Origin of the sequence: Thalassospira indica, assembly GCF_003403095.1 — a bacterium.
GTDB classification, from domain to species: Bacteria; Pseudomonadota; Alphaproteobacteria; order Rhodospirillales; family Thalassospiraceae; genus Thalassospira; species Thalassospira indica.
In genome coordinates this window covers 113916-229258 of record NZ_CP031555.1, presented here as the reverse complement: position 1 = coordinate 229258, position 115343 = coordinate 113916, and the positions used below count along the sequence as shown (strand labels likewise).

At 55.1% G+C, this 115343-nt stretch carries 103 protein-coding genes, 1 tRNA gene and 1 riboswitch (2 of these 105 cut by a window edge); of the genes, 63 read left to right on the top strand and 41 right to left on the bottom strand.

The window, feature by feature from the left end; genetic code table 11:
• From infB to DY252_RS01015, 9 genes are all read left to right on the top strand, one after another.
• Window positions 1–1023, top strand: partial view of a translation initiation factor IF-2 gene (infB, locus tag DY252_RS01055; protein ID WP_064787988.1) — the 3' end only. It extends 1644 nt beyond the left edge of the window; the window shows 1023 of its 2667 coding nt (coding positions 1645–2667); the start codon falls outside the window, past its left edge; its stop codon occupies window positions 1021–1023.
• Between the two features lie 17 nt (window positions 1024–1040).
• Window positions 1041–1460 carry a 30S ribosome-binding factor RbfA gene (gene rbfA, locus DY252_RS01050; protein ID WP_064787989.1) on the top strand — a complete coding sequence of 140 codons (420 nt, stop codon included), beginning with the start codon at window positions 1041–1043 and terminating at the stop codon, window positions 1458–1460.
• Complete coding sequence (gene truB, locus DY252_RS01045) at window positions 1460–2386, top strand: tRNA pseudouridine(55) synthase TruB (RefSeq protein ID WP_064787990.1); 927 nt, start codon at window positions 1460–1462, stop codon at window positions 2384–2386. The genes rbfA and truB overlap by 1 nt, the downstream gene beginning before the upstream one ends.
• Window positions 2387–2403: 17 nt before the next feature.
• A complete protein-coding gene (gene rpsO / locus DY252_RS01040; protein ID WP_008888875.1) occupies window positions 2404–2673 on the top strand; it encodes a 30S ribosomal protein S15 in 270 nt (89 codons plus the stop codon).
• 210 nt (window positions 2674–2883) lie between these two features.
• Window positions 2884–5007, top strand: a complete 2124-nt coding sequence (gene pnp / locus DY252_RS01035; RefSeq protein WP_064787991.1) for a polyribonucleotide nucleotidyltransferase — start codon at window positions 2884–2886, stop codon at window positions 5005–5007.
• A 99-nt stretch (window positions 5008–5106) separates the two neighbouring features.
• Complete coding sequence (locus DY252_RS01030) at window positions 5107–6501, top strand: NAD(P)H-dependent flavin oxidoreductase (RefSeq protein ID WP_064788307.1); 1395 nt, start codon at window positions 5107–5109, stop codon at window positions 6499–6501.
• Window positions 6502–6691: 190 nt separating this feature from the next.
• The gene (gene irrA, locus DY252_RS01025) at window positions 6692–7132 is read left to right on the top strand and encodes an iron response transcriptional regulator IrrA (protein ID WP_063086087.1); all 441 of its coding nucleotides are present in this window, start codon (window positions 6692–6694) and stop codon (window positions 7130–7132) included.
• 218 nt (window positions 7133–7350) lie between these two features.
• Window positions 7351–7785 (top strand): rubrerythrin family protein, encoded by a 435-nt coding sequence (locus DY252_RS01020; protein ID WP_064787992.1) that lies wholly within the window; start codon window positions 7351–7353, stop codon window positions 7783–7785.
• Window positions 7786–7880: 95 nt separating this feature from the next.
• The gene (locus tag DY252_RS01015) at window positions 7881–8165 is read left to right on the top strand and encodes a YciI family protein (protein WP_064787993.1); all 285 of its coding nucleotides are present in this window, start codon (window positions 7881–7883) and stop codon (window positions 8163–8165) included.
• Window positions 8166–8191: 26 nt separating this feature from the next.
• Here DY252_RS01015 and eutC read toward each other — a convergent pair whose 3' ends face one another.
• The 5 genes from eutC to DY252_RS00990 all read right to left on the bottom strand — a co-directional run bounded on the left by eutC (window position 8192) and on the right by DY252_RS00990 (window position 13535).
• Window positions 8192–8965, bottom strand: coding sequence for an ethanolamine ammonia-lyase subunit EutC (gene eutC / locus DY252_RS01010; protein WP_064787994.1), 774 nt, complete (start codon window positions 8963–8965; stop codon window positions 8192–8194).
• A complete protein-coding gene (locus tag DY252_RS01005; protein WP_064787995.1) occupies window positions 8966–10357 on the bottom strand; it encodes an ethanolamine ammonia-lyase subunit EutB in 1392 nt (463 codons plus the stop codon).
• Window positions 10358–10525: 168 nt separating this feature from the next.
• Window positions 10526–11350 carry an ABC transporter ATP-binding protein gene (locus DY252_RS01000; RefSeq protein ID WP_064787996.1) on the bottom strand — a complete coding sequence of 275 codons (825 nt, stop codon included), beginning with the start codon at window positions 11348–11350 and terminating at the stop codon, window positions 10526–10528.
• Window positions 11344–12405, bottom strand: a complete 1062-nt coding sequence (locus DY252_RS00995; RefSeq protein ID WP_008888884.1) for a FecCD family ABC transporter permease — start codon at window positions 12403–12405, stop codon at window positions 11344–11346. Before DY252_RS00995 ends, DY252_RS01000 begins: the two co-directional genes overlap by 7 nt.
• Window positions 12405–13535: an ABC transporter substrate-binding protein gene (locus DY252_RS00990; protein ID WP_064787997.1), complete on the bottom strand. Its 1131-nt coding sequence runs from the start codon at window positions 13533–13535 to the stop codon at window positions 12405–12407. The genes DY252_RS00995 and DY252_RS00990 overlap by 1 nt, the downstream gene beginning before the upstream one ends.
• Window positions 13536–13713: 178 nt before the next feature.
• Here DY252_RS00990 and DY252_RS00985 point away from each other — a divergent pair, with 178 nt between their 5' ends.
• The gene (locus DY252_RS00985) at window positions 13714–14508 is read left to right on the top strand and encodes a class I SAM-dependent methyltransferase (protein WP_064787998.1); all 795 of its coding nucleotides are present in this window, start codon (window positions 13714–13716) and stop codon (window positions 14506–14508) included.
• A gap of 20 nt (window positions 14509–14528) precedes the next feature.
• On the opposite strand, the gene DY252_RS00980 is transcribed toward DY252_RS00985, so the two are convergent.
• The 3 genes from DY252_RS00980 to DY252_RS00970 all read right to left on the bottom strand — a co-directional run bounded on the left by DY252_RS00980 (window position 14529) and on the right by DY252_RS00970 (window position 18034).
• Entirely contained in the window at window positions 14529–14990 is a 462-nt protein-coding gene (locus DY252_RS00980; RefSeq protein WP_064787999.1) for an OsmC family protein, read from the bottom strand.
• An 18-nt stretch (window positions 14991–15008) separates the two neighbouring features.
• Window positions 15009–15617, bottom strand: coding sequence for a GntR family transcriptional regulator (locus DY252_RS00975; protein WP_231959649.1), 609 nt, complete (start codon window positions 15615–15617; stop codon window positions 15009–15011).
• A 65-nt stretch (window positions 15618–15682) separates the two neighbouring features.
• Window positions 15683–18034 (bottom strand): alpha/beta fold hydrolase, encoded by a 2352-nt coding sequence (locus DY252_RS00970; RefSeq protein ID WP_064788001.1) that lies wholly within the window; start codon window positions 18032–18034, stop codon window positions 15683–15685.
• A 368-nt stretch (window positions 18035–18402) separates the two neighbouring features.
• Here DY252_RS00970 and DY252_RS00965 point away from each other — a divergent pair, with 368 nt between their 5' ends.
• Entirely contained in the window at window positions 18403–19653 is a 1251-nt protein-coding gene (locus DY252_RS00965; protein ID WP_064788308.1) for an MFS transporter, read from the top strand.
• 60 nt (window positions 19654–19713) lie between these two features.
• The gene (locus DY252_RS00960; RefSeq protein WP_063086066.1) at window positions 19714–20283 is read left to right on the top strand and encodes a CHAP domain-containing protein; all 570 of its coding nucleotides are present in this window, start codon (window positions 19714–19716) and stop codon (window positions 20281–20283) included.
• 563 nt (window positions 20284–20846) lie between these two features.
• Here the strand turns inward: DY252_RS00960 and DY252_RS00955 are convergent.
• Window positions 20847–21500 (bottom strand): GntR family transcriptional regulator, encoded by a 654-nt coding sequence (locus DY252_RS00955; protein ID WP_064788002.1) that lies wholly within the window; start codon window positions 21498–21500, stop codon window positions 20847–20849.
• 128 nt (window positions 21501–21628) lie between these two features.
• On the opposite strand from DY252_RS00955, the gene DY252_RS00950 reads away from it, so the two are divergent.
• Entirely contained in the window at window positions 21629–24115 is a 2487-nt protein-coding gene (locus DY252_RS00950; RefSeq protein WP_231959650.1) for a plasma-membrane proton-efflux P-type ATPase, read from the top strand.
• A 72-nt stretch (window positions 24116–24187) separates the two neighbouring features.
• Here the strand turns inward: DY252_RS00950 and DY252_RS00945 are convergent, their stop codons facing one another.
• The 10 genes from DY252_RS00945 to DY252_RS00900 form a co-directional block, all read right to left on the bottom strand.
• Complete coding sequence (locus DY252_RS00945; protein WP_064788003.1) at window positions 24188–24937, bottom strand: proteasome-type protease; 750 nt, start codon at window positions 24935–24937, stop codon at window positions 24188–24190.
• 15 nt (window positions 24938–24952) lie between these two features.
• The gene (locus DY252_RS00940) at window positions 24953–25771 is read right to left on the bottom strand and encodes a transglutaminase family protein (protein WP_064788004.1); all 819 of its coding nucleotides are present in this window, start codon (window positions 25769–25771) and stop codon (window positions 24953–24955) included.
• A 1-nt stretch (window position 25772) separates the two neighbouring features.
• On the bottom strand, window positions 25773–26720 hold the full coding sequence (locus DY252_RS00935; protein ID WP_064788005.1) for an alpha-E domain-containing protein: 948 nt from the start codon (window positions 26718–26720) through the stop codon (window positions 25773–25775).
• A gap of 17 nt (window positions 26721–26737) precedes the next feature.
• On the bottom strand, window positions 26738–28141 hold the full coding sequence (locus DY252_RS00930; protein ID WP_064788006.1) for a circularly permuted type 2 ATP-grasp protein: 1404 nt from the start codon (window positions 28139–28141) through the stop codon (window positions 26738–26740).
• 174 nt (window positions 28142–28315) lie between these two features.
• Window positions 28316–29077, bottom strand: coding sequence for a precorrin-4 C(11)-methyltransferase (gene cobM, locus DY252_RS00925; protein ID WP_064788007.1), 762 nt, complete (start codon window positions 29075–29077; stop codon window positions 28316–28318).
• A complete protein-coding gene (gene cobJ / locus DY252_RS00920; RefSeq protein ID WP_318532849.1) occupies window positions 29074–31002 on the bottom strand; it encodes a precorrin-3B C(17)-methyltransferase in 1929 nt (642 codons plus the stop codon). Before cobJ ends, cobM begins: the two co-directional genes overlap by 4 nt.
• Complete coding sequence (gene cobI, locus DY252_RS00915) at window positions 30999–31736, bottom strand: precorrin-2 C(20)-methyltransferase (protein ID WP_064788009.1); 738 nt, start codon at window positions 31734–31736, stop codon at window positions 30999–31001. The genes cobJ and cobI overlap by 4 nt, the downstream gene beginning before the upstream one ends.
• On the bottom strand, window positions 31733–32986 hold the full coding sequence (locus DY252_RS00910) for a bifunctional cobalt-precorrin-7 (C(5))-methyltransferase/cobalt-precorrin-6B (C(15))-methyltransferase (protein ID WP_064788010.1): 1254 nt from the start codon (window positions 32984–32986) through the stop codon (window positions 31733–31735). The genes cobI and DY252_RS00910 overlap by 4 nt, the downstream gene beginning before the upstream one ends.
• Window positions 32983–33666 carry a precorrin-8X methylmutase gene (locus tag DY252_RS00905; protein WP_064788011.1) on the bottom strand — a complete coding sequence of 228 codons (684 nt, stop codon included), beginning with the start codon at window positions 33664–33666 and terminating at the stop codon, window positions 32983–32985. Before DY252_RS00905 ends, DY252_RS00910 begins: the two co-directional genes overlap by 4 nt.
• 33 nt (window positions 33667–33699) lie before the next feature.
• Entirely contained in the window at window positions 33700–34725 is a 1026-nt protein-coding gene (locus tag DY252_RS00900) for a sirohydrochlorin chelatase (protein WP_063086050.1), read from the bottom strand.
• Between the two features lie 392 nt (window positions 34726–35117).
• Here DY252_RS00900 and cbiB point away from each other — a divergent pair, with 392 nt between their 5' ends.
• On the top strand, window positions 35118–36173 hold the full coding sequence (gene cbiB / locus DY252_RS00895; RefSeq protein ID WP_197482548.1) for an adenosylcobinamide-phosphate synthase CbiB: 1056 nt from the start codon (window positions 35118–35120) through the stop codon (window positions 36171–36173).
• Window positions 36170–36790 (top strand): nucleotidyltransferase family protein, encoded by a 621-nt coding sequence (locus DY252_RS00890; RefSeq protein WP_064788012.1) that lies wholly within the window; start codon window positions 36170–36172, stop codon window positions 36788–36790. Before cbiB ends, DY252_RS00890 begins: the two co-directional genes overlap by 4 nt.
• Window positions 36791–36805: 15 nt before the next feature.
• Here DY252_RS00890 and rfaE1 read toward each other — a convergent pair whose 3' ends face one another.
• From rfaE1 to DY252_RS00875, 3 genes are read right to left on the bottom strand one after another with little or no spacing between them, the layout of a single operon-like run.
• Entirely contained in the window at window positions 36806–38278 is a 1473-nt protein-coding gene (gene rfaE1, locus DY252_RS00885) for a D-glycero-beta-D-manno-heptose-7-phosphate kinase (RefSeq protein WP_064788013.1), read from the bottom strand.
• 53 nt (window positions 38279–38331) lie between these two features.
• On the bottom strand, window positions 38332–38916 hold the full coding sequence (locus DY252_RS00880) for a D-sedoheptulose 7-phosphate isomerase (RefSeq protein WP_064788014.1): 585 nt from the start codon (window positions 38914–38916) through the stop codon (window positions 38332–38334).
• Between the two features lie 31 nt (window positions 38917–38947).
• On the bottom strand, window positions 38948–39904 hold the full coding sequence (locus DY252_RS00875) for a UDP-glucuronic acid decarboxylase family protein (RefSeq protein WP_064788015.1): 957 nt from the start codon (window positions 39902–39904) through the stop codon (window positions 38948–38950).
• A gap of 233 nt (window positions 39905–40137) precedes the next feature.
• Between DY252_RS00875 and DY252_RS00870 the strand changes: the two genes are divergently transcribed.
• The gene (locus DY252_RS00870) at window positions 40138–41367 is read left to right on the top strand and encodes an EAL domain-containing protein (RefSeq protein ID WP_008888909.1); all 1230 of its coding nucleotides are present in this window, start codon (window positions 40138–40140) and stop codon (window positions 41365–41367) included.
• 48 nt (window positions 41368–41415) lie between these two features.
• On the opposite strand, the gene cobT is transcribed toward DY252_RS00870, so the two are convergent.
• Window positions 41416–42450: a nicotinate-nucleotide--dimethylbenzimidazole phosphoribosyltransferase gene (gene cobT, locus DY252_RS00865; protein WP_064788016.1), complete on the bottom strand. Its 1035-nt coding sequence runs from the start codon at window positions 42448–42450 to the stop codon at window positions 41416–41418.
• Window positions 42451–42659: 209 nt separating this feature from the next.
• Between cobT and cobS the strand changes: the two genes are divergently transcribed.
• Together cobS and DY252_RS00855 are read left to right on the top strand one after the other, a co-directional pair.
• Window positions 42660–43472 carry an adenosylcobinamide-GDP ribazoletransferase gene (gene cobS, locus DY252_RS00860; protein ID WP_231959651.1) on the top strand — a complete coding sequence of 271 codons (813 nt, stop codon included), beginning with the start codon at window positions 42660–42662 and terminating at the stop codon, window positions 43470–43472.
• A gap of 30 nt (window positions 43473–43502) precedes the next feature.
• Window positions 43503–44114: a histidine phosphatase family protein gene (locus tag DY252_RS00855; RefSeq protein ID WP_231959652.1), complete on the top strand. Its 612-nt coding sequence runs from the start codon at window positions 43503–43505 to the stop codon at window positions 44112–44114.
• An 11-nt stretch (window positions 44115–44125) separates the two neighbouring features.
• Here DY252_RS00855 and DY252_RS00850 read toward each other — a convergent pair whose 3' ends face one another.
• Window positions 44126–44764, bottom strand: a complete 639-nt coding sequence (locus DY252_RS00850) for a hypothetical protein (RefSeq protein WP_064788017.1) — start codon at window positions 44762–44764, stop codon at window positions 44126–44128.
• A gap of 286 nt (window positions 44765–45050) precedes the next feature.
• Window positions 45051–45241, top strand: a riboswitch (cobalamin riboswitch).
• A 58-nt stretch (window positions 45242–45299) separates the two neighbouring features.
• Here DY252_RS00850 and cobU point away from each other — a divergent pair.
• From cobU to DY252_RS00805, 9 genes are all read left to right on the top strand, one after another.
• Window positions 45300–45839: a bifunctional adenosylcobinamide kinase/adenosylcobinamide-phosphate guanylyltransferase gene (gene cobU / locus DY252_RS00845; protein ID WP_064788018.1), complete on the top strand. Its 540-nt coding sequence runs from the start codon at window positions 45300–45302 to the stop codon at window positions 45837–45839.
• Between the two features lie 34 nt (window positions 45840–45873).
• Window positions 45874–46914 (top strand): cobalamin biosynthesis protein CobW, encoded by a 1041-nt coding sequence (gene cobW, locus DY252_RS00840; protein WP_064788019.1) that lies wholly within the window; start codon window positions 45874–45876, stop codon window positions 46912–46914.
• 99 nt (window positions 46915–47013) lie between these two features.
• On the top strand, window positions 47014–50778 hold the full coding sequence (gene cobN / locus DY252_RS00835; RefSeq protein ID WP_064788020.1) for a cobaltochelatase subunit CobN: 3765 nt from the start codon (window positions 47014–47016) through the stop codon (window positions 50776–50778).
• 186 nt (window positions 50779–50964) lie between these two features.
• Window positions 50965–51666: a hypothetical protein gene (locus tag DY252_RS00830; RefSeq protein WP_064788021.1), complete on the top strand. Its 702-nt coding sequence runs from the start codon at window positions 50965–50967 to the stop codon at window positions 51664–51666.
• A gap of 126 nt (window positions 51667–51792) precedes the next feature.
• Window positions 51793–52614, top strand: a complete 822-nt coding sequence (locus DY252_RS00825; protein WP_231959653.1) for an endo alpha-1,4 polygalactosaminidase — start codon at window positions 51793–51795, stop codon at window positions 52612–52614.
• Between the two features lie 53 nt (window positions 52615–52667).
• Window positions 52668–53294: a cob(I)yrinic acid a,c-diamide adenosyltransferase gene (gene cobO / locus DY252_RS00820; protein WP_008888919.1), complete on the top strand. Its 627-nt coding sequence runs from the start codon at window positions 52668–52670 to the stop codon at window positions 53292–53294.
• 38 nt (window positions 53295–53332) lie between these two features.
• A complete protein-coding gene (locus DY252_RS00815; RefSeq protein WP_064788022.1) occupies window positions 53333–54853 on the top strand; it encodes a cobyric acid synthase in 1521 nt (506 codons plus the stop codon).
• A 219-nt stretch (window positions 54854–55072) separates the two neighbouring features.
• Window positions 55073–55747 (top strand): glutathione S-transferase family protein, encoded by a 675-nt coding sequence (locus DY252_RS00810; RefSeq protein ID WP_064788314.1) that lies wholly within the window; start codon window positions 55073–55075, stop codon window positions 55745–55747.
• Window positions 55744–56556 (top strand): class I SAM-dependent methyltransferase, encoded by an 813-nt coding sequence (locus DY252_RS00805; protein ID WP_064788023.1) that lies wholly within the window; start codon window positions 55744–55746, stop codon window positions 56554–56556. Before DY252_RS00810 ends, DY252_RS00805 begins: the two co-directional genes overlap by 4 nt.
• Before the next feature lie 46 nt (window positions 56557–56602).
• On the opposite strand, the gene DY252_RS00800 is transcribed toward DY252_RS00805, so the two are convergent.
• Both DY252_RS00800 and DY252_RS00795 read right to left on the bottom strand, forming a co-directional pair.
• Window positions 56603–57631, bottom strand: coding sequence for a substrate-binding domain-containing protein (locus DY252_RS00800; RefSeq protein ID WP_064788315.1), 1029 nt, complete (start codon window positions 57629–57631; stop codon window positions 56603–56605).
• Between the two features lie 105 nt (window positions 57632–57736).
• On the bottom strand, window positions 57737–58555 hold the full coding sequence (locus DY252_RS00795) for a tetratricopeptide repeat protein (protein WP_064788316.1): 819 nt from the start codon (window positions 58553–58555) through the stop codon (window positions 57737–57739).
• A 268-nt stretch (window positions 58556–58823) separates the two neighbouring features.
• On the opposite strand from DY252_RS00795, the gene DY252_RS00790 reads away from it, so the two are divergent.
• Window positions 58824–59705, top strand: a complete 882-nt coding sequence (locus tag DY252_RS00790) for an SDR family oxidoreductase (protein ID WP_064788024.1) — start codon at window positions 58824–58826, stop codon at window positions 59703–59705.
• A gap of 247 nt (window positions 59706–59952) precedes the next feature.
• The gene (locus DY252_RS00785; protein ID WP_064788025.1) at window positions 59953–60960 is read left to right on the top strand and encodes a complex I NDUFA9 subunit family protein; all 1008 of its coding nucleotides are present in this window, start codon (window positions 59953–59955) and stop codon (window positions 60958–60960) included.
• 106 nt (window positions 60961–61066) lie between these two features.
• Here the strand turns inward: DY252_RS00785 and DY252_RS00780 are convergent, their stop codons facing one another.
• Window positions 61067–61852: a cobalt-precorrin-6A reductase gene (locus tag DY252_RS00780; protein WP_064788026.1), complete on the bottom strand. Its 786-nt coding sequence runs from the start codon at window positions 61850–61852 to the stop codon at window positions 61067–61069.
• 83 nt (window positions 61853–61935) lie between these two features.
• Window positions 61936–63054 (bottom strand): cobalt-precorrin-5B (C(1))-methyltransferase, encoded by a 1119-nt coding sequence (locus DY252_RS00775; RefSeq protein WP_064788027.1) that lies wholly within the window; start codon window positions 63052–63054, stop codon window positions 61936–61938.
• Between the two features lie 224 nt (window positions 63055–63278).
• On the opposite strand from DY252_RS00775, the gene cobA reads away from it, so the two are divergent.
• From cobA to DY252_RS00735, 8 genes are all read left to right on the top strand, one after another.
• Window positions 63279–64142, top strand: a complete 864-nt coding sequence (cobA, locus tag DY252_RS00770; protein WP_064788028.1) for a uroporphyrinogen-III C-methyltransferase — start codon at window positions 63279–63281, stop codon at window positions 64140–64142.
• A gap of 104 nt (window positions 64143–64246) precedes the next feature.
• A complete protein-coding gene (locus DY252_RS00765) occupies window positions 64247–65023 on the top strand; it encodes a sulfite exporter TauE/SafE family protein (RefSeq protein ID WP_064788029.1) in 777 nt (258 codons plus the stop codon).
• A gap of 181 nt (window positions 65024–65204) precedes the next feature.
• Window positions 65205–65819: an SCO family protein gene (locus DY252_RS00760; RefSeq protein ID WP_064788030.1), complete on the top strand. Its 615-nt coding sequence runs from the start codon at window positions 65205–65207 to the stop codon at window positions 65817–65819.
• Window positions 65820–65880: 61 nt separating this feature from the next.
• Window positions 65881–67224, top strand: coding sequence for a cobyrinic acid a,c-diamide synthase CobB (locus DY252_RS00755; protein ID WP_082923381.1), 1344 nt, complete (start codon window positions 65881–65883; stop codon window positions 67222–67224).
• 88 nt (window positions 67225–67312) lie between these two features.
• Window positions 67313–67777 carry a YcgN family cysteine cluster protein gene (locus DY252_RS00750; protein WP_008888934.1) on the top strand — a complete coding sequence of 155 codons (465 nt, stop codon included), beginning with the start codon at window positions 67313–67315 and terminating at the stop codon, window positions 67775–67777.
• Window positions 67778–67886: 109 nt separating this feature from the next.
• Entirely contained in the window at window positions 67887–69362 is a 1476-nt protein-coding gene (locus DY252_RS00745; protein WP_064788031.1) for a methyl-accepting chemotaxis protein, read from the top strand.
• Between the two features lie 662 nt (window positions 69363–70024).
• Window positions 70025–71515: a methyl-accepting chemotaxis protein gene (locus DY252_RS00740; RefSeq protein ID WP_064788032.1), complete on the top strand. Its 1491-nt coding sequence runs from the start codon at window positions 70025–70027 to the stop codon at window positions 71513–71515.
• A gap of 214 nt (window positions 71516–71729) precedes the next feature.
• Entirely contained in the window at window positions 71730–72482 is a 753-nt protein-coding gene (locus DY252_RS00735) for an MBL fold metallo-hydrolase (protein WP_064788033.1), read from the top strand.
• A gap of 91 nt (window positions 72483–72573) precedes the next feature.
• On the opposite strand, the gene DY252_RS00730 is transcribed toward DY252_RS00735, so the two are convergent.
• From DY252_RS00730 to DY252_RS00705, 6 genes are all read right to left on the bottom strand, one after another.
• Entirely contained in the window at window positions 72574–72840 is a 267-nt protein-coding gene (locus DY252_RS00730) for a DUF1150 family protein (protein ID WP_064788034.1), read from the bottom strand.
• 16 nt (window positions 72841–72856) lie between these two features.
• Window positions 72857–73354 carry an Hsp20 family protein gene (locus DY252_RS00725; protein WP_064788318.1) on the bottom strand — a complete coding sequence of 166 codons (498 nt, stop codon included), beginning with the start codon at window positions 73352–73354 and terminating at the stop codon, window positions 72857–72859.
• A gap of 179 nt (window positions 73355–73533) precedes the next feature.
• Window positions 73534–75204, bottom strand: a complete 1671-nt coding sequence (locus tag DY252_RS00720; protein ID WP_064788035.1) for an adenylate/guanylate cyclase domain-containing protein — start codon at window positions 75202–75204, stop codon at window positions 73534–73536.
• Window positions 75205–75428: 224 nt separating this feature from the next.
• Window positions 75429–76154 carry a type 1 glutamine amidotransferase gene (locus DY252_RS00715; RefSeq protein WP_064788036.1) on the bottom strand — a complete coding sequence of 242 codons (726 nt, stop codon included), beginning with the start codon at window positions 76152–76154 and terminating at the stop codon, window positions 75429–75431.
• 473 nt (window positions 76155–76627) lie between these two features.
• The gene (locus tag DY252_RS00710; protein WP_064788037.1) at window positions 76628–77053 is read right to left on the bottom strand and encodes a DUF6691 family protein; all 426 of its coding nucleotides are present in this window, start codon (window positions 77051–77053) and stop codon (window positions 76628–76630) included.
• Window positions 77053–77490: a YeeE/YedE family protein gene (locus DY252_RS00705; protein ID WP_425451889.1), complete on the bottom strand. Its 438-nt coding sequence runs from the start codon at window positions 77488–77490 to the stop codon at window positions 77053–77055. Before DY252_RS00705 ends, DY252_RS00710 begins: the two co-directional genes overlap by 1 nt.
• A 306-nt stretch (window positions 77491–77796) precedes the next feature.
• Here DY252_RS00705 and DY252_RS00700 point away from each other — a divergent pair, with 306 nt between their 5' ends.
• A complete protein-coding gene (locus DY252_RS00700) occupies window positions 77797–78771 on the top strand; it encodes a class I SAM-dependent DNA methyltransferase (protein WP_064780332.1) in 975 nt (324 codons plus the stop codon).
• An 80-nt stretch (window positions 78772–78851) separates the two neighbouring features.
• Here the strand turns inward: DY252_RS00700 and DY252_RS00695 are convergent, their stop codons facing one another.
• The 3 genes from DY252_RS00695 to DY252_RS00685 all read right to left on the bottom strand — a co-directional run bounded on the left by DY252_RS00695 (window position 78852) and on the right by DY252_RS00685 (window position 81911).
• Window positions 78852–79766, bottom strand: a complete 915-nt coding sequence (locus tag DY252_RS00695) for a 50S ribosomal protein L11 methyltransferase (protein ID WP_064788038.1) — start codon at window positions 79764–79766, stop codon at window positions 78852–78854.
• Between the two features lie 525 nt (window positions 79767–80291).
• Window positions 80292–80510: a hypothetical protein gene (locus DY252_RS00690; protein WP_008888946.1), complete on the bottom strand. Its 219-nt coding sequence runs from the start codon at window positions 80508–80510 to the stop codon at window positions 80292–80294.
• A gap of 612 nt (window positions 80511–81122) precedes the next feature.
• Window positions 81123–81911: a class II aldolase/adducin family protein gene (locus DY252_RS00685; protein WP_231959654.1), complete on the bottom strand. Its 789-nt coding sequence runs from the start codon at window positions 81909–81911 to the stop codon at window positions 81123–81125.
• A gap of 163 nt (window positions 81912–82074) precedes the next feature.
• On the opposite strand from DY252_RS00685, the gene DY252_RS00680 reads away from it, so the two are divergent.
• The 3 genes from DY252_RS00680 (at window position 82075) to DY252_RS00670 (ending at window position 84967) form a co-directional block, all read left to right on the top strand.
• Window positions 82075–83031 carry an NAD(P)-dependent oxidoreductase gene (locus DY252_RS00680; protein ID WP_064788041.1) on the top strand — a complete coding sequence of 319 codons (957 nt, stop codon included), beginning with the start codon at window positions 82075–82077 and terminating at the stop codon, window positions 83029–83031.
• 71 nt (window positions 83032–83102) lie between these two features.
• Window positions 83103–83801, top strand: coding sequence for a TetR family transcriptional regulator C-terminal domain-containing protein (locus DY252_RS00675; RefSeq protein WP_064788042.1), 699 nt, complete (start codon window positions 83103–83105; stop codon window positions 83799–83801).
• The gene (locus DY252_RS00670) at window positions 83798–84967 is read left to right on the top strand and encodes a pyridoxal phosphate-dependent aminotransferase (protein WP_064788043.1); all 1170 of its coding nucleotides are present in this window, start codon (window positions 83798–83800) and stop codon (window positions 84965–84967) included. Before DY252_RS00675 ends, DY252_RS00670 begins: the two co-directional genes overlap by 4 nt.
• A 21-nt stretch (window positions 84968–84988) precedes the next feature.
• Here the strand turns inward: DY252_RS00670 and DY252_RS00665 are convergent, their stop codons facing one another.
• The 3 genes from DY252_RS00665 to DY252_RS00655 all read right to left on the bottom strand — a co-directional run bounded on the left by DY252_RS00665 (window position 84989) and on the right by DY252_RS00655 (window position 86016).
• Complete coding sequence (locus DY252_RS00665) at window positions 84989–85453, bottom strand: YtoQ family protein (RefSeq protein ID WP_064788044.1); 465 nt, start codon at window positions 85451–85453, stop codon at window positions 84989–84991.
• Between the two features lie 85 nt (window positions 85454–85538).
• Window positions 85539–85614: transfer RNA gene (locus DY252_RS00660), tRNA-Ala, on the bottom strand.
• Between the two features lie 96 nt (window positions 85615–85710).
• Window positions 85711–86016: an FYDLN acid domain-containing protein gene (locus DY252_RS00655; protein ID WP_008888952.1), complete on the bottom strand. Its 306-nt coding sequence runs from the start codon at window positions 86014–86016 to the stop codon at window positions 85711–85713.
• A 360-nt stretch (window positions 86017–86376) separates the two neighbouring features.
• Between DY252_RS00655 and aroA the strand changes: the two genes are divergently transcribed.
• The 8 genes from aroA (at window position 86377) to DY252_RS00615 (ending at window position 94866) form a co-directional block, all read left to right on the top strand.
• Complete coding sequence (gene aroA, locus DY252_RS00650; RefSeq protein WP_064788321.1) at window positions 86377–87720, top strand: 3-phosphoshikimate 1-carboxyvinyltransferase; 1344 nt, start codon at window positions 86377–86379, stop codon at window positions 87718–87720.
• Window positions 87721–87794: 74 nt separating this feature from the next.
• The gene (gene cmk / locus DY252_RS00645; RefSeq protein WP_063085978.1) at window positions 87795–88439 is read left to right on the top strand and encodes a (d)CMP kinase; all 645 of its coding nucleotides are present in this window, start codon (window positions 87795–87797) and stop codon (window positions 88437–88439) included.
• A 232-nt stretch (window positions 88440–88671) separates the two neighbouring features.
• Window positions 88672–90375: a 30S ribosomal protein S1 gene (rpsA, locus tag DY252_RS00640; protein WP_008888955.1), complete on the top strand. Its 1704-nt coding sequence runs from the start codon at window positions 88672–88674 to the stop codon at window positions 90373–90375.
• Between the two features lie 356 nt (window positions 90376–90731).
• A complete protein-coding gene (gene sppA / locus DY252_RS00635) occupies window positions 90732–91655 on the top strand; it encodes a signal peptide peptidase SppA (protein WP_064788045.1) in 924 nt (307 codons plus the stop codon).
• Window positions 91656–91726: 71 nt separating this feature from the next.
• Window positions 91727–92002 carry an integration host factor subunit beta gene (gene ihfB, locus DY252_RS00630; protein ID WP_008888957.1) on the top strand — a complete coding sequence of 92 codons (276 nt, stop codon included), beginning with the start codon at window positions 91727–91729 and terminating at the stop codon, window positions 92000–92002.
• A 221-nt stretch (window positions 92003–92223) separates the two neighbouring features.
• Window positions 92224–92535 carry a LapA family protein gene (locus DY252_RS00625; RefSeq protein WP_064788046.1) on the top strand — a complete coding sequence of 104 codons (312 nt, stop codon included), beginning with the start codon at window positions 92224–92226 and terminating at the stop codon, window positions 92533–92535.
• 177 nt (window positions 92536–92712) lie between these two features.
• Window positions 92713–93435, top strand: coding sequence for an orotidine-5'-phosphate decarboxylase (gene pyrF / locus DY252_RS00620; RefSeq protein WP_064788047.1), 723 nt, complete (start codon window positions 92713–92715; stop codon window positions 93433–93435).
• Window positions 93436–93657: 222 nt separating this feature from the next.
• Window positions 93658–94866, top strand: coding sequence for an MFS transporter (locus DY252_RS00615; RefSeq protein WP_064788048.1), 1209 nt, complete (start codon window positions 93658–93660; stop codon window positions 94864–94866).
• Between the two features lie 67 nt (window positions 94867–94933).
• Here DY252_RS00615 and DY252_RS00610 read toward each other — a convergent pair whose 3' ends face one another.
• On the bottom strand, window positions 94934–95737 hold the full coding sequence (locus tag DY252_RS00610; RefSeq protein WP_040822583.1) for a TSUP family transporter: 804 nt from the start codon (window positions 95735–95737) through the stop codon (window positions 94934–94936).
• A gap of 175 nt (window positions 95738–95912) precedes the next feature.
• On the opposite strand from DY252_RS00610, the gene mutM reads away from it, so the two are divergent.
• The 14 genes from mutM to DY252_RS00540 all read left to right on the top strand — a co-directional run.
• Window positions 95913–96752: a bifunctional DNA-formamidopyrimidine glycosylase/DNA-(apurinic or apyrimidinic site) lyase gene (gene mutM / locus DY252_RS00605; RefSeq protein ID WP_008888962.1), complete on the top strand. Its 840-nt coding sequence runs from the start codon at window positions 95913–95915 to the stop codon at window positions 96750–96752.
• Between the two features lie 186 nt (window positions 96753–96938).
• The gene (locus DY252_RS00600) at window positions 96939–97715 is read left to right on the top strand and encodes an enoyl-CoA hydratase (RefSeq protein WP_008888963.1); all 777 of its coding nucleotides are present in this window, start codon (window positions 96939–96941) and stop codon (window positions 97713–97715) included.
• A 176-nt stretch (window positions 97716–97891) separates the two neighbouring features.
• Window positions 97892–98152, top strand: coding sequence for a 30S ribosomal protein S20 (rpsT, locus tag DY252_RS00595; protein WP_008888964.1), 261 nt, complete (start codon window positions 97892–97894; stop codon window positions 98150–98152).
• 389 nt (window positions 98153–98541) lie between these two features.
• Window positions 98542–100107 (top strand): chromosomal replication initiator protein DnaA, encoded by a 1566-nt coding sequence (gene dnaA, locus DY252_RS00590; RefSeq protein WP_082923382.1) that lies wholly within the window; start codon window positions 98542–98544, stop codon window positions 100105–100107.
• 329 nt (window positions 100108–100436) lie between these two features.
• Window positions 100437–101555, top strand: a complete 1119-nt coding sequence (dnaN, locus tag DY252_RS00585; protein WP_008888966.1) for a DNA polymerase III subunit beta — start codon at window positions 100437–100439, stop codon at window positions 101553–101555.
• 64 nt (window positions 101556–101619) lie between these two features.
• A complete protein-coding gene (recF, locus tag DY252_RS00580; protein WP_064788323.1) occupies window positions 101620–102777 on the top strand; it encodes a DNA replication/repair protein RecF in 1158 nt (385 codons plus the stop codon).
• Between the two features lie 22 nt (window positions 102778–102799).
• Window positions 102800–105256: a DNA topoisomerase (ATP-hydrolyzing) subunit B gene (gyrB, locus tag DY252_RS00575; RefSeq protein WP_064788049.1), complete on the top strand. Its 2457-nt coding sequence runs from the start codon at window positions 102800–102802 to the stop codon at window positions 105254–105256.
• Between the two features lie 318 nt (window positions 105257–105574).
• The gene (locus tag DY252_RS00570) at window positions 105575–106912 is read left to right on the top strand and encodes an ABC transporter substrate-binding protein (protein ID WP_197482549.1); all 1338 of its coding nucleotides are present in this window, start codon (window positions 105575–105577) and stop codon (window positions 106910–106912) included.
• A 32-nt stretch (window positions 106913–106944) separates the two neighbouring features.
• Window positions 106945–108918: an ATP-binding protein gene (locus DY252_RS00565; RefSeq protein ID WP_231959655.1), complete on the top strand. Its 1974-nt coding sequence runs from the start codon at window positions 106945–106947 to the stop codon at window positions 108916–108918.
• Window positions 108915–110270: a sigma-54-dependent transcriptional regulator gene (locus tag DY252_RS00560; RefSeq protein WP_064788051.1), complete on the top strand. Its 1356-nt coding sequence runs from the start codon at window positions 108915–108917 to the stop codon at window positions 110268–110270. Before DY252_RS00565 ends, DY252_RS00560 begins: the two co-directional genes overlap by 4 nt.
• A 217-nt stretch (window positions 110271–110487) precedes the next feature.
• Window positions 110488–111834, top strand: a complete 1347-nt coding sequence (locus DY252_RS00555; RefSeq protein ID WP_174713889.1) for an extracellular solute-binding protein — start codon at window positions 110488–110490, stop codon at window positions 111832–111834.
• A 140-nt stretch (window positions 111835–111974) separates the two neighbouring features.
• Window positions 111975–113705: an ABC transporter permease gene (locus DY252_RS00550; protein WP_064788053.1), complete on the top strand. Its 1731-nt coding sequence runs from the start codon at window positions 111975–111977 to the stop codon at window positions 113703–113705.
• Window positions 113702–114826, top strand: a complete 1125-nt coding sequence (locus DY252_RS00545) for an ABC transporter ATP-binding protein (protein ID WP_197482550.1) — start codon at window positions 113702–113704, stop codon at window positions 114824–114826. Before DY252_RS00550 ends, DY252_RS00545 begins: the two co-directional genes overlap by 4 nt.
• A gap of 79 nt (window positions 114827–114905) precedes the next feature.
• Window positions 114906–115343: the 5' portion of a histidine phosphatase family protein gene (locus DY252_RS00540; RefSeq protein WP_064788054.1), read on the top strand. 234 nt of this gene lie beyond the right edge of the window; only the first 438 of its 672 coding nucleotides appear in the window; the start codon lies at window positions 114906–114908; the stop codon falls past the right edge of the window.

Sequence of the window (115343 nt, the reverse complement as noted above, 5' to 3'; positions counted from 1 at the left end):
GCCATTCTGCTGCAGTCTGAGGTCCTTGACCTTAAAGCCAACCCGGAACGCGTTGCCGACGGTGTTGTTGTTGAAGCCCGTATGGAAAAAGGCCGCGGTCCGGTTGCGACCGTTCTGGTCCAGCGCGGCACCCTGCGTACCGGTGACATCTTTGTCACGGGTCCGGAATGGGGTCGTGTCCGTGCCCTGATCGATGATCACGGCAACCGTGTCGCAGAAGCCATTCCGGGTATGCCGGTCGAGGTGAACGGTCTGAACGGTGTACCGTCTGCCGGTGATGACTTTGTGGTTGTTGAAAACGAAGCCAAGGCGCGTGAAGTTTCTGACTTCCGTCAGCGCCGTATTCGTGAAACCCAGGCCGCTGCAATGAAGAAATCCGCGCTTGAGAACATGTTCTCGCAGAGCGGTGACCTCAAAGAACTGCCGATCGTTATCAAGGGTGACGTACAGGGTTCTGTCGAAGCCCTTATCGGCACCTTGCAGAAACTTGGTAACGAGGAAGTGTCGGTCCGCGTTCTGCATAGCGGCGTAGGTGGTATCAACGAATCCGACGTCACGCTGGCGCGTGCATCCAATGCACTGATCATCGGCTTTAACGTGCGTGCAAACCAGCAGGCCCGTGAACAGTCGCGCCGTGACAACGTTGATATTCGTTACTATTCGATCATTTACGATGTTGCAGATGACATCAAAAAGATGCTGTCGGGCATGCTGTCTCCGGAAGTTCGCGAGAAGTTCCTGGGCTATGCGGAAATCCGCGACGTCTTTACGATTTCCGGCAACAAGATCGCCGGTTGCATGGTCACCGAGGGTATCGTCAAACGTGGCGCAGGCGTCCGCCTGCTGCGCGACAACGTTGTCATTCACTCTGGCGAACTTTCGACGCTCCGTCGCTTCAAGGACGAAGTCAAGGAAGTCCGTGAGGGCTATGAATGCGGCATGTCGTTCGCCAAATATAACGATATCCAGTCGGGCGATGTGATCGAGTGCTTCGAGAACGAGGAAATTGCCGTCGAACTGTAAGACGGTGAGGAACTGAAATGGCGAAGCAACCAGCCAAAGCACCAAGTCAGCGACAGCTCCGCGTGGCGGAAGAAATCCGTCAGGCGCTGTCGCAGGCATTGGAGCGCGGAGACATTTACGATCCGGATCTGACACGGCGCCCGGTAACCATTACGGGTGTCAATCTTTCACCGGATATGCGCAATGCCATGGTATCTTTCACCCCGCTTGGCGGCGGAGAGGCAGAAACGTCGATGAAGGCGTTGATGCGTCAGAAAGGTCATCTGCGCAACCATGTGGCCAACACGGTTCACATGAAATATGTGCCTGCATTGCGATTTGTCGAAGACAAGAGTTTTGATGTCGCTGACCATATCGGTGCCCTGCTGCGCGACCCGCATGTTGCGCAGGATCTTGTGGATGACCGGTCGGGCGACCCGGAAGATGAGGACGACTGATGGCGCGTCGCCGTCGCGGTAAAAGCATTAATGGCTGGCTGGCGGTGGACAAGCCCCTGGAGATCACGTCATCAACCGTGGTCAATCAGGTGCGCCGTCTGCTTGATGCCAACAAGGCCGGACATGGCGGGACGCTTGACCCGCTGGCGTCTGGCGTACTGCCAATTGCCTTTGGCGAAGCAACCAAAACGGTTGCCTATGTCATGGATGGCAGCAAAAGTTATCGCGTAACGCTGAAATTCGGCGAAGCGCGCAGTACGGACGATGCCGAAGGCGAGGTTATTGAAACCTCCGACCATCGCCCGACTGAAGACGAAATCAAGGCTGTGCTGGGTGAATTCATAGGTGAAATCCAGCAGGTGCCGCCAAAGTTTTCGGCGATCAAGGTCAATGGCAAGCGTGCCTATGATCTTGCGCGCCGCGATGAAGATGTGGTGCTTAAGCCGCGTCCGATTCTGATCAAGGATCTTCGACTGGTCGACATGCCAGATCGCGATCACGCCGTGTTTGACGTTGTGTCAGGCAAGGGCGCGTATATGCGATCTTTGGCGCGCGATATCTCGCTGCGCCTGGGCACCGTCGGCTATATCGCCGCGCTTCGCCGGACTTCGGCGGGGCCGTTTTCGGAAGGGAGCTCCATTCCCCTGCAGGAACTGCTGGATATGGACCCGGACGAGGTGATGAAGAAACTGCTTCCGGTTGAGACCGCGCTGGACGACATCCCGGCGCTGGCCCTGACCGAAGTCGAGGCGCAACGCCTTTCCTCTGGCCAGCCCGTCGGGCTGTTGCCGGTGGCAAAGCGCAATGCCCTTGAAAACCCCGTCGTGCAGGACGAAATCGTCTGTGCCATGCTCCATGACCGCGCTGTTGCGTTGGCTGAGATCACTGGTGGCGAAATTCGGCCTGTGCGTGTTTTTAATCTCTAAAGGCGAAAGGATGCCTGATGTCGATTACTGCTGAACGCAAAGCTGAGCTGATCAAGGAATACGGTCAGAAAGACGGTGACACCGGTTCCCCCGAAGTCCAGGTTGCTATCCTGACTGAACGGATCAAGAACCTCACCGAGCACATGAAAGAACATAACCACGACTTCCACAGCCGTCGTGGTCTTCTCATGATGGTTGGTCAGCGTCGTCGTCTGCTGAAGTACCTTCAGCGCAAAGACCAGTCGCGTTACGAGAGCGTCATTGAACGCCTCGGTATTCGCCGCTGATATCGAACTGCGGCGGAGGGTGACCTCCGCCGTCGTTTTTTTTATTGTTCCGGCGGATCGGAACACGAGAAGCAGGGTCGGATGGGCCGACCCGATGCTTACGCCGGACCCATTACTCATGGCGCTGTCATGTAAGCCTCATGAGTAATGTGTTCGGAACTCGTGTACACTTTCGGGTCCGCCAGAGGTTTGTAAGAGGAAGAGAAAATAATGTTTAATGTCGTCCGTAAGGAAATGCAGTGGGGCAATGCCAAACTGGTTCTCGAAACCGGTAAAATCGCCCGTCAGGCAGATGGTGCCGTCAAGGTTACCTACGGTGAAACCGTTGTCCTGTGTACTGCTGTTGGCGCCAAACAGCCGCGCCCGGATGTCGACTTTTTCCCGCTGACGGTTAACTACCAGGAAAAAGCATTTGCCGCTGGCAAAATCCCGGGTGGCTTCTTCAAACGTGAAGGCCGCCCGTCTGAAAAAGAAACCCTTGTTTCGCGTCTGATCGACCGTCCGATCCGTCCGTTGTTCCACCCGCAGTACCGTAACGACACCCAGATCGTTTGTACCGTTCTGTCGCACGACATGGAAAACGATCCGGACGTGGTTGCCATGATCGGTACCTCGGCGGCCCTGACCATTTCCGGTCTGCCGTTCCTTGGCCCGATTGGTGCTGCCCGCGTTGGTTACAAGGATGGTGAATACCTTCTCAACCCGTCGACCGAAGCGGTCAAGGAAAGCGATCTGGATCTGGTTGTTGCCGGTACCCGTGATGGCGTGATGATGGTTGAATCCGAAGCATCCGAGCTGTCCGAAGAAATCATGCTTGGTGCCGTGAAGTTCGGTCACGAACAGTTCCAGGGCGTTCTCGACCTGATCATTGATCTGGCCGAAGAAGCAGCCAAAGAGCCGCGTGACGTTGCAGAACTTCCGGAAGGCTACGACGCACTGGTCGAAAAGATCGCTGCGCTGGGCACCGAAAGCCTGACCGCTGCTTATGCGCATGTTGTGAAACAGGAGCGTTCGGCTGCTGTTTCTGCTGCCAAGGCAGACATCGTCGAGAAACTTGGCGATGAAGTTCCGGATGCGCTTAAAGGCAAAGTTTCCTCGATCATCAAGGATCTGGAAAAAGACATCGTTCGCGGTGCGATCCTGAAAACCGGCAAGCGTATCGACGGTCGTACCGGCGCCGACGTTCGTCCGATCATGGGCGAAGTTTCGGTTCTGCCGCGTTCGCACGGCTCCTCGATCTTCACCCGTGGTGAAACCCAGGCACTGGCTGTTGTTACCCTTGGTACCGGTCAGGACGAGCAGATCGTTGACGCGCTGGACGGTGAATACCGTGAAAGCTTCATGCTGCATTACAACTTCCCGCCTTACTCGGTTGGTGAAGCTGGCCGCATGGGTTCGCCGGGCCGTCGTGAGATCGGTCACGGTAAACTGGCATGGCGTGCCCTGCACCCGCTGATGCCGGGCAAGGATGCCTTCCCGTACACCACCCGTATCGTTTCCGAAGTCACCGAATCGAACGGTTCTTCTTCGATGGCTACCGTTTGCGCAAGCTCGCTTGCGATGATGGATGCCGGTGTTCCGCTGGCACGCCCGGTTGCGGGTATCGCCATGGGCCTGATCAAGGAAGCCGAAGATTTCGCAGTTCTGTCCGACATCATGGGTGATGAAGATCACCTTGGTGACATGGACTTCAAGGTTGCTGGTACTGAAAACGGTATTACCTCGCTGCAGATGGACATCAAGATCACCTCGGTAACCCCGGACATCATGCAGATCGCCCTGAAGCAGGCCCGCGATGGTCGTCTGCACATTCTTGGTGAAATGGCCAAAGCCCTTCCGGAAGCACGTGGTGAAGTTTCGGGCAACGCCCCGACCATCACCCAGTTCTCGATCCCGAAAGACAAAATTCGTGATGTCATCGGTTCGGGCGGCAAGGTCATTCGCGAAATCTGTGAAGAGACCGGTGCAAAGGTTGATATTGAAGATGATGGTTCGATCACTGTCGCACATACCGACGGTGCAAAAGGCAAGCAGGCCGTGGATTGGATCAAATCCATCGTTGCGGAACCTGAATTGAATCATATCTATGATGGTAAGGTCGTTAAGGCTGTCGATTTCGGCGCATTCGTGAACTTCTTTGGTGCGCGTGACGGTCTGGTTCATATTTCCGAACTGGCGCCTGAGCGTGTCAAACAGGTTTCGGACATCGTGAAAGAAGGCGACCAGGTTAAGGTCAAAGTCATCGGTTTCGATGATCGCGGCAAAATCAAACTGTCGATGAAACGTGTTGACCAGGAAACCGGTGCCGACCTCGACGCAGGCGACGCCGAATAAAGCAAACGGGATGCCGGACGACGATAAAAACGCGACGTCGTCCGGCACTCTGCGCGATGCCATAGCATCGCGGGCAAAGGCCGAATGGGAGAGACGAATTTGAAAGCCCTTAAACCGCTCGTCATGTCGGGTAAAGAAGTCTTGCCAGTTATCGAAGGTGGCAAAGGCGTTGCTGTATCGACGGGTAAAAGTTCCGGCGCATGGGCTGCTGCCGGTGGTATCGGGACTTTTTCCGCTGTGAATGCCGATTCTTATGATGAGAACGGCAATCTGGTCCCGATCGAATATGCAGGAAAAACCCGCAGTGACCGCCATCAGGAACTGATTGCCTACGGCATTCGTGGTGGTATTGCACAAGCACAGATCGCACATGAAATGCGGAACGGCGAAGGCCGTCTGCACATGAACGTATTGTGGGAAATGGGCGGTGCCGAACCGATCCTTCACGGCGTTCTTGAAGGTGCCAAAGGCCTGATCCACGGGGTAACCTGTGGTGCCGGCATGCCCTACAAGATTGCTCAGATTTCTGCGCAATACGGCGTTCACTATTATCCGATTGTCTCGTCAGCCCGTGCTTTCCGCGCATTGTGGCTGCGGGCCTATAAAAAGACCCCGGAATGGCTGGGTGGCGTGGTTTACGAAGATCCGTGGCGCGCTGGAGGCCATAATGGTCTGTCGAATTCCGAAGATCCGCTGGTGCCCGAGGATCCGTTCCCGCGTGTTGCGGCCCTTCGTGAATTCATGAACTCCGTTGGTCTGAATGATGTTCCAATCATCATGGCAGGCGGTGTCTGGTTCCTGCGTGATTTCGAAGACTGGATCGACAACCCCGAAGTGGCCCCGGTGGCCTTCCAGTTTGGCACGCGTCCGCTTCTGACACAGGAAAGCGAGATTTCCGACGAATGGAAACAGCGCCTGACCAGTCTTAAGAATGGCGACGTATCGCTGCATAAGTTCAGCCCGACTGGCTTCTATAGCTCGGCTGTGCGCAATGCGTTCCTTGAAGATCTGCATCAGCGTTCTGATCGTCAGGTACGCTATTCGCGTACCGCCGAGGCGGATCTGCATGTCGGTATTCCGCTGGGCCGTCGCGGCCGTCCGATCTATGTGCGTGAAGACGATGCCGACAAGGTCAAGGCTTGGCTTGATGCCGGCTATACCGAAGGCATGCCGACCCCGGATGACACCATGGTGTTTGTCACCCCGGAAAGCGCACTGACGATCAAGAAAGATCAGATCGACTGCATGGGTTGCCTGTCACAGTGCCAGTTCTCCAACTGGGAACAGCATGAAGGCACCACTGGCAAGCGTGCTGACCCGCGTTCCTTCTGTATCCAGAAGACGCTCCAGAGCATTGCCCATGGCGCAAAAGTTGAAAATGAACTGATGTTTGCCGGTCACAATGCCTACAAGTTTGGCGAAGACCCGTTCTACGCCAACGGTAATATTCCGACTGTGAAGGAACTGGTCGACCGCATCATGACGGGCGACTGATCCTGACATCAGACCAAATAAAAAAAGGGCCGGTTTTTACCGGCCCTTTTTGTTTGTATTTCGCAGTATTTCATCACGCGATTATAGTTGATCAAAATCAAAGAACAACGCGTCCGGGTTCTTTAGTCTGTCCCCAGCATTCATTAGGGCCATCATGATTTTGGCCCGACCACGACAAAGGGGCAAAGCTATGGGACATACATCGCGTCCATATACCAACGCGCTTAACCGGCTCAAGGATGCCAATCTGCGTCCGACGCGTCAGCGTCTGGCACTGGCACGTTTGCTGTTTGATGACGGCCATCGTCATGTCACAGCAGAACAGCTGCATTCCGAAGCCATGAGCAACAATATCAAGGTATCGCTGGCAACGGTTTACAACACGCTGCACCAGTTCACTGATGCGCGCCTTCTCAATGAAATCGTGATTGATTCGGGTCGGTCCTATTTCGATACCAACACCGAACCGCATTACCATTTCTATTGTGAAGAAGACGGCATGCTGTCTGACATTCCGGCAGGTGACGTCAAGATCGCCAACATTCCGAACATGCCCAACGGCACAGAACTGGCATCGGTTGATCTGGTATTCCGACTGCGTCGCAACCAGGCGGCGAAGGACGCAGCCTAAGACATCGCGCAGCCGTTATTTGCGCAAGCCTTGCGCAGGTGACAGGCAGATGAAATCTGACACCTGATCAGTGCAATTGCCCCTGCTCTGCTTGACGGTGGCGGATTTCACGACACATAAAGGGCGGCAAGACCACTTGGTTTTGCCGCCTTATTTTTTGCGACTTTGGCTCATACAACAACGCTGTATTGGGCGAACAATAACAAGGAACAGCGCACATGGCGCTTAAGGGAACACGTACCGAGGCAAACCTGCGCGCGGCCTTTGCCGCCGAGGCACAAACCAATCGTCGTTATCTTTACTTTGCCCAGCAGGCCGACATCGAAGGCTACACCGAGGCAGCCGAGCTGTTTCGCACCGCGGCTGAAGCCGAAACCGGCCATGCATTCGGCCATCTGGAATTTCTTGAAACAGCGGGCGATCCGTTGACTGGCAAAGAATTGGGCACCACTCGCCTGAACCTTGAAGCGGCCATCGCGCAGGAAAAGGACGAGGCCGAAACGGCTTATCCCGAAATGGCCCGCATCGCGCGTGAAGAGGGCTTAGAAGATATCGCTGCATGGTTTGAAAGCCTGGCCCGCGTGGAAGCCGCCCATGCAGATCGCATCGAACGTCTTCTTACCCGGATGGGGAGCAAAACGGACGGTGCATAAAGCTGCTTGATCGCCAAAATGTGATTTGTGATCAGCGTCGAAACGCCAGATTGTGCGTAAACCCAACCCTTAGAATCTAACAGGGAAAATCAGCAATGTTCGTTGTCTCGCTGAACTACAAGGTTCCGCTTGAACAGGTCGATGCGCATATCGAAGACCATATCGCGTGGCTAAAGCAGGCCTATGCAAAGGGTATGTTTCTGGCATCCGGGCGCAAGATCCCGCGCGATGGCGGGCTTATCCTTGCCAAGGGGGATCGTGCTGCACTGGAAGATGAACTGACCCACGATCCGTTTCACCAGCATGATCTCGCCGATTACCACATCACCGAGTTTGATCCGGTGATGGTGGCAGACGGACTTGAGGCACTTAAGGTCTAGGCGCAATTTCGGCTAATACGCGAACCCTAGCCTTCGATCAGTTCCGGGTTGGATGAGTTGTCCTTAAGCGCCACACCAGACAGACCCATCTTGCGCGATTCGACCATCAGATAAGCGATCTTTTTCGCAGCCTTTTCCGGGGTTAAGCCCGCCGAACGGATGTTGGAAACACAGTTGCGATCGGCATTAGATCGCCCGCGCCTTGGCCCCCAGGTCAGATAGCAGCCAAGTGAATCTGCACTCGAAAGCCCCGGGCGTTCGCCGATCAGCATCACTGTCAGCTTGGCACCCAGTGCCGCACCAATTTCATCCCCCAATCCGACACGTGACTGGGTGGCCAGTGTGATCGGGGCGACAGACCAGCTTTCCCCCAAGTGATCAAGGATCAGCTTCAAGGTATTTGCCGCATGGTCATGGGTGGCGCGGGCTGAAAGGCCATCGGCCAGAATGAACGCAACGTCATAGTCCCCGGCATGCTTGCCAAGTGCTGCAACAGAGTCTTCGTCCAGCAATCGGCCAAGATCGGGTCGCTGCAAATAGGTCGGTCGATCTGGTGCGGCGGAATGGACATCAAGGACTGCGTGGTCAAGCCCATCAAGCTGGTCGCGCACGGAGTTGGGTTCAAAGGCCATATGCACAGAATCCCGGGCGCGGGCATGCGCCATCTGGAATTCAAGCAACCGTTCGGTCGGCAACCCGTCGCCGACCCGGCCAAGGCCGATACGGGCATCGGTATGGGCACGAAGTGTGTTCCAGGGATCAAGGCCGCTCGGGATTTTCTTGTTGGTCAGATTGCTCATTTAAGCGGCCCCCGACCATGCCAGAAGGTTTTGCGCTGCCTGCCCGTCAAGTTGTGGACGGGTTCGGCCATGCTGATCAAGGATTTCCATCTTGCGCAGCCAGGCGGCAAATTCCGGGGCCGGTTGCAGACCCAGCACAGAGCGCAGATACATCGCATCATGGAAACTCGTGCTTTGGTAATTGAGCATGATGTCATCCGCACCGGGCACCCCGATGACGAAGTTACAGCCAGCAACGCCCAGAAGGGTCAGCAGGTTGTCCATGTCATCCTGATCGGCCTCGGCATGGTTGGTATAGCAAACATCACAGCCCATTGGCACGCCAAGCAACTTGCCACAAAAATGGTCCTCAAGCCCCGCGCGGGTGATTTGCTTGCCATCAAACAGATATTCCGGGCCGATAAAGCCGACCACGGTATTGACCAGAAGCGGCGAGTATTTGCGCGCCACTGCATAGGCACGCGCCTCGACAGTTTGCTGATCGATGCCTTCGTGGGCATCGGCCGAAAGCGCAGCACCCTGCCCGGTTTCAAAATACATGACATTGTTGCCGACCGTGCCGCGCTTAAGCCCCTTGGCGGCGTCTTCGGCCTCGGCCAGCATGGCCTGGGTGATGCCAAAGCTTTCATTGGCCTTTTGCGTGCCGGCAATCGACTGGAACACCAGATCAACCGGGGCATTGCGCGCCATAACATCAATCGCCGTCGTGACATGGGCCAAAACGCACGACTGGGTCGGGATATCGATCCGTTCGCGAACCTCATCAATCAGTTTGAGAAGCTCAATCATCGCTTCCGGGCTGTCAGTGGCCGGGTTGATGCCAATGACCGCATCGCCGCTACCATGCATCAGACCATCAAGGATCGAGGCCGCAACACCCGCGGGATCATCGGTCGGATGGTTGGGTTGCAGGCGCACTGATAGATGGCCGGGCAGGCCGACCGTATTGCGAAAGGCGGTCACGACATGGCATTTCTTGGCAACCGCGATCAGGTCTTGATTGCGCATCAGTTTTGACACCGCCGCGACCATTTCAGGCGTTAGGCCGGGGGCCAGATGTTTAAGTGCTTCGGGGGTCGCATCGTCGGTCAGAAGCCAGTTGCGAAAATCACCGACGGTCATCGAGGAAACCGGTGCAAAGGCATCTGCATCATGATCATCAATGATCATGCGCGTGACGTCGTCGTCCTCGTAGGGGACCAGTGCCTCGGTCAGAAACTGTTTAAGCGGCACATCGGCCAGCGCAAAGCGCGCTGCCACCCGTTCTTCATCCGAACTTGCCGCAAGCCCCGCCAGCAAATCGCCGGACCGAAGCGGGCTTGCCTTTGCCAACAGGGTTTTCAGGTCGGGAAAGGTAAAGCGTTCAAAACTGAATGGCGCGCCGGTCTGCAAGTTCTGCCTCCTGAAGCATGAAAGACATCGCCAGGGATTTTTGCCCCTGTTCGCAAAGGAAAACAGCGCCAAACATGACGCTGTTGCGATGCATGATCATCATTTGTCCATGGAACCAGAAAATGCCTCAAATGCAAAGTTTTTAATCACAGGGAAAGGCGCGCCTTTCTATTGTGCAGCCTGTGCGACCTCCGTCAGGGTCTTGCGGGCCGTGGCCGTATTGTGCCGACTGTTGGTTTCATCGCTCGGGCCGCGCAGGACGATATGCGGATGGCCAAGCGAATTGAGTTCGACATGCCCATCAACCTGATAGACATCGCGCAGAAGGTCGCTATCGATGACATCAGAACACGGACCGAACGCGACCATTTTGCCATTGCGGATGGCCATGGCCTGATCGCAATATTGCAGGGCGTGGTTCAGGTCGTGAATGGCGATCAGGACGATGATGTTCTGGCCCTTGGCAACATCGCGCATAAAGGACAGGACTTCCATCTGGCGATGTAGATCAAGGGCTGATGTCGGTTCATCCATCAACAGGATTTTCGGATCACGCACCAACGTTTGGGCAATGGCGACCAACTGGCGTTGCCCGCCGCTAAGTTCGCCCAAGTTACGCGCCGCGAGATCGCCAATACGAAGGGCGGCCAGAATATCGTCAATACGTGTCAGTTCATCTGCCCGGACGCGCAGGCTTGATCCCTGCTTGGCGGCCAGAATGATCGATTCATAGACCGACAGCACCGCGGTTGAGCCAGTATCCTGAGGCATATAACAAATCGTATTGCGTTCCTTGCGGTGTGATCCGAGATCAACAATACCGTCGCCCTTTGCAAGGCCGGCCACGCGGCGAAACAGGCTGGATTTTCCGGCCGCATTCGGGCCGATGACGGCAGTTACGGTGCCTGGCTGGATGGTCGGGGTGGTAACGTCAGATACCACCTGCACCTTGCCATAACGGGTTCCGATATTTTCGAGACGCAGCGTTACCATGATTTCCTCCGACTTGCGAAAATCAGCGAGAAGAAGAAGGGTACACCGACAAGGGCGGTAATCACCCCGATGGGCAGGATGGCGCCCGGGATCAGCAGCTTTGACAACACGGACGTTGCCGACAGGATCAGGGCACCGCACAGGATTGATGCCGGTAGGAAGAAGCGTTGATCTTCACCCACCAGCATGCGGGCAATATGCGGCCCGACAAGCCCGATGAAGCCAATGGTGCCGACAAAGGAAACCGGAATGGCGGCCAGAAGGCTGACAATCAGCATGGTGCGCAGACGAAGCCCCTGCACATTCACCCCAAAGCTTTCCGCCTTGGCATCGCCTAGACGAAGGGCGGTCAGTGCCCATGCCTGACGGGCAAACAGCGGAATGGCGATAACGACCGCGATGGCGGTGACCGCCACCTTGGTCCAGGTCGCCTTGACCAGTGACCCCATGGTCCAGAAGACAACAGCCGCAAGGGCCTGTTCACTTGCCAGATACTGCAACAGGGCCAGAAGCGCATTGAAGGTGAAGACCAGCGCAATGCCAAGCAACACGATGGTTTCAACCGTTACACCACGCATGCGGCTGAAGAAATGAATGATCAGGGCCGTGCCCATCGCCATGATGAAGGCATTGAGCGGAATGATGAATTCAACAAAGGCCGGTAGAAGGGCGACCCCCAGTACAAGTGCCAGTGCCGCGCCAAACCCGGCGGCGGCCGAAATGCCCAGCGTAAACGGGCTTGCCAGCGGATTGGCAAGGATTGTCTGCATTTGTGCGCCAGCGGTCGACAGCGCCGCGCCCACGGTCAACGCCATCAGGGCGACCGGCATGCGGATATCCCAGATCACCACGCGTAACTGATCAGTCGCCGACGAAGGATCAAGCAGGGTGGCGATCACGTCTGATAACGGATAGTTCGCCGGACCCGTTGCCAGATCAATGGCAAATGAAAGAAACAATGCGCCCGCCATTGCAAGCAGGAGCATGAAACGACGCAGGGAGCGTGCCTTGTAATGCACGCTCCCGGCTTCGATACTGAGTTGGTTGGTCGTCATTAGTTTGCGGCTGTATCGCTGATCGAGATGAAGTAGCCCGGCTGGTAATCCAGCGGCAGGAAGCGTTCGTGCAGTTCCTTGAAGGTTGCTTCCGGATCGATATCGGCAAACAGGTCCGGGTGGAACCATTTTGCCATCTGTTCGATCACTACGAACTGGTACGGGCTGTTATAGAACTGGTGCCAGACAGCGTGAATTTCGCCGTTTTCGACCGCCTTGATGCCGGTGAAGGCCGGGTGTTCCATCAAGCCAACCAGTTTGCGGCGTGCTTCAACCATATCGGCATCCGGGCCAAGACCGACCCATGCACCACCCGGGGAATAGGCTTCCCAGCTGGCACCGGTGCCAACGAACTGATCGGGGTTGGAGGCCACAACCTGTTCCGGGTTGATCGTGCCAAAGGTGCCCGGGATGATGGATGCCGCGATGTTCACGCCGCCAGCCATTTCGACCATGGTGCCGAAGTTCTCGTTACCAAACGACATGCAGCATTCATCGGAATAACCCGCAGCACGTTCAATGAAGACTTGCGGTTTTTCCGGATTTGCCTTGGCAATGCGATCGGTCACGTTCTTGATGCTGTCAGAACGGAATTTGATGAATTCGGCCGCACGATCTTCCTTGCCGGTCAGTTGGCCAAGGATCTTCATGCTGGTATCGGTGTTTTTCATCGGCGCTTCGCGGAAGTCGATATAGACCAGCGGAATGCCGACAGCGGCGAGTTTTTCGTCAAAACCGCCGTCTTCGGTGGCAGCCTTGGCTTCAAGGTTCATGATCACGACATCCGGATTAACCGAAATGGCCTGTTCGATGTCGAACGTGCCGTCTTTAATGCCGCCAAAGGTCGGAATGTCATCAATGCGCGGGTATTTCGCAGCATAGATGTCATAGGTCTGCGGATCAGCCTTTTTCAGGTCATCGCGCCAGCCGACAACGCGCTGGAACGGGTCTTCACTGTCGAGCGTCGCCAGACCATAGATCAGGCGGCCTTCGCCCAGAATGACCTTCTGAACTGGTACTTCGACTGTAACTTCACGTCCGGTAACGTCGGTCACCGTGACCGATTCTGCTGCCTGTGCGGTGCCTGTGACCAGCATGGTCAGAGCAGCAAATACACCCAAAAATTTCATTCCCGTTCCCTCAGATTAGGATTGCCTGTCGAGCGATTTATCAGTTATTGAGAATGAAAATCAATCTTTTTCGCAATGATAATGCAAATCATTTGTTTTTAGTGATTGCGCAATTATCGCTGTGAGATTTAACTAGCCCGCAGAAATCCGGGTATTCCGTCAAGAGAGCATCAAGACCATGAATCAGGCCAGCAACTTCAACCTGCGCGAAGAGATCAAGGAATATTGGTCGATGCGCGCGGCCACCTTCGACGAGCAGCCCGGGCACGAGATTTTCTCAGAAGCCGAACGCAGCGCGTGGCATACCTTGTTTGAGCGTCATTTTGGCAAGGGCGACGGGCGCAAGGCGCTTGATCTGGCAAGTGGCACCGGGGTTATCAGCCATCTGATGCATGATCTTGGATTTAACGTGACCGGCATGGACTGGTCGGAGGCGATGCTTGAAAAGGCGCGCGCCAAATCAAGGGAACGCGGATCAAAAATCACTTTCCTGCTGGGCGATGCGGAAAGTACCCTTGAAGCAGATAACAGCTATGACGTGATCGTCACCCGCCATCTGGTCTGGACGCTGGTTGATCCCGCTACTGCCTTTGCCGAATGGTTCCGGGTTCTTAAACCCGGTGGGAAGCTTTTGGTGGTTGATGGTGATTTTGTCTCCCCAACCTGGGCGACGAAATTCAACAAGGCGATGGCGGGTTTCCTTGAAACCCTTGGTTTGCGAAAACCGGTCGAGGCGATTGCACAGATGCAGACCCATCAAGATATTCTGGCCCGCGTGCATTTTTCAAACGGGGCACGTGCCGAAGATGTTGCATCCATGTTACGCCAAACCGGGTTCGATCCGATTGCGGTGGATTTCGATCTGAAACGCATTCACAGCGCGCAGAAAAAACACATCAGCTTCGCCAAGGGCCTGGAACGCGGCGCACAGCATCGCTATGCCATCTGCGCGCAAAAACCGTTGGAAGCTTAGGCTGTTTGCAAAAGTTGTGTTTAGCGGACCGGCTCGGTCAGGACTTCGGTCTTGACCGAATTGGCCAAAAAACAAGCTTCGTGGGCGCGGTGATGCAGCTCATCCTCAAGCGCAACATCAGGTGCTGTGCCACCATAGGTGACTTTTGGCTTCAAGGTGACCTTGGTGATCATGGTCTTGCCATCCATCGTTTCCATGATGCCGCTGGCATCATCGACATAGCCGTCAATCAAAAGCCCCGCATCGGATGCGAAATGCAGGAAGAACAGCATGTGGCAGCTTGAAAGGGCGGCGACAAAGGCTTCTTCGGGGTCGACATTTTCTTCGACCGAATAGGGCAGGGGCACCACATGTGGCGATGAGGATGCCGGGACTTCCACCCCGCCGTCAAACCGCCAGATATGACCGCGCGAATAGCGACGATCGGTGAAAGTTTCGCATTCCTTGCGCGTCCAGATGACTTCTGCGCCAAAACTGCTCATGGTGGGGCTCCTCGGTCTTCAGGACTTATCAATCGGGATCAGGCTTCCGGCAGTGACACCGATATGGGTGGTCAAAACCTTACGCGCGGTCGCAATGTCCCCGGCCTCAAGGGCGGCGAGGATCTGCTCATGTTCTTCATAGAACGCGCTTCGCGGTCGTGACCCCTTGGGTTGCAGGGCGTAGGCACGTTTGGCCTCTCCGCGAAATCCATCGATCATCGACAGCAGCCTTTGATTGCCGCATGCGCCATACAGGGTCGCGTGGAATTCCTGATCAAGCGCTGCCAGCATGTCGGGATCTTCTTCTTCAAACAGATCTTTGTTCAGGCGACGCGCCTTACGCAGTGCTGATGGGCTCAGGTTAGGTGCAGACAGCTCAAGTGCACTGATCTCGAGCGAAATGCGAATCTGACAAAGCTCCTGTACGTCTTTGTTGCGCAATCCAGTGACCGCAAGACTTCTATCCGGGCGTTTTTCGAGCAAACCGGATTCGTGAAGCCGTTCAAGGGCGTGGCGAATCGGCTGGCGGCTTACGCCAAAGCGCGCAGCGAGATTTTCCTGCTTAAGCACCGTACCGGGGGGCAAGCTACCAGCTTCGATCTCTTCGCGAAGTGCTGTTGTGATCATGTTTGTATCCATGGATCCAAACTATGATGCGTAAGATTTTTCGTCAAGAAAAACAGAGCGCAGTATCACTCTGCGGGGATGGCTTCTGTATGAGCGTCCTGCAGGTCGCAGTGGCTTTGCACAAAGGCGATAATCCGGTCATGTGCGCCGTCGATGTCTTCGTTAACAATGCCGTGACGATCGGATTTCAGCATCTGGACATCAATGTCGCTGGCGTTGGTTGCCAGACGCCGGATCATGGTCGCACTGGCGGGATCGACGACCTTGTCGCCATCACCTTGCAGGATCAGGGTTGGGCAATCGAGATCCGGCAGGCGCCGCTGCATCTCGGCCACGGTCTGGCGCAATTGATGCAGTCCGCCGATCGGAATGTTGCGATAATTGATCTCGGGATGCTCGGATTCGTTGGGCCGGAAACTGAGAAGTTCCTGCGCGGATGGCATCCATCCCATCAGTTTGTTCGCACCATAAAGCAGTGGCACAAACATCAGATTGCGATTGCGGAACTTAAGCGGCGTACTGGCAAGGACAAGGGCGCGCAGTTTTTCCGGTTTATCAGCGGCATGAATGACGGATAGCGCCCCGCCGGTTGAAAACCCGACAATGATCACCTGATCGCAAAACGGGGCCAGGATTTCATAGCCGCGCCGCACGGATGCCAGCCAATAGGTCCATTTGCGTTTTTGCAACTCATGAGGTGATGTGCCGTGCCCGGCAAGCCGTACCCCCATCACCGCCTGACCCAAGGCGGCAAATTTTTCGCCCAGTTCGCGAAGCTCTGCTGGAGATGCCAGAAAGCCATGCACCAGCAACACCCCACAGGCAAAGCGCGTCTGCCCGTTGGGCAGCAGCAAATAGGGGCGGCTGTCAGCAGTGGCGGTTTCTTGGGCGTTGATTGCGTCATATTTCGGTTTCTGGAACTTGGTGTGGTTCCACTGCCAGGCCAGAATTTCATCATCAAAGCGGCGATGGGCAATGTCGGTGGGGCTCAGGTGGTCGACCTCGATCCGGGCGCGTTCAAGGGCCTGCCAAGCGGCATGGATCGGGGCCATTTCGTTGGCATAGACCATGATCGGGTTGTCCATGCGGATCTGATCAAAGGTTGCCTCGGCCTGTAATTTTGGCAGGAAGCAGTATTTCTGATCGCGACGTTCAATCAGGCCAAGCTGAACCGCACTGTCGATAAAGAAGCGGATTTGCGGACAATTGAGCTCAAAAATACCGACATAGTCGGCGGGATTGCGCATGCCGCGATGAAGATGGACGTTTTCAGCCTGCTGGATATTCTTGATCGCGAGATAAAGTGTTCTGTCGAAATGGCTTATATCAACTTCGGTTACGCCATCCTCAAGCCACATCATGATCAGGCGCGATGCCAGGTGGCTGACATTGATCGTCAGATTGGAATACATCACCGACATGCAATGATCGCGCAGCGGCTTGATATGCCGGGTGATGGCAAATTGCGGGACGCGTTCGGTGATCTTTTCAAGGGTCTTGGCCGGTTTGAACAGATCATCAATGCAGGTGGCCTGCTCAACCCGCTTGGCAAGCAGCCTGCGGTCCAGCCAATTAAACTGATCGCGCGGATTGACCGGATCGCCCAACCGGATGTCCATATCGGTCTTCTTGAACATCAGATTGCCTTCGATGATCATTTCCTCGGCCATTTTGGGGCTCAGCCCGCCGGTAAACATGTCAGCTGCGCGTGCCAAAAGGTTCTGATCAACGCGCAGCGGATGGAAGGTAATGTTGGCCGGAAACATCAAGGTCGGCTTGGCAAGGCTTGTGCGCAGGTCATCTTCACTGCGTTCCAGAAGGTCGGCCCAACGGCTGAGTTCGTCGGCTTTGCCCCGATCAATCAGGGTTGATAGCCCGATCTTGAAGCCATCAATGCAAAGCCCAAGCAAGGCCGCACCGGTATGGTGGGCGCGCCTGGTATCTGCCGATCTGGAATAGACGCTGTAATCAGGGCGTTTGGGGTGTGGCCGTATGTCGGTCAGAACCCGGCGATCCTTGACCATGCCGCCTTCGGGAAAGACTACGACCTTGCCACCCCGCAGGACTTCCTCGGCCAGAAACGGCAACAGGCGTTCATAGTTATTGGGAACCCCACCAAGCGCCCGGAGATAGCGTGAAAAGGTATTGTCCTGAACAAAAAACTCGCCCGATGCGATCGACCGGCAATAGACCCCGGTTTCAAGCGCGATCAGGTATTGCGGGATAAATGTTTCAAACCGGGCGAAGTGATTGAACATGAAAATGTCGCCCTGCGACAGATGGTCGCGCGGCCCGTGCATCTTGATGTTGATGTCAATATTGGCCCGCAAAGCCGTCATCGCGCGAAGGGTCCATTCGCAGGTCTTCGGATTGATGGCGAACTTTTCACGTTCGATATCGCGGAATGTCTGAACCATGCGTGGAAATATCCCGGCCGGAGGTCTAACCCAGTATAAGACGTTGGTTTCTTGGACGATTTTATCAGTTTTTTTTATAAGGTGTCGGTTAAGATAGATATGTGTTGCAATCCCCGGTTTTGGAAGGCGTGCAATCTTCGATTTGTCACGAATTGGTGTCAGAACGGCACGTCTTTCGTATAATGAAACATCGGCGTACTAGTCTGCTCGCTGGTTTCCATCAAATCCGGGCCGGTCATATCCTCTGCCACCAATATGATGACCGCAAACCCGGTTTGTGATCGCCCACCATGATTGGAGGCCTTGTGCCTGTTCCCGACCCTGCCCCACATCCATCCAAAGGCTCGGACCAAAACAATCCTGATTGTGTGCCTGCCACTGATCAGGATGGCGGACAAAGATCGATTTTTTCCGATCGGAATTTTGTGCTGTTTCTTGTCGGGCAATGCATCACGACACAAGGATTGTGGATTCAGAAAATCGCCATGTCGTGGCTGGCATGGTCTCTGACCGGATCGGCCCTTTGGACCGGGGTGATTGCCGCGCTTAATTTTGCCCCTGCCTTTTTCCTTGGGCCGATTTTCGGCGTGATGGCTGATCGGGTCGATTTGCGACGCACGGCCATGTTGCTTAATCTTGGGCAGGCTGCGGTTTCGTTCCTTTTGATGGGGCTGTCCTATGCCGACATGATGACGTTACCGTGGATGGTCACACTTGCCGGATTGATGGGGATTCTTGGCAGTGCAATGACGCCGATCCGGTTGTCGCTGGTGCCGGTGATTGTACCGCGTGCCTTCATGAATCGCGCGGTCGCCTATGCGGCGATGAATTTCAATATCTCACGTCTGGTCGGGCCTGCGGTTGGTGGGGTGGTGATTGCCACCTGGGGCACCGGGGCAGCCTTTATGATTAACGCAATCAGTTATCTTCCGATGGTGTTTGTCATTTCGGTGGTCACCATTCATATGGAACGCGCACCCGATGCCAAAAGCCGCCGTATCTGGACATCGCTTGTCGACGGGGCAAATTATGCGCTCAATCATCCGATGATCCGATCAGTTCTGGCGCTGTCCTGCTTTGTCTCGCTGTTCGGGACCGGCATGGTTGAACTGATGCCGGTCTTTGCCGAGGCGGTTTATGACCGCGGGGTCACGGGTCTTGGCATGCTGGCATCGAGTGCGGGAATTGGGGCGGTGACATCGACCTTTATCCTGTCGCGGATTTCATCAGATGCTATTGCCTATCAAAGGGTGACTATCCTTGGGGCGTTTGCGGCCGCCGTCGGCATGACAGGACTTGGTTTTGCGCCGTGGTACGAGCTTGCCGTGCCTTTGGTCACCCTGACGGGCGGTGGCTTGACCCTTGTCGGGGTGGGATCACAAACAGCCTTGCAGCTAACTGTTGATAATCGCCTGCGGGGTCGGGTGATGAGTTTCTGGAGTGCGACCAGTTTTGGTGGCATGGCGCTGGGCGGGACACTTCTTGGCGCGATTTCAGAGGCCGGTGACATTCAATATACGGCGCGTGGTTCTGGCGTTTTGATCCTGTGTGCGGCCTGTGTCGGGCTTTGGCGACTTTATCGCATCGGGGCGCTGGCGCGTTCGGGTGCATTGCGGTAAAGGATTGTTAAGGCCTGCCGACCTATGGTGGCTCATTGTGAGAGGATCGGGGATTTCCAGATGCGTTTGCTTGGTATTGTCGGACTGTGTTTGTTGCTTTCGGCGTGTTTTAGCACTGGTAATTCGGCACCACGTGCGTCCGGCCCGATGCCAAGTGACACGGTTCAGACCCTTGCCAGCGTCAATCTGCCGTCCTCACGCCTGAACAGTTTCGCCCCGACCAACAAGTTCCTGCAATGCGTTCCTTATGCCCGCGAAGTATCCGGTATCGAGATTTATGGCGATGCCTGGACATGGTGGGCGCAGGCCGGGCAGAAGAACTTCCAGCGCGGTAACCGCCCGCAAATCGGTGCCGTTCTTGCGCTTCGCAAGACATCCCGTCTGAAGCTGGGCCACGTTGCAGTGGTTTCAGCCATCCTTGATAGCCGCAAGATCCTTGTGAACCATGCCAATTGGGGTAGCGATTCGCGTACCCGCGGCAAGGTGCATTATCGCCAGCCGGTTGTTGATGTATCCCCCAACAATGACTGGTCCGAAGTGCGGATGATGAACACGCTTGGCACATTCGGAAGCATGTATCCAGCCCACGGCTTTATCTATCAGCCGCGCGAGACTGCAGAGGCGAACTAAGCCACTGCACCGTCGGCGCGTCGCTGGCGCCAAAAACTCTCCCGACATCACGAAAGAAAAGTGGCGAAGCCCCCACGGATAGAGAGCTTCGCCAATTAAACCCGTGCGGGCGGCACGGGTTCGGGGGTTGAACCCGACAAGGCTTGCCAGAAACGCCTTTCTGGCAGAGCAGGATCACGGTGCGAGGCGATTTCGAGCATCCGTTTCGATACTGATTACCAGCACGGCAGATAATCACTGATCCCTTCTGGCACGCCTTGAATTCAAATTATCTATAAAATGACGGTTTCTATGATAATTACGCCGGGATCGAGTGCTGAAATCAACTGCAAAATCGAAAGAAAGGTGTGATTCTTCGCGGAATCCACATCTGTCTTGGATAATGCACTGATTTTAAATAATAAATATTATCTATAAAATAGCGGTTTGAGCGCAATAGGGACGGCTGAGACGCGCATTTTCTGTGCGTGTCGTTCTGAATCGGCGCCTTCGTGCGTCGTTCCGCCCCTTTGGGGTCGTAAACCGGGCAGGCATGGAGAAAATTTCACGTCGGGGACGTGTCGTCAGGCAGGGGTTTGCGGGCGCGCCGTTTTGCCGGATTTATTGCCAATCCATTTCACATGTCGGGCAAGGGTGGCGGCAGCAACATCAATCTGATTGCTGCGCAGTGCGGCAAGGATCGCGCGGTGGTCCTGATCGGTCGGGGCTTCCCATTCCATGCGAAAGCCCGAAAATAAAAATCGCGCACTGGCGGCATGCAGATCATCAATCGTCGTAAGCAACCGAGGCATGCCGCAAGGTTCCAGGATGACACGGTGAAACGCCCTGTTGGCCTGTTCCCAGCCTTGGACATCAGTGGCATTTTCGCCTGCGCGATTATGGGCCTCTGCCACATCAAGAATTTCAGGTGTCAAATGCGGGGCAGCTTGGCGTAGTGCCAGAACTTCGAGGGACGCCCGCATTTCCGCGACTTCGCGTACCTCGGCGACATCAAAGCTGGCAACCCGGACACCACGCCGAGGTTCGCTGACCGCAAGGCCTTGCGCCTCCAGCCGACGAAACGCCTCACGCACCGGAACGTGGCTGGCGCCGAATTCCTCGGCGAAGTGGTCTTGACGCAGTTTCATGCCCGGTGCGAATTCGCCCGAAATGATCCGTTCCGCCAGCGCCCGGGTAATGCGACCCGCGACCGTGGTGTCTGTGGTGGTCTTTGTCATGTTTTATAGATAATTTGTGACACCTGATTTGTCGACCTGATTGATATGCAACAATGTTGTGCGCTGCAATATACTCTAGAAACATTGCAGTTCCCCAAATTGCCAACAGCGGCTCAGAGGGTGTCATCATGATGGAACAAACTGCCAAACGCGATAACCCCCACATTGACCCGTCCCTGCTTGAGACAGACCCGAAAACCGGGCTTGGACAAGACGAGGTAAAAAGGCGGACTGAGAAGTTCGGCGAAAATCGCCTGAAGGATGATCAGATCAGCGCGCTTAAAAAGCTTTTGTCGTTCTTTTGGGGGCCGATCCCGTGGATGATCGAAGTTGCCGCCATCCTTTCGGCTGTTGTGCAGCATTGGTCGGACTTTGCGATCATCATGGTGATGCTGGTGCTTAATGCCGGGGTTGGCTTCTGGCAGGAATTCAAGGCAGACAACGCCATCGCTGCGCTCAAACAGCGCCTTGCCCCGGATGCACGCGTGTTGCGCGATGGCGCTTGGTCGGATCTTCCGGCCCGTGAACTGGTGCCGGGCGACATCATCCGCATCAAGCTTGGCGATATCATTCCGGCCGATGCCAAGCTGCTTTCAGGCGATTATTTGCGTGTCGATCAGTCTGCCCTGACCGGTGAGTCGCTGGCGATTGATAAGAAAATCGGGGACGAGGTCTTTTCCGGCGCCATTGCCCGACAGGGGCAGATGACGGCCATGGTCACCGCGACCGGCATGGCGACCTATCTTGGCCGGACGGCAAGTCTGGTCAAAGGTGCCGGTAAACAATCGCATTTTCAGCGCGCGGTTCTACGCATTGGCAACTTCCTGATCCTGATCACGCTGGGTCTGATTGCACTGATCATGACGGTTGCCTTGCATCGTGGCGATCCGTTGATGGAAACCTTGCTGTTTGCCTTGATCCTGGCGGTGGCGGCAATTCCGGTGGCCTTGCCAGCGGTTCTTTCGGTGACACTCGCGGTGGGGGCGGAAAAGCTGGCGCGGATGAAGGCGATTGTGTCGCGCCTTGTCTCGATCGAGGAACTGGCCGGGATGGATATCCTTTGTTCTGACAAGACCGGGACATTGACGCAAAACCATTTAACCGTCGGAACCCCGGTCCTGATTGATGCCAAGGATGAATGCGATCTTATCCGTACCGCCGCATTGGCATCAGAGGCCGACAGCCACGATCCGATTGATAGCGCGGTCTTTGCCATCCTTGGCAATCGCGCAAAGCTTGATGGCTATGACATCACCAGTTTTCGGCAGTTTGATCCGGTACGCAAACGGGCCGAAGCGGAGGTTACGCATGATGGCCAGACCATCATGGTCGCCAAGGGGGCGCCGCAGGCGGTTTTGGCTTTGCTGTGTGAGGATGAGATATCGGATATCGAAAGTGTCGCGGCCTACCGTGCGGTGATGGATGCGATCAAAACCATGGCAGAGCACGGATACCGTGCGCTTGGTGTCGCCCGCACCGATAAAGACGGCAACTGGCAGTTTCTGGGGTTGTTGCCGCTGTTTGATCCGCCGCGTGAGGACGCGGCATCAACCATTGCGGAACTGCGCAACAAGGGTGTTGATATCCGGATGATCACCGGCGATCACGAGGCGATTGGCCGCGAAGTCGCCGGCCAGCTTGGATTGGGGCAAAACATCCTGCCCGCAGATGCGGTGTTTGATCGCAACAATCACGCACTTGATCAGGTAATGATCGAGCAGGCAGATGGCTTTGCCCGCGTCTTTCCTGAACATAAATACGCGATTGTCCGTCAGTTTCAGGACCGCGGCCATATTGTCGGCATGACCGGCGACGGGGTGAATGATGCCCCTGCCTTAAAACAGGCCGATATCGGCATTGCGGTTTCAAATGCCACCGATGCGGCGCGTGCGGCGGCCGATCTTGTTCTGACCGCGCCGGGTATTTCGGTGATTACCAGCGCAATTGAAGAATCGCGGCGTATTTTCGAACGCATGGGCAGCTACGCCACTTTCCGGATTTCAGAGACGATCCGGGTTCTGCTGTTCATGACGATTTCGATTCTGGTGTTTGATTTCTACCCGGTCACGGCGGTGATGATCGTGTTGCTGGCGTTGCTCAATGACTTCCCGATCATGATGATTGCCTACGACAATGCCGAGGTTGCCGAACACCCGGTGCGATGGAATATGGGCAACACCCTGACCATGGCATCCCTTTTGGGTGCTATCGGCGTGACATCATCCTTTGCCTTGCTTTGGGTGTCGGAAACCTGGCTGCACTTGCCGCCGGAAGAAGTCCAGACACTGGTGTTTCTCAAGCTTCTGGTGGCGGGGCATCTGACGATTTACCTGACCAGGCACAAAGGGTTTTTCTGGCAAAAACCCTATCCCAGCATGAAGCTGTTTCTGGCAACCGAGATAACCCAGATCATCGGCACGCTGGCGGCTGTCTATGGCTGGTTTGTGCCAGCGATTGGCTGGTATCACGCGCTGGTGGTTTGGGGATATGCGCTGTGCTGGTTTGTGGTGGCGGGCTGTATCAATGTTTGGGTCTATCGGCTTCTGACCCATCGCCATCATAGTCATCACAGTCATCTGGCCCGAGTTGAAGGATCGCTTCATCGCCACCGATAAGGTCGGCACATCCGCAAACAAAAAGCCGGACCATTTGTTGGGCCCGGCTTTGGGTATTCGTGGTTATCGCATCTATTCAGCGGCGATATCGCAATGTTCGTCGGGCATGTCGGCAAAGGCATCGCGAAGCGCATTCGACCAGGCGTCAGACAGAGCGCGGAAGCCCCTGTCCTCGGCCTCGATCCGGCGGATTTCGGAAAATTTGCAAGCGTCATCCGGCAAAACAGCCAGATCAAGTGGCATACCAACCGACAGGTTGGAGCGAAGCGTTGAGTCCATCGACAACAATACCGCTTTGACCCCGTCCTGGATCGGCGTATCGGGCGTGATCACCCGATCAAGGATCGGCTTGCCGTATTTGTGTTCGCCAATCTGAAGGTATGGCGTATCGGATGTGGCTTCGATGAAATTACCCGCGGCATAAACCAGAAACAGGCGTTGATCACCGCCCTTGCGCTGTCCACCAATCATGATCGAGGCAGCACTGCTTTCATGATGCTGTTCAAGAGTGTCGTGGTATTTCAGCTGTACCTTCTGCATGGCTTCGCCAACCAGTTCGGCGACGCGGAACATGCTTGGTGCGCTCAGGATGCAGTTGCCCGGCTCGGTTTCGGGATCGTCAATGGCCTCGTGCAAGGTGCTCATCACCGCTTGGGTAATGGCAAGGTTGCCGGCTGAAAGCGCAACAATCGCGCGCTCCCCGGCGACTTCCCAGGTGAACATCTTGCGATAACGTGAAATGTTATCAAGGCCCGCATTGGTCCGCGTGTCCGAAAGGAAAACCAACCCTTCGTTCAGCATCAACCCGACACAGTAGGTCATCTTTTTGTAGTCCGACTATTGTTGTGACTGCGCAATGACGACTGTTACATCCAAATCTTCGTTTCCGCCACCAGTATGTACGCCCCGGATCGGGGTGGCGACCTGACCATCAAGTCCTGATCCAAGCCGGATATAACTATCCGTCGGACAGCACTTGTTGGCCGGATCAAACCCGACCCAGCCGAACTCTGGCAGATGCAACTCCGCCCATGCATGGGATGCCTCATGCGGTTTGCCTTCATGATCGGCAAACAGATATCCCGATACATAGCGGGCCGGAATGCCAAGATGGCGTGCCGCCGAGATCAGCACATGTGCATGATCCTGGCAAACGCCCTTGCCATCAGCAATCGCATCGGCAGCCGTTGTGTGCACATGGGTTGTACCCGGCGCATATTCAATGGCATCTGCGACCGCCGCGGTAAGACCGTGCGCAAGTTCCAACACTGTGCCGTCCTTGGTTTTCTTTGCGACCTTGTCGGCAAGCTTGCGAATGGCGGCACTGGATTTGGTCATGGGCGTCGTGCGCAGGAATACGGCCGGAAAGGCGCGTTCCTTGTGGCCGCGCAAAACGCCTGCGGTATCAGTGGTTTCGACCTCGCCGGTGACGACGATTTCAATCGCCTCGACCGGGCCGTTTGATGTCAGGGTGCTGATTATATCGCCATTGCCATCGGTAAATTCCGCACCGATGTTGCAGCCTTCGGCTGTGATCGACCATCTCAGGATCTTTTGGCCTTCGAATTCGGCAGGCGTCAGTTTAAGGCTCTGCACCGCGTGATAGGCCGGATACTCATAGCGGTAATGGGTCTTGTGCTCGACGGTCAAGCGCATCTTACTGCCCCCCGAAATGATATGCGTCAGCAATGGCAAGCGACAGGATACGGTTGCGTCCCTGGAAGTCGGTCAGGAATTCGTGCAACCCGCCTGAGAAGATCTCGTCCATGTCACTTTGCGTCAGCAAGGAATACATCTCGACCGCCTGGCGATGAACGCTGTGGCGTTGACCATAATGGCGGGCAAGCCTTTCAAGATGCTGGGTAATCTGTTCGGAACAATGCGCAAGAGATCGAGGACTGAACGGATTAAGAATCAGGAAATGAGCAATGCGATGTGGTGAATAATCATCACGATAGACCCAGTGGAACGCGCGGAGCGACGATGCCGCACGCAAAACCGTTGTCCATTGATAGTTATCGACACCATCGCCGACCATGCTGGTTTCCGGCAGAAGGACATAATATTTGACGTCCAGAAGCCGTGCGGTGTTGTCCGCGCGTTCGATAAAGGTGCCAAGACGGATAAAGTCATAGCCGTCATTGCGCAAAATCGTTGAATCGGTGGCCCCGCGGAACAGCGCGCCCTGTTTTTTGACCCAGTCGATGAATTCCGGCAGTTCGTTCTTGACCAGATTGTGCATCGACGGGCGCCGCAGTTCCATCAGGGCATTGTTAAGCGCCTCCCACATTTCTGCGGTGATGGCGGTACGCATCGCGCGCGCATTGGCGCGTGCATATTCAAAGCAATTGATGATCGATGAATGGTTGTCGCGGTTAAAGATCAGAAAATTGGCGACTTCTTCCTGACGCAACGGTGCGTCAGGGTCGTAACCCGCCGCACAGCCCGATGCCGAAAGAACCGATTCCCATTCCGACCGGTTGCCATCAACAACAGCAGGCATCAGCGCCATGCGATAGCCCATCTCCATCAGGCGGGCCATGTTTTCGGCCCGTTCGACATATCTCGACAGCCAGAAAAGGTTGTCTGCGGTACGACTAAGCATTTCTCAACCCTTTCCCTTTAATCGCTCATGATCCAAGTGTCCTTGACCCCGCCGCCCTGCGACGAGTTCACGACAAGCGACCCTTCGCGCATGGCGACCCGGGTCAGTCCGCCCGGTGTCAGGCGCACATCGTCGCCAACAAGGCAGAACGGTCGGAAATCGACATGGCGCGGGGCAACACCGCTTTCAACAAAGGTCGGGCAGGCCGAAAGTGCCAAGGTCGGCTGGGCGATGAAGTCACCGGGATCGGCGTCGATCCGTTTGGCGTAGGCCGCCTGTTCTTCCTTGGTCGATGCCGGGCCGACCAGCATGCCATAGCCACCTGATCCGTGGACTTCCTTCACCACCAGTTCGCCAAGGTGCTCAAGCACGTATTTGAGATCATCAGGCTTGCCGCATTTCCAGGTCGGCACGTTATTCAGGATCGGTTCCTGCCCCAGATAGAAGCGGATCATATCGGGCACAAAGGTATAAACCGCCTTGTCATCGGCAACACCGGCACCGGGTGCCGAACAGATCGCAACCCCGCCGGACCGGTAGACATTCATAAGCCCCGGAATGCCCAGAACCGAGTCCGGTCGGAAGCACAGTGGATCGATATAGGCGTCATCAATGCGGCGGTAAATCACATCGACCCGTGCCGGGCCGCGCGTGGTACGCATATAGACCCGGTCTTCATGGACAAACAGGTCCTGCCCTTCGACCAGTTCGACACCCATCTGATCGGCAAGGAACGAATGTTCATAATAGGCACTGTTCATTGCACCCGGGGTCAAAACGACGATGTTGGGTTCGCGGTCACATTTGCGCGGTGCGATGCTTTTAAGCGTTTTCAGCAACATGTCCGGATAGCTTTCGACCGGCTCGATCCGCAGGCTTTTGAATAGATCGGGGAACATGCGCATCATGATTTCACGGTTCTCAAGCATATAGGATACGCCCGATGGCGTGCGGCAGTTATCCTCAAGAACATAAAAATCTTCGGGGCCGGTGCGCACGATATCAACGCCGACAATGTGGCTGTACACGTTGCGTGGCGGGTCAATGCCAATTACGGCTGGTTCAAACGCGTCGTTGCGAAACACCAGATCTGCGGGGATGATGCCGGCCTTGATGATTTCGGCATTATGGTAAACATCGTACAGAAACGCATTTAGCGCCCGCGCCCGCTGTTTGACACCACGATCAAGCTTGCGCCATTCGCCGGATGTAAAAATGCGGGGGATCAGATCAAAGGGAATAAGCCGTTCGGGATCGCCGCCCTCGCCATAAACGGCAAAGGTAATGCCGATCTTGCGGAACAGGGTTTCGGCTTCAAGGCGCTTTTGTTCGAGGACCTCGGGGCCGCTTGCTTCCATCCAATCAACCAAGGCGCGATAAGGTTCGCGAATTTGGTCGTCAACACTCATCTCGTTGAACATGCATTCTCCCCTTTATGAACCTTTGATTAAAGGGTGCCACGCACGGGACGGTCAAGGATGTTCACGGTTGAAATGACAGATTTTTCAGCAAACTGTTGTTCTGCTGAAAAAATAAACTCTCTGATGACGGCGATTGTCCAAAAAACGGGCGGACTTGATGCCCGCCCGGTCTGATCAGGCTTTCGCCGGACGCAGGACATGCGTGTGATCGGCGGCATAAAGTCTAGAGTCGGTAAAATCCTTCCGCCCGAAAACCTCGCCAACCATGATCAGGGCGGTCCGCGTGATACCACTGCCTTTGACCTTGGCCCGGATATCGCCAAGGGTGCCAAAAATGTATTTCTGGTCAGGCCATGTGGCCCGATAGGCAATCACAACCGGGCAGTCTTCACCGTAATGCGGTGTCAAATCACGCACCACATTGGCCAGATTGTTGATCGACAGATGCACCGCCAAAGTCGCCCGCGATTTGCCAAGTTCCTTAAGGCTTTCACCATCAGGCATGGATGATGACCGCATGGCGGTTCGGGTCAGGATCACGGTCTGGGAAATATCGGGCAAGGTCAGTTCCGCGCCGATTTCAGCAGCGGTCGCGGCATAGGCCGAAACACCCGGTGTAATGTCATAGGGAATACCAAGATCATCCAGACGACGGATCTGTTCGGCAATCGCGCCATAAATTGACGGATCACCAGAATGAACCCTTGCCACATCCTGACCCTTGGCGTGGGCGTCCTCGATTTCGGCGATGATTTCATCAAGGTTCATCGGTGCGGTATCTACCACACGCGCACCATCGGGCGCGGCGGTGACGATTTCTTCGGGCACCAGTGATCCGGCATACAGACAGACCGGGCATTTTTCGATCAGGCGCAAGCCACGCACGGTGATCAGATCGGGGGCACCGGGACCGGCACCGATAAAATGAACAGTCATTCTTCTGCCTTGTTGTTTGACGTGCTGCTTGTAACCGGGGCCCTGGCGGCATCCGGGCCTTTTTTGGCATAGCCGCGCGGGGTATAGACCCATTCGTTCTCGCCGCGTGTGATATGGCGGCTGTTGCTTGATCCGACCAGAACAGTCGTCAGCATATCGACCATGTCGACTTCCAGTTTCGAAAGCGGAACGACCGTGATCTCCTCGTCCGGGCGGCCAAGCTGACGGCCAAGAACCACCGGCGTATCTGCTTGGCGATGTTCAAGCAGGATATCACGCGCTTTCGCCAAAAGATCCCGGCGGCGCTTCGATACCGGGTTATAGAACGCAATCACAAAATCCCCTTCGGCCGCTGATTTCAGGCGGCGCAGGATGTCTTCACGCGGTGTCAGAAGGTCAGAAAGCGAAATCGCACAGAAATCATGACCCAGCGGCGCACCAATCCGTGATGCCGCCGCCTGAAGGGCGGAAATACCCGGTGATACCTGAACCGCAACCCGGTTCCAGTCTGCGCGATCTTCACGATCCAACAGCTCAAACACCAGTGTTGCCAGCGCATAAATTCCCGCATCCCCCGACCCGATCAGGGCAACGTCCTTGCCGGTGGCGGCAAGTTCCAGTGCATGGCGCGCGCGGGCTTCTTCGGCGCCAAGGTCGGAATGGTGGCAATCCTTGCCATCAATCAGCGGCCCCAGCAGATCAAGATACATCTGATAGCCGACAATATCAGTTGCGCGGCCAATCAGGGCGGTGGCTTCGGGGCTGCGCCAGCCGATCTGACCCGGACCGATGCCAACAATCGAAAGCCTGCCCTGCGCGGTGCCGACATTCTCGGGAATGATGTCATCCTGTGACAGGGCAACCGCACAGGTGGATTTCTTGGTCTTGTGTTTGGGCACAATCAGCTTGCCGTTCGGACCGACCGTCGCCAGTGCTGCACCCTCGGCAACACCATGGCAGCCGGTTTCGGCAAACACGACGTCTGATGGCGTCACCAGACGGTCTGCCTCGGCCTCAAGGGTTTGGGCATCAAAGAACCGGGCCGGAACGCCAAGGCGTCGCGCCAGTTCGTGGACGGCGGCCTCGTCGGCCTTGAGATCAATCGAACTCACGCAGGCAATGGCCTTGGGGCTCAGGCACTGCCCGGCCAGTGTTTCCATTACAAGATCATACAGATCATCCACCGGGCAGCCGCGCTCACAGCCGACACCCAATGCCAGAACCGGCGGGTGATAGGTAATCGCGGTTTCGGCCCCATCGCTGATCGCGTCTTCATTGGCACCCTCGCGGGCGGTTGCCGTGATCAGGATGCTGCCATCCTCGGACTGGGCAATCGCGCTGTTGGTCAACCACGCAGCCGAGCCTGCCTCAATCTCAATCCGCGCAGAGGCGCCTGCCAAAAGGGCCGCAGTGGCGGGTTTGACGGTGTCAGGTGTGCCAAGGGTCCAACCGGCTGGCGGCTCATCAAGGGCAAGGCCGAGCATGGCGTCGCCCGGCGTGGTGATCGCGGCATTCCCCCCAAGGCGATCAGCCAGATCGCGCGCCAGCCGGTTGCCACCATGATGTCCACCCAGAAGCGGAATGAAATTATCACCGGCTTCATCAACGGCAAGCACGGCGGCGTCCTGCCACTTACCGCTCAGCAACGGTGCAAGTGCGCGGATCAGAATGCCTGACGCGCAGACGCCAATGATGACATGATCGGATGAAAAGGTTTGTTGCAGATGCGCAATGGTATCGTCAAAGGCGACATCAACATCCTTGACCGAAACGCGCGTGCGTAGGCCATGTACCGATGCGCCCTGCAGACTGGATGCAATTTTGCGCGCGGTCGGAAGGGCGCGCTGGGTCAGGCAGATCACCGCTATCGGGGCAATCGGGTCGGTTGGCAATACCATGTTATTCTGGATGTTCTGGGCGGTCATCGCCATGCGTCTCCGCGACGGTGGATCAGGATCATGGAAAAATACGGTGCCTTGGCATCGCTCGGCAATTCACCAAGTGGCACCATTTTTTGGGTTTCAAGCGTGGCACGTTCGATATAGCGCGCCCGATCGGTCAGGCCGAGTTCGTTGATCACACCACGAACCTTGGCAAAATGTCGGCCCAGCTTGATGATGGCCGCGGCATCGGTTTTGGCCAGCTGTTCACGCAAACGATCGGCATCAAGCGGGCCCGGGATGACTTGCAACACATCGTTCTTGGCGGCCAATGGCGCGCCAAGCTGGGCGGCACAGGCCATCATGGAGCTGACACCGGGCACGGTTTTTACCGGGTACCCGGTCTCGGCCAGACGGCCAAACAGGTACATGAAGCTGCCATAAAAGAACGGGTCACCTTCGCACAGAACGGCAACGGTTTTGCCATCCGCCAGATGCTTGCCGATTTCAATCGCGGCGGCGTCATAAACCGGATCGGCCGGTTTGCCCATTTCAATGCGAATGGCAATTTCGATCCGGCCTTCGGGGATGTGCGGATCAACGATCTGACGCGCCAGGCTAACACCATCTTCAAGGGCTGGATAGGCGATCACGTCGGCCTTTTGCAGGATGTTATAGGCCTTAAGCGTGATCAGATCAGGCTCGCCCGGCCCTATGCCAAGCCCATAGGCCGTTCCGACCTCCGGAAGGGGCGTTGCGGGATTTTCCGCACTGCTCATGCTTTTACTCCGAGGTAATGGGTGACCGGGGCAAGGTTGCTCCAGCCCTTGAAACAGCCGCGCGGCACCAGTCGTGAAATCGACAGGCGCGACAAGCTGCCACCATTTTTATTGTAAAACCGTAATAATTTTTCTTCGCCTTCAAGCGTTACCGTATTGGCAACCAGCCGCCCGTGCAGCGGCAACAGATCCCAGCAGTTTTCAAGCAACCCATCAATCGTAATGCCCCCGCCGATGAAAATCGCATCGGGTTTGGGCAGGCGATCGGCAAAACTCAGTGCCTCTTCAATGGATTTCTGTTCAATCGCAAGGGTCGGAACGCCAAGGCGAATGGCATTCTTCTTGATCATCGCGCAGCGTTCGGCGTCGCGTTCAATCGCAACAGCCAGCCCGCCCATGCGTTTCCATTCAATCGAAATCGACCCGCACCCGGCCCCCAGATCCCACAAAACACCGCCGTCAAACGGCGCGAGTGACGCCAGCGTTTGTGCGCGGATTTCCGATTTTGTGATCATGCCATCATGGATAAAGGCATCATCGGGCAGGCCTGGCCCCTTGGGCAGCGGTTTGGCGTTTGGTCCGGCTTCAAGATCAATCATGATCAGATTAAGCGGGTCGACCGATTTGACATCGGGCATCGAGGTTGCCGTTGATTGCCAGGTGCGCGCGGTTTGCGTGGTAATGCGTTCTTCCGGCCCGCCAAGCCGTTCACAAACCGACATGCGGCTTTGATCAAAACCGGCTTCACATAGCATGACGGCGACAAGGGCCGGGGTGGAGCCGTCTGCACTGAGTGCGATCAGTTTGCCGTGCGGACGCAAATGGGCGCGCAGCGTTTCCGGATCACGGCCATGCAGCGTAATCACATCACACTCGGCTAGTGGCCAGCCAAGCCTGGAGGTGGCCAGGGAAATACTTGATGGCGCCGGGACCGCGTATATTGGTTCGGGTCCGAAATATTTAATCAGCGTGTTGCCAACGCCAAAATACATCGGATCGCCGCTGGCCAGCACGACCGGGTTCTGATCAAGGCAATCTTCGATCAGCGGCAGGTTGGCTTCAAACGGTGTGATCCATTTGTTCTGGGTTGCCCTGTTGGAACCGGGTAACATGGCGATATGGCGTGTGCCGCCAAAAATGATGCTGGCATTTTCAAGGATGTTGCGCGCCATTGGTGAAAGGCCGTTATAGCCATCTTCACCGATGCCAATAACCGTGATCCGTCCCTTGATCGGTGCCTGTTCGTTCATGATGCACCCCCGGATTTGTGGTCAAAGGTTCCATCAGGTGTCGTTTCGTCATCGCGCGCCAGACGCGCCAAGGCATTGATCGTGGCGGCTGATACCGCACTGCCGCCAAATCGACCGCGCAGCGTGACAAACGGAATACCATTGGCATGTTCGATCAGCGCATCCTTGCTTTCAGCCGCCCCGACAAAGCCGACTGGCATACCGATGATCGCCGCTGGCTTATTCAATCGCCCATCATGGATCGCTTCAAGCAAATGAAAAAGCGCGGTTGGCGCATTGCCGATGGCAATTATTGCGCCTTCGATATGATCGGCCCAGGCTTCAACTGCGGCGGCTGATCGCGTGGTTTCCATTTGGGCGGCAAGGTCGTGCGTATTGCCATTATTGAGCGTGCAAAGAACCGGGTTCTGACTGGGCAGAAGCCGGGAAATGATGCCATGACGCACCATTTCCGCATCACACAGGATCGGTTTTCCGCGACTTAATGCCGCTGTGGCAGCATTCACCACATCACCGCCAAAGGCGATCTGATCGGCCATTTCGACCATGCCGCAGGCGTGAATGATGCGAATGGCAACTGGTCGCTCAGCGTCTGAAAAGCGCGCAAGGTTCGCCTCGGCCTCGATGGTGGCAAAGCTTTTGGCATAGATTTCCTGCGGGTCACGCAGATAGTCAAACATTGCCGCGCCTTTCAGGGGACAGGTATCGACCGGTCAGGAACCGGTCGATTTCTTAGCGTCGTCGTGATCATGGGAATGGCTGTGCCCGTGATCATGGCTGTGGCCATGGCTATGACCGTGATCGTGGTGATGCCCGTGGCCGTGATGGTGGTGATGGCCATGATCATGGCTGTGTCCATCGGTGCCAATGCCCATCACATGGTGATGGTGACCGACCTGCGGGGTTCCGACATCGCCTTCATAACCAATGATCTGCTCGCGGTACTTGCAAAGCTGGCAGTTCATATTGTTGTCGCCGGTATCAATCTCGGTCAGACGTTCGGCAAAGCTTTCAAGAACCATCGGGTGGTCCTTGAGGTAGCCTGCCTTGATGAATTCAACATCACCAAATTCAGCGGCGACTTCGTCAGTATGGCTATAAATGCGGTCAATCAGAATGCCGGCAAACAGGAAATACGGGAAGACGACAACGCGCTTGTATCCCAGTTTCATCGCTTCGCGCAGGCCCGCATTGACGCGCGGATGGGCAACACCGGAATAGCTGATTTCGGTACGGCCAAAACCCATGCCTTCCTGAAGCATACGGGCAACCTTATAGACATTGGAATTGGCGTCCGGGTCATTGGTCCCGCGCCCGACCACCATCAACAGGGTGTCTTTGCGATCTACGCTGTCATCGGCACCTTCAAGGGCTTCTTCGATGCGTTCCTTTGCTGCCATCAGAAGCTTGGGATCAATGGCAAGATCGCGGCCGAAAAGCACTTCGATATCGGGATTTTCGTGGGCGAAATTGTTTACTTCGCTCGGCAGGTCGTTTTTGACGTGACCGGCGGCAAACAGCATACCGGGAAGGGCATAGATTTTCTTGTGGCCCATGGCTTTGAGCTTTTCAAAACCATCACGCAGGATCGGGTGGGCAAATTCGAGAAAGCCGCTTTCGACATCGTAGTCGGCCAGATGGGTCTGTTTCATAGCTTCAACCATGGCGTTGAACTGTGAAACCGCGCGTTCGTCGCGCGAACCATGACCGCAAATCATTACTGCGCCTTTGGGGGACATAAAAGGCTGCTCCTTTGTCTCTCTTTGATGGTGTTCTTCACATGACATTTTTGCCATGCGGTACCCGATGCCACCCCCGTTTTCACCGATTGGCTTGCGGAATGCAAGCGGCAGCTACGCCAAGATGGGGCATAAGGGGCTTGGGTGATGAAAATACTACTTATTGTGGGCCGGTTATGGTCCGGTATCGAATATGTTGTGGGCGGGCTCAGTCCTTCGGTTCTGGCGGGTGATCAGGTTGCGGTGTTCTGCATTACGCACTGCGGGGCAAACAGGATTGACCAACATAATTTATGATAAAATAAAAATTCGTATGAAATTTCTTTATCAAACCCAAAACCAGATGGCAAATTTCGCAGCACTAATTTGGTTTGCGTATTCACCATGTCATTATGATTGACGGGTTGGCGATCACCGCGCACATTGCCGCGATGGAACCGACATTCACCGATTTTCTGATCCCGGAACCTGCGTTTTTCGGGCCGCTTTTTTCAATGCTGGTGCTGGCACTGCTGCTGGATGCGGTGTTTGGTGACTTCCCGTGGCTGTTTAGCCGGATCGGGCACCCGGTGGTCTGGATTGGCAATCTGATTGCGTGGTTCGAAAAGCGCCTGAACCGCACAGATCGCAGTAACCCGGACCGACTTTTGCGCGGTGCTGTGACCAGTCTGGTGGTGATTGCAGTCGCCGCGGCTTTTGGTGGTGTGGTGCAGTTTGTCTCATCACTTGGCGACGTTTTCAGAGCGCCCGAAGTCCTTTTGGTGGCGGTCCTGATTGCCCAAAAAGGCCTTTATCAACATGTCAAAGCCGTCTCGAACGCGCTTAAGAAAGATGGTATCGCTGGTGGCCGCAAGGCGGTTTCGATGATCGTCGGGCGCAACCCCGACACGCTCGATGAAGCAGGCATCAGCCGGGCAGCCATTGAAAGCTGTGCTGAAAACTTCTCGGATGGCGTGGTCGCCCCGCTGTTTTGGTATGTGGTCGGTGGGCCGATTGGCATTTGCGCCTACAAGGCGATCAACACCCTTGATTCTATGATTGGTCATCGCAACGAACGCTATCTTTATTTCGGCAGGTTCGCCGCGCGGCTTGATGATGTGGCGAACTTTATCCCTGCGCGGATTGCCGGTGGCGTGATTTGCCTTGCCGCCCTGATCGGTAAGAAAACAAGTGGCACGGCTGCCTGGCAGACCATGCTGTCAGATGCAAAAAAACACAAATCGCCCAATGCCGGTTGGCAGGAAGCAGCCTTCGCCGGGGCGCTTGAAATCGCCCTTGCCGGGCCGCGCCAATATGGCAGCGAAATGGTCGATGATCCTTATATTGGCAACGGTCGTTCCGATCTGACCGCTGTTGATATTGACCGTGCGCTTAGGCTTTTTACGACCTCATGCCTTATCAATGCGGCGTGGCCAATTGTTCTTAAAGTTTTTTGGGTCGGGTTATGAGTACCGGGCAACGCGTCAATGAAATTCCTTTGGGCTGCGAGTTCCTTGAAGGCATCCTGCAAAACCGGACCAGCCAAATCATTCTCGATCGGTTTTCAGTCTTCGGGATTAAAGACTGGTGGCTAACCGCCGGATGTCTTGCCCAAACCATCTGGAACATCAAGGCCAATCGCGTCCCGGATGCCGATATTTCCGACTATGACCTATTTTATTTTGATCCCGATACGTCATGGCAGGCCGAAGATCGCGTGATCGCCCAAGGCGCTGAAGTGTTTGCGGATATCCCGGCTTCAATCGAAATTCGCAATCAGGCGCGGGTGCCGATCTGGTATCCGGAAAAATTCGGGGTGCCCTATGGTGCTGTGGCTGCTGCCAGTGACGGTATTGATCGCTTTGCCTATCAGACAACTGCCATTGGCCTGCGCAAGGATGCGGACAAGGACGGAATAGATGCCTACCGCATTTATGCGCCGTTTGGCCTTGCTGCGGTCATGGAAGGTCGGGTGATCCCGAACACGGTTTTGCCCGTCAAAAAGGTGTACGAGGCCAAGGTTGCGCGGTGGCAAAGAACATGGCCGGATCTGGTCGTAATACCTTGGCCGGAGGAAGAACGTTAGGTTTAATTCAGACGCTTAGTCGTTGCCCTTGTTCATCCGGGCGATGGTCGATGTGGTGGAGAATCCATCCTCAAGATTGGCCAGAACAACCTTGCCGCCATAGCCATGAACAATCTCGGCCCCGACGACTTTGTCGATGGTGTAATCCGCACCCTTGACCAGAATGTCCGGCTTGATCGCCTTGATCAGTTCAATCGGTGTGTCTTCACCAAAAATCACCACGCCACTGACGGTTTCAAGCGATCCAAGCACGGCCGCACGTGCGGCTTCGGACTGGACCGGGCGGGCTTCGCCCTTAAGGCGTTTGACCGATGCATCGGAATTCAGCCCGACAATCAGCCGGTCGCAATTTGCGCGCGCCTGTTTCAGCAGGCTGAGGTGACCGGGATGCAACAGATCAAAGCAGCCATTGGTAAAGCCGACCGTGTATCCCTTGCGCCGCCAGCGTTCTGCGCGATCTACCATACGATCAAGCGGCATCAGTTTGGCTTCCCCGATCATCAGATCATGATGATGCAGGGTGGAAATCAGCTCGTCCGGATAAACAACTGCGGTGCCGATCTTGCCAACCACGATCCCGGCCGCAACATTGGCAATACGGGCTGCATCGGAAAGGCTTGAACCCGCCGCAACCGCCGATGCAAGGCAGGCGACAACCGTGTCACCTGCCCCTGAAACATCAAAGACTTCGCGGGCTTCGGTCGGCAGGTGCAAAGCCTCGCCATCCTTGGTGACAAGGGTCATGCCATCCTGACTGCGGGTAAGCAGGACATTCTCGATACCGCATTCGGTGATGATCTTGCTCGCAGCAGCGATGGCATCGTCGTCGCTGTTGATGGCAATCCCGGTTGCCGCTTCGGCCTCCGCGCGGTTCGGCGTCACCACCGTGGCGCCCCGATAGATGCTGTAATCATTGCCTTTCGGATCGACGATCACAGGTTTTCCGGCGGCACGTGCGGCCTTGATCGCGGCTGCAACGACATTGGCATGCAAGACACCCTTGCCATAGTCAGACAGAATGATCGCTGCAACATCCGATGCAAGTTGACTTGCCAGCGTCGAAAGGTTGCTAATCGATGCGGGCGCAATGGCGCTGGTGGTTTCGTTGTCAGAACGCAACAATTGCTGTCCGCCCGCGATATAGCGGGTTTTGATCGTCGTCGGGCGGTTGCGTTCAGTCTGGATATAGGGCTCAACACCCTTGTCATTGGCGACATATTCCATGACTTCGCGACCGGGTAGATCATCGCCAACCAGCGACAGGAACTGAACTGCTGCGCCAAGGGCTGTGGCATTGCGCGTGACGTTACCCGCCCCGCCCAGCATCGCACTTTCGCGCTCAACCCGGATGACGGGGATAGGCGCCTCGGGCGAGATGCGGGTGACCGAGCCATAAACAAACCGGTCAAGCATGACATCGCCAATGCAAAGGACTTTGGCATCGGTCAGTTGTTCAACCTGTCGGGCCAAATGGCTAAGATCGGTCATGGTCGCAATTCTTTGTTCTGTCTGAGTATTCAGGCGGCTTTTCAGCCCGCCGGTTATTTTTTCGTCAGGCCAAGCGTATTTTCAAGCGCACCGACCAGCATCTGGCCAATCTGGATATGCATCTCCTGGATGCGGGCTGTGGTGTTGCTGGGAACGATCATCAGCGGATCACACAGATCAACCATGTCACCACCGGTCTTGCCAGTCCAGCCGGTCGCAATCAGGCCCATTTCCTTGGCCTTGGCCAGACCAAGATTGACGTTCTTGCTGTTGCCGGATGTTGAGATGCCGATCGCAACGTCATCCGGATTGCCAAGCGCCTCAATCTGGCGCGAAAACAGGTGATCAAACCCAAAATCGTTACCGATCGCGGTCAAGGCCGAGCTGTCGGTGGTCAGCGCAATCGCCGGAAGCGCGCGACGGTCATTGATATAGCGAACCGTGAATTCGGTTGCGATATGCTGCGCGTCCGCGGCCGACCCGCCATTGCCGAAAAACAGCAGCTTGTTGCCGTCATTTAGGGCGTCGGTGCAAATCTCGACCAGTTCGATAAAGGCATCGCGGGTGGCTTCACGGGTCTTGTTGACCAGATCAAGATGCTCGTCAAACTCGGCATCGAAAAAGGCTTTGATATCCATCACGCGTCCAAATCCAAAAGAAGTCGTCGTATTAGCCGTGTTTCGCAATCAGATTGCGGAAATACTCAATTGTCGAGCCGAGGCCATCTTCAAGGCTTACAGTCGGTTCCCAGCCATCAAGTGTGTTTCGCGCAAAGGTAATGTCGGGCTTGCGCTGCAGCGGGTCATCGGCCGGAAGGTCTTTGAAGATCAGCTTTGATTTGGCGCCGGTCATCTCAATGACGCGCTCTGCCAATTCACGAATAGTGATCTCATAAGGGTTGCCAAGGTTCATCGGCCCGGTAACCGTTTTGTCGGTTGCCATCAGGCGGACAAAGCCCTCGATCAGGTCAGTGTAGAAGCAGAAGGATCGGGTTTGCCGGCCGTCGCCATAAATGGTGATGTCTTCGCCATGCAGCGCCTGGATGATGAAGTTCGATACCACACGGCCGTCCTGCGGATGCATGCGCGGGCCATAGGTGTTAAAGATCCGGGCGACCTTGATATCCAGACCGTGCTGGCGGTGGTAATCAAAGAACAATGTTTCAGCACAGCGCTTGCCTTCGTCATAACAGGCGCGCGGGCCGATCGGATTGACATTGCCGCGGTAATCTTCGGTCTGCGGATGGACTTCAGGATCGCCATAAACCTCGCTGGTCGAGGCCTGGAAAATCTTGGCGCCAACGCGCTTGGCGAGACCCAGCATGTTGATCGCACCATGCACACTGGTTTTGGTCGTCTGGACCGGATCGTGCTGGTAATGGATCGGCGAAGCCGGGCACGCAAGGTTGTAAATCTCGTCGACTTCAAGATAGAGCGGGAAGGTCACATCGTGGCGCATCAGCTCGAAATGCGGTTTATCGAGAAGATGGACAATGTTGTCCTTGGTGCCGGTGAAGAAATTGTCGACGCACAGAACGTCATTGCCTTCTTCAAGCAGGCGTTCGCACAAATGAGAACCAAGAAAACCTGCGCCACCGGTTACCAAAACGCGCTTGCGTCGCCACATATCGTCTCTGACCTTACTACTCTGATATCAAAACGGGCTGAAACTAGCAGCTTGGTTGGCGGAAAGCTACGACTTATCTTTTCTTGGACGTGTCTGAAATTCCCCAATATTCGGGTTTGGTTTCAATATGCATGAATGCTAAATACATAACCTGTTAATGCACCGGCGTTATCGTGGTTCGGGCAGATTAGCGGCTGTGATTCCGTCGAAACAATTCTCTGGTCATTGCATTTATGTCTGATAGTTCACTTCCATCGCCCGAAGCCTTCCTCGTTGACTATGTGCGACGCCTTGAGCGGCGCAAGGATGGCGTTGGTGCTATTCATGTGCATTTTTCCAAATTGCTGCCGTTTAACCGGCGTGACCATCACATCCGTACGGCGATTACGGCGTTTGAAGAAATCGTACCGGAAGTCACCGGGCGTATTTTTACCCTGTCCAACCAAGATCTGATTTTCATCTTTGATGCCGCAGAGATGGACGAGGTGAATGCCGTCATTTTCCGGCTGAAATTCCTGTTCAATGACGATCCGCTGATCAGTGATGGCAAGGATGAAAGCGGCGCGCCCGCGACCTTTACCGACTATTTCGATGTCGGACAGCAATATAAAGAATTCCTGCATCTGACACAGTTGCTGGTCCGCGCCAACGCCAATCGACCCAAAATCGTCAGCAAGGCAGCCGAGCGACACAATGATCATCCGGAGCTCAGCGATGATCGCGCGCCGCTGACCCCGAAGATCTTGGGGCGCATCGATGAATCGCTTCGGCGTGCGGATCTGTCCAACCTGATGCGTCGACAGGCCATTTGTGCGGTGGTGGGTGATGCGAACCCGACGCCGGTTTTCCACGAGTTGTTCATCTCGATCAAGGATTTGCAGGACACGTTGCTGCCAGATGTCAATGTTCTCTCGAACCGTTGGCTGTTTCAGCATCTGACCGAAATTCTGGATCGGCGCATGCTGTCGCTTCTGACCCGATCAAATGACGCATCAGTGACTGGGTCAGTAAGCATCAATTTGAACGTCTCGACACTGTTGTCACCGGACTTCTTGACGTTCGATAGTAACGTCAAGGCCGGGCAGCGCGGGACGATCGTGCTTGAGCTTCAGAAAATCGATATTTTTGCTGATCTGGGTGCGTTCTTCTTCGCGCGTGATTTCTGTCGTGATCGCGGCTATCGCATCTGCATTGATGGCATCAGTTATCTGTCCCTGCCCTATATCAACCGTAACAAGCTTGGCGTTGATATGATCAAGATGCTGTGGGATCCGGAAATGGAAAACATGGATGAAGAGCATCGCGAAGCCATGCGCGCCGCTGTGGCAGAGTCCGGCGATACCCGCGTTATTTTGTGCCGTTGTGATGACGAACGCGCCATCAAGTTTGGTCATTCGATCAATATCACCATGTTCCAGGGTCGCCATGTTGAGCATCTGATGAACGAACGGACAAAAAAATAGCGCCAGGTTACTGGCGCTATTGGGTGTTCTCTCGTGTAAAGCTGAGGATCAGACCTTTTCCTTGCCATCAATCCCGGCTTTTTCAAAGGTTGCCATGCCGGTGTGGCATTCTGCTGCCGCGCGCAAAAGCGGGATGGCAAGTGCCGCACCCGATCCTTCGCCAAGGCGCATGCCGAAATTGATCAGTGCTTCCTTGCCAAGTTTCTCAATCAGTCGGGCATGTCCCGGTTCTGCCGATACATGCCCGATCAGACAATGATCAAGTGCATCTGCGCGCATCGCAGCCAGAACAGCGGCCGCCGCACAAGATACATAACCATCAAGCAATATCGGAACCCGTGCAAAGCGCGCTGCAATGATGGCACCGGCCATAGCAGCAATTTCGCGTCCACCCACACATCGCAGAACATCCAATCCGTCATGCATCTGGTTTTTATGCAGGATGATGGCGTCACCTACGACGCGCGTCTTGCGCTCAAGGGTTGTATCATCAATCCCGGTTCCCCGGCCGGTCCAGTCCGCAGCATTCCCGCCATAAAGTGCATGGGAAATTGCCGCCGCCGATGTGGTGTTGCCAATACCCATTTCGCCAGGCACAAAAAGATCCAGCCCCTTTTCAATTGCGCTCATGCCAAAGGCCATCGCCTCGGCACAGCCTTCGTCATCCATCGCCGGTTCGTGGGAAAAGTCGTTGGTCGGGATTTCAAGGGCGACTTCCATGACGCGCAGTTCCGCATCGACAGACTTGCAAATCTGGTTGATCGCAGCCCCGCCATTGATGAAGTTTTCCACCATCTGCTGGTTCACGCTGGCCGGGAAGGCTGAAACGCCCTGCGCAACGACACCGTGACTGCCGGCAAAGACTGTAACGCGCGGGCGCGACATGCGCGGGCGTGATGTTGCTTGCCAACCTGCCAGCCAAAGGCTGAAATCCTCAAGCCGTCCAAGCGATCCGGCAGGCTTGGTCAATGTCGGTTCGCGCTGGGCCACGGCGGCCTGCGCTTCCTGATCGACTTCGGGAAGTTCGGCCAGAAGAGCGCGAATTTCCTCAAGATTTTGGGGCGGATGTTTCGGGTTGAACATTTTGGTCTCCGGCTGGCGACAAAGGTGCCTAACTAGTGTTCCGCTTGGCTTCCGGGATGGTAAGGATTAGGCTCGGAAACCAATTGTGCAAGGCGGTTCAGGAAGTCGGGCCAAACTAGGCCCTGACACTATGCCCGGGCGCAACAGATTGCCAGTTTGAAAATCGGAAATTTATGCTATCCAAAGATCATAACCAAAACGAAACAAATATGCAAAGCTCGGATTCATTTGACAAACCCAGCCCGGACACAGCGACAGATGCCCCCGTCGAGGTTTCGCCTATTTCCGATTTCTGGCGCGCCTTGGCGTTACTTAGCCGCGTTCCGGTCAAGGGTATCGAGGACTTCCGCGCTGAGGTGATTGCAAGATCGGTCTGGTCTTGGCCGTTGGTTGGTCTGCTGCTGGCTGGTTTTGCCATGCTGCCGGCGATGCTGGTCTATTCCCTGACAGCCAACATCCTGATTTTTGCGATTGTCGCCTTGGCAGGCATGGTTTTATTGACCGGATCAATGCATGAAGATGGCATCGCAGATTGTGCCGACGGGTTTGGCGGCGGGTTTGAGCGTGCGCGCAAACTTGAAATCATGCGCGACAGCCATATCGGTACATATGGCGTTGTTGCTCTGATCCTGTGTTTCGGCCTGCGTCTGATTTTGCTTTCTGCGGCGGGCGATGCCGGGCAGGCTGCGGTCCTGTTTCTGGTGATGGCAATAACATCACGGGCGGCAATGCCAGTGGTCATGCATATCCTGCCCCCGGCGCGCGCCGATGGTTTGGGCAAGGGGGCCGGAACGCCAAACGTGATGATGGTCGGTTTGGCTGTTGGCCTTGCTTTGATCCTGTCGCTCGTCTTATCGGGTCTATTTGCGACGATGGCCATTCTCATGGGCGGGCTTTTGGCGGTGGGTATTGTTGCGGCGGTCGCAAAATGGCAGATCGGTGGCCAGACAGGGGATGTCCTGGGGGCAACCCAGATCGTGACTGAACTGTTTGTCGGTATCGCGTTTATTGCCGCCCTTTGATCAATCAGCACAGCAACAAGAAGGAATGCCGTGAGCAGTTTGAAAATAACCCGCTGGTGGCTGGTGCGTCACGCGCCCGTCCAAAATCCGAAACGGCTCGTCTATGGCCAAAGTGACATGCCCGCCGACCTTTCCGATCAAAAGGCCCTTGCGGCCCTTGCGGGGCAACTTCCACGTGATGCCGTCTGGGTGACCAGCCATCTGTCCCGCACGCATGATACAGCGCGCGGTCTTCAGGCCTTCATGGATAAAGACGTAGCGCCGCAGGCTGAAAGCGGCTTTGCCGAACAGCATTTCGGTGATTGGGAATTGCAGAACTGGAACGATTTGCCCAAGGGGGAAACAACACGTTTCTGGACCGACTTTGCCCGCCAACACCCCCCAAAGGGTGAAAGCTTTGCCGATGTGGTTGCCCGTGTCGGGCCGGTCTTTGATCAATTAAACAGCGATTGGGCCGGTAAGGACATTGTGGCGATCGTGCATGGCGGTACCGTGCGCGCCCTTCTGGCGAATGCGTTGGGCTTATCCCTTGAAACAGCACTGGCATTTCATGTTGATACGCTGGGTTTGACCACGCTTGAATATATTGACGGGGTCGAAGAGCCGGGCTGGCGCGTAAACGGGGTTAATCAGCGCTTCTAAGGCGGCTGTCCTCAGGCGGATGCCAGTTCGATATCTGATGCCATGTCATCAAGGGCATGTTCTGCCAGATAGCGGTCAACCATATCCGGGTTCAGATCATGTTTTTCGCAGATGTCGAAAACATCGCGCAGATAGGCCTGATAATAGGGCACCGGACGGCTGCGTGATTTACTGCGCAGTTTGGCAACATTCGGGAAATCACCGGCAAAGGATGCGTTTTCAATTACCTGGATGATGGTGTCATCAATGATGGCAGCCGGCATCCCGCAATAAGTTTTGCCGCAGGCCGACAACATCTTGCTGGCAGTCGGAACAGAAATGCCCGGCTGGGAAAGCAGCTCGTTCAACTCGTCCTGTCCGAAATCCGAGATCGACATCAGGGTAACCAGGGTCGGCATATCGCGCACAAGCAAGGACAGCGCATTGACGCGAATGCCGCGTTCATGGGACCAGATGATGGTTGCGATTACACCCTTTGAGGCATCTTCGGCAAAGATGTCACGCACATCGCGGCGTGCCAGAGTGATCTCGCCATCGGTTGCGTGCTGTTCAAGAAAATCCTGAAATGACCGATCAGGACTGTTCAGACGGTCCAGCAATCCCAGCCACATGTCCTTGCGAGACGATGTGGTCCAGGTTGGCGCGTTCATCTGTCGGATTTTGGATAGGTGAGAACGTATTGCCATTGGTCGTGAAAAATCCAGATTACCCCAAGAGTTTCGGTGCAGTATTTCCTGCAGCCAGCCGGGTGATGTGTCTATATCCCGGGTTTTCGCCAGATTGCGGATTGTTCCGTCTCTAGTTCCAGCACAACGGTTTGATGTTGGCTGAAATGGTATGACCTCTCAAGCAGACAATTCTTACAAATACTGACCTTCCGATTAGGGTGGGGTGGTAAGGAAGGGTTAAGTGCCGAGAATGACCTTTGGCATTTTTGGCAAACCTGCTAGGTTCGGCGCATCGTTCGGTGATGGGAAATCGGTGCAAGGCCGATGCTGCCCCCGCAACTGTATCGGGTTGGGAGATCCGGGTCGGTGCCAACGCGCCAGACCAGCCACCGGGAAACCGGGAAGGCGGATCGCTTTCATGCCTGCAGCCAGGAAACCTGCCGAAGGTGTCACTATTCTTTAGGTGGTGACGACGCAATCGGGCCTCGGTGGGAGGCCATGGCGAGGAAGAAACGGGATGACCCAGACTTTACCCCCTGACGGCCCCTCTGGCGGCACGCATCTGATCCTTGGTGGGGCGCGATCCGGCAAAAGCCGGTTTGCCGAAAACATCATCAATCAGGCGGGCGGTGGCACATATATCGCAACCGGGCGTGCCTGGGATGACGAAATGGCCAACCGCATAGATATTCACAAACAATCACGCGGCGATCTTTGGCAGACACTCGAGGAACCGGTCGAGCTTTGTTCGGCGCTGCAGACCTGTAATGTCACAGGTGGCAAGCCGGTTCTGGTTGATTGTCTGACCTTGTGGCTGACCAACCTGATGCTTGAAGACCGCGACATTGATGCCGAGATCGCAGCTCTTTGCGATCTGGTGCCGACCCTTGATGTGCCGGTGCTGCTTGTCTCAAACGAGGTTGGCTTTGGCATCGTGCCGGAAAATGCGATGGCGCGGGCCTTTCGCGATCACGCCGGACGCCTGCATCAACGCATTGCCGAGATTGCAGACAAAGTCACCCTTGTGGTGGCCGGCATTCCGATGCAGGTCAAATAGTAACATAAAGAATTGAATTTTAAGGATTTCAGAAATGGCACAATTGGGCAAAATCCCGGCAACCGTCATTACCGGTTTTCTGGGCGCCGGCAAAACAACCATGATCCGCAACATGCTGGAAAATGCCAATGGCAAACGCATTGCGCTGATCATCAATGAATTCGGCGATCTGGGTGTTGATCGCGGCATTATCAATGGCTGTGGCATCGAAGGCTGCGAAGAGGATGATGTTGTTGAGCTGGCCAATGGTTGTATCTGCTGCACCGTGGCTGATGACTTCCTGCCTACCATCCAGGGGCTGATTGATCGTGATACACCGCCTGATCATATCGTAATCGAAACATCTGGTCTTGCCCTGCCAAAACCTTTGGTGAAGGCGTTTAGCTGGCCGGAAGTCCGTTCGCGCGTAACCGTCGATGGTGTGGTGGCTGTCCTTGATGGCGCAGCGCTTCGTGATGGTCTGTTTGCCCATGATCATCATGCGGTACAGGCGCAGCGCGAGGCAGATGACAACCTTGATCATGAAAGCCCGCTTGAAGAACTGTTCGAAGAACAACTTCACTGTGCCGACATGGTTGTTCTGAACAAGACGGATCTTCTGACCGATGCTGAACGCAGCAAGGTCGAAGCCGATATCCGCACAGAGCTGAAAAAGCCGTCGGTCAAGATTATCGCGACCGAACATTCCCGGGTTGAAAATGCCATCCTGCTTGGTCTGGGGGCAGCAGCCGAGGATGACCTTGATAGTCGTCCAAGCCATCATGACGATGGTCACGAACATGACCATGATGATTTCGACAGTTTTGTCGTTTCGCTTGATGCGATCAGTGATCCGGCCAACCTTGAAAAGCGCCTGATTGATGTCGTGCGTCAGTTCGATGTGCTGCGCATCAAGGGGTTCCTGGATGTGCCGGGTAAACCGATGCGCCATGTGGTTCAGGGGGTTGGTGAACGTTTTCAGCGCTATTTCGACCGTCCGTGGGCCGATGGTGAAACCCGCCGGTCGGAACTGGTGGTGATTGGCCTGCATGGTCTGGATCGCGCTGCGATCGAGGCCGCCATCAAGGCCGCCTGATCCAAGTTAATCTGACCAAGCTCACCTGAAACCGGATGCTAAAAATCATCCGGTTTCAGCCTGTTTAAAGACCAAACTCACAAGGATACGGATCCCGCGATGCATCTATTGGCAGCCCAGCCCGGAATGGTCACGGATGGCAGTGAGGCCGTCGACCTTGGACAACAACCCGGCGATGTGGTGATCCTGTCTGCGGCCGAGTCTGAGCTGGCCTGTCTTGCCGGGGCGCAAGCGCGGCTGGTCGATGCATTTGGCGACGCGACACCTTCCTTACGTCTGGCAAGTTTGCTGCAGCTTGGCCACAACATGTCGGTCGATCTTTATATCGACGATGTACTTTCCGATGCCAAATTCATCATCGTGCGCATTCTGGGCGGGCGCGGTTATTGGGATTATGGCATCGAACAACTGGTTGCGCTTGCACGTGCCAAGGACATTCCTTTGGTTCTGTTGCCCGGTGATGATCAACCCGATGCAGAGCTTTTGACGCTCTCGACCGTTAAGGGGCGCGAATATCAGAACATCTGGCGCTACTTGATCGAGGGCGGACCGCAAAATTCCGAGAATTTACTTCGTCTTACATACGAAAAGTTAAATTCAAACGTGAATTGGAACTGGTCACCGGCGGCCCCGCTGGTCAAGGCCGGGGGCTATTGGCCCGGCAAGGCGCAGGCAAGCCTTGATGAAATCCGGGTTAACTGGATTGAAAATCAACCGGTTACGCCGATTGTCTTCTATCGTTCACTGGTACAGGCCGCCAACCTCGATGTTATTGACGCGCTGGTTGAGGAACTTTGTGCCAATGGTCTGAATCCATTGCCGGTTTTTGTTGCCAGCCTCAAGGATCCGGTGGCAGCCGCCTTGGTCGAGGACTGGCTGGCCGAAACCAGTGCAGATTTGATCCTCAATACCACCGGCTTTGCGATATCTGTTCCGGGTTCAGAACGAAAAAACGGTCCGTTTGATGCGGTGGATGCGCCGGTGTTTCAGGTGGTGCTTTCTGGTGGGGGCGAGGAAGCCTGGCGCGAAGGTGTCAATGGCTTGGCCGCACGCGATATTGCGATGAATGTTGCCCTGCCAGAGGTCGACGGCCGTATCCTTGCGCGCGCGGTGTCTTTCAAGGGATCGGCAGGCAAGGATGACCTGACCCAGATTGATCTGGTGAAATACATCCCGGTACGTGATCGCGTCGCCTTTACCGCCGAACTCGCCGCCAATTGGGTGCGGCTGCGCAAATCCGATGTGTCATCGCGCAAGGTGGCGATGGTGATGGCGAACTATCCCAACAAGGATGCACGTCTTGGGAATGGGGTCGGGCTGGATACCCCGGCAGGCATGGTCGAGACGCTGCGCGCCATGCAGGACGAGGGATATGCGATCAATGATCTGCCTTTTGATGGCGATGCCCTGATTGGTGCGATCAAGGCCGGACCGACCAACGATTTCAAATCGCTTGCCGACCGTGAGATCCGCGTAACCCTGAAACGCGAAGATTATCAGTCTGCATTTGATGCCCTGCCAAAAACCATCCGCGATCAGGTGTTTGAGGCCTGGGGCGATCCAAAGAATGATCCGTTTTATCTGCCGGATCGGGATGCCTTTGCCCTGTCGATCCTGCCGATGGGCAATGTGGTGGTCGGTCTGCAGCCTGCGCGTGGCTATAACATTGATCCGCTTGAAAGCTATCACTCGCCCGATCTGGTGCCGCCGCACAACTATTTTGCGTTCTATATCTGGCTGCGGCATGTGTTTGGCGTCGATGCCGCCATTCATTTTGGCAAGCATGGCAATATGGAATGGCTGCCGGGCAAGTCACTGGCCCTGTCCGAGGATTGCTTCCCGGAGGCCGTTTTTGGTCCGACCCCACATTTCTATCCCTTCATCGTCAATGATCCGGGCGAAGGCACACAGGCCAAGCGCCGGGCACAGGCGGTGATCCTTGATCATCTAACCCCACCTTTGACGCGGGCGGAAAGCTATGGCCCGCTTAAGGATCTCGAAGCGCTGGTCGATGAATATTACGATGCGGCTGCGGTTGACCCGCGCCGCCTTGTGATCCTGAAACGAGACATCCTGGAACTGGCGATCCGTATCGGTCTTGACCGTGATTGCGGCATTGAGGCCGGCGAGGACGAAGAAAGCGCGCTGGCCAAGCTTGATAACTATCTGTGCGAGCTTAAGGAACTTCAGATCCGTGATGGTCTGCATATTTACGGCAAGGCGCCTGAGGGTGACCTCCTGACTGATCTTCTGGTCGCACTGGCACGCTTGCCGCGTGGGTCGAACAGTGGGCCCAAGGCATCCCTGCATCGCGCGATTGCCAAGGATATCCTTGATGATCCGGCGTTTGATCCGCTTGATTGTGCCTTTGCCGAATTCTGGTCGGGGACAAAGCCCGATATTCTCGCGCATTATTACGGCGAAGACATTGGGCCATGGCGCACCACCGGCGATACCGTGGAACGGATCGAGCTTTTGGCACGTGATCTGGTCAACGGAACGGTGAAGGCCGATCCGGCGTGGTCGGCCGTTTGTGAAGTTATTTCTGATATCGAAACGACTATTCGTCCGGCCGTTGTTGGCTGCGGTCTGGCCGAGATCGAGGGCCTTCTGCGTGGTCTTGCTGGTAAGTTCGTCGAACCTGGCCCGTCCGGTGCCCCGACCCGTGGCCGCCCGGATGTGTTGCCAACTGGGCGCAATTTCTATTCGGTCGATACCCGTACCGTGCCGACCCCGGCGGCCTGGCAGTTGGGGTGGAAGTCGGCCGAGTTGCTGCTGGAACGCCACGTGCAGGATCACGGCGAATGGCCAAGCGCCCTTGGTTTGTCTGTCTGGGGAACCAGCAACATGCGCACCGGCGGAGATGATATCGCACAGGCGTTGGCCCTGATGGGTGTGCGCCCGACCTGGGATAGTGCATCACGCCGGGTGACCGGCTTTGAGGTTATGCCGGCATCTGTGCTGGGCCGACCGCGTGTTGATGTCACCCTGCGTATTTCGGGTTTCTTCCGCGATGCCTTTCCTGGTCTGATTGATCTGTTTGACAGTGCGGTACGCGCGGTGGCCGAGCAAACCGATGAGCCAGATGACCTCAATCCGATTGCCGTGCGGATAAGGGCGGAAACCGAAAAACTCCGCGCCAAAGGAATGGACGCGGATCAGGCGGCCCGGCAGGCTGGCTTCCGGGTGTTTGGCTCCAAACCGGGGGCCTATGGGGCCGGTTTGCAGGCAATGATTGACGAAAAACTCTGGGAAGATGAAGACGATCTTGCCGATGCCTACCTTGCCTGGGGCAGTTATGCTTATGGCAATGGCGCCGAGGGCACGGCGGCACGTGATCTGTTTGAAACCCGCCTCGCCAAGGTTGATGCGATTGTCCATAACCAGGATAACCGCGAACATGATTTGCTGGATTCTGATGATTATTATCAGTTCGAAGGTGGAATGACATCTGCTGTGCGCAGTCTGTTGGGCAAACAGCCCACAGTTTATCACAGCGACCATTCCCGCCCGGAAAGTCCGAAAATCCGCACCCTGGAAGAGGAAATCGCCCGTGTCGTGCGGGCGCGCGTCGTGAACCCCAAATGGATCAAGGGCGTGATGCGCCATGGCTACAAGGGCGCGTTCGAGATGGCGGCAACAGTTGATTATCTGTTTGCCTTCGCCGCCACCGCGCGCTGCGTTGCCGATCATCACTTTGATCTGGTCTATGATGCCTATCTCGGCGATGCCGAGGTACGCGATTTTATCGCCGATCACAATCCCGATGCGTTTCAGGACATCAAGGACCGCCTACGCGAAGCGATCGAGCGCGGCCTGTGGCAGCCGCGTCGCAACAGTGTTTCCGTCGATCTGGGAGTGTAATGCGTCAACTGTTGCTTGTTATTGGAATCACGGGAATTTTACCGTCGGAACAAACCGGGCAGTTGAAACGTTACGTTTTCGCACCATATCTCAATTAACCAACTGTTAATAAGTTGTGAGGGACGGGGCACCCCTATCGGATCGCCTGCATGGGAAGCAGGTTGATTGAACAGATCGGAGGCCGCGATGGATATCAAGACCAACGTTCGTTTGCCAGATTATCTGCAAACTCCAATGCCTGCCCATGACAGGCATGCAGATATCGTCAACTCCCTGCTTTCTGATTTCGACATGCCAGACTGGTTGCGTGCAGATTTGCACGGCAACGGGCGCTATCGCCCGGCACGCGGTGCCATTCGCGCAGTTCTGGATGTCCGTGAACGTTTCAACGGCGTGCATCGGCCGGTAACGTTTGATGAATTCCATGCCGGCATGACAGAGCTTGCCCATCACCTTCCGGGTCCGGACCAAACCAAGTTTGAAATCAATGCCAAGGTGAAGATTTACTGGCGCTACCTGCAAGGGGTCGAACGTCAGGTTTGGCGGACGGCAATTGCGGTTGCCCATCTTCGTCTGGATCACTTCCCGGTGGTGCGTGAATTCAAAACCCTGATTGAACAGGTCGCGATCAGCCGCGATTGGCTGGAAAAACGCCTTGAGGTGGTTGAGAAAAGCTTCCAAAGCCCGGTCGGCGCGCGCAACGAAGCCGTGCGCAAGGCCTTGGACCGCTTGCGCCGTATGTCGCCCGGGGATCGCTTGCAATTGTTCAACAAGGCCCGGATGCGTCGACCCGAACTGCGCAATATCGACATGCGCGAGCCCGATAAATGGGCGGATCTGGTGACCAGTGACCTTGGCCTGACAACAGGCCAAAGCGCCAATTGGTAAAGTTAGGCCAACCAAGATTAGATGAAAGCGCGGTCATAGGGACCGCGCTTTTTGTTTGCAGGATTGTCTTGGTTTGCGTGCGCGGGCAAACTCGGCACCCAACGTCAGGGAAGCAAGATGCATCGCGTGAAGAACTTGATTTCGAAATCCTTTTGTCTGTGGACCGGCATCCTCCTCGGCCTGCTATCGCATGGGCAAACCGCGCAGGCGGATACCAAAAAAGAATGGGCATCCGTCCCAAACGGTCCGTTTCACTGGCAGCTTCAAGGCATACTTGATGTCGATGACGCCATCCGCATTGTCGGGGTCGATCTTTTTGATGTGTCCGCCGATCAGGTCGCGGCTTGGCGCGCTGCCGGGCAGTATCCGATTTGCTATATCAATGTCGGGGCTGTCGAAGATTGGCGGGATGACGCGAAGGCTTTTCCGCAAGATGTAATCGGCGCGCCCTATTGGGGCTGGGATGGCGAAAACTGGCTTGATATCAGCCGGTTCGAGCTTTTTGCCAATATGATTACGGCCCGTCTTGATCTTTGCCGTGACAAGGGATTTCTGGCGATTGAGCCTGATAACATTGATGCCTATGAAGCCGATCAAAGCAGTAAGCCAACCGGTTTTGACATCACGCGCGCCGATCAGCTGCGCTATGTGAATTGGCTGATCACTGAGGCCCACATGCGCGGTCTTGCCATCGGGCAGAAAAATGTTGCTGACCTTGTACCCGATCTTGTCGATCAGATGGATTTTGCCCTGCTGGAATCGGCCCATCGGCTTGGCTTCATGGAGGATTTTGATCCCTATGTAGCCCAAGGAAAGCCTGTTTTTGCCGTCGAGTATCTTGACGAAGGTGCCGATCTGGCGGCTTTTTGCCCGGCGGCGCTTGCCCACGGATTTCAAGGCGTGATCGCCAATCTGGATCTTGATCAAACGCCGCAAAACTGCCCTTGATCCCGGTAGGACTTTCGCCGCATTCTGGGCCGACATCTCAAAGGGAAGAAACAATGACCGACAAAAGCCAGCCAGACGTCGATATCAATGCGCGCCATGATGAAAAAATGAAGAAAATCAAGGCCGCGCGCGACAAGATGATGGCCCAGAAAATCGACAAAAAGGGCCTGATCATTGTCCATACCGGCAAGGGCAAGGGCAAGTCTTCCTCGGCCTTTGGCATGGCGATGCGCTGTGTCGGTCATGATATGAAAGTCGGCGTTGTCCAGTTCATCAAGGGGGGCTGGGAAACTGGCGAGGCAAAGCTTCTTAAAAAATTCCCCGATCTTTGTGAGTTTCACGCCATGGGGGCGGGCTTTACTTGGGAAACCCAGAACCGGGCACAGGATGTCGCCCTGGCGCGTGAAGCCTGGAACAAGGCATTGGAAATGCTGCGCGATCCAAGCTATTCGATGGTGATCCTCGATGAGATCAATATCGTTCTGCGCTATGATTTCCTGCCGCTTGAGGATGTGCTTGAAGCACTCGCCAACAAACTGCCTGATCAGCATATCGTGCTGACCGGGCGTAACGCCCCGGATACCTTGATCGAGGCGGCCGATCTGGTCACGGAAATGACCATGGTCAAACACCCGTTCCGTGAACAGGGCATCAAGGCACAGATCGGCGTTGAATTCTGATCAGGCTTGATCATCTGAAAGAAAGTTTTGAAACCGGAATGAGTGCGCAATCCGTTCCCGCCCTGATGTTGCAAGGTACCGGTTCCGATGTCGGGAAATCCTTGCTGGTGGCCGGATTGTGCCGGGCCTATGCGCGTCGGGGCCTTCGGGTGCGCCCGTTCAAACCGCAAAACATGTCCAATAACGCTGCTGTCACTGATGACGGTGGCGAAATCGGCCGCGCGCAGGCGCTTCAGGCACGTGCAGCGGGTGTTGCGACCACAGTTCATATGAACCCGGTTTTGCTGAAACCGCAAAGCGACATTGGGGCGCAGGTCGTGGTGCAGGGCAAGGTCCTGACCAGCGCCAAGGCGCGCGATTATTACCGGCTCAAACGCGATCTGCTGCCCAAGGTGGTCGAAAGCTTTGACGTCATGGCAAGTGACGCCGATCTTGTCCTGATCGAAGGTGCCGGGTCCCCGGCCGAGGTCAATTTGCGGGCCTCTGACATCGCCAATATGGGCTTTGCCGAGGCGGTGGGCGTTCCGGTTATTCTGGTCGGCGATATTGATCGTGGCGGGGTGATTGCCTCGATCGTTGGCACGCATGCGTTGCTGTCCGAGAATGATCGCCGCTGGCTCAAAGGTTATGTGATCAACAAGTTTCGTGGCGATGTGTCGCTGTTTGAACCGGCCACCGGCATCATTCATGAGCGCTGCGGACTTAAAAGTTACGGTATCGCAACGTACTGGCCGAATGCCTATAAGCTGCCTGCCGAAGATGGCGTAGCGCTGGAAAAGGCCGGGAAATATCACCGCAAGGCCGGGGATGGCGCGGGTGCAGTCCTGCGCATCGCCGTGCCACATCTGCCGCGTATTGCCAATTTTGATGATCTTGATCCACTGGCGGCCGAGGATGATGTTGAATTGCTGGTGATCAAGCCGGGGCAAGTGATCCCGGGGGATTGTGATCTGGTGCTGCTGCCGGGGTCAAAATCGACCATGGCAGACCTTCGGTTCGTCAAAGATCAGGGCTGGGATATCGATATTCTCGCCCATCACAGGCGTGGTGGCCGTGTGATCGGCATTTGTGGCGGCTATCAGATGCTGGGCCGTATGGTCCATGACCCGGACGGTGTTGAAGGCGCGCCGGGAAGCGAGACTGGCCTTGGTTTGCTTGATATTGAAACCGTTATGGCGGGTGACAAGACGCTGCGCAAAACAACGGGGCTTACGGTTGGCGGGCATGCCGGCTTTGCCGCCGGAACACCAGTCAATGGCTATGAAATCCATATGGGTCGGACCGATGGACCGGATCGGGCGCGAAGCTGGCTTGATCTGGATGGTGTGGTGGATGGCGCGATCAGTGGCGATGGACGGGTTCTGGGGTGCTATTTGCATGGCCTGTTTGCCAGCGATGATTTTCGTCATGCCTTTCTGGCGGCATTGCGATCGGACGAAGCACACAAAATGACGCATTTTGAGGCCAGCATTGATGCCGCCCTTGATGAGCTGGCCGATCATCTTGAAGCCTGCCTTGATCTCGATGGCATGCTGGAACTGGCAAAAAGCCGGGCGTGACAGGGCGTGTTTAAGCTTTCTGTCAGGCATTCCCGTTACGTATAGCAAAATTGCACTTTCGCACACTTGAAGGTCTTTACTTCGCGCGCGTTGCATGGTTTGAGATATCTTGCAGTTCCGGGTTGGAAACGAACCGGCTTCGTTGCAGTTTATGGAATGTTTACGCCCCCATGCCGGGTCTTTGCGAAACGTTCATCTTGGTCGGGTATCTTCACGCTCATGCGTCAGTTATATCATTTTTGGCTTTCACCTTTTTCGCGCAAGGTCCGTCTGGTCCTGGCCGAGAAAAAGCTCGATTTCGAACTCACGGCTGAACCGGTATGGGAACGGCGTGACGATTTCCTGCTGCTTAATCCGGCCGGTGAAGTGCCTGTGCTCAAGGAAGAAGACGGCACGGTGCTGTGTGATTCCAGCGTCATCTGCGAGTATCTCGACGAGATGTACGAGGACGAGCCGAAACTGTTTGGATCCGACCCCAAGGAACGCGCCGAAATCCGCCGTCTTGTCGCGTGGTTTGATGGCAAATTCAATCGCGAAGTCACTGACCATCTGCTCGGCGAGAAGCTCCTGAAACGCTTCTTCTCAACCGGCACCCCCGATACCAAGGTCCTGCGCGCCGGGCGCACCAATGGCGCCTATCACATGGATTATATCGGCTGGCTGTTTGAACGCCGGAACTGGCTGGCCGGTGATCATCTGACCATGGCAGATCTGGCGGCTGCCGCACAGGTATCCGTGATCGACTATATGGGCGACATCAACTGGTCAAAACATCCGCGCGCCAAGGACTGGTACATGCGGATCAAAAGCCGCCCTGCCATGCGCGATATTCTGGCAGACCGGCAGGCAAGTTTCCCTCCATCAAGCCATTACGCGGAATTGGATTTTGAATGAAGGATTCATCCATATCTGATGAATTCTACCCTGAAGGCGGGTTAAATACTGCCAGTTACGATCTTCGCGCTGATCTTGATCGCAAGATTTTTGAAGACCCCATTCCCTTTTATACGCATCTGGCGACCAGCCTTGCGCATGAAAATGGCGTGCTTGAACTGGGCTGCGGCACGGGCCGGATCAGTGCCGCGATTGCCAAACTTGGGATTGCGGTCGAAGGCCTTGATCTGTCACCCGCCATGCTGGGTCAGGCACGCGCCAATTACCCTGATCTGACATGGCATCTTGGCAATATGTGCGACTTCGATCTGGGACGGCAGTTTGATCTGGTGATCATCCCGTTTCGCGGACTTCAGGAAGTCACCGATGCCAAGGGGCAGCGGCGCGCCCTTGAGTGCGCCTTTGCCCATCTGAAACCCGGTGGGGCGATCGCACTGGATCTGATGGACCCGGATTTGCGCTATTGCCTGCCAGAAGGTGACCCGGAGCACGTCGAACTGCCGATCTTTCCGATGCCAAAAGGCGTCGGGCAGCCGGGCAGTCGGCTTCGCATCACGGCGATGGAACGTACCAATGAGCCCCTGACCCAGAAGTTCAGCGAACATTGGCGGTTTGAAGAAATCAACGATCAGGGTGACGTGATTACGCGCGAGGATTGCTGGCATCACCTGCGCTGGGTTCATCGCAGTGAAATGCGGCTGATGTTGGAGCTGTCCGGTTTTGTTTCGATATCGGAATTTTCGGATTTCCAGGGCAGTCCCCCGAAATATGCCAGCAATCAGGTCTGGATGGCAAAACGGCCGGACTGATGGCCGGCCGCTCTATTGCGTCTACTGGTGTTGATCCGTCAGCTGCTCAGTTACCGGCGAATTTCGCGGCACTGGTCATGGTTTCAGCGCGTTCCTCAGTGGTTAGCGGCACCAAACCGTTATCTGCCAGAAGGCCCTCTTCGCCGATCACCGCTTCCGAAACATAGGTCGAGATAAAGTCACCAAGGCTCTGGACCAGCTGTTGATGATCATCCTTGACGTACAGATAAAGCGCACGCGATGCCGGATAGCTGCCATCAAGAATAGTTTCATAATCCGGCTCAATGCTATTGATTGGAACTCCCTGAAGACGTTCGCGGTTACGCTCCAGATTGTTAAAGCCCATCACGCCATATGATGTCGGATCTTTTTCAAGCTTGCTGATCACCAGCCGATCATTTTCCCCGGCTTCGATATAGGCGCCGTCTTCACGAAGGGTACGGCACAACAGGCGGAAGCTGTCAGGATCGGTCGCCTCAAGGCTTGCGATGTCAGAAAATGTCGCACAACCCTGATCAAGCAACAGCTGCCCCATCAGATCGCGTGTGCCCGAAGTCGGCGGTGGTCCATAAACGCGGATTTTAAGGTCCGGGAGGCTGGGATCAATATCAGACCATTTTTCATGCGGGTTTGGCACACTTGCGCCCTTGACCGGCACGGTCCTCGCCAGGGCGAGGTAAAGCTGACGGGCGGTAAGTTCCATACCCGGTGCTTCGCGGGAACCCAGCATGACAATGCCATCATAGCCGATTTTAATTTCGCTGATGTCGCGGACAGAGTTTGCCGAGCAAATTGCGGTTTCCGACCCGGTGATCGGGCGCGATGCGTCGACAATATCGGGGAACTCTGCGCCAATGCCGCCACAAAACAGCTTGAAGCCGCCGCCTGAACCGGTGCTTTCAACCACCGGGGCCGGTGCGCCGGTGGTTTTGGCGAAATGTTCGGCGACCTTGGTGGTCAGCGGAAAGATCGTCGAAGATCCGACAATCCTGATCTGATCGCGGGCCTCTGCGGCAGGCGATGTCAGAAGTGCCATCGATGCGGCAAGGGTAGCCAAGGCAAGCGTGCGACGCATTTCGTCCCCCAAAACGTATCCGGTGATGGTCCGGCAAATGGTTCTACCGGTCATATACAAGGAAATCGATCACCGTGAACCTGTTTTCTGAACTGACGGTCTCCGTCAGTCCGATCCGGTGCGAACATCCATCTTCTCTATATTCGCTTTTGCCGCGTCAGCAACAGAGGTTCCATTTGAAAGTTCTATGACAGTTAACCAGTCCTGCCGTGCAAGATCGTTGTCACCGGCAATCTGATGGAGCTTGCCACGTTCGAAAAGCGCCTGAACATTCCGGGGTTCCCGGTTCAGAACCTGTTCGATATCAGTCATTGCCAAATCGTAACTTTCAAGCAGTCGCCAGGCAGATGCCCGGTAAATCAGCGCCTCGGTATGGTCGGGTTGAAGATCAAGGGCGGCATTGAGGTCATCAATCGCCTCCCAATACTGCCCGGCAAGGCCAAGTGCCATGGCACGATCGACCCAAAGCTGCGGGTTGTTGGGCACCAGTTCAAGCGCGCGGCTTTGATCGCGCCAGGCGAATTCAAGGTTATCGGCCATCATCCAGGCTTGGCCTGCCTGGGCCAGCATCCCGGCAACCACACCGGGCCCTGCCGTGCTGTCCTTGGCAAGAGCATCAAGGCGTGTGGCGGCTTCTTCGTACTTGCCAAGCGATATCAGGGCGACGGCAACACAGTGGCGGGCCGGTTCCCCGCCACCCAGATCGCGCCAGGCAATCGCGCTTTCAAATCCGTCTTCGGGTTTAAGTTGGGCCAGCTTGATGCAGTCACGATATTGCTGGCTTTCTTCCTGTGTCATGCCACCGTTGCTTTCGGTCTGGGCCATGGCGGAAGGCACGCCTGCGCCATAGATGCCGACAAACCCCGCCAGACACAGCAAGCCGGTGGCGCGTGCTAGGAACGAGGTTGCGAAAAGTCGTGACATGAAAAAGCTCCGTCTTTGGCAAAATTTATGGCAGTCACCATAGAAGATCACACGATCGATCCACCATGGCTGAATGCGCATATCTGTAAACGCACATTCGTGAAGTCTCACACCATGAAAACGGCAACAAGATGATTGTTGTTCCCGAAAGCCACAGGTTGCGGGAACAAATCACGGTCCAAAAGGTTTTGCCAAAAGACTTTGTTTGTGTGTGGCAAGGCCGTTACTGTGCCCTTCACACGAATTTGCCGTCACAAAAGGTGCCTTGATGACCAATAAGCTGTTCTGTTTCGGATTGGGATTTTCCGCCCGCCTTGTTGCCCGCGATCTTAAGGCAGAGGGTTGGAAAATCGCCGGAACCACGCGAAGCGCGGACAAGGCCGAACAGCTGAAATCCGAAGGCATCGAACCCTTCATTTTTTCCGATGATCAACCGATTGCCGAAATTGCAAGCGCGCTTGAGGGCGTGACGCATGTCCTTTCATCGGCCCCGCCCGGTGGGATGGGCGATCCGGTGATCCATCATCATGGCAGTGATCTTGCGGCACTGCCGGCGGGTACATGGATTGGCTATTTGTCGACCACCGGGGTTTACGGTGATCGGGATGGTGCCGAAGTCACCGAGGATGATGATCTTCTGCCAACCGGCAAGCGCGGCCGCAGGCGCGTGGCGGCTGAAAAGGCATGGTTTGATCTTGGCCGTCGTCATGATCTGTGTGTGCAAAGCTTCCGCCTGGCGGGCATCTATGGCCCCGGTCGCAACGCGCTTGAAACCGTCCGCTCGGGCCGCGCACGCCGGATCGTCAAACCCGGTCAGGTCTTTTCACGTATCCATGTTGATGACATCGCACAGACGGTTCTGGCATCCATCAAACAGCCCAATTGCGGGGCGGCCTATAATGTGTGTGATGATGATGCGGCCCCACCTCAGGATGTGATTGCGCATGCCTGCGGCTTGCTAGGTATCGATCCACCACCCGAACAGGATTTTGACACCGCCAAGCTGAGCCCGATGGCCGCCAGTTTTTATGAAGACAACAAACGGGTTTCAAATGCGCGGATCAAACAGGAATTGGGTGTTAAGCTGCGCTATCCGGATTATCGGGCCGGTTTGCTGGCACTTCATGATGAAATACTGGCCAAATTGTAGGGCAGAGACGAAAACGTTTCATAAAACCGCATTGTTGACCACAATTGCGGGTCGTATATAACCCAAGAGCCTGCGGAAAATCATATTGTCGTCTGTTTGGACGCCGTATGTTCAGGCACCATATGATTTTCCACAGGATCAGTTTCGGACCGGATCGTTTTGGCGTTCCGGACCCCAAGGCCACCGAGCACGGGCATCTGATGTGGGCATCGTCCGCATCGTCCCGACCGGCAAGGAGAGAGCAAGCATGGATCGTCGTATCGTAACCGTTTTTGGCGGCACCGGATTTGTCGGACGTCATATCGTCAAGCGTCTGCTGGAGCGTGATTTTATCGTTCGTGTCCCGACCAGAAGCTTTGAACGCGTCAAAAAACTCAAACCGATGGGCAATCTGGGGCAGGTCGTTCCGGTCCATTGCGATGTGCGCGACGAAGACAGCATCAAGGGGGCGCTCGAGGGTTCCGAAGCGGTGATTAACCTGCTTGGCATTCTCTATGAACGCGGCAGCAAGAATTTCCTCAATATCCACGTCAAGGCGGCCAAACGCATTGCCGAGGAAGCCAAGGCAGCCGGTGTAAAGACGCTTTTGCATATGTCGGCACTGGGTGTGGATAAAAACACCTCTGCCAACTATGCGACGTCCAAACTCGCCGGTGAAAAGGCCGTGCGCGAAGCGTTCCCGGATGCGGTGATCTTCCGACCGTCGGTGATCTTTGGCCCGAACGACAACTTCCTGAACAAGTTTGCCACCATGGCGCGTTTCTCGCCGATGCTGCCTGTTGTTGGTGCACCAGGCCTTCCGAAAGTTGATCTGGGCGAAGGCAAGGTTGATCTGCACGGCGAAGGCGGCCCGAAATTCCAGCCGGTCTATGTTGGCGATGTTGCCGATGCCTTTGTCACGGCCCTCACCGAAGGCAAATCTGCTGGCAAAACCTATGAGCTTGGTGGACCGGAAACCTATTCCTTCATGGCGCTTCTGCAGGACATGCTGCGGATCACCCGTCAGCGTGCCATTCTGATGCCGGTTCCGTTCTGGCTGGCCTCAATCAAGGCATTCTTCCTGCAATTCCTGCCGGTTCCGCCGTTGACGCCCGATCAGGTGCGTCTGCTTAAAACCGATAACGTGGTTTCCGAGGGTGCGGACGGTTTTGCCGAACTTGGCATTACGCCAAACAGCCTCGAAGCAATTGCGCCGTCTTACCTCAAACGGTTCTGCCCGCCGCGTAAATCCGGTGAGTTCCGCCGTTTCGTCTAAGGCGCACGGCTGATCAGACGATCAAAAAGAAAACCCCGCCAAACTTTTGGCGGGGTTTTTTCTTGCCTCGAAGGTGCCAAGGATATCGGCCGCGTGCACAGGACCATCAGACCTTCTTAAGGGTCTCACGAACGGTATCGATGATTTCAGAACGTGACGGGGCCTGAATGACCGGCTCCCCGCCCGGCCGTTCAATCATGATCACCGGAATGCCAAGGTTCCGCGCCGCTTCGATCTTGGCAAAGGTCGCCTCACCACCGCTGTTTTTGCTGACGATCACATCAATTTCGTTGCGTTCAAGAAGCTCCGTCTCGCTTTCAACGCTGAACGGGCCACGCGCAAACAGCCATTCACCAAATTCCAGATCAAACGGATCACGCGGGGCATCGACGGTGCGAACAAGCAGCCAGGTTTTTTCCAGCCCTTCAAACGCGTGCAGGTTCTTCGCACCGCTTGCGATCAAAGCGCGCGCGCCGACTTCCGGCAGGATTTTGGCAGCTTCTTCGATAGATTTTACCAAGATCCAATTGTCATCTTTGGTCTGCTGCCAGGCAGGTCGGTGATACTGGATGCAGGGCATCGCTACGGCATGACAGGCTTGGGCGATATTATGGGAAATCTCGGTGGCATAGGGATGGGTGGCGTCAATCACCAGATCAATCTGTTCATTTTTGAGATGGGTGATAATGCCCTCCGGCCCGCCAAAACCGCCGATGCGAACTGGGACGCCATCAGGAAGGCTCGGCGCGCTGGTGCGCCCGGCGAGCGAGAGTTGCAAACGAACATCCCGGCCAAATTCATGCATCAGGTCCTCGGCAATGCGATTTGCGTCTCCGGTCCCGCCAAAAATAAGGATGCGTTTTGGACGATCGGCAGGGCGGGAGAGGGACATGGGCAAAGAACCTTGTTGTTGCTTTATGACCTTGGATGGTCTGTTTGTTGTGCAGACACGGGAACAGATTAACGAACTGCTGCTTACGATGCCACCGGTCGGAATTGATCAAATTCGCCAATCCCGTGGCGGGCAATGATGGTGCCGTTGCGGTCGGTAATAACGACTTCAACTGCCGATGCACCGTCTAATGTGGCGCGTGCGGATTCGCAGGCCTGACGGGCAATCGCATCTTCAATCTTAACGTCCGCCGCCTGACAAAGTTCCAGAACCTGTTTGGCCGTATTGGCCGTGCGGCACTTGTCTTGCAGCGTTTTATCCCCGCCACACGCTGCAATTGTTCCTGCCAGCCGATCAAAATCGACCTGTGATCGGCTTGAATGCAAATCCAGGTGCCCCTGGGCAAGTTTGACCAGTTTGGCAAACCCACCGGCGATGCTGACAAAGGCAATCGGGTTCTTGCGAAGATACTTCAGCATCCCGCCAACAAAGTCGCCCATATCAAGGATGGCTTCTTCGGGCAGGCCATAGAATGCACGAATGGCCGCCTCTGATGTTTTGCCGGTCGCACTGGCAACATGGTCGCGCCCGGTCGCACGCGCGACGTCAATCCCGCGATGGATCGAATGGATCCACGCTGAACAACTGAACGGGATGACAATGCCCGTGGTGCCCAGAACCGATAATCCGCCGACAATCCCCAATCGCCCGTTCCACGTTTTGGTGGCAATCTCTGCACCCCCGGGAATGGAAATCTCGATCTCGACATCGGTTGATACGCCAAACTGATTACAAAGCTCGGTGATCTGTCCGATCATCATTTCGCGTGGCTTGGGGTTGATCGCGGGCTCACCCGGGGGCAATGGCAGACCCGGTTTGGTAATCGTGCCGACCCCGTCACCGGCATGGAATGAAATGCCGTTGCCCGGTGTTCCGATGCGCACGGTCGATATGATTTCTGCCCCGTGGGTGACATCGGGGTCGTCGCCGGCATCCTTGATCACGCTGGCCCGCGCCCAGCCATCACCCTTTTCCGCCTTGATCAGCTTAAAGGACGGAGTTTCCCCGCGTGGCAGGGTAATGGTGACCGGATCAGGAAAATCGCCGGACAGTAATGCCTGCCACGCGGCACGGGTCGCAGCGGTGGCACAGGCCCCCGTCGTCCATCCCTTGCGCAGCGGTCCATCCGGTTTTCTGGTCATCAGTTGATTTTTTCCTGTCAATCCAGTCGATGTTTTCGGTATTGAGGTCACGGGTAACGTCCGCGATGGAAACTCAATTAAACATCATTATTTATGTTATTTGAAAAGTTATACTAAAAAATTTCGGAAATAAGTTGTGCGTATCGTTTGATTGCTGTTTAACATATCCTCTTGATGTGGTCCTGCACAGAGGTCTGCATTTCATTTAATAGAAGTACTGCGTGATGACTGGTCTTGGTGTTGATTTTCCGGTTTTTGAACCGGGTTGGGTATGGCTTGTTGGGGCGGGACCCGGTGATCCCGGTCTTCTGACGCTGCATGCTGTCAACGCCATGCAACAGGCCGATGTTGTTGTCTTTGACGCGCTGGTCGATGAACGGATTTTGAACCTTTTGCGTCCCGATGCCAAACGCATCTATGCGGGCAAGCGCGGTGGTCGTCCATCCTCCAAACAAACCGATATCTCCCTGCAACTGGTTGAACTGGCCAAACAGGGCCTGCGTGTTTTGCGCCTTAAGGGCGGTGATCCGTTCGTGTTCGGACGCGGCGGCGAAGAAGGCATGACCCTTGTTGATCACAATGTGCCATTCCGGGTGGTGCCGGGCATTACCGCCGGGATCGCCGGTGCGGCCTATGCCGGTATTCCGACCACGCATCGTGACTGCAATTCGTCGGTGACCTTTGTCACCGGCCACGGATCCAGTGGCGAAGTGCCAGACAACATCAACTGGGCAGCACTGGCCAAAGGTGCGCCGGTCCTTGTGATGTATATGGCCATGAAACATCTGCGCCGGATTTCGTCGGAACTGATGGCAAATGGCCGGGCCGCGGATGAACCGCTTGCCGTGATCAGTCAGGCGACCACTCCGGGACAGGGTATTCTGATCACCACTCTTGAAAAGGCGGCTGACGATGTCGAACGCGAAGGTGTTGAGCCGCCTGCGGTGTGCATTCTGGGCAAGGTTGTCGGCCTGCGGGATCGTCTGAACTGGCTGTCGCCGCAGGACGATGTGACCGCGGTGCGCCATGTGCCGTTCGAACAGGTGCTTGATCTGATCACCGCACCGGCAGATCCCCTCAAAAACTGAACTTTGATCCCGTCCGGATAAGGTTCCAACAGATTGATATATATCGTTGCCGGTGGGACGCGCGACTGTACAATCGCGCGCAAATGTTTTGACCCGGATGGATCATGGACGAACAGCAGGTATTGATACGCATCCTTGAAAGCGGTTGGGCGCAATGTGCCGATATCGTGCGCACGGATGGCGGGGTGCTTTTGACGGCACTGGTGGCGGGACTGGTGGGCAGTGCGACCCACTGTGTCGGCATGTGCGGCCCGTTCGTGATCAGTCAGGTCACCAGCCGGATGGAACAGCTCCCGGTCGAGAAAATGAGCGAGTTTCGCCGTCTCACCGGTGCCGCACTCCTGCCCTATCAGTTCGGGCGTTTGTCGACCTATTGCCTGCTGGGCGTGCTGGCCGGCTATTTCACTGACAGCATCAGTGCGCTCACCCGGGTGTGGTGGATCGGGCCGGTGTTGCTGATTGCGGCCGGTGTGTTTTTCCTTCTGTTCGGCATTCTGGGCCTGATGCCCCATCTTGGCGGTTTGTTGCCATCGACCGGCGAATCACGCTGGTGGAACAAGCTGGTTGGCAATCATGCGCGTGGGCTTTTCCAGGCCCCATATGGTTGGCGGGGATATTTGCTGGGCGTGATGCTGGGCTTTATTCCCTGTGGTCTGGTTTATGGCGCGCTTGTGATGGCGGCCGCCACCGGTGCGGCGCTTAATGGCGGGGCGGTGATGCTGGTGTTTGGCCTTGGCACGGTGCCGATGCTGTTTGTCACAGGCTTTGTCGGCCAATATGCCGCACAGCGGTTCCGGGCCCTGATGGTGCCGGTTGGGCGCGGGCTTATGATCATCAATGGGATAATCCTGTTCGCATTGGCAGCGACCACGATTGCATAAGCGGTGCCGGCGCTTCGAACTGTATGCAGAAGGTCGGCATTTAAACGGGATTGTGACTGAGTGTGAGCTTTCCCACAGGTGCTGATCTTGCAAGTATCGCCGGGATATTTATAGTGCCGGGTCAGGTTGTGACGCACAAGGATCGGTTGTCCGTAACCGGCAAAGACATAAGGATCGACGCGTGAGCAAAAAGACGCTTCTGGCAATTCTGGGTATTGCGCTGGTTCTCGGGATCGGTTTGACCTATCGACTGATGATGATGGGGACTGAAACCAATTCATCTGGCGCAGCTTCCATCGGTGGGCCGTTCGAGCTTGTCAATCAGGATGGCGAAACTGTCACTCAGGATGACTTCAAGGGCAAATATATGCTGACCTATTTCGGCTATACCTTCTGCCCGGATGTTTGCCCGACCGAATTGCAGGTCATGGGAACAGCACTTGATATGATGCCCCAGGGCATCGCAGATGAAATCACACCCGTCTTTTTCACGGTCGACCCGGAACGCGATACGGTCGAAGCGGTTGCCGAATACGTTCCCTATTTCCATGATCGGATGGTTGGATTGACCGGCACCGTTGAACAGACAACGGCGGCCGCCAAGGCGTTTCGTGTTTACTATGCGAAGGCGATCCCGGAAGGTGAGCCTGAGGATACCGATACCTATCTGATGGACCATTCATCCTTCGTCTATCTGATGGATCGCGAAGGTAAATTCGTCCGCCACTTCAATTACGGCACCAGCCCGGAAGACATGGCAAAGGGCGTGACCGAGGCGGTTAAAAACAACGGCTGATTATTCCGTCGCGCAATGCCATGATCATGGCGAATAAATTCGGCTCGGAGAACAGCCCAACATGCCAGACACCATTCCGGGAGTCATGATTGCGGCACCTGCGTCAAACAGTGGCAAGACCGTCATTACGCTCGCCCTTTTGCGTGCACTGACGCGCAAAGGTCATGCTGTTGCTGCAGCCAAAACCGGGCCGGACTATATCGACCCGGCCTTTCAGGCAGCTGCCTGTCGCGATACCTGCATCAATCTTGATCCATGGGCGATGAAGCCGGACCAGATCAAGGGTCTCGCCCGCGATCACACGCACGGCAAAGCCTTTTTGATGTGCGAAGGCGTCATGGGCTTGTTCGATGGTGCCGCCAACGGTGATGGATCGACCGCCGATCTTGCCGCCCTTGGCGGGTGGCCGATTGTTCTTGTGGTCGATGTGAAGGGTCAGTCGGCCTCTGCAGCGGCAGTAATTTCCGGCTTTGCCAAATTTCGCGATGACATCAATGTTGCCGGCGTGATCCTTAATCGGGTGGGCAGTGACCGCCACAAGCAGATGATTGTTGATGCCTGTGCCAAACATCTGCCGGATCTGCCAGTGCTAGGTGCGGTTAGGCGCAGCGAAGACCTGATCCTGCCGGAACGCCACCTTGGTCTGGTGCAGGCCGGCGAACATGCCGAGCTTGAGACGTTTCTCGATCGTGCCGCCAATATCATTAGTGAAGATGTCGATCTTGATGCCTTGATCGCACTGATGGGTGAAAAGGCCGGGAAGGCCAAGAAAGCCAAAAAATCTGTAAAACCCACGCCGACAGCACCCGTGATTGCCCCGCTTGGCCGTCATGTTGCGGTGGCGTGTGATGCGGCCTTTGCGTTTAGCTACCCCCATCTTCTGGATGGCTGGCGTGCGGTGGGGACGAAAATTTCCTTTTTCTCGCCACTGGCGAACGAGGCCCCGAACCCGGATTGTGATGCCGTCTATCTGCCCGGCGGCTATCCGGAACTTCATGCCAAAACCCTTGCCGCAGCCAGGGTTTTCCGGGCCGGCATGCACGATGCGGCCCAACGAAACATCTTGATTTACGGCGAATGCGGCGGGTACATGACACTTGGCAACGGCCTTGTTGATGCCAGTGGCACGCGCCACGAAATGCTTGGTCTTTTACCGCTTGAAACCAGCTTTGCCAGCCGCAGGCTGCATCTTGGCTATCGAGAGGCGCAGCTGGGCATTCCAACCCCGTTTGGTCCGGCAGGCATGAAGCTGCGTGGTCATGAATTCCACTATGCGACTACGCTCTCCGAAGACGGCATGCCGTTATGCCGGATGAAAACGGCGACGGGTCTTGATCTAGGTCCTGCCGGCCTGGTGGATGGAAGTGTTTTTGGCTCCTTCTTCCACATGATCGCAGAGAGTTGATCAATCCGTTGTCAGACTTGAATGCGACGGGGATTGCGCGCGGGTTAGACTATGTTATGTCTCAATGACGGCCCGACTGAGAGAGATCATGGATAAAAAAGACCGCGTCGCATTGCCACCTGAACCGTTCTGGGAAACCAAGACTCTTGCTGAAATGACGCAAGCGGAGTGGGAATCCCTTTGTGACGGCTGTGGAAAATGTTGCCTGCACAAGCTGCAGGACGAAGAAGACGATTTTGTCTATTACACCTCGGTCGCGTGTCGCCTGCTTGATTGTCATACGTGCCGCTGCAAGGATTACCCCAATCGGACCCAGCATGTTCCCGATTGTGTGCAGCTTTCCAAGGAAAATGTCGAAACCCTGTCCTGGATGCCATCCACCTGTGCCTATCGCCTGATGGCAGAAGGAAAACCACTACCCGACTGGCATCCGCTTAAGACAGGTGTCGCAGACTCGGCCATTATGGCAGGCATGTCCGTGCGTGGTATGGCCATCCCCGAAGACGAAGCCCATCCTGATCTGACACGCTATATCGTGAAGTGGCCTGCCTGATTCTGAACTGTGGATAATTACACCGCAGAGATCAGAAACCTTCCTTGTAATAAACATCCCGCTTTACCACCTGAATGAAATCATAGGTTGAAATGTTCAGGGGATAGCGATGTTTGGCAGCAATGCTGGTGATAAAGAAAAAGCCCAGATTTACGAGGCATTGAATCGGTCCATGGCTGTTATTGAGTTCAACATGGACGGGACCATCGTCAGGGCCAATGAGAACTTTCTAGAGACGATGGGATATGAGCTTGATGAAATTGTAGGCCAGCATCACCGTATGTTTATGCCGTCGGATTTTAACAAGGCGGAATATGAAGCGTTCTGGGAAGAGCTTCGTTCTGGCAAGTTCGTTTCTGGCGCAATGGCCAGAAGGAAAAAAAATGGCCAGATGATTTGGCTTGAAGCAAGCTACAACCCAATTCTCGATCGCAATGGCAAACCCAAGAAAGTCGTCAAACTCGCTTCTGACATCACAGAGCGTCGTGTCGAACGCGCAATGTGGCAAAGTGTCTTTCGCGCCATCGAGAAATCACAGGCGACGATCGAGTTTGAGCTTGATGGCACCATTATTTCCGCAAACCAGATGTTTTTGGATGTGATGGGCTACACGCTTGACGAAATCAAAGGCAAGCATCACAGCATTTTTGTCGAACCTTCTTATCGGGACTCCAAAGAATACAAGGATTTTTGGAAAGCCCTGAATGCCGGTGAATTCAACTCTGGCGAGTTTAAACGCCTGGGCAAAGGCGGCAAGGAAGTATGGATCTCCGCTTCCTACAATCCTGTTCTTGATCCGGTGGGGCGTCCTTTCAAGGTCGTGAAGTTTGCAACCGACATTACCGCACAAACCAAGCTTTTGCTGGATCTGAAAAAGATCATCGATACGAACTTCAGCGAAATCGACGGCAACCTGGGTGAGCTCAACAGTTCCGCTGACCAGAGTGTTTCGATGTCTGAAGAAACATCAAACACGGTCCAGACAGTCTCTGCCAGTGCCGAACAGATGGCGTCTTCCATCGCTGAGATTTCACAAAGCATGAGCCAGTCGCGCTCGGAGACAGAACGGGCTTTTGCCGAAACGGTTACGGCCAATGACTCTACCCAGCGCATGGCGCAGGTTGTTGATGCCATGGGCAATATTGTTGAAGTCATCCGCAATATTGCCGGGCAGATCAATCTGCTGGCACTGAATGCAACAATTGAAAGTGCGCGTGCTGGTGATGCGGGCAAAGGTTTTGCCGTTGTTGCCAACGAGGTCAAAAACCTCGCCAATCAAGCAGCCAAGGCGACAGAGGATATATCCGAAGAGATTTCAGGCATTCAGGCTATTTCGGGCGAGGTTGTCGGTGCGCTTGAAACCATTCAAAGGGCGGTTCAAACGGTACGTGACGGCGTAACCAGTATTTCGTCCGCCGTCGAAGAGCAAAGTGCCGTCACCAACGGTGTGACCAATAATATGCGCATCATGGCGTCGTCTGTGGAAGGCTTGACCAGTAATCTGGAAACCATTCGGATTTCAACATCCCGCGTGGCTGATTCAGTCAGAAAGACCCGCGAAGCAGCATCTGTTCTTGCCAAATAACGAGATTAAAATCAGTTGAGAGCTTCCTCACCTGCGGTAGTGCACGCCAAATGGGCTAATATGACCCTTCGTTGTAGCTACACCAAAGGGTTGGAATCCTTCGATAGCAAAAATATTTTGGTGAAAGGAATGTGAAGTTCCGATGGTGCCTGCGAAAATCTTTAAACTCTAAGAATTGTAATAGTACGTTGTATTACAAGTTTAAGTTTAAAATCATTCCCGCGTTTCTACCAGAATTTATTATCCAAAGTTGTTTTACTCAGGGCGAATAAACAATTTGTCTTGCCCCAGCCAAAAGTATATTGTTGGGTATGAATGATCATATGTTCAAAGTGGGATCAATTATTCAAAGACAGAGATATTTCAAACTTCGACCGGTATGGCTGAGAACCTAGCGTACCGGATGCAAAGTTTGAAAAACTGCAAGAAATTCCGAACATCTGACTCATCAAACGCAAGCCGTTTGAAAACCGGGAATGATCTGTGTTGAAGATCTCACCGTATCCTCTCGCATGAGAAGTGAACGCTCTTAGGGCTAGGTTGGGTCATGCATGTGTATGACAGACTGGTTCACACGTTCATAATTACGACCAAACGGTCAATAACCCCGCGAGGCTGACGGGAATTAACGGGATAAACCCGTTTACGCAAAGGGTATAAAAGTGGGTATTGGATTTTTTAAGGGTGAGTCCGAGGCGCGTAATGAACAACAAGTCACCGCTGCGCTCGGTCGCTCAATGGCACGCATCGAATTCAACGCGGAAGGCAAGATCCTCTCGCTGAATGAAAACTTCGAAAAGACGATGGGCTACAAGGCCAGCGATCTTATTGGCAAGCATCACGCATTGTTTGTCCCCGAAGAGCTTATCAGTTCGGCAGATTACAAAAATTTCTGGAAGAGACTGGCGTCAGGCGAGTTTCTGACCGGGGCCTTCCCGCGCAAACGTCGTGACGGATCGTTGATTTGGCTTGAAGCCACTTACAACCCGATCCTCGACGCGAAAGGCAATGTGACCAAAGTCGTGAAGTTTGCGACCGACATTACCGAACGTCGTAACGAACGTGCGTTGCTGCAAAGCGTGTTTGATGCGATCAGCACCTCGCAGGCGGTAATCGAGTTCAATCTCGATGGCACGATTCTGACCGCCAATGAAAACTTCCTGTCTGTGCTGGGCTACAGCCTTGATGAAATCAAGGGCAAGCATCACAGCATGTTCTTGCCGGAAGATCAGAAAAATTCGTCAGAGTACCGGGCTTTTTGGCAAAGCCTGAACCAGGGAAAATTCCAGGCTGGTCAGTTCGCCCGCGTGGGCAAGAACGGCAAGAAAGTCTGGATTGAAGCGACCTATAACCCGGTTCTTGATGCTGTTGGCAAACCGATCAAGGTGATCAAGTTTGCCACCGATATCACCGAAAAAACCAAGCTTCTGATCGACCTTAAAAAAATGATCGACGGTAACTTTACCGAGATCGACAACAATATCACCGAGCTTAACACGCGCACGGTTCAAAGCGTTGATGCGTCGACCAACACGATGGAACTGACCCGCAACGTTGCGGCCAGCACCGAGCAGATGGCCGCCTCGATTGCCGAGATTTCCCAAAGCATGGCCCAGTCACAGGGCGCAACCGAGCGCGCCTACGAGCAGACCAACACCGCCAACGAAATGACCCAGCGCATGACGGGCGTGGTTGACGAGATGGGTAATATCGTTGAAGTCATTCGCAACATTGCCGGGCAGATCAACCTGCTGGCACTAAACGCGACGATTGAAAGTGCCCGTGCCGGTGAAGCTGGCAAAGGGTTTGCCGTTGTTGCCAACGAGGTCAAGAACCTTGCCAATCAGGCGGCGCGTGCCACCGAAGACATTACCCAGGAAATTACCGGTATTCAGGAAATTTCCGCCGAGGTCGCAGGTGCTTTGGAGACCATCCGTGGTTCGGTTGAAACCGTCCGTAACGATGTCACCAACATCTCTTCGGCGGTGACAGAGCAAACAGCGGTTACCGAAAATGTCAGCACCAGCGTGCGCGACATGGCCCGGTCTGTCGAAAACATGTCAGATAACCTTGCTGCCATTCGCACGACGACCGATACGGTCGCATCCTCTGTACAGCGCACGCGCGAAGCGGCCGAAGTGCTGACACGCTAATCAAGGCCCATTTCTTCGATCGAAAGCTGCCATTAAAAGGGCGGAGCCGTTTGGCTCCGCCCTTTTGTCATGGAGTATGACAGTTTGAAGATGATCAAGGTATCCTGCGGGGAACCACTTGCCTTAAGCAGGGAGAAGTCACAAGAATGTCGGCTTGAGACACTTGGAGCTGATATACTCCGGGCTTGCAGGGGAAATACGGGGCGATAAGGAAATGAACAGCGATCATCTGCGCATTGATGTTCTTGGTGTGGGCGAGGCCTTCGATCCGAACTTTGAAAATTCGTCGGTCGTGGTGTCTGCGGGCGATTTTCGTCTCTTGATCGATTGCGGGGCAACGGCGGCCGGGCGGCTGATGGCCAAGTTTCCCGATCCCGACGCGATTGATGCGATCTATTTCACCCACATGCATCCCGATCATGTGTTCGGTCTTGTACCGGTCATGCTGAACTGGCGCGATGACGGTCGTTCAAAGCCGTTGCGCATTTTGTGCAGCCCGCAATTACGCACGCACCTTGAAAAACTGATGGAACTCGGCTTTACCGGGCTTGGGTCAGCCTGGCCGTTTACCATCATCTGGCATTCGATTGCCGAGACAAATACAATTGGTCCGTTTGAATGCCGTTTCGCACGGTCCGATCACAGTGTGCAGAATCACGCGATCCTGTTGCGCTACGCGGACAAGGGATTTGCCTATTCCGGTGATGGCAACGTAACAGCAGAAACCGCCGCCCTGTTTACGGGTGCGGATCTGGTGTTTCAGGAAACCTATCTGATCAAGCATGACCCGCAGCATGCAGCCCACTGTGATCTGGAAACGGTTTTGAAACTGGCCTCTGACATGCCCGGCGCGCGATTCTGGCTTTATCACATTAAACGCAATGTCCGTGCGGAAATGGCCCAGATGATCAGGGGAAATGAACAGGTCCGTATCGCGGCACCCGGCGAAGTGATTGAAATCCGCTGAGTGGACAAGTGTTCCCGGAACCGAAGGCAAAACAAAAATGCCCGGCACAAGGCCGGGCATTCGGGCATTATTGCAGGAAACACATTCCTGATTAGTGAACCGCGCGTGGTTCCATGTCGTGCTGGCGGATGGCCGCATCCGCGACGGCATGGTTTTCGAACGACGCGATGTGGGTGCCGTCGGCGGTGAAGACGCCATAGACCAGTTCGTCACTGTCATTCTCTGTATTGGGAACCGGACGCACATAGGCAAAATCATGAATACCCAACAGGGCGAAGTCACCATTTGACAGAAGACCGGTATCCTGGCCGATCCGCTGATCGCTTTCGGTATCGTGGTTATTTGGTCGATTTGTCATTTGAACCACTCCTTGGTTAGGCTTTGCTGTCTATTTGATCAGCATTGCTGTCCTCGTCCTCGACATTCATGTCGATGGTTTTTGACGGCACAGCTTTTTTCTTGTTCGAGCCAATCGCGATTTCACGAACGACCGGTTCCGGCAAGGGTCTGTTCAGGTCAACATGCAGCAGACCATTATCCAGATGCGCACCGACGACTTCGATGCCTTCGGCAAGAACGAAGGAGCGCTGGAACTGTCGTGACGCAATGCCACGATGAATATAAACACGTTCGCTGTCATCATCGGTATGTTTGCCGCGAATGATCAGCTGGTTGTCTTCAGTGGTTACCGACAGGTCTTCCTCGGCAAATCCGGCAACTGCGACGGTAATTCGCAGTTTGTTTTCACCAATCTGTTCGATGTTATAGGGCGGATAGCCCTCGGCCTTGGTTTTCGAGACCTGATCAAGAACGCGTTCGATCTGGTCAAAACCCAAAAGCAACGGGCTGTTGAACATTGAAATTCGTGACATTTGCAGCACCTCCTCCATCAGAGCGAGTGTGGTTGTTTTCAGATCCCACGCATTGTGCGTTCCGGGCATCTAAGTGTTCGACCCGACGCATTCGGCACCGAACGTTTGATATATTCAAATAAATGTGGTTTTCCCGCCAATAGTCAAGCCTTGCCTGCGGCACAGACATAAGACATCGACTAATTCTTGGTTTGTGTCAGATCTGGCATCGTTTCAAGCGCATAATAGGCAACCGACTGATCCTTACCGCGGAGCGCCACCTCGTGCATCACGGCGTTTTCCGGCAAGGGAATCGGCCCGTGATCAAACAGCGTCTTGGAAATCACCAACGGTACCCCATGCCCCTTGGTCTGGGCTTCAAGGCGGGCGGTGGTGTTGATCGTATCGCCGATTGCACTGATGTTTTCCCGGCCGGGCGGGCCCATTTCCCCAACGATTGCCTTGCCCATATGGATGCCAATTCCGATGCGCAACGCATGTGGAAGTTCCGATTTAAGATGCAGGTTAAGGCCTTCAATCCGGCGCAGCATCTCGGCGGCTCCCTCAAAGGCCTGCAGGATGGTGCGTTCGGTGTCATCACTTTCATGGCCATAAAGCGCCATCAGGCCATCGCCGGTAAACTGGGCGTAATAACCACCTGTGCCGCGCAATGCCTCGGTCATCTCGGCAAAGAACTGGTTGAGTATGAAAAGCACGTCGTAGGGCATCTTGCTTTCGCCAAGCTTGGTTGAATCGCGCAAGTCGATAAAGATGCAAACAACCTGTCTTTCACTGCCCGAAAGTCCGCCAGGACGCCGGCCGTCACGCGCGGTTGCGTTGGGCGGCAAAAGCGGGGCGACCGCCAGATCATTATGCGGTCTGATCTGACAGGCAAGGCGCATGCCCTTGGGGGCCTGAATGCTTTTGAGTGCCGCGGCCTCAATATCGCCGGGAGGGGCGAGGTGATCACTACCTGATCCACAATGAATACGGCATGTCGTGCAGCGCCCGTGTCCACCACAAACCGATGCCATCGGAACACCGGCATCGCGCAGCGCCTCAAGCGCTGTGGCACCGGGCGGTACACGCACGAAACGCCCGTTTGGCAGGCTCAGCATCGGGCCGCGCTTGACCCGATCAAAGGTCTGTCGGATCTGGCGCACACCAAATGGTGCCAGCGCAAGGGCGATACTCAGGATCGTGAAGGGCAAAATGGCGTTTTCATAGAAGGTGATGGCGTCCTGATTGACATTGGCGGCATCAATCACCCCAAACACATACTTGCGTCCGCCTTCCTCTGCGCGGCGGATCACTTCGGCCGCTGCGGCTGAGTAACCGGCAAGCGAAAGTGTCGGGATCAGAATGGCCAGCGTGCCAAGCGTATTGCGCCATTTCGGATAGAACGGTTTGACCCGCAGCCAGAAATGAATGCCGATGCAGCCATGCGCCCAGACAACAATCACCGTAATCGCCTGCAAGATGCCCTGATGCGGAATAAACACGGCCAGATCCAGAAGAACGCGCTCAAACGGTGAATCAACATCAAAGCCCAGATCGATAACCCGGGTCGCGATGATGTGTCTAAACAGCAGGAACGGAATGCACAGTCCAAGGATCATCTGTGCCCATTCCGATTTGCGCAGGCGCAAGGTGCGGCGGCTGGTCAGGCGTGCGGTTGCCAACAAAAAGTGCGTTATCAGTGACAACACCAACAGGATCTCAAGCGGTGGAAACTGCCAGACTTCCGTGGTGTATTCGCCGGCCTTTTCCATCAGTTCCGGTGAAACGATGCCTGCTGTATGGTTCAGCAAATGCGTCAGCACATAGGCAAACATGGTCAGGCCGGAATACAGCCGCAGATTCTGGATCATCGCTTCGGGTGCCTATTGTTCATTTGCGCGGTCTCTCGGTGGTCCAAACTTGAACGTCGACATTCTGCGGTCGATCACATCATTTTTGTGCGTCCATGGTTGAACAGGATCATGCAACATCTTTGGTTGATAAAGTGTTTTGCATCTTCAGGCACGAAAAAAGCCACCGGGATTTCCGGTGGCTTTCTGTGATTTGGTGCGTGATGTCGATATGATCTGTGGCCTTAGGCGGCGGACTTGATTCGCTTCCGGGTCATGAACTTCACGAGCGAGCGCGCGAAATCAACACTCGTGATCGGCGTTTCAAGCGACTTCATGGCAGCGTCATGCACATCATTGGGGATCAGGTCATAACGGGCCTGCAAAAGGGCGGTTTCATAGGGCTTCATGAATTCCGGATGCGGCTGGATTGAGGCGGCATTATCGCCATACTGCAAACCGGCATAGGGGCAAAAATCGGAACTCGCCCAGACAGTCGCACCTTCGGGTGGTTCAACCACCTGATCCTGATGGAAAGCATTGATGCGGATATTTGCTGGGCTATCAGACAGCCAGTCGCTGTTGCGTGCATCAACCGCGTATTCATGTACGCCAACACCCCAACCCTTGTCGGATTTGATGACCTTGCCGCCAAGTGCTGTTGCCAGAATCTGATGACCAAAGCAGATACCAAAGACCGGCTGACCGGCAGAAACCGCATCGCGCAGGAAGTCCTGCAGGCGGATCATCCACGGCAAGTTTTCATAAACGCCATGTTTTGATCCCATGATCACCCAGCCATCAGCATCGCGGATTGAATCCGGAAAAACGTCTTCTAGAACGGTCCAGGTTTGAAACTCAAGACTCGGGTCAACGTCGCCGAGCAGCTTTTCGAGCATCCCAGGGTAGGAGGCGAAATCGTCGCGAAGTTCTTCCGGGGCGAATCCGGTCTCAAGAATGCCGATCTTCATGCAAAAACCTTTATGGACGTCAATGTGGCGCTAAGGGTCAAAACTCATTCACATGATCGCCCCGGTCGCCCGGATTTGTGCGGATATGCGGAGCAAAATCATAGGAAGATATGCATCTTTCAAGATTTTGCGACAAAATAGCCCGTGCAAATCCGGGTGATCCGAAGGACAACTGATATAGGAGAAAGCCTCTGCGTCAAATCCCTTGACCGGAGATCACCCCGCTCTGCGGCATTTTCCTAGCTTTTTCTCTCATATCAGTTGCCGGGCCGGTCATGTGAATGAGTTTTGACCCTTAGCTGAGTTATGGGATTTTAACGCCAAAGACAAGCCCGGTGCTGCGAGATTTTAGTCAAATTTTGACCGGAAATGCGAAACCGCCCGGCGCAAAGCACGGGCGGTTGCAAAACCTGCGGCCAGCGTCTGGGGGATCAAACCGGCCGCAGATTATCGGGTTCAGGCTTTGGCCGGGTTTACTTGTTAAGACCCATGGCACGCGCACCGCCCATGCCGGCAATCATCGCGACCACAAAAATAATTGTGTCTGTATGGCCGAAGGCCAGTGCACTGAGTGCTGGACCCGGGCAATACCCAACCAGTCCCCAACCGGTACCAAACAACAGGCCACCAACAACCAGTTTGGTGGTGATGGCACGGTTGGTCGGCAGGCTCATCTCGCCGCCACAGACCGCCTCGGTCCGGTTCTTTGCAAACTGGAAGATCGGAATGGCAACCGCCAGTCCACCGCCCATGACGAACGCAAGGCTCGGATCCCAACCCCCATCGGCAATCGCCCAGATATCAAGAAAGCCCAGAACCTTTTGCGGGTCGATCATGGCCGAAATATAAAGGCCAAAGCCGAAAATCGTGCCGCAAATCAGGGAAACAATTATCCGCATTACATGCCTCCCATCAGATGGCGGGTGACAAGAACTGTGACGAAGCCTGCTGCCATAAATGACAGGGTCGCGACCAGCGATCGCAGCGAGAACCGCGACAGGCCGCAAATGCCATGACCACTGGTGCAACCGCTACCAATCGTAGTGCCAAGACCAACCAGAAGACCGGCAATGATGATGACCGGTAATGAGCTTGTCACAACACTCTGGGCTTCGATCTCGGTTGCGTTCATCAGGATGAACGGACCAACAATCAGCCCGATGATAAAGGCCAGCCGTTCAAAAACAGCAGAACCACCCTTGGTCGGGGTCAACAGACCGCCAAGAATGCCGCTAATCCCGGCAATTCTCCCATTGAGCAAAAGATAAAGGCCAGAGGCCAGACCAATAAGTCCACCGCCAATCAGGGCGGAAATCGGAGTGAAGTTTTCCATCATTCAATCCATCAAAATCAGAATTTATATTAATGTATGATAATTAATTGATTTTATCAATGGTTCAGTGGAAATTTGTGCCAAATTTCTTTGTGGAAACCGTTGCTAAAATCGATGCAGCCGCACGCGAAAGCGCCCAATTATCGGTCAACACCATGTTTGCATTGGTATACGATTCCCGAAAACATATAAGGTTTTGATTTTTCGATATTTTATCTATCTTGCAAAACACCGAAAATAGGAAGATATAGCAGTATCTTTGGTTGTGGTTTCGGCGTGTTGCCCAAACCCCCTTTTCGGATTTCATGCATGAGCAAAGATCGTCTGTCCGCCAGTCGGCGTCTTGATGTCGCATTGGCGCTGGTATCACAGGGTGACTACACCGCTGCGATTGACGTGGCGCGTGCCGCATTGGCGGCTGATAGTGACTGGGACGAAGCCCATTTTACGCTGGGCGACATCTATGAACGTGCCGGTGAAACCGAAAACGCCGTTGAGGCTTTCCGTCAATATCTGATGCTTGATCCCAAGGACCGCATGGGGGCAGAGGTCCGCCTGACATTGCTTGGTGCGGCTGCTCTTCGTGATCGCTTGCCGCCCGATTATGTGCGGGCCTTGTTTGACGATTATGCCCCACGGTTTGAAATCAGCCTGCGGGATCGACTGGCCTATCGCGGACCGGAACTTTTGTTTGAAGCCATCCGGACTCACCTGCCGGAGATGTTGCGCCCGATGGATGTGCTTGATCTTGGTTGTGGTACCGGGCTTGTGGGCGAAGTGTTCGCTGGTCATGTTGATGCGATTGATGGCATCGACCTGTCGCCGCGCATGATCAACCGTGCGCGCGCCAAGGGGCTTTATCGCACCCTGGTCGCGGGCGATATCACCGATATGCCCGCTGACATCGGAACGGATTACAGCGTTGTCATCGCGGCGGACGTTCTGAACTATCTTGGCGATCTGGTGCCGGCCCTGCGTGCTGCCCATGACCGGATGAAGCCCGGCGGGTTGCTGGTATTCACGCTCGAGCACGGCGATAACTTCCCGTTCGATCTCGGTCCCGGGCAACGCTTCCGCCATCACCAGCGCGCGATCAGCGAATGGCTGGTCGAGTGTGGCTTTAACGTTCTTTCAGACACTTTGGGTGTTCTGCGTCAGGAAAAGGGTAATCCGGTCGAAGGTCGGGTCATCGTCGCGCGTGCAAGTGATGCATTGGCGCTGATGGCGGGCGATCTGATCATTCCGGGCGATCCCGATCAGGCCTCGGGTCAAACCCTTCACTGAGATGTCGTTGCGAACTGCTTAATGCAGAACACCCCATAGCCTGTGGCTGCGGGGTGTTTTTATGTGCCATTGATCAGGTCTTAGGCCGGTGTGCCGCGAATGACCGCCACCTCGTGATAAAGCGGCACATTCGGATCATCATTGATCATTTCCTGGGCCTTGGTGGCCGAAAGCGGCTGATTTCCTTCCGGGTCGCCATAGAATTTGCAAACAAGCTGCTTTTCATATTCGGTCCCGTTCAGCGCCTTTTCCAGTGATACGAAAAACGAAATATCCGTTCCGGAATGTTGCAGAACGATCTTTGATGCGATCTTTTCGGGTTTGTAGCCGTTGGCCTCAAAGCATTCGCAAATAATCTCGGTGCCAATGCGGCAACCGAAATTCATCACCAGTTCGGCCTTTGGCGCGTGTTCGCGAATACGGCGCATCAGCGCCTCGTTCAGGCCAAGCCCGACCGAGTTGTAGGGATATTGGTCAAACAGGCTCCAGGGATAATAATGCGCGATATGGTCTTCGGCCTCGTCACCGGCCCCTTCGGCCAGTTCGATGGACTGGGCTTCGCGAAAGGCCGTCAGGCGTTCATCACTGGGCTCGCCGACCTGAGGGATGCAGGCAATCACCACATCGGTCATTGCGATTTTTTCGCGTGCCTCATCGGTATCGACAAGGCTGACACTGCCATGGACCGGTTTGAAATGTTTGGCATGTTCGGGGGAAAGGATTTTGATGTTGCGCTCTGCCAGAACGACAAGGCGGGGGTCAAGGTCGCTGCCGTAAACGCGTTTGGCGCCGCAGCTTTGCAAGATAAAGGCGACATTGATGCCAGTACCAACACCGACCTCGTAAACGGTTTTGCCTTTCAGATCAGCGCGTGCAAGGCCTTCCTGGAAGGTTTGTGTCCAGGGATCATCGGGATCAAAGGCAAAATCTGGTGTTTCGGGATCACTGGCGTATGGGCTGGATGTCTCGCTGCTCTCTTCTAAAGCATGTTGCATTTAATCTGCTCCATTATGTTTGTTTTTGGCGTGCTGTTTGGCAAGGCACAGCGTGCAGAGCGATGCGGCGCATCGGTCAAGCGGTGTAACGCCGCGAAACGCAGCCAAAAACAAACCCTTCGGGCCGGGATAACCTTCCGCCCCGCAGCGTCAAGACCCTTGAACGTAGCCCCGCTACGTCCTGCGGCCCTTTCCTCGCCGGACAGTAGGTTATCTCCGGCAAAATGGGGCAGATTAAATGCAACATGCTTTAGCATAGTGCTTCCTGTTTTCTTGCGCATCAGCCGGTCGCGGGACCCCGCAGGCATGGCAAAAAGCGCCATGTAATCCGGTGACAAGGCAACCGGATGGTGTTGGCGCGACAAGCCCGCATGAACGGTACCGGGATCGACAAGCCAGTGCCGATGCGCAGCGTTTTATCTTATTCTTGACGCGGTCAGGTGAGCGCGACGTGACGCCATACAGGCATCATGAACGGGAAGATTGCCGGCAATGGCACCGGCATGGGCAGGGCAAAAGCGCCCCTCAGTTTACGGCGGCAAACTGTTTTGCGTCGCTGGCCAGCTGAACGTCTTGGGCAAGCGGGCCAAGCGAAACTGCCAGACTTTCACAATTGCAGTCCGCGCCGACCAGAACATTGAGTGGGGATGTGCTGTCTTCACGGCCCACCAACGCCTGCATGATCCGCAGAAGAGTTGGTGCCGGGGACAAACCGTTGCAATCAATTGTGTTCGATACTTGCATGTCGTCTTCTCCTTGTCTGGCAAGCAGGAGCTTCGGCACACCGCCGGGGACGGTTAAGGATGCCGCAGCATGACGTGTTCCCGATGCCCGCCAAGATCTGCGGGCAACCTGATAGAAACACTCTCGACCTTTGCGCGATCCCAGCATCAAGCCACCACGCGGTGGCATCATCGGAATGACAGAAGGCCCGATCCAAAGACCCGTTCTGTCAGCTGGGCGGTCATAAGGGTCAACTTTTGCAATTAACCCGTTTTGGTCATCAAACTCGTTTCGCATCGCGACTGTCGCGCATCAGCACAAGTTATGATTTTCAATGCGTTGGGATTGGGTGCGCCATCAAAGTGGCTTTCTCCGAACCCCGACCAAAACACACCGGAAAATTCTCCGGCCCGACCTTGTTGAATTCAATCGTAGCAGTCGGCAGGTGGGTGTCAAGGAAGGATTTGATTATCTTTTGCGCAATTGGTCGAGCAGATTAAATTTTAATCACAAATACCCCTCGTTCCCGCCCGGGGATTTGGACGTGTTGAGTGACGGGTCCAGAAATATCAAAACCAGCAAGTATTTACCGCGCTTGCGAAGGGGAGGAATGCGCGCTTCCGGCGTAATATCCTAGTCGCAAAAACCGGGGTCCAGACGGTCGGCAAGGCGCATTTGTGCGTCCCACTCCAGGGCAACATCACCGTCGTCATAGGCCATCTGGCTGAACTGTTCGGAAACACGTTTTATCACCGCATCATCAATCTTCCGAAGGGGTCTTCCCATCGCCAGCGTAGATTCCTGAATCTCGCACGCCCGGTTCAGATAAAACATGTTTGAAAACATCTGCCCGGCAGTTGCCCCCACGGTCAAAAGACCATGATTGCGCAGGATCAACGCGATGTTGGCGTCAAGCGCTTCAACGATTCTTTCGCGTTCCTCAAGATCAAGCGCGATGCCCTCATAATCGTGATAGCCGATCTGGCCATAATATTGCAGGGCGATCTGATTAAGCGGCATCAGACCTTCTTCAAGGCAGGAAACGGCAAACCCTGATCGTGTATGGGTGTGCATCACCCACGCGGCATCATGACGCCCGATATGTACGGCACTGTGGATGGTAAAGCCTGCCGGGTTCACCCGATAGGGACTGTCTGCAACCTTGTTGCCATCGACATCGATTTTCACCAGCGAAGAGGCGGTAATTTCCTCCCACATCAGGCCATAGGGATTGATCAGAAAATGCCCCGGCTCGCCGGGAACACGGGCCGAAATGTGGGTATAGATCGTGTCGGTCATTCTGTAATGCGCCGCCAGCCGGTAACAGGCAGCAAGTTCGATACGGCACTGTTTTTCGCCGTCGCTGATTTGTGGATCATTCATGACGCTGGTCTCGGCGTCCTTCTGTGTCGCGATATGCATGCCAACCTCCATTGATCTGATCAAACGGCTTTACTCTTTGATATACACTTGTTTAACTGAGGATGAAACCAAAGCGCAAATTTTCTTGGTATGGTGCCCGTAAATTGGCTGCGCCAACAGGGATCAGCAGCGCAAAAGATGATGATGTAAGGGGCTTTGACTGATGGCGGTGGCGGAACCGATTTACGGTGTTCTTCTCAGCGATGCGATGGATCTCAAAAGCTATTATTCGCTTGATTTTGGCGATGTGGCACCCGATGTCCGCCTGCTTAACCCCGATGAAGTCACCAACCCCGATCTTATCCGTTTTGCGGTGTGCTGGCTGCCGGGCCCGGCGGCGTTTTCGCCTTATCCCAATATTGAAATGGCGATGTCGGTCGGGGCCGGCGTGGATGCTTTGCTGAAACATCCGGGCTTGAATGATGACGTCGCGATCTGTCGTGTGCGCGACCCCAATCAGGCGGACCTGATGGCGGGCTATGCAGTGCATGAAGTTGTTCATGTTGAACGCGGCTTTGCAAAGATGCAGCAAAGTCAGGCCAGCGCCGAATGGGCCCCGCCTGCGATCCGGCCACCGCGTGATCTCAAGGTCGCCGTGCTTGGCCATGGCTCCATGGGGGCATCTGTTGTCAAAGCCTTGGCTGCCTGTGGGTTTAGTGTTTCGGTTGCCTGCCGCCGTGATCCAGCGGATGCCGTCGAAGGTGTGCGCTATTTCACCGGTGACGACTCGGTTCTGCAATCGGTGGCCGGTCAGGATGTGGTGATCAATGTCCTGCCCCTGACGGCCAAGACCGAGAATATCCTCAATGCGGCGCTGTTTTCAAAACTGGCCAAGGGCGCCTGGCTGATTCAGATCGGACGTGGTGAACATCTGGCCGAGGATGACTTTGTTGCCGCACTTGATAACGGGCAGCTCAGTGGCGCGACCCTTGATGTGTTTCGCGCCGAACCGTTGCCGTCAGATCATCCGTTCTGGGCCGATCCGCGCCTACGCATCACCCCGCACATCGCCAGTGATACAACGCCGCGCATTGTCGCTGAACAAACCCTGCAATCAGCCCGTGAACTGCATGCAGGCAAACCGCTCAGCCTTGCTGTCAGCCGCGGTCAGGGCTACTGAGCGGTCCGCTCAACATACCCGCACCCGATTGCACGCTTGAAACCCGATCAAAATTATTCAATTGTATAACAATGAGCCGAAAAACATTTCAACGCCTGTCGCTTGATGTCCGCCGTCGCAGTTTGATCGAGGCGACGCTAACCTGCATTGCCCGCGACGGGCTGCATGGGGCATCGGTGCGCCGGATCACTGAAGAAGCCGGGGTGACAGTCGGGCTGGTGCGCCATTATTTCGGCAACAAGGATGACATGATCCGCACTGCCTATGCCTATCTGGTCGGGCAACTGACGGCACAGGCCAGTGAAAGCGCACGTGCGACCGAAGGAACGCCAGAGGCCAAGCTGGCAAGTTTCCTGCGCGCCAACCTGACCAAGCCCAACATGGACGAAGAAACCGTCTCGCTTTGGGCGACCTTCATCGGCCGGGTGCGTCATGATCGGGACTTTGCCGAAATTCACCGGGATGGCTATCGCGAGTTTCTCAATGTCCTTGAAACCCTGATCGAGCCTGTCCTGGTTGATCATGGCTGCCCGCACAGTGTGGCGATTTGCCGCAACCATGCGATTGCACTCAATGGCCTGATTGATGGGCTTTGGATGGAAGGGGCACTGAATTCCGGCTTGTATGCGCAGGATATCCTGCCCGATCTGATCACGGGTGCTGCCGAACGCCTGCTTGAATTGCCCGCCGGTGCGTTGTCCGCACCCGACATTTCCCATCACACCTCGAATGCGCCGACACATCCCAAGCAACAAAGTAAGCCATCATGAGATATGCCAAGATTACCGATCGTCTTGCCGAGCTGGGCGGGGCCAAATGGGCCGTTCACAACACCGCCCGTGATCGCGAGGCCCAAGGTGCGAAAATCATTGAGCTGACAATTGGCGAACCCGACATTCCCGTCGATCCGGCCCTGATTGACGCCTGCGAGACCTCCATGCGGCGTGGTCGCACCCATTATTCCAATGGTCGGGGCGAAGTCGGGCTGCTTGATGCGCTGGTGGAAAAATACAAACCCGTCTGGCCGGACGTTACGCCGGAAAACATCCTGTGTTTTCCCGGCACGCAGACCGCCCTTTATACCGTGATGACGGCGCTGGTGGATGCCGGGCAGGGGGTACTGGTCGGTGATCCCTATTACGCGACCTATGCCGGGGTGATCCGTGCATCGGGGGCGGAACTGCAATCCGTTCCGCTGTCGATCGAGCATGGCTTTATCATGCAGCCGGGTGACCTGCGCGCCGCCATCACCAAGAAAAGCCGCGTGTTGCTGCTCAATACGCCGCACAATCCGTCCGGCGCGCTGCTCGATCGCGCAACACTGGTCGAACTTGGCAAGATCGCCATCGAACATGATCTATGGATTGTCTGTGACGAGGTCTATGAGGATCTGGTGTTTGAAGGCACCTTTGCATCCCCACTTGAAATCGAAGAATTGCGTGATCGCACCATCGTCACATCCTCGATCTCGAAAACCTTTGCCGCCACCGGCTTTCGCAGTGGCTGGGCCGTTGGCCCCGAAGAACTCTGCACCAAGGTCCTGCCGATTTCCGAAACCATCCTGTTTGGCAATCAGCCCTTCATCGCCGATGCGACGGAGGTGGCACTTCGCGGCAATTTCGATACGGCGGCCCGCATGTGCAAAAGCTATGCGGCACGCGTTGATATGATCGAGACCGAACTTGCCGGATGCGATGTGCTTAAACCGGGAAAGGTATCCGGCGGCATGTTTGCCATGATCGATGTCGGTGCCACCGGCATGAACGGCGAAGAGTTCGCCTGGGGGCTTTTGGATGATCAAAACGTCGCCGTCATGCCCGGCGCATCCTTTGGCGAAAACGCCAAAAACCTGATTCGCGTTGCCCTTACCGTGCCGGACGACGAACTCCGCGAAGCCATCAAACGCATCCGGGCCTTTGCCGAGAAATCAGCATAAAGGCCCGGCTTTGGGCGTTTGTTATGTCTTGGGCATATCACCCCGGATGATATAGGCCAGTGCTGCAACCACCTGTTCGGGTTCTCGGGCAACACCATTGGCCGCACCATCGACTTCCTTCAACGCATGATCATGCTCGGCCGGATGCAGCGTAATATACGGAATGCCAAGGGCGGCGGCATAGCCAGCATCAAAGGCCGCGTTCCACTGCTTGTATTTCTCGCCAAAGCGAATGACGGCAAGATCAGACTGGGACAGCAAGGTCTTGGTGCGCATGGCGTTAAGCTGCGCGCCCTTGCGGTCATGCCAGAACTTGTTTTCTTCAGCACCGAAAACGGCAACGCCGCAATCATCAGAATCTTCATGCACGGTAATCGGGGCAACCAGATCGACCGGAAGGCCGGCTTCTTTCACGCCGGTTTCAATACGCTCGCGCCAGTCGCTGTGAATTTCGCCCGACAAATAGACGGTCCAGACTTTGCTCATCTTTCTCTCCCTTGGTGGTCGTTATGATGGGGTATGTCAGACCCTAAAACGACAAAACCCGTCGCCAAAGGCAACGGGTTTTGAATGGTGGAGCCGATCAGGATCGAACTGACGACCTCTACAATGCCATTGTAGCGCTCTCCCAACTGAGCTACGGCCCCACTTTGTCCGCGACGCAGTCTGCATGGCAGGCTCTGCGGCGCGGCGCATATTTAGAAGGTTCGCCAAATGTTGGCAAGACCCTTTTTCAAAATTTCTTAGCGATCGTCGTCGTCTGATTCGACATGCTCATAGACTTCGCCAAGATCATCATCATCTTCGCCAAGATCAGAAGCATCTTCGAGAATATCGTCGTCGATATCGGTATCGACATCATCGTCAAGATCGGTGACGTCATCGACATCTTCGTCTTCTTCCGGTGCCGGTTTTGCAACCGCGGATTTCTTGACCTTTGTCACCCCGTCCGGCGTTTTGCATTTCGGGCAGACAACCGGGGTACGGTTCAGGTCGTAATACTTGGTACCACAGGCGAGGCAGTGACGTTTCTTACCGCGTGCTGACATTACGGCAAATCCTCTTAATTACCGTTATCAATTAAGAAAAAGACTTTGTGTCGCAAAAGCGCAGCAAGGCTACGCACAGCGTCTTGTCTGAAAGGCCCAATTGCCATCTTGCGAGCACCTTGTCAAAAGGAAATTGCGCGATTTTCCCTTTGGCAGGGCGATAGGACAAATCTGCCGCACATTCGTGCAATTTCCTACACCGAATTTCGGGTTCGATACTGGTGCCTGCCAACCGCTTGTGCTAGAGCATTGGTCCCCTGATTGAAAGGCCCGCGCGCGCCTGAAAACATGGCCGCCGCGCAGTGCAATTTCAATCAGCCTTTTGTTGATGATAAAACAGTGACTGGCAGGTACGAGCCCATGAGTTCTTCGCAAACCAAACGTCCGCTTTCCTCGGCCAAGGCCGGGCCGCTTTCGGGCGATATCCGGGTTCCGGGTGACAAGTCTATTTCTCATCGCTCCCTGATGTTTGGTGGTCTGGCAATTGGTACAACCAAGGTTACCGGCCTTTTGGAAGGCGAAGACGTTCTGGCAACGGCGGATGCCATGCGCAAACTGGGTGCGACAGTCATCCGCGACGAAGATGGCACCTGGCATGTCACCGGTGTTGGCGTCGGTGCGCTGCGTGAACCCGATAGCGTGATTGACATGGGCAATGCCGGCACCGGCATTCGCCTGATGGCGGGCATTGTTGCGACCCATCCGATCACGACGTTTTTCACGGGTGATGCGTCACTGTGCAAACGTCCGATGGGCCGTGTTGCTGATCCGTTGTCCGAATTTGGCGCACAATTCATTACCCGTGATCGCGGTCGCCCGCCGATGGCGGTGATTGGCACCGACGAAGCCAAACCGGTGACCTATACCCTGCCGATGGCATCGGCCCAGGTGAAATCGGCTGTGATGCTGGCCGGGTTGAACACGACGGGCACCACCACGGTAATCGAACCCAAACCATCGCGCGATCATACTGAACGCATGCTGCGTCACTTCGGGGTTGAGGTCGATGTGAAGGTCAATGACGATGGCGGTCGCACCGTCAGTCTGACCGGTCCGGTCGAAATGAAGGCTGCGGATATTGTTGTGCCGACCGATCCAAGCTCTGCTGCCTTCCCGATGGTGGCGGCCCTGATCAATCCGGACTCCTACGTCACCATTCGTGATGTCTGTCTGAACCCGCTGCGCACCGGCCTGATCACCACCCTGATTGAAATGGGCGGTGACATCACGATCACCAATGAGCGCGAAGAAGCCGGGGAAACCATCGGCGATCTGGTGGTGACCGGCAAGAACCGCCTTAAGGGCATTGTCGTTCCGGCCGAACGCGCCCCGTCGATGATCGATGAATACCCGGTTCTTGCCGTGGCTGCGGCCTATGCCGAGGGTGAAACGCGCATGTGTGATCTTGAAGAGCTGCGCGTGAAGGAATCGGATCGTTTGGCAGCGGTGGCCGCCGGTCTTGAAGCCAATGGCGTCATTCACCGGATCGAAGGCGATGATCTGATTGTCACTGGCGGTGTGGTGCCGGGCGGTGGCAAGGTGGAAACCCATCTTGATCATCGTATCGCGATGTCGTTCCTGGTTCTGGGGCTTGGCGCGGAAAAGCCGGTTGCGGTCGATGATGCCAACCCGATTGCCACGAGCTTCCCGAACTTTGAAACCCTGATGGCGGATATGGGCGGGAAATTTGCGCTGCATTCCTGATCGGGCCCACCAATATATAAGTCACCATTCGGGACTTATGGATGCACCAGATATAATCACAGGGAGTGACCCATATGATCATCGCCATTGATGGGCCGGCCGCGTCCGGCAAGGGGACTTTGGCACGTCGAGTCGCAGAAGCAATGGACTATGCCTATCTCGATACCGGCCTGCTGTATCGTGCGACCGGTGCGAAAGTTCTGGCCGAAAATGGCGACCCTGCTGATGAAGCCGCTGCTGTGGCCGCGGCCGAAAATCTGAGCGCGTCCGATCTCGAAGGTGAGGCCCTTCGCAGCGAGGAAGTCGGGACCGCGGCCTCAAAAGTTGCAGCGATTCCAAGGGTTCGCGAGGTGTTGCTTGATTTTCAGCGCACCCTTGCCACCACCCCGCCGGGCGGTAAACGTGGTGCCGTATTGGATGGTCGCGACATCGGAACGGTCGTCTGTCCGGAAGCACCGATCAAGTTTTATCTGACAGCCAGTGTCGAAGAACGTGCAAACCGTCGGTTCAAACAGTTGCAGGAAAAAAATCCCGCTGCTATATACGAGCGCGTTCTTAAAGAGCTTGAAGAACGGGATGCCCGAGACAGTGCTCGCGATGTCGCACCGCTCAAGATGGCAGATGACGCAATCCATATTGATACGGACCGTCTGAATGCCAACGCAGTGTTCGATGCCGTCATGGCACATATCCATACCCATATGGGTGCGGATGACTGATCAAAAGGCGTTTTAACCGTCAGGCGTTGAACGATCCCGAGGTACCGGTCCTTTGGCCTGTTCCTAAGGTGAACGACTTGTGCGTTCACCTTTTCGTGTATGGAAGGTTCGCCTTCACATGCGTTCGGGTTTGAACACTGAATGACAAATCGCCGCGATTTTGCGGCAAAGACCACCGGACACAACCGGTTGGCCAGAATATAGTGACGATACTCGAAAGGAAGTCTGGTTTATGACCACCGCTGAAGAAGCACAATTCTCGACTGGCGAAGATTTTGCCGCCCTGCTGGCTGAAACCCTTGGTTCTGAAGACGAAGGTTTTGTTGGCCGCGTAATGACCGGTTCGGTCGTTAAAAAAACTGACGATGATGCCATCGTCGATGTCGGCCTGAAATCCGAAGGCCGCGTTCCGCTTAAAGAATTTGGCGCAGGCGAAGTAAACATTGGCGATACCGTTGATGTTTATGTCGACCGCTATGAAAACAAGGATGGCCTGATCGTCCTGTCGCGCGAAAAAGCGCGCCGCGAAGAAGCTTGGGTTGAGCTGGAAAAACAGTTCTCCGAAGGCAAACGCGTCGACGGCACCATCTTTGGTCGTGTTAAAGGCGGCTTCACCGTTGACCTGTCGGGCGCAGTTGCGTTCCTTCCGGGTTCCCAGGTTGATATCCGTCCGGTTCGTGACGTCACCCCGCTGATGAACAACCCGCAGCCGTTCCAGATCCTGAAAATGGATCGTTCGCGCGGCAACATCGTTGTTTCGCGTCGTGCCGTTCTCGAAGAGACCCGTGCAGAACAGCGTGCTGAACTGATCCAGAACCTTCAGGAAGGTCAGATCCTTGACGGCGTCGTCAAAAACATCACCGATTACGGCGCATTCGTCGATCTTGGTGGCGTTGATGGCCTGCTGCACGTTACCGACATTGCTTGGAAACGTATCAACCATCCGTCCGAAGCTCTCCAGATCGGCCAGACTGTTAAAGTCCAGGTTATCCGCTTCAACAGCGAAACCCAGCGTATCTCGCTTGGCATGAAGCAGCTTGAAGCTGATCCGTGGGAAGGCGTCGAAGCCAAATACCCGGTCGGTTCGAAATTCGAAGGTCGTGTCACCAACATCACCGATTACGGCGCATTCGTCGAACTCGAAGCTGGTGTCGAAGGCCTGGTCCACGTTTCCGAAATGTCCTGGACCAAGAAAAACATCCACCCGGGCAAAATCGTTTCGACCTCGCAGGAAGTCGAAGTCATGGTGCTCGACGTCGATGCCCAGAAACGCCGTATCTCGCTTGGTCTCAAGCAGTGCACCTCGAACCCGTGGGATGCCTTCCTGGCAGCTCATCCGGTCGAGTCCGAGATCGAAGGCGAAGTCAAGAACATCACCGAATTCGGTCTGTTCATTGGCCTCATGGGCGGTATCGACGGTATGGCTCACCTCTCGGACCTGTCATGGGACCGCGCTGGTGAAGAAGTCATCAAAGAATACAAAAAAGGCGACATCGTCAAAGCCAAGGTTCTTGACGTTGACGTCGAAAAAGAACGCATCTCGCTCGGCATCAAACAGCTGTCTGGTGATCCGTTCAAAGACGCCGTTGTCGGCATCAAACGTGGCGACGCTGTAACCTGTGAAGTTACCGAAGTTAACGACGGTGGCATAGAGGTTTCGGTTGGCGACACCGAACTCAAAGGCTTCATCCGTAAAGCTGAGCTGGCGCGTGAGCGTTCTGAACAGCGTCCGGAACGCTTTGCAGTTGGTGAAAAAGTCGACGCACGCGTTACTGCAATCGACTCCAAAACCCGCAAGGTTTCCCTCTCTGTCAAAGCTCTTGAAGTTGCTGACGAGAAGAAAGCAATGGCGGATTACGGTTCGGCAGACAGCGGCGCATCGCTCGGCGACATCCTCGGCGAAGCTCTGCGTAAGAAACAGGAAGGCGGCGAATAAGCCACCCTCCGACGAATACGCTCTGCAGTCTTGCAGAACGAAAAGACGGGTCGCGCATTGCGCGGCCCGTTTTCTTTTGTCCGGGTTCTAGATCTGGCAAGTTGATGCGCGGAGAATGGCCGATATATCCGCCCAATGCCCGGTGGCCCTGTAAAGGGCGCCAAATTGTATATCATCTGCTTTTTGGGGCTGAATTTTAGCCCGACTCTGCCGATATCGGCATTTTTCGCGAAAATTTTGATTTTAAACGCTTTTTGTTCTTGCCTTCCGGGTCGATAAAAACCATTTGAAGAGACGGGTTTGAGCGATCACACTCGTCTAAGTATTTGATTGAACAATTGGAAACGGACACGCCGATGGCACTTGATGCCGATATCCTGCTGGATCGACGCCGCTTGAAAAAATCCATCTTTCGCTGGCGTGTGGTGGCGGTGATTGCCGTGATCGCGGTGATCGTGATCGGCTTGTCTGGCACGGGTGTTAAGGACAGTGTTCTGGGCGGACTGGGTCCGCGCATTGTTGAAGTCACCATCGAAGGTGTGATCACCGAAGACCCCTATCTTCTTGATGCGCTGCGCGCGATTGAAGAAGACAGCGACGTTGTCGGTGTGATTGTACACATCAACAGCCCGGGTGGCACCATGGTTGGTGGCGAAACGCTGTTTGAGGCGCTGCGCCGTATCGGTGAAACCCGGCCAATCGTTGCCGAGATGGGGACTGTTGCGGCGTCCGGCGGTTACATGACCGCGATTGCCGCCGACCACATCATTGCCCGCCGTGGAACGATCACCGGCTCGATCGGGGTGATTTTCCAGTCGATGAATTTCAATGGAACGCTTGAAAAGCTTGGTGTTGAACCGCTGACGGTAAAAAGCGGTCCGCTGAAAGCTGCACCCAATCCGTTCGAACCCGTTGATGATGTTGCAAAATCGGCCATGCAGGGCCTGATTTCAGACATGTTTGACGTGTTTGTTGAAATGGTTGCGACCCGCCGCGATATGTCGGTCGAAACAGTTACGACTCTTGCCGATGGCCGCGTCTATACCGGACAGCAGGCTGTTGCCAACGGATTGATTGACGAAATTGGAGGCCGTCGTGAAGCCTTGCGCTGGCTCGAAGAGGAAGCCGGTATCACGACGGATGCACAGGTAGTGCCGCTTGAAATCGAATACCCGGAAGACGATTTGATGAGTGCTGTTCTCGAGGGAAGCCTTGGAAAAGTGCTGTCATCTGAGGGGCTTAAACTTGACGGTTTGCTGACGGTCTGGCAACCTGAGTGAGAGCTTCTTTAAGACATAATCTAATCCGTGGTTGAGTGAGACTGTCAGCACCAACAGGATGGGGCCTGGAAATGACAAAATCTGAATTGATTGCCCGCCTTGCGGAGATGAACCCGCATCTCTATCAGCGCGACGTTGAACGGATTGTCGCCACGATCTTTGACGAGATCACAGACGCGCTTGCGCGCGGCGACCGGGTCGAGCTTCGCGGCTTTGGCGCATTTTCCGTAAAACAGCGCGAGGCCCGCGTCGGCCGTAACCCGCGTACCGGTGATGCGGTTCCTGTCGGTGAGAAAAAGGTTCCCTATTTCAAAACCGGCAAACAGCTTCGCGAACGTTTGAACTGATTCCTGCCTGATTTGTTTTGACCGGCAATCGGGCCTGCGCCACCCGCAGCCCGCCCGATACGACCAGCATGCAACACACAAAAACGGTGTGACTGTTGCCATGGCTTTTGTCCGGTTCTTGCCCCATACTGATCAGAACATTGATCAAACGAGACCTGCTGCCGGGTTTTGATCCATCCTGTTTTCGGGGTGGGACAGCCACCGGCACAAGGAGCTAGGTAATGCGTTTCCTTTACTGGATTATTTCCATCCCGCTTGCCGTATTGATTGCGGTGTTTGCAGTTTCCAACCGGGCATTGGTCACGATTTCGCTTTGGCCCTTGCCGTTTGAAATCGACCTGCCGCTGTTCCTGCCGATCATGATTGCGTTGCTGATCGGACTTGGCATCGGCTTTGCTTTTGAATGGTTGCTGCAAGGCAAGCACCGCCGTGCCGCACGACGCATGGATAGCGAACTCAAGCGCATCAAGACGGATGACACCACGCCATCCACACCAAATACCGATCAAAAGGCCATCGGGCAAAGCTCATGAATTAAAGGGCTCCGTTTCGGGGCCCTTTTGCTTTTTGCTGCATGGCGCCAATGTCTGTTCGAAAGCCGATTTGACATTGGCCTTTGTGGCCAAATCGGCTAAGCCATGTCCGGTCCGCTATGAAATTTGCTGCGAAAAGCTGGGCCATGACCCAATTCCAGCCCGCCGGAGGACCCCATGACCCAGACCCTTGCCGCCAAAGACCGCATCTATTGCGCGATTGATACCACCGATCTTGATCATGCAATCAATCTGGCATCGAAGCTGTCGGGTGTTATCGGCGGGGCCAAGCTTGGCAAGGAATTCTTCGCAGCCCACGGGCCACAAGGGGTCAGGGCGGTTGCCAAAACCGGCATGCCGATCTTCCTTGATGTCAAATATCACGATATCCCCAACACGGTGGCCGGGGCCATTCGCGCTGTGACGCCATTGGGTGTCAGGATCGTCAATGTCCACGCCGCCGGTGGTTTGGAGATGATGAAACGTGCCGGTGATGCGGCGCGCGAAGCCGCCGACAAGGCTGGCGTCGACATACCGTGGGTGATTGCCGTAACCATCCTGACCAGCATGGACCAGGGCGATCTTGATGATGTCGGCCTAAAGGGCCCGATTGAAGATCGCGTGGTCAAGCTGGCGGAACTGACCCAAAAGGCCGGTCTGGACGGTGTTGTCTGTTCCGCACAGGAAATCACGCCGGTGCGCAAGGCACTCGGCCCGGACTTCAAGCTGATCACACCGGGTATTCGCCCAAGCTGGGCGGCAAGTGATGATCAGAAACGCATCGTTACCCCGGCCGATGCCGTCGCCATGGGAAGCGACGTTCTGGTGATTGGTCGCCCGATCACCAAGGCCGAAGATCCGGTTGCTGCGGCGCAAAAAATCGTCGCCGAACTTTCCTGATCCACGATCCTCAATCTCTACCAGTGCTGCATCATGCCTGTGCCTTGCTGTAATACGGGCAAGACAGGCTGCCATGCAAATTTCGCGATGGATTTGTTCTCCGCATTATCTCAGAATTGAATCGTTTCAAAATTTGCTGCATGATGCATATCTCGCAGTTGCACAAAACGTTGGCCGCGCCACCCGCGTCACCTGCGCCAAAGTTGATCTGGATATTCTGACATGACAGATACCGTCACCCGCCCCGGATTTTTCGGGAACCTGCCGATTCTGGCCCTCGCCCTTGCGTCATTCGGGATCGGCACCACCGAGTTTGTCATCATGGGGCTTCTGCCCGATGTGGCGCTTGATCTTGGTGTGAGCATTCCCGATGCCGGGTTGCTGGTGACGGGTTATGCCCTCGGTGTCACGTTTGGCGCGCCGTTTTTGGCGATTGCCACCGCGCGCATGGACCGTCGACGGGCACTGTTGCTGCTGATTTCGATCTTCATTCTCGGCAACTTCCTGTGTGCGATTGCCCCTGATTACTGGCTGTTGATGGCGGCGCGTGTGGTCACTGCATTTTGCCATGGTGCGTTCTTCGGGCTGGGGGCTGTTGTCGCCTCAAACCTTGTCGCGCCACATAAACGGGTTCAGGCGATTGCCCTTATGTTTTCCGGTCTGACGCTGGCCAATGTGCTGGGCGTGCCGTTTGGCACGGCCCTTGGTCAGGAACTTGGCTGGCGTTCGACCTTCTGGGCAGTGGTGGCGATTGGTGTTGTTGCCGCCAGCGCACTGTATGTTGTCCTGCCGCGCCAGATTGCCACATCAACGGGCAGTCTCTGGCTTGAAGCCAAGTCGCTTGGTAAAAAACAGGTTCTGCTGGCGATGCTGATTTCGGTTCTGGCCTCGGCCAGCTTGTTCAGTGTCTTTACCTATATCACCCCGATGTTGCAGGAAATCACTGGCATTACCCCGCGTCAGGTAACCTATGTGTTGCTGCTGTTCGGGGTTGGCTTGACTGTCGGCAACTATATCGGCGGGCGTTTGGGGGATTGGCGTTTGATGCCGGCCATCATCATGGCCTTTGCCTTGCTGATTGCGATTCTTGCCCTGTTTACCGAAACGCTGACGTCGGTCATTCCGGCAGTCGCAACCGTGATGTTGTGGGGTGTGGTGGCCTTTGCACTGGTGTCCCCGCTTCAGATGCGGGTGGTGAACGAGGCATCCGATGCGCCCAACCTTGCCTCCACCCTTAATCAGGGTGCCTTTAACCTCGGCAATGCAGCGGGCGCATGGTTCGGCGGTATCGCCATCACCCAGGGTGTTTCCTATCAGCATATCCCGTGGCTGGGAGCCGGAATTGCGGTTCTGGCCCTGTTGGCAACGGTCTGGAGCCATTTACTTGATCGCCGCGACGAAGTCCTTGTCGAAAGCGGTGCCAGCGCCTGAGTAAAACAAAACCCGTCAGCTTGAAGCTTGACGGGTTTTTCTTTGTCCGGTCGATAAGTGGTATAGCTCAGCTTACCCAGTGGCGGATCTGATCCCAGCTTTGGCTGATGGTGGTCCCGTACTGATCAATGATCAGTTTGATCGATATCGCGATTGATGTGACGACCAGAAGCGGCCTTACCAAACGTGCGCCGACCTTCATCACCATATGGGATCCGATCTGTGCCCCGATCAGGGCACCAACGGCCATCACGCCGCCAACAATCCAGACAACCTCGCCCCCGGCGATAAACATCACAAGCGACGCAAAGTTCGACGTAAAATTCAGAACCTTGGTATGGGCGGTTGCCTTGGTCATGTTAAAGCCAAGCAGGGCAACAAAGGCGATGGAAAAGAACGATCCGGTGCCCGGCCCAAAGAAGCCGTCATAGAACCCGATGCCAAACCCGGCGGTAAACGCAAAGGTCGCTTTGCCGATCATCTGATGGGCATCAATGTCACCCACACGCGGCGAAAACAGGAAATAAAGCGCAATCAGGATTAAAAGCCCCGGCAGGATGGTCATCAAAATACCGGGATCAAGCATCTGCACCAGAACCGTACCGAGTGCTGATCCGGCAAAGGTCAGGACAATCGCCAAAACCATATCGCGCGGATCAACATGCCCCTTGCGAATGAAATTAAGCGACGCACTGAAACTGCCAAAACTGCCTTGCAACTTGTTGGTCGCCAATGCCTGGGCCGGGGTAACACCCGCCCATAACAGGGCCGGGATGGTAATCAACCCACCGCCGCCTGCAATCGCATCGACAAAACCGGCAAGGGTGGCGACCGCAAACAGGATCACTAAAAGATCTAAACCAAATTCCATCTGGCCGCTTTCAAATTGGGGCGCGACCGCACAACTGGGGGCGATGCGGTCTGTCAAAACAGCGCACATCATATGGCTTTGCGTGCACGCGTCCAGTGGGATCGATTTCAGTCGTTGAATTGCGCGCAAGCCGTAGTCTAAAAGTCACACACCCTTGTTTATATGAGTTCCAGATATGCCCGAATTGCCAGAGGTCGAAACAGTCACCCGTGGTCTGACACCCGTCATGGAAGGACGGGTGGTCAATCATGTGGTGCAGCGACGTGCGAACCTGCGCTTTCCCTTCCCGGAGGGGTTTGTTGATCGCATGGCCGGGCGCACCATCAATCAGCTGACCCGGCGGGCAAAATACATTCTGGGCTACCTTGATGACGGGCAGGTGCTGCTGATCCATCTTGGCATGTCTGGTCGCATGACCATTCACAATGATCCGACCGTCGAAGTGCCCGAAGCCGGCAAGCATGACCATGTCGATTTTGTCATGGCCGATGGGGCCGTTGTGCGGTTCAACGATCCGCGGCGCTTTGGTGTCATCACCCTGATCGCGGGCGACGAGGTCGCAAGCCACAAAATGCTGGCCGGTATCGGGCCTGAGCCGCTTGGCAATGCGTTTAATGCTGATGTGCTGGCGGCGGGAATCGCCAAACGGGCAAGCCCGATCAAGACCGTATTGCTGGATCAGAAACTGGTGGCTGGTCTTGGCAATATCTATGTCTGCGAAGCCCTGTTCCGATCAGGCATCGCGCCGGACCGTCTGGCCAAGGATCTCAAACCCGGCGAGATCGAACGGTTGTATCGCGAAATCCGTCTGGTGCTTGAAGATGCGATTGCTGCTGGTGGTTCAAGCCTTAAGGACTACCGCCAAAGCAATGGCGAGCTTGGCTATTTCCAGCACAATTTCCGTGTCTATGGTCGCGAAGGCGAAACCTGCATCGCCGATGGCTGCGACAGCACCATCGCGCGCATCGTACAGGCCGGCCGGTCGACCTTCTTCTGTCCAACCTGTCAGAAATAATATGGACGGTACGCGTCTCTGAAAGCCGGGGTAGCTAAAGGCGCCGATAACAGGTTCGGTTGCGGCCCGGGATCAAAATCGGTAAAACAGTATCAAATTATGGTTTCAGGCGAATCGGCCCGATAACCCCACAGCGACTCACACCCGGAGTCCCGCGGGCCGAACAGCGATAAAAGGATCACTTGCATGTCTTATGAAAACATCATCGCCGAGAAAAAGGGCAATGTCGGCCTGATTACGCTTAACCGTCCCAAGGCGCTCAATGCGCTGTGTGATGCGCTGATCAAGGATATCGGTGCTGCTCTTGATGATTTCGAATCCGATGAAGACATCCGCGCCATCGTCATTACCGGGTCGGACCGCGCCTTTGCCGCCGGTGCCGACATCAAGGAAATGGCCGATTACGACTATATGGACGTTTATAAAAACGACTTCATCACCAAGGGCTGGACCCGGGTTGCAAGCTGCCGCAAGCCGACCATTGCCGCGGTCGCCGGATTCGCATTGGGCGGTGGCTGCGAAATGGCGATGATGTGCGACATCATGATTGCCGCCGATACCGCCAAGTTCGGTCAGCCGGAAATCACCATCGGCACCATTCCCGGTGCGGGCGGCACACAGCGCCTGACCCGTGCAGTTGGCAAGGCCAAGGCGATGGAAATGTGCCTGACCGGGCGCATGATGGATGCCGAGGAAGCCGAGCGTGCCGGACTGGTCGCGCGAATCGTTCCGGCCGACTCGCTGCTTGATGAAGCCATGCAACTGGCCGAAAAGATCGCCTCCTTCTCGGGTCCGGTATCGATGAAGGTCAAAGAATCGGTCAACAAGGCCTATGAGATGACCCTGACCGAAGGCCTGATGTTTGAACGTCGCGAATTCCATTCGACCTTCGCACTCGAAGATCGCGCCGAAGGCATGAAAGCCTTTGGCGAGAAACGTAAGCCCGCCTTCAAGCACCGCTGATTGCGGGGCGATCAGAGCAAGTTGACCTCTGATTCCGTGCCTGCATATCTGCCTTGCGGCGCAAAAGAGTCCGAAGCCGCAGAAATTGGCGGCATCGGGGGTTGACGAGGGTTTCGGACAGAGCTATAAGCCGCGCTCCGAATTACGTAACATTTGTTTGAAGAGACAGGTTCGCAATGGCTCACCATAAATCGGCCAAGAAGCGCATTCGCCGCAACGCCGCACGTGCAGAAGTTAATGGTGCACGTATCGGTCGCATTCGTACCTTCGTTAAGAAGGTCGAGGCTGCGCTGAACACTGGCGATAAAGATGCTGCTCTGGCTGCGATGAAAATCGCTGAGCCGGAAATGGCGCGTGGCGCACAGCTTGGTGTTCTGCACAAGAACACCGTTGCTCGCAAGGTTTCGCGCCTGACCGCGCGTATCAAAGCGCTTTAATTTATCCCTTACGGGATGGCGAGTCGAAGGCCGCACCTCGGGTGCGGCCTTTTCGCTGCCCGGATTTTGCAGAATCACCTTTTGTTCCTTGGTTGCGCGGGTGCAAGAAACCGCAGAAAACAAGGGCCGTTTTGGTTGCGAAATCCTTTTAACGTTCTGTTAAAGATCGCCTTGCCTGATGTGGGTCACATCAGTACAGTGTTTGAACTTCGCAGGCTGCGCAAAGCAGCCCGTGACGAAGAACTAAAAACAAAAGGCGCGAGTACACTTCCTGATTTTGTGGAAGGCCAACGTGTTGGTCACTGCGGTGATCAACGCGACACAGTATCGTTTTGTCTTTTGCGGTCTTTGTGGTGGTGAAATCGGGATATCGGGGAAAGGTTCTTACAGTGCAGCACGCCGTGAGGGACACACAATCGGCACTTGGGCAATCCAACGGGGGGATTGCGGGTGACCAGCACGCAGCACTTGATGATCACGCAGTGGCAACCTGGCAAGTCGTACGCGAAAAGCTGCGCGCCGAATTTGGCGCAACAGCCTATCGCTATTGGCTGGAGCCCGTTGCCCTGATGGCCGTAGAAGCCGGCGTGGCCCGTTTGGGCGCACCGACTCGTGCCATGCGTGACTGGGTGACGCAGCACTATCTCGACCGTATCCAGAATTTCTGGCACGCCGAAGATTCCGATGTGCATTTCGTTGAAATCAATATCGTTTCGGGCGCGACTGCGCAGAACGATGCGTCTGCTTCGGGTTCTTCTTCGGCCAAGTCGACATCGGCAAACGCCACGACCGCGCGTACCAAATCCGCGCGCACTTCCCATTCCTCAGGCCATGCCCCAAGCCATTCCACGGAAAACAATACCGTGGTCAGTGCGCCGTCCCAGTCAAACGGATCGGGCCGTACCGCCATTGCCAGCATGTCTGATGACGGCATCTCGGCTGCCCTGGATCCGCGCTACACCTTTGACAATTTCGTGCTGGGCAAACCAAACGAGTTCGCCTATGCTGCCGCCCGCCGTCTGGCAGAGGCCGAATCGGTGCCGTTCAACCCGCTGTTCCTCTATGGTGGCGTCGGTCTTGGTAAAACCCACCTGATGCACGCGATTGCCTGGCATATCCGCCGCACCCAGCCGCATCGCACGGTGATCTACCTCTCGGCCGAAAAATTCATGTATCGCTTTATTCGGGCGCTGCGCGACAAGAACACAGTCGATTTCAAGGACCAGTTCCGCTCGGTTGATGTGCTGATGGTTGATGATGTCCAGTTCATCTCGGGCAAGGATTCGACCCAGGAAGAATTCTTCCACACCTTCAACGCGCTGGTCGATCAGGGCCGTCAGATCATTGTGTCGGCGGATAAATCGCCATCCGATCTTGAAGATATCGAAGAACGCCTGCGCTCGCGTCTGGGCTCTGGCCTTGTTGCTGATATTCACGCCACCACCTATGAGCTCCGTCTGGGCATCTTGGAGGCCAAGGCCGAACGTCAGGGTGTCGAACTGCCCCAGCGGGTCATGGAATTCCTTGCCCACAAGATCACCGCCAACGTGCGTGAGCTCGAAGGTGCGCTTAACCGCGTGATTGCTCATTCCCAGCTGGTCGGTCGCGAGATCGGGCTGGAAATGGTTCAGGACATCCTGCATGACGTTCTGCGCGCGTCCGAGCGCCGGGTTTCGATCGAGGAAATCCAGAAACGCGTGGCCGAGCATTTCAACATCAAGGTGTCTGACATGCATTCTGCCCGCCGTGCGCGCGCGGTCGCCCGTCCGCGTCAGGTGGCAATGTATCTGTCCAAACAGCTCACCACCCACTCGTTGCCGGAAATCGGTCGCAAGTTCGGTGGTCGCGACCACACCACGGTAATGCATGCGGTGCGCAAGATCGAAGAACTACACGGAACCGATCCGTCGTTGTGTGAAGATATCGATCTTCTGCGTCGGATGCTCGAAAGCTGATTGCGCGAAAAAACGCGTCGAAATGTTGTTGTTCAAGATGAAATCCGCCGTGTTTTCCGGCGGATTTTGTTTTTGAATCATCTGGATTTTTAGCTGCAATTTTATCGTCGAAACTGCGAGTCGCACGGTTTGCGCCGCTTTGCGCGTTCGGGGCGTATTTTTGTCCGCCGACTCCTTTTATTTGCTTGGGTTTAGGCCGTAAAAATCCTTCGATTTCCAAGCCAGCATGTTATAATGCGATTTCCGCACCCGAAAGGGTGTGGGTCAGGTAAGAAAACCGATTAAAAATCAATTTGTTAAACGAATACTGACAGACGGATAGGACGGGCATGAAGCTGACCATCGAACGCGCGGCGCTGTTGAAATCGCTGACCCATGTTCAAAGCGTTGTTGAACGACGTAACACCATTCCGATTCTGTCCAATATTTTGCTCCGGGCAGAGAATGATCGTCTTGCGCTGACCGCGACCGATATGGACCTCGAAGTCATCGAAACCACGACGGCCGAGGTGTCCGAACCGGGCGCAACCACGACCCCTGCCCATACCCTGTATGAAATTGTGCGCAAGCTGCCCGAAGGCTCCCAGGTGCAAATCTCGCTTGAGCCGGGTGCAGGCCGTCTGACCCTTTCTGCCGGTCGTTCGAAGTTCAATCTTGCCGTTCTGCCGGTTGATGATTTCCCGGTAATGTCGGGGGGCGACCTTCCGGTCAGCTTCGGTCTGGCTGCGGCCGAACTGCGCGGTCTGATTGACCGTGCTGAATTCGCGATCTCGACCGAAGAAACCCGGTATTACCTCAACGGGATCTATTTCCATGCCACCGACGCTGAAGGCACCAAGATCCTGCGCGCGGTTGCAACCGATGGTCACCGTTTGGCGCGCGTCGAAGCGCCGCTGCCTGATGGTGCAGAAAACATGCCGGGCGTCATCGTGCCGCGCAAAACCGTTGGTGAACTGCGCAAACTGATCGAAGAAACCGGCGAAGCGGTCGATATCGCGCTGTCGGATACCAAAATCCGCTTTGGTTTCGGCGATGCGGTTCTGACCTCCAAGCTGATTGACGGTACCTTCCCGGATTACGAACGCGTGATTCCGTCGGGCAATGACAAGACCCTTGATATCGAATGCAAGGCGTTCGCCGATGCGGTCGACCGTGTATCGGCCATCTCGATTGAAAAATCGCGTGCGGTAAAGGTTGTTTTGTCGGGCAATACCCTGACCCTTTCGGCCTCCAGCCCGGAACACGGCACCGCGTCCGAGGAGCTTGAAATCAACTACGACGCCGAGGATATCGAAATCGGCTTTAACTCGCGCTATCTGCTCGACATCGCCAAGCAGGTAAAGGGCGACACCCTGAACCTTCTGATGTCGGACGGATCCAGCCCGACCATCCTGCGTGACACCGACGACCTTTCGGCATTGTACGTTCTGATGCCGATGCGTGTTTGACGGTTAGTACGATCAAGCTGTGGCTGCTCTTGCCAATAACCTCATGCCAAAAGACGGAGTGTCGATGACAAGCCGTCTTGCTGTTTCCCGCATCCAGCTCAGCGAGTTTCGCTGTTACGAAGGCCTGCGACTGTCGCTCGACAGCTCGCCGGTCGTGCTGACCGGGCCAAACGGGGCGGGCAAGACCAACCTGCTTGAGGCTGTCTCGCTTCTGGCACCGGGCGGTGGATTGCGCCGGGCCAAACTGGGCGAAATTGCCCGAAGCACCCCGCCAGCCGCCAATGGCGCACTTCGGGCCTGGGCCGTGGCCGCAGATGTCGATACGCCGGACGGGGCGTTTCAATTGGGCACCGGGCTTGATCCGGCCGCTCTCGAACAGGGACGCGAACGCCGTGCTGTGCGCATTGATGGTCAGGCCCAGCGTGGGCAGGCTGCCTTGGGCCGGGTTTGTGCCGCGGTCTGGCTGACGCCGCAAATGGATCGTTTGTTTCTGGATGGTCCGTCGGCGCGCAGGCGCTTTTTGGATCGGCTGGTATATGGCCTTGATCCCGATCACAGCAGCCGCGTTGCCGCCTATGAGCATTCGCTGCGTTCGCGCGCCAAGCTGCTTAAGGAAGGCAAGGCTGATGACAAATGGCTGACCTCGATCGAGGATTCGATGGTGCGCCATGGCATTGCGGTTGCGGTCGCACGTGCAGAATTGCTTGAACGGTTGCGACGTGCCGGGACCATGGCAATCGGACCGTTTCCGGCCGCCCGTCTGGCGCTGACCGGGGACCTTGAAGACTGGCTGGAAAACCTGCCTGCCGTCGAGGTCGAAGATAAAATGCGGGCCGCATTGCGCGACGGACGTTCACGTGATGCGACCTATGGCGGGGCGGTGGTCGGCCCGCAGCGCAGTGATTTGCTGGTCTGGCACGATGCAAAGGGCCAGTCAGCGGATCAATGTTCGACCGGGGAACAAAAGGCGTTGTTGCTGTCGATCATTATGGCCAATACCCGCCTGCAGACAAAGGCACGCGGGGCTGGCCCGCTCTTGTTACTTGATGAAGTGGTTGCGCATCTCGATGCAGAACGCCGCACCCATTTGTTTGATGAAATCGTGGCGCTTGGCGTCCAGGCCTGGATGACAGGTACGGACCGGGCGCTGTTTGAAGGTTTGGACGGTCGTGCGCAATTCTTCCGGGTGGAAGATGCCACACTGACCCTTGAAACCACTTAGTGAATGCCGAGGTTCTGACCCTATGACCAACGAAACCGAAACGCCGAACACTGGTGAACAGTCGCAGGAGTATGGCGCAGAATCGATCAAGGTTCTTAAGGGCCTTGAAGCTGTGCGCAAACGTCCGGGCATGTATATCGGCGATACCGATGACGGTACCGGTTTGCACCATATGATCTACGAAGTCGTCGATAACGCAATCGACGAAGCCTTGGCCGGTCACTGCGATACCGTCTGGGTACAGCTTAACGGTGATGGCTCTGCCACCATCCGCGATAACGGCCGTGGCATTCCGACCGACATGCACAAGGAAGAAGGCGTTTCCGCCGCCGAGGTCATCATGACCCAGTTGCATGCCGGCGGTAAGTTCGACCAGAACTCCTATAAGGTTTCCGGTGGTCTGCACGGTGTGGGTGTGTCGGTGGTGAACGCGCTGTCGACGCTGCTCAAGCTGCGCGTCTGGCGTAACGGCAAAGAACACTACATGGAGTTTTCCGGTGGTGATGCGATCAAGCCGCTTGAGGTTGTCGGCGATGCACCGCTGACCGCGGATGGCACGCCGCTTTCGGGGACCGAAGTCACCTTCTACCCGGATGCCGAAATCTTTACCATGACCGATTTCGACCTGCCGACGCTGGAACACCGCCTGCGCGAATTGGCCTTCCTGAACTCGGGCGTGATCCTGACGCTACGTGATGAACGCAGTGGCGAACCGACCGAAATCAAACTGCATTACGAAGGCGGTATTCGCGCCTTTGTCGAATATCTTGACCGCAACAAGGCGCGTCAGATCGAAGAAGCCATTTGCATCGAAGGCGAAAAAGACGGCATCACCGTCGAAGTCGCCCTGCAATGGAACGACAGCTACCACGAAACCACGCTGTGCTTTACCAACAACATCCCGCAGCGCGATGGCGGGACGCACATGGCCGGTTTCCGTGCTGCTCTGACCCGTCAGATCAACAGCTACGCCCAGGAAAGCGGCATCGCCAAAAAGGAAAAGGTTGCCCTTTCCGGTGATGATGCCCGTGAAGGCCTGTCTTGCGTGATTTCGGTGAAGGTTCCGGACCCGAAATTCTCCTCCCAGACCAAGGACAAGCTAGTCTCGTCCGAAGTCCGCCCAGTCGTTGAAAACATCGTCAATGACAAGCTTGCCCAGTGGCTTGAAGAACATCCGCAGGACGCGCGCAAGATCGTCACCAAGGTGGTCGAAGCGGCATCTGCCCGTGAAGCGGCCCGTAAGGCCCGTGAACTGACCCGCCGCAAGGGCGCGCTTGATATCTCGTCCCTGCCGGGCAAGTTGGCTGACTGTCAGGAACGCGATGCGTCCAAAGCCGAACTGTTCATCGTGGAGGGTGATTCCGCAGGTGGTTCGGCCAAACAGGGCCGCGAACGTGGTTTCCAGGCGATCCTGCCGCTGCGCGGTAAGATTCTCAACGTCGAACGTGCGCGCTTTGACAAGATGCTTTCAAGTCAGGAAATCGGTACCCTGATTACTGCCATGGGCACCGGTATTGGCCGCGATGACTTCAATATCGAAAAGGCCCGTTACCACAAAATCATCATCATGACGGACGCCGACGTCGATGGTGCGCATATCCGAACCCTGCTTTTGACCTTCTTCTATCGTCAGATGCCCGAACTGATTGAACGCGGCTATCTCTATATCGCGCAGCCGCCGCTGTATCGCGCCAAACGCGGCAACTCGGTCCAGTATCTCAAGGACGACCGCGAGATGGAGCAGTATCTGACCGCACAGGGCACCGAAGAAGCCGTACTTACCCTTTCCGGTGGCCAACAGCTTGCCGGTCCGGATCTGGTGCGCGTGGTCGAATTGGCGCGTAAGGCCAAGGGCTTCCTTGAGCCGCTATCGATCAAGCTTCCGATCTCCGTGCTCGAACAGGCAACCCTTGCCGGTGCGCTGAACCCGGCATTGCTCGATGACGATGGCAAACGCCTCGAAGCGGCTGAAACGCTCGCCAAACATCTTGATACCCTTGAAGAAGACTATGATCGCGGCTGGCACGGCGAAGCACCGCTCGATGAAATCGTGCTCTGGCGCATGCTGCGCGGCGTTGAACAGCGTCACGTGATTGATGGCAACATCCTGCGCTCGGCCGAGGCGCGTGCAATTGCCGGTATTCTTGGCGAACTGCGCGAACTGTTTGAAAAGGGTGCAGAATTCGTTGCCAAGGACAAGACCTGGAAAATCAACGGTCCGGTCGATCTGGTCAATGCGGTGATGGAATATGGCCGCCGCGGCATTTCGGTCCAGCGTTATAAAGGTCTGGGTGAAATGAACCCGGATCAGCTTTGGGAAACCACGCTCGACCCGAACGTCCGTTCGCTCCTGCAAGTCAAGGTGGCTCACGCCGACGAGGCAGAGGAAGTCTTCTCGACCCTCATGGGCGACGTCGTCGAACCCCGCCGCGACTTCATCCAGTCAAATGCGCTCAAGGTCGCGAACCTCGACGTATAAGAAATCATGACTTGTGAATTGACTCATAAAACTGGAAACGCGACACATAAATCTAGAATCTGTGACGCATAAAGTTGGAACCAAGGCCGTGAAGCTTCATGGCCTTGGTTTTTTTTATGATGATCAACCGGGCAGTTCGTTCACTAGCCTGCAGACCCGAGACTAACGTTGTCAAAAGGGGTCGCCATAATGCGGCATCCTGAATAGTATCTACTCATCAGACCGGTCACCTGTCCGGTCGGAAAATAAAAAAAGCAAATACCATTTCGGGAGGCGTGGACAGAAGGCTGTTGCCAGAAGTCCGCGGAAATTAACGCAATGCGCTTGATGCCGCCACCTTCGTTGCGCGTTGTGGTCCAAATTGTTGCTGGCATGTTGGTATTCGCCACATCCGGCAAGGCTGCAGCGTGTGATCTAACCATTTTGACGTCCTATCCGTCATCATTTTACAAACCGTTTGTTGACTTGTTCATCGCGCGGAACGGCGCGACGGATATTTGTGTTCAGAATAAGAACACGATCGGATTGATTTCGCATGTTCGCGAAAACAGGCGACCGGTTCCTGATGTCGTTTGGGCAAGCTCGCCGGTGGCGTTTGAGCTGCTTGATCAACACGGCGCTTTGGCCAGATTTCCTGAGAAAGTTGGAAACCCGGCAGATAGTGCTGATATTACCGTCGACTCCCCAAATGGTTCGCGGTTCGGTTTTGCGCTTTCGACAATTGGTGTGATGTCAGTTCCAAACGACGCGTCATTGCAAACCCCGATCGAGATCGCCGATCTTGCCTCTTCTAAGTATAGCGGCATGCTTGGTATGAGTTCCCCGTCTCGCAGTGGAACGACCCATCTGTTTGTTGAAAGCCTTTTGCAGCAATATGGTTGGCAAAAAGGTTGGGCGCTTCTCTCTCAAATTGGAGGCAATCTTGCGACAGTTACCGCGCGTAGTTTTGGGGTTCGTGACGGTGTTGCGCGAGGTCGTTTCGACTATGGCATTGGCATTGATTTCCTTGCCCAGGCACAGTTGCCGTCCGGCTCGAAGCTTGCCTTTCGTTCATTCTCGCCGGGCTGGTATTTCCCCGCAAGCATTGCTGTTACCGGTCTGGGCGCAAACAATGTGCTGTCTCTGGGATTTGTTAACTTCCTTAGAGGCCAAGAAGCACAAGAACTGTTACTTGATCCGGAAATCCAGCGGATTCCAATTGATCCGGCCTTGTGGCCAAAGGTGGGTTTTTCACCATCCGACTATAAACCGGTCCACCGTCTGGATCTGAAATTGGCTGCGACCCGCATGGCAGTCGTCAATGCACTTTTTGACGATATGATCACCCATCGACTTCTTGAAATCCGAAAGCTTTGGGATGCTTTGCTCCGGTTGGAGAGCTCCCAGGTTATTAGGCAATCTGATTCGATGCGGCCCCTGCTTGCAGCGGTGCGAGAATCCCTTGAATCCGTGCCGGTTGCGGCTTTCATGGCTAACGAACAAAGCTTTGAACGCGTCTTTTCCGACGCAGTTTCCCCCGAAACTGCCGTTGCCGGAAGGTTGCGTGTTCAGGATAGCTGGTCGAATGATTTCAGCCAGCGTTTCAAATCTGCACGCGAATTGATTGCCCGAATGGAATCGTTTCAAAGCCACCTTGATTCAGGCGTTGAACAATGAATTGGCATCTCGGTAGCCTCCGAGCGAAACTAATGCTGTCGGTTGTTGTCATTGCTAGTGTTTCGGTGATCGCAACCACGATTTCGAACCTGACACTTGGGGGTGTCAGCCAGACAGTCGCCGATCTGGCGTCGGAGAACTTGGCGGTTACGGCCACAAGTGCCCGCTTTGCCGAGATTGGGCAGATCATCCGCGTTGATACACCTCGATTAGGCAGTGCATCGACACAATATGCTCGACAGGATGCTCTTGATAGTCTTCAGGCGCATTTTCAAGATTTGCACGTGCTTAGTCTTGAGCTTGCCACTTATGCCCCTGACCTGACCGAAAAGCTCGCACAGCTTCTTGATGACCTGATGACGAATGTCGAGCAGCTTGATGCCAACGTCGCAACAAAGTTTGAAATGCGCGATAATCTTAGTCGTCAGGTTGCACGGATTAATCGCTTGCACAGTGATTTCCTTCTTGAAGTCGATCCGCTGCTGGTTGATGCCAATTTCAACGTAACATCCGCGATTGATCAAAGCTTTACCAGCCCCAGCACGGACGTTCAGGTCGATACTGTCGTTAATGAGGTGCGCTTTACCGAGGCACTGGGTCGTTTGCATGCTGCCTGCAATCTGATCGTTGGACTGATGCTGCGCGCGGTCGGAGAAGACGACTTTGGCGCTATTGAGCAACTTCGTTTGCGTCTGCTCGAAAGTATCTCGGAGGCCAATGAAAACCTCCCGGCACTCCAACAGAACAGCAGCTCGATCACCCTGCTTCAGATCTGGCATGAAATCGCATCTTACGGCGAAACACCCCGCGACCTACTTGAACTTAAGCTGCGTGAAACGGCTTTGTTGCGCCAGAATGCCCAGCTTCAGGATGAGAATGCGGTATTGCTAGAAACTTTGGGTGGGCTGGTCGCGGATACGGTGCGTGAGAGCGGCCAGCGTACTGAAAACGTCTCCCTGCAGATTGAGCGTGAGGTGCGAAGTGGCCAATTGTTCGGATTGTTGGCTGGAACAACGACAGTTGGCCTGTTGATCCTGTTCTCCGTAATTTTCATTCGGGGCCAGCTTCTGCAACGCCTGATGCGTGTCTTGTCTTCCATGCAGATCATTGCCGATGGCAATTTTGCTCACCGGGTGCTGGTAGATGGTAAGGACGAAATCGGGCAACTTGCCGATGCCGTTCGGCTGTTCCGGCACAAGTCGCAAGCGCTTGAAACCCATGCTGAAGCACTCGAAGACACCAACGCGGAACTACGCAGCGAAATTGTCCTGCGTCAGCAAGCCGAACAGGATCTGCGCGAAACACAGGCCGAACTGCTACAAGCCGCTAAGCTGGCTGCACTTGGACAGTTGTCAGCCAGCATCGCCCACGAATTCAATCAACCGCTCGCAGCACTCAGTTCATATAACCATAATGCATCGCTTTATCTTGAGCGTGGCGAGCACGATAAATGCCTTGAGAAGCTTGAAGATATCGACAGGTTAGTGAAGCGACTTTCGAAAACATCCAACCATCTGAAAAGTTTCGCCCGCCGACCACAAGAAGCGGTCACAAAACATGATGGGATCGAAGTCCTTGAAAATGCCCTGTCCCTTTTTGAAGAGCGGATCGCACGCAACGGTGTACTGCTGAAACGTGCTTATCCGGACGGGCCGGTTTATGTTCTGACCGACCCGGCAAAACTCGAACAGGTTCTGGTCAATTTGATCAGCAACGCCCTTGATGCAGTGGAAGAACTTAAAGAGCCCGTCTTGCATCTGGCAATCGCCGAAACGGATCGCCGGGCGGTGATAACGGTCGAGGATAATGGCGTCGGTTTTGCCCCCGATGTTAGCGACAAGCTCTTCGAACCCTTCTTCACGACCAAGCCGCCGGGAAAAGGTCTGGGACTTGGTCTGTCAATTTCATTCAATGTCATTCGTGACCTTGGTGGACGTCTCAAGGTTTTGCCTAGCCAGGATGAACATGGCGGAACGATTGCAACCGTGGAGTTGTTTAAAACGTGACAAACAACAGTGGAAAATCTCCGGTTTTGTTAATTGATGACGAAGCAGAAATTCGTCGTGCATGGGAAGAAACCCTGCATCTGCAAAACTTCATGCCGCAATCATTCGAAGACGCCGAAGCTGCAATTACCACCTTGCAGACCGATTGGCCCGGCGTTGTTCTGACCGATCTGCGTATGCCCGGAATGGATGGGTTTGGTGTGCTTGAAGCCGTCAAGCGCATTGACCCAAAAATTCCGGTTATCATCGTGACAGGTCATGGGGACATCCCGATGGCGACCAAGGCGGTTAGATTAGGGGCCTATGACTTCATCGAAAAACCGGCTGACCCCGAAATGCTGCTTGCGGTCGTGGGGCGTGCGTGCGAACTGCGACGTCTCATCCTTGAGAACCGCTGCCTGATCAACCGAAGCGATGATGGCTATCGCATCGAAAACCACATCATCGGCAACCATCCGAAGATCGAGCGTTTACGACAGAAAACAACAGTCGTCGCCGGCTCTGACGTCAATACGATCATTTATGGCGAAACCGGTACAGGAAAAGAACTTGTTGCGCGCGCCCTTCACGAACTAGGGCCGCGCAAAAATGGTCCGTTTGTCGCAATCAACTGCGGTGCTCTGCAGGAAACGCTGATTGCAAGCGAGCTTTTTGGCCATGAAAGCGGAGCTTTCACAGGGGCTGATCGCCGACATATCGGCAAGCTTGAACAGGCTAGTGGCGGTACGCTTTTCCTTGATGAAATCGAAAGCATGCCGTTAAGCCAGCAAACCCAACTTTTGCGTGCCCTGCAAGGGCAGACCATTGAACGGTTGGGAGGGAAATCACCGATCAATATTGATGTGCGGGTGGTTGCGGCTGCCAAAGAAGACCTTGAACAGGCATCGGAGGAAAGTAGATTTCGCCCGGATCTTTATTACCGTCTTGCAGTTGCTACTCTTACGATCCCTCCCTTGCGGGAGCGCGGCGAGGATATTGCGCTGCTTTTTGTGCATTATGTTTCGAGCGCATGCAGCAAACACGGGCTCAAAATTCCCGAAATTTCCGAAATCAGCCTTGATGAACTGCGCGGAAAGTCTTGGCCTGGGAACGTGCGCGAGTTGGTGAATGCTGCAGAAAGATATGCTCTTCAGCTGGAAAGCATGTCGACGGGTTTCGACAGATTTGATGCCTCGATGTCCTTGCCAGATCAGATGGATGCCTTTGAAAAAAAGGTGATTTCATCTGCTTTGCGGCGCTGTGAAGGGAAGGTCCAAGAAACCGCCGACTATCTCGATATTCCACGCAAGAAACTTTATCTGCGCATGCAGTACCACAATATCGACAAGCGTGACTTTGTAGATGGTGCATGATGTGTCAATACTGACCCGTCTCCTCTTCGTTTTGGGTTATTATTGACACAAATATCGCAGTTACGGAATCGCGTGATTTCGGAATAAATACTTTAAAAAACAAATACTTAGTTTGGTTCTCCTAGTATGGGTCACATTGGCACATTGGTTGCTCTTGTCTGGTTGCCGACCTGCGTCGGTCAATGAACAACCAAATAGGGAGGAACCAGTGTCCAACATGGTTCACAAAACATTGCGCCACCTGGGAACAGGTGTTGCGCTGGCCGCCATGCTTGCAACCGCAACCGCGCATGCAGCCGAAGACAAGCTCGTCATTGTGACGTCCTTTCCGTCCGACCTGACTGATGTTTTCAAGAATGCCTTCATGAAAGAAAACCCCTCCGTCTCGGTCGAGGTTGTCAATAAAAGCACTTCATCAGGTGTGAAATATCTGATTGAAACGGCACAAAACAACCAATCCGATATCTTTTGGGCTTCGGCACCCGATGCCTTTGAGGTCCTCAAGGAGAATAGCCTGCTTGCGAAATACGAGTCGACAGTCGGTGGTGTTGCCAAAGAACTTAATGGCTATCCGATCAATGATCCGGATGGCTATTACTCCGGCTTTGCGCTTTCGGGCTATGGCTTCATGTGGAACGAACGCTACATGGATGCGTTCGATCTTCCGGAACCGGGGGAGTGGGAAGATCTTGCAAAGCCAGTTTACCATGGTCACGTCGGCTTATCGGCCCCGTCGCGCTCGGGTACCACACACCTGACGATTGAAACCATTCTTCAGGGCGAAGGCTGGGAAAAAGGTTGGGAAACCATCCGTGACATTTCCGGTAACGCCAAAACCATCACCGAACGCAGCTTCGGTGTGCCCGATGGTGTAAACAGCGGTTCATTCGGCATCGGGATTGTCATTGACTTCTTTGGCTTCTCGTCAATGGCGTCGGGCTTCCCGGTTGATTTCAGCTATCCGAGTGTTACTGCGCTTGTTCCGGCCAATATCGGTGTTGTTGCCAATGCGCCCAACAGTGAACCGGCACAGAAATTCATCGACTTCCTGATGTCGGAAACTGGGCAGGGTTTGCTGTTTGATCCGAAAATCATGCGTCTTCCGGTCAACGAAGCTGCCTATGCAAATGCACCGGAAGGTCTTCCGAACCCGTTCAACGGCTCGATCAAAACGGAAGTCAAGTTTGATACCGCGGTTTCGCAGGGTCGGTACAACGTTGTGAACTCCCTGTTCGACGTGATGGTCACCTACCGTCTCGAAGATCTGCGTGCGGCAACCGTTGCCATTCAGGAAGCCGAAGCGGTTTTGGCTGAAAGCGGTGAGAACAATGCAGAAGCGACCAAGTTGATCGAAGAAGCCAAGGCGCTTTTGCATAAGCTCCCGATTGACGAAGCCAAGGCAAACGACCCTGAATTTGCTGCGATCTTCAAAAGCAAACGCAAAAAGCAAACCGACAAGGTCGAAGGTCGTCAGGCTGAAATCGAACAGGAATGGGACAACCAGATCGTGCAGAACTACCAGAAGGCGGCAGAGCTCGCGAATACTGCGCGCTTCATGTTCTGATCTTTCCTGAACTCCCTGGTATCGTGTGACGTTGCCTGGCAGCCGCTGGGGGTATGTCAGGAACGCACATGATACTTATCCCCCTGCCAGAGAAGTTGAGCTCTGGCAGGGGCCAGATTCCCCGACATTGGAGAATACTTATGTCGTCCGCCGCTCTTGCGCGACCGGTGCGTTTCTCTTCGCTTGGTCCATATATGGTCGCTGGGATTGTGGTCCTGTTTCTGGGTGCCTTCCTGTTAGTGCCGGTCCTGAAAGTCATTCAGGTCGCCTTTCAGGAGCCCACCAGCGGATCTTTCACGCTGGTAAATTTTCAGGACTTCTTTAACAGCGCATTGTTCCGTCAGTCTTTCTTCAACTCGGTCTATGTGTCGGGGATGTCCGTCGTGTTTGCGTCGGCATTTGCGCTGCCACTGGCCTATTTCACCACCCGTTTTAATTTCTCAGGTTCGGTGATCATTCAAACACTTGCCTTTGTTCCACTCATCATGCCGCCCTTTATTGGTGCTGTCGCGATGCAATTGCTATTTGGGACAAACGGCAGTGTGAACTTGCTTTTACGGGACTGGTTCGGGATCAATATTCCCTTCATGGAGGGGCTGAATGGTGTGATCTTTGTTCAGTCCATTCACTATTTCCCGTTCATTCTGATTAACCTCAGTGCAAGCCTCCAAAACATCGACCGTTCAATGGAGGAAGCTGGTCAGATGCTTGGGTCAAGCGGCTTCCGTCTGTTCCGCCGTATCGTTTTTCCGCTTGCAATGCCGGGCTACATCGCCGGTGCGTCCCTTGTCTTCGTCAAAGTCTTTGACGATCTTGGCACGCCGCTCTTGTTGAACGTCAACACCATGCTTGCCCCGCAGGCCTATCTGCGTATTTCGTCGATCGGTATTTCCGATCCAATGGGCTATGTGATTTCGTGCATCCTGATTGTGTTCTCTGTTTTTGCCATGTGGGTTGCGTTCCTTGGTATGCGCGGCAAGGACTATTCGACAACGCAAAAAGGCGGCGGCGGCCTGTCCAAGCGCGATCTGCGTTCGCATGAAGCCATCCTTTGCTATGTCGTGATCTTTTCGATCCTCGGCATCGTGTTGGCGCCGCATCTGGGATTGTTGCTGCTGTCCCTCGGGTCTGTCTGGTCGTTCAGCGTCTTGCCTGACAGCTTCACTACCAGCCACTACGCCACGGCATTTACCTCTGCCTGGACCTTTATCAAGAACACGCTGATCTATGCCGGTCTTGCCGGTGTCATCGACATCGTTCTGGGGACTGCGATTGCCTACGTCGTAATGCGCACAAACGTCATCGGTCGTAAATGGCTTGATTACATGGCAGTTTCTGCTCTTGCAGTGCCAGGGGTTGTTCTTGGTATCGGGTATCTGCGCGTTTTCTATGGTGTGGAAATGCCAATCACCGGTCAGCCAATGGCAACTTGGTGGGGGATTATCGTGATCGCACTTGCTGTGCGCCGTTTGCCTTATGCCCTTCGCTCCTGTACAGCCGCCCTGCAACAGGTTTCCCCGTCACTGGAAGAAGCATCCGAAAACCTCGGGGCATCCAAGTTCCGCACAGTTCGCCGGATTGTGGTTCCGCTGATGGCCAGTGGCCTAGTCGCGGGCTTTGTCACCAGCTTCTCAACAGCTGCAGTCGAACTGTCTGCAACCATCATGCTTGTTTCGACTGAAAATGACGCCCCGCTGGCTTATGGACTCTACTTGTTCATGCAATCGGCTGCCGGTCGTGGACCGGGTGCAGCACTCGGTGTCATGGCTGTCATCATTGTTGGTTTGGCGACTTATTTGTCGCACCGCATGGTTGACCGTGCTCGCAAGCAACGCAGCAGCATGGAACAGGCCGCAGGAGATGCAGCATGACCATTATAACCAATCCTTCCAATAATCGTCGCGCGGAGGCCGACACTATGACCACGATGCAAACTGCACCGGTTCAGATCGATATTGAAAATCTCTCTTTGTCGTTTGGTAAGACCGAAGTCCTCAAAGGGGTGAACCTAGCGATCCGTCCGGGCGAATTCTTTGCCTTCCTCGGTCCATCCGGATCGGGAAAATCCACCTTGTTGCGTGCGATTGCGGGCTTTGGCCCGAACCCTAAAGGTCAGATCAAGCTTGATGGTCAGGACATTGTCGGCTCTGTACCGTGGCAGCGGAATGTTGGCATGGTGTTTCAGAGTTATGCGCTCTGGCCGCACATGACAGTGGCCAAAAACGTCGCCTTTGGCCTGGAGGAGCGCAAGGTCCCGTCATCCGAAATTGGCCCAAAGGTCCTTGCTGCTCTGGAACTTGTTGGTATGGCGGACTATGCCGAACGCTTCCCGTCGCAGCTGTCGGGTGGGCAGCAACAACGTGTGGCACTGGCGCGCACGATTGTAGTTGAGCCGCGGGTTTTGCTTCTTGATGAGCCCCTTTCAAACCTTGATGCAAATCTGCGTGTGCAGATGCGTCAGGACCTTCTCAAGTTGCAACGTCGCCTGGGTATTACAACGATCTTCGTCACCCACGATCAGGAAGAAGCCAACACGATCTGTGACCGGATTGCCGTTATGGCAGACGGGGTGGTGCAGCAAATCGGTCGCCCTGACGAGGTTTACGATAATCCGGCCAACAGCTTCGTTGCAAAATTTCTTGGGACCGCAAACATCCTCGAAGGTGAGGTTGTCGCATCTGCGGAGGGCAAGAGCTTCGATTGCGGTGCCAACCTTCGCATTCCGGTCGATGCAGACGAAGCAACTGGCAAAGCACGGTTGGTGGTACGTCCTGAAAGTATCGAGTTCGCGGCTGATGGTGCGAACGACTCCTTGTCAGGCTTGGTTGCTTCTGCCGAGTTCCTCGGCGGGATGGTGCGCTATGCGATCGATGTAAACGGTCAGGAACTGTTGGTCGACGAACGACATACGCGTGGCAAGAAGCGTATGGAAAAGGGTGAAAATGTTGCGCTTAAGCTTGACCCTGCCCAGGCTGTTCTGATCCGCGATTGATTTTAACCAATTGGAGCATTGAGCCGCCATGGCGGCTCAATGCCGTTTTTTTTGTGATTAGGATCGCAAAGGTTTGAAAATGTCTGAAACGAAACTCCCGACAATTCTGCTGATCCGCCATGGTGAAACCCAGTGGAACATCGAAGGACGCTTGCAGGGCCAACGAGATGCACCACTCACTGTAAACGGGTTCCGACAAGTTTGCGCCGTTGCCGAAAACACACGTGATATCTGGATGAAGTTGTCTGCTGACAGAGCCGTTAGTTATTTCTCCAGTCCACTTGGTCGCGCGCGTCAGACAGCCTCTGTTCTCGCCGATTTCTGGGGAATCCGGTACTCGGATTTCCAATACAACGATGCCATTGCGGAACGGAACTATGGCGCATGGGAGGGTATGACTTTGCCAGAAATTTCTCGGCTCCGTCCGCTGGAGTTTGATGCACACCAACGTGATATTTGGGGTTATGAGGTCCCCGACGGAGAGAGCAAAAATCAGTTAAGTACAAGGATCAAGCAT

What these genes read in the sequence shown, in the direction of transcription:
- rbfA (WP_064787989.1), top strand. Translation starts at nt 1,041, where the DNA reads ATGGCGAAGCAACCAGCCAAAGCACCAAGTCAGCGACAGCTCCGCGTG.
- truB (WP_064787990.1), top strand. Translation starts at nt 1,460, where the DNA reads ATGGCGCGTCGCCGTCGCGGTAAAAGCATTAATGGCTGGCTGGCGGTG.
- rpsO (WP_008888875.1), top strand. Translation starts at nt 2,404, where the DNA reads ATGTCGATTACTGCTGAACGCAAAGCTGAGCTGATCAAGGAATACGGT.
- pnp (WP_064787991.1), top strand. Translation starts at nt 2,884, where the DNA reads ATGTTTAATGTCGTCCGTAAGGAAATGCAGTGGGGCAATGCCAAACTG.
- irrA (WP_063086087.1), top strand. Translation starts at nt 6,692, where the DNA reads ATGGGACATACATCGCGTCCATATACCAACGCGCTTAACCGGCTCAAG.
- DY252_RS01020 (WP_064787992.1), top strand. Translation starts at nt 7,351, where the DNA reads ATGGCGCTTAAGGGAACACGTACCGAGGCAAACCTGCGCGCGGCCTTT.
- DY252_RS01015 (WP_064787993.1), top strand. Translation starts at nt 7,881, where the DNA reads ATGTTCGTTGTCTCGCTGAACTACAAGGTTCCGCTTGAACAGGTCGAT.
- eutC (WP_064787994.1), bottom strand. Translation starts at nt 8,965, where the DNA reads ATGAGCAATCTGACCAACAAGAAAATCCCGAGCGGCCTTGATCCCTGG.
- DY252_RS01000 (WP_064787996.1), bottom strand. Translation starts at nt 11,350, where the DNA reads ATGGTAACGCTGCGTCTCGAAAATATCGGAACCCGTTATGGCAAGGTG.
- DY252_RS00995 (WP_008888884.1), bottom strand. Translation starts at nt 12,405, where the DNA reads ATGACGACCAACCAACTCAGTATCGAAGCCGGGAGCGTGCATTACAAG.
- DY252_RS00990 (WP_064787997.1), bottom strand. Translation starts at nt 13,535, where the DNA reads ATGAAATTTTTGGGTGTATTTGCTGCTCTGACCATGCTGGTCACAGGC.
- DY252_RS00985 (WP_064787998.1), top strand. Translation starts at nt 13,714, where the DNA reads ATGAATCAGGCCAGCAACTTCAACCTGCGCGAAGAGATCAAGGAATAT.
- DY252_RS00980 (WP_064787999.1), bottom strand. Translation starts at nt 14,990, where the DNA reads ATGAGCAGTTTTGGCGCAGAAGTCATCTGGACGCGCAAGGAATGCGAA.
- DY252_RS00975 (WP_231959649.1), bottom strand. Translation starts at nt 15,617, where the DNA reads ATGATCACAACAGCACTTCGCGAAGAGATCGAAGCTGGTAGCTTGCCC.
- DY252_RS00970 (WP_064788001.1), bottom strand. Translation starts at nt 18,034, where the DNA reads ATGGTTCAGACATTCCGCGATATCGAACGTGAAAAGTTCGCCATCAAT.
- DY252_RS00960 (WP_063086066.1), top strand. Translation starts at nt 19,714, where the DNA reads ATGCGTTTGCTTGGTATTGTCGGACTGTGTTTGTTGCTTTCGGCGTGT.
- DY252_RS00955 (WP_064788002.1), bottom strand. Translation starts at nt 21,500, where the DNA reads ATGACAAAGACCACCACAGACACCACGGTCGCGGGTCGCATTACCCGG.
- DY252_RS00950 (WP_231959650.1), top strand. Translation starts at nt 21,629, where the DNA reads ATGATGGAACAAACTGCCAAACGCGATAACCCCCACATTGACCCGTCC.
- DY252_RS00945 (WP_064788003.1), bottom strand. Translation starts at nt 24,937, where the DNA reads ATGACCTACTGTGTCGGGTTGATGCTGAACGAAGGGTTGGTTTTCCTT.
- DY252_RS00940 (WP_064788004.1), bottom strand. Translation starts at nt 25,771, where the DNA reads ATGCGCTTGACCGTCGAGCACAAGACCCATTACCGCTATGAGTATCCG.
- DY252_RS00935 (WP_064788005.1), bottom strand. Translation starts at nt 26,720, where the DNA reads ATGCTTAGTCGTACCGCAGACAACCTTTTCTGGCTGTCGAGATATGTC.
- DY252_RS00930 (WP_064788006.1), bottom strand. Translation starts at nt 28,141, where the DNA reads ATGTTCAACGAGATGAGTGTTGACGACCAAATTCGCGAACCTTATCGC.
- cobM (WP_064788007.1), bottom strand. Translation starts at nt 29,077, where the DNA reads ATGACTGTTCATTTTATCGGTGCCGGTCCCGGTGCCCCCGATCTGATC.
- cobJ (WP_318532849.1), bottom strand. Translation starts at nt 31,002, where the DNA reads ATGACCGCCCAGAACATCCAGAATAACATGGTATTGCCAACCGACCCG.
- cobI (WP_064788009.1), bottom strand. Translation starts at nt 31,736, where the DNA reads ATGAGCAGTGCGGAAAATCCCGCAACGCCCCTTCCGGAGGTCGGAACG.
- DY252_RS00910 (WP_064788010.1), bottom strand. Translation starts at nt 32,986, where the DNA reads ATGAACGAACAGGCACCGATCAAGGGACGGATCACGGTTATTGGCATC.
- DY252_RS00905 (WP_064788011.1), bottom strand. Translation starts at nt 33,666, where the DNA reads ATGTTTGACTATCTGCGTGACCCGCAGGAAATCTATGCCAAAAGCTTT.
- DY252_RS00900 (WP_063086050.1), bottom strand. Translation starts at nt 34,725, where the DNA reads ATGTCCCCCAAAGGCGCAGTAATGATTTGCGGTCATGGTTCGCGCGAC.
- cbiB (WP_197482548.1), top strand. Translation starts at nt 35,118, where the DNA reads ATGATTGACGGGTTGGCGATCACCGCGCACATTGCCGCGATGGAACCG.
- DY252_RS00890 (WP_064788012.1), top strand. Translation starts at nt 36,170, where the DNA reads ATGAGTACCGGGCAACGCGTCAATGAAATTCCTTTGGGCTGCGAGTTC.
- rfaE1 (WP_064788013.1), bottom strand. Translation starts at nt 38,278, where the DNA reads ATGACCGATCTTAGCCATTTGGCCCGACAGGTTGAACAACTGACCGAT.
- DY252_RS00880 (WP_064788014.1), bottom strand. Translation starts at nt 38,916, where the DNA reads ATGGATATCAAAGCCTTTTTCGATGCCGAGTTTGACGAGCATCTTGAT.
- DY252_RS00875 (WP_064788015.1), bottom strand. Translation starts at nt 39,904, where the DNA reads ATGTGGCGACGCAAGCGCGTTTTGGTAACCGGTGGCGCAGGTTTTCTT.
- DY252_RS00870 (WP_008888909.1), top strand. Translation starts at nt 40,138, where the DNA reads ATGTCTGATAGTTCACTTCCATCGCCCGAAGCCTTCCTCGTTGACTAT.
- cobT (WP_064788016.1), bottom strand. Translation starts at nt 42,450, where the DNA reads ATGTTCAACCCGAAACATCCGCCCCAAAATCTTGAGGAAATTCGCGCT.
- cobS (WP_231959651.1), top strand. Translation starts at nt 42,660, where the DNA reads ATGCAAAGCTCGGATTCATTTGACAAACCCAGCCCGGACACAGCGACA.
- DY252_RS00850 (WP_064788017.1), bottom strand. Translation starts at nt 44,764, where the DNA reads ATGAACGCGCCAACCTGGACCACATCGTCTCGCAAGGACATGTGGCTG.
- cobU (WP_064788018.1), top strand. Translation starts at nt 45,300, where the DNA reads ATGACCCAGACTTTACCCCCTGACGGCCCCTCTGGCGGCACGCATCTG.
- cobW (WP_064788019.1), top strand. Translation starts at nt 45,874, where the DNA reads ATGGCACAATTGGGCAAAATCCCGGCAACCGTCATTACCGGTTTTCTG.
- cobN (WP_064788020.1), top strand. Translation starts at nt 47,014, where the DNA reads ATGCATCTATTGGCAGCCCAGCCCGGAATGGTCACGGATGGCAGTGAG.
- DY252_RS00830 (WP_064788021.1), top strand. Translation starts at nt 50,965, where the DNA reads ATGGATATCAAGACCAACGTTCGTTTGCCAGATTATCTGCAAACTCCA.
- cobO (WP_008888919.1), top strand. Translation starts at nt 52,668, where the DNA reads ATGACCGACAAAAGCCAGCCAGACGTCGATATCAATGCGCGCCATGAT.
- DY252_RS00815 (WP_064788022.1), top strand. Translation starts at nt 53,333, where the DNA reads ATGAGTGCGCAATCCGTTCCCGCCCTGATGTTGCAAGGTACCGGTTCC.
- DY252_RS00810 (WP_064788314.1), top strand. Translation starts at nt 55,073, where the DNA reads ATGCGTCAGTTATATCATTTTTGGCTTTCACCTTTTTCGCGCAAGGTC.
- DY252_RS00805 (WP_064788023.1), top strand. Translation starts at nt 55,744, where the DNA reads ATGAAGGATTCATCCATATCTGATGAATTCTACCCTGAAGGCGGGTTA.
- DY252_RS00800 (WP_064788315.1), bottom strand. Translation starts at nt 57,631, where the DNA reads ATGCGTCGCACGCTTGCCTTGGCTACCCTTGCCGCATCGATGGCACTT.
- DY252_RS00795 (WP_064788316.1), bottom strand. Translation starts at nt 58,555, where the DNA reads ATGTCACGACTTTTCGCAACCTCGTTCCTAGCACGCGCCACCGGCTTG.
- DY252_RS00790 (WP_064788024.1), top strand. Translation starts at nt 58,824, where the DNA reads ATGACCAATAAGCTGTTCTGTTTCGGATTGGGATTTTCCGCCCGCCTT.
- DY252_RS00785 (WP_064788025.1), top strand. Translation starts at nt 59,953, where the DNA reads ATGGATCGTCGTATCGTAACCGTTTTTGGCGGCACCGGATTTGTCGGA.
- DY252_RS00780 (WP_064788026.1), bottom strand. Translation starts at nt 61,852, where the DNA reads ATGTCCCTCTCCCGCCCTGCCGATCGTCCAAAACGCATCCTTATTTTT.
- DY252_RS00775 (WP_064788027.1), bottom strand. Translation starts at nt 63,054, where the DNA reads ATGACCAGAAAACCGGATGGACCGCTGCGCAAGGGATGGACGACGGGG.
- cobA (WP_064788028.1), top strand. Translation starts at nt 63,279, where the DNA reads ATGACTGGTCTTGGTGTTGATTTTCCGGTTTTTGAACCGGGTTGGGTA.
- DY252_RS00765 (WP_064788029.1), top strand. Translation starts at nt 64,247, where the DNA reads ATGGACGAACAGCAGGTATTGATACGCATCCTTGAAAGCGGTTGGGCG.
- DY252_RS00755 (WP_082923381.1), top strand. Translation starts at nt 65,881, where the DNA reads ATGCCAGACACCATTCCGGGAGTCATGATTGCGGCACCTGCGTCAAAC.
- DY252_RS00750 (WP_008888934.1), top strand. Translation starts at nt 67,313, where the DNA reads ATGGATAAAAAAGACCGCGTCGCATTGCCACCTGAACCGTTCTGGGAA.
- DY252_RS00745 (WP_064788031.1), top strand. Translation starts at nt 67,887, where the DNA reads ATGTTTGGCAGCAATGCTGGTGATAAAGAAAAAGCCCAGATTTACGAG.
- DY252_RS00735 (WP_064788033.1), top strand. Translation starts at nt 71,730, where the DNA reads ATGAACAGCGATCATCTGCGCATTGATGTTCTTGGTGTGGGCGAGGCC.
- DY252_RS00730 (WP_064788034.1), bottom strand. Translation starts at nt 72,840, where the DNA reads ATGACAAATCGACCAAATAACCACGATACCGAAAGCGATCAGCGGATC.
- DY252_RS00725 (WP_064788318.1), bottom strand. Translation starts at nt 73,354, where the DNA reads ATGTCACGAATTTCAATGTTCAACAGCCCGTTGCTTTTGGGTTTTGAC.
- DY252_RS00720 (WP_064788035.1), bottom strand. Translation starts at nt 75,204, where the DNA reads ATGATCCAGAATCTGCGGCTGTATTCCGGCCTGACCATGTTTGCCTAT.
- DY252_RS00715 (WP_064788036.1), bottom strand. Translation starts at nt 76,154, where the DNA reads ATGAAGATCGGCATTCTTGAGACCGGATTCGCCCCGGAAGAACTTCGC.
- DY252_RS00710 (WP_064788037.1), bottom strand. Translation starts at nt 77,053, where the DNA reads ATGCGGATAATTGTTTCCCTGATTTGCGGCACGATTTTCGGCTTTGGC.
- DY252_RS00705 (WP_425451889.1), bottom strand. Translation starts at nt 77,490, where the DNA reads ATGATGGAAAACTTCACTCCGATTTCCGCCCTGATTGGCGGTGGACTT.
- DY252_RS00700 (WP_064780332.1), top strand. Translation starts at nt 77,797, where the DNA reads ATGAGCAAAGATCGTCTGTCCGCCAGTCGGCGTCTTGATGTCGCATTG.
- DY252_RS00695 (WP_064788038.1), bottom strand. Translation starts at nt 79,766, where the DNA reads ATGCAACATGCTTTAGAAGAGAGCAGCGAGACATCCAGCCCATACGCC.
- DY252_RS00690 (WP_008888946.1), bottom strand. Translation starts at nt 80,510, where the DNA reads ATGCAAGTATCGAACACAATTGATTGCAACGGTTTGTCCCCGGCACCA.
- DY252_RS00685 (WP_231959654.1), bottom strand. Translation starts at nt 81,911, where the DNA reads ATGCATATCGCGACACAGAAGGACGCCGAGACCAGCGTCATGAATGAT.
- DY252_RS00680 (WP_064788041.1), top strand. Translation starts at nt 82,075, where the DNA reads ATGGCGGTGGCGGAACCGATTTACGGTGTTCTTCTCAGCGATGCGATG.
- DY252_RS00675 (WP_064788042.1), top strand. Translation starts at nt 83,103, where the DNA reads ATGAGCCGAAAAACATTTCAACGCCTGTCGCTTGATGTCCGCCGTCGC.
- DY252_RS00670 (WP_064788043.1), top strand. Translation starts at nt 83,798, where the DNA reads ATGAGATATGCCAAGATTACCGATCGTCTTGCCGAGCTGGGCGGGGCC.
- DY252_RS00665 (WP_064788044.1), bottom strand. Translation starts at nt 85,453, where the DNA reads ATGAGCAAAGTCTGGACCGTCTATTTGTCGGGCGAAATTCACAGCGAC.
- DY252_RS00655 (WP_008888952.1), bottom strand. Translation starts at nt 86,016, where the DNA reads ATGTCAGCACGCGGTAAGAAACGTCACTGCCTCGCCTGTGGTACCAAG.
- aroA (WP_064788321.1), top strand. Translation starts at nt 86,377, where the DNA reads ATGAGTTCTTCGCAAACCAAACGTCCGCTTTCCTCGGCCAAGGCCGGG.
- cmk (WP_063085978.1), top strand. Translation starts at nt 87,795, where the DNA reads ATGATCATCGCCATTGATGGGCCGGCCGCGTCCGGCAAGGGGACTTTG.
- rpsA (WP_008888955.1), top strand. Translation starts at nt 88,672, where the DNA reads ATGACCACCGCTGAAGAAGCACAATTCTCGACTGGCGAAGATTTTGCC.
- sppA (WP_064788045.1), top strand. Translation starts at nt 90,732, where the DNA reads ATGGCACTTGATGCCGATATCCTGCTGGATCGACGCCGCTTGAAAAAA.
- ihfB (WP_008888957.1), top strand. Translation starts at nt 91,727, where the DNA reads ATGACAAAATCTGAATTGATTGCCCGCCTTGCGGAGATGAACCCGCAT.
- DY252_RS00625 (WP_064788046.1), top strand. Translation starts at nt 92,224, where the DNA reads ATGCGTTTCCTTTACTGGATTATTTCCATCCCGCTTGCCGTATTGATT.
- pyrF (WP_064788047.1), top strand. Translation starts at nt 92,713, where the DNA reads ATGACCCAGACCCTTGCCGCCAAAGACCGCATCTATTGCGCGATTGAT.
- DY252_RS00615 (WP_064788048.1), top strand. Translation starts at nt 93,658, where the DNA reads ATGACAGATACCGTCACCCGCCCCGGATTTTTCGGGAACCTGCCGATT.
- DY252_RS00610 (WP_040822583.1), bottom strand. Translation starts at nt 95,737, where the DNA reads ATGGAATTTGGTTTAGATCTTTTAGTGATCCTGTTTGCGGTCGCCACC.
- mutM (WP_008888962.1), top strand. Translation starts at nt 95,913, where the DNA reads ATGCCCGAATTGCCAGAGGTCGAAACAGTCACCCGTGGTCTGACACCC.
- DY252_RS00600 (WP_008888963.1), top strand. Translation starts at nt 96,939, where the DNA reads ATGTCTTATGAAAACATCATCGCCGAGAAAAAGGGCAATGTCGGCCTG.
- rpsT (WP_008888964.1), top strand. Translation starts at nt 97,892, where the DNA reads ATGGCTCACCATAAATCGGCCAAGAAGCGCATTCGCCGCAACGCCGCA.
- dnaN (WP_008888966.1), top strand. Translation starts at nt 100,437, where the DNA reads ATGAAGCTGACCATCGAACGCGCGGCGCTGTTGAAATCGCTGACCCAT.
- recF (WP_064788323.1), top strand. Translation starts at nt 101,620, where the DNA reads ATGACAAGCCGTCTTGCTGTTTCCCGCATCCAGCTCAGCGAGTTTCGC.
- gyrB (WP_064788049.1), top strand. Translation starts at nt 102,800, where the DNA reads ATGACCAACGAAACCGAAACGCCGAACACTGGTGAACAGTCGCAGGAG.
- DY252_RS00570 (WP_197482549.1), top strand. Translation starts at nt 105,575, where the DNA reads ATGCGCTTGATGCCGCCACCTTCGTTGCGCGTTGTGGTCCAAATTGTT.
- DY252_RS00565 (WP_231959655.1), top strand. Translation starts at nt 106,945, where the DNA reads ATGCTGTCGGTTGTTGTCATTGCTAGTGTTTCGGTGATCGCAACCACG.
- DY252_RS00555 (WP_174713889.1), top strand. Translation starts at nt 110,488, where the DNA reads ATGGTTCACAAAACATTGCGCCACCTGGGAACAGGTGTTGCGCTGGCC.
- DY252_RS00550 (WP_064788053.1), top strand. Translation starts at nt 111,975, where the DNA reads ATGTCGTCCGCCGCTCTTGCGCGACCGGTGCGTTTCTCTTCGCTTGGT.
- DY252_RS00545 (WP_197482550.1), top strand. Translation starts at nt 113,702, where the DNA reads ATGACCATTATAACCAATCCTTCCAATAATCGTCGCGCGGAGGCCGAC.